The organism is Haloarcula sp. S1AR25-4 (assembly GCF_031624555.1).
Taxonomy (GTDB): domain Archaea; phylum Halobacteriota; class Halobacteria; order Halobacteriales; family Haloarculaceae; genus Haloarcula; species Haloarcula pellucida.
Genome location: NZ_JAMQOR010000001.1, coordinates 554,624 through 667,002, shown reverse-complemented (window position 1 = coordinate 667,002; position 112,379 = coordinate 554,624). Strand labels below are relative to the sequence as shown.

Annotated in this window: 111 protein-coding genes and 2 pseudogenes (2 of these 113 running past the window's edge); 56 read left to right on the top strand and 57 right to left on the bottom strand. The window is 64.9% G+C overall.

The features are described 5' to 3' along the window. The 4 genes from cdd to NDI85_RS03440 form a co-directional block, all read right to left on the bottom strand. Window positions 1-271, bottom strand: the 5' portion of a protein-coding gene (gene cdd, locus NDI85_RS03455) for a cytidine deaminase (protein ID WP_188994595.1). 116 nt of this gene lie to the left of the window's left edge; 271 of the gene's 387 nt are visible here — the first part of the coding sequence; it begins with the start codon at window positions 269-271; the stop codon falls past the left edge of the window. Window positions 272-316: 45 nt separating this feature from the next. Continuing rightward, a complete protein-coding gene (locus NDI85_RS03450) occupies window positions 317-1,678 on the bottom strand; it encodes a phosphomannomutase (protein ID WP_310914923.1) in 1,362 nt (453 codons plus the stop codon). Window positions 1,679-1,757: 79 nt separating this feature from the next. Then, entirely contained in the window at window positions 1,758-2,474 is a 717-nt protein-coding gene (gene psmB, locus NDI85_RS03445) for an archaeal proteasome endopeptidase complex subunit beta (RefSeq protein ID WP_188994599.1), read from the bottom strand. 86 nt (window positions 2,475-2,560) lie between these two features. Then, window positions 2,561-2,731, bottom strand: coding sequence for a hypothetical protein (locus tag NDI85_RS03440; RefSeq protein ID WP_166969690.1), 171 nt, complete (start codon window positions 2,729-2,731; stop codon window positions 2,561-2,563). Window positions 2,732-3,006: 275 nt separating this feature from the next. On the opposite strand from NDI85_RS03440, the gene NDI85_RS03435 reads away from it, so the two are divergent. From NDI85_RS03435 to NDI85_RS03425, 3 genes are all read left to right on the top strand, one after another. Further along, on the top strand, window positions 3,007-3,375 hold the full coding sequence (locus NDI85_RS03435; protein ID WP_166969692.1) for a DUF555 domain-containing protein: 369 nt from the start codon (window positions 3,007-3,009) through the stop codon (window positions 3,373-3,375). Window positions 3,376-3,426: 51 nt separating this feature from the next. Next, on the top strand, window positions 3,427-3,969 hold the full coding sequence (locus NDI85_RS03430) for a CBS domain-containing protein (protein WP_166969694.1): 543 nt from the start codon (window positions 3,427-3,429) through the stop codon (window positions 3,967-3,969). A 148-nt stretch (window positions 3,970-4,117) separates the two neighbouring features. After that, a complete protein-coding gene (locus NDI85_RS03425) occupies window positions 4,118-4,264 on the top strand; it encodes a hypothetical protein (RefSeq protein WP_166969696.1) in 147 nt (48 codons plus the stop codon). Between the two features lie 248 nt (window positions 4,265-4,512). Here the strand turns inward: NDI85_RS03425 and purM are convergent, their stop codons facing one another. From purM to NDI85_RS03405, 3 genes are read right to left on the bottom strand one after another with little or no spacing between them, the layout of a single operon-like run. After that, entirely contained in the window at window positions 4,513-5,520 is a 1,008-nt protein-coding gene (gene purM, locus NDI85_RS03415; RefSeq protein WP_188994601.1) for a phosphoribosylformylglycinamidine cyclo-ligase, read from the bottom strand. Between the two features lie 47 nt (window positions 5,521-5,567). Continuing rightward, a complete protein-coding gene (locus NDI85_RS03410; RefSeq protein WP_188994603.1) occupies window positions 5,568-6,200 on the bottom strand; it encodes a metalloprotease in 633 nt (210 codons plus the stop codon). Continuing rightward, window positions 6,197-7,723, bottom strand: coding sequence for a TraB/GumN family protein (locus tag NDI85_RS03405; RefSeq protein ID WP_188994605.1), 1,527 nt, complete (start codon window positions 7,721-7,723; stop codon window positions 6,197-6,199). The genes NDI85_RS03410 and NDI85_RS03405 overlap by 4 nt, the downstream gene beginning before the upstream one ends. Window positions 7,724-7,975: 252 nt before the next feature. Here NDI85_RS03405 and NDI85_RS03400 point away from each other — a divergent pair, with 252 nt between their 5' ends. From NDI85_RS03400 to NDI85_RS03390, 3 genes are read left to right on the top strand one after another with little or no spacing between them, the layout of a single operon-like run. Further along, window positions 7,976-8,251, top strand: a complete 276-nt coding sequence (locus tag NDI85_RS03400) for a PadR family transcriptional regulator (RefSeq protein ID WP_166969704.1) — start codon at window positions 7,976-7,978, stop codon at window positions 8,249-8,251. A gap of 50 nt (window positions 8,252-8,301) precedes the next feature. Further along, entirely contained in the window at window positions 8,302-8,739 is a 438-nt protein-coding gene (locus tag NDI85_RS03395; protein ID WP_188994607.1) for an acyl-CoA thioesterase, read from the top strand. A gap of 31 nt (window positions 8,740-8,770) precedes the next feature. Then, window positions 8,771-9,226, top strand: a complete 456-nt coding sequence (locus tag NDI85_RS03390; RefSeq protein WP_310914922.1) for a hypothetical protein — start codon at window positions 8,771-8,773, stop codon at window positions 9,224-9,226. Here NDI85_RS03390 and NDI85_RS03385 read toward each other — a convergent pair. Next, the gene (locus tag NDI85_RS03385; RefSeq protein WP_310914920.1) at window positions 9,223-9,774 is read right to left on the bottom strand and encodes a class I SAM-dependent methyltransferase; all 552 of its coding nucleotides are present in this window, start codon (window positions 9,772-9,774) and stop codon (window positions 9,223-9,225) included. The two genes, NDI85_RS03390 and NDI85_RS03385, sit on opposite strands and share 4 nt — an antisense overlap. Window positions 9,775-9,861: 87 nt before the next feature. On the opposite strand from NDI85_RS03385, the gene NDI85_RS03380 reads away from it, so the two are divergent. Together NDI85_RS03380 and cutA are read left to right on the top strand one after the other, a co-directional pair. After that, complete coding sequence (locus NDI85_RS03380; RefSeq protein ID WP_166969713.1) at window positions 9,862-10,041, top strand: HEWD family protein; 180 nt, start codon at window positions 9,862-9,864, stop codon at window positions 10,039-10,041. A gap of 41 nt (window positions 10,042-10,082) precedes the next feature. Continuing rightward, window positions 10,083-10,400 carry a divalent-cation tolerance protein CutA gene (cutA, locus tag NDI85_RS03375; protein WP_310914919.1) on the top strand — a complete coding sequence of 106 codons (318 nt, stop codon included), beginning with the start codon at window positions 10,083-10,085 and terminating at the stop codon, window positions 10,398-10,400. Window positions 10,401-10,413: 13 nt separating this feature from the next. On the opposite strand, the gene NDI85_RS03370 is transcribed toward cutA, so the two are convergent. Continuing rightward, entirely contained in the window at window positions 10,414-13,470 is a 3,057-nt protein-coding gene (locus NDI85_RS03370) for an oligosaccharyl transferase, archaeosortase A system-associated (RefSeq protein WP_310914918.1), read from the bottom strand. A gap of 96 nt (window positions 13,471-13,566) precedes the next feature. Here NDI85_RS03370 and aglG point away from each other — a divergent pair, with 96 nt between their 5' ends. Together aglG and NDI85_RS03360 are read left to right on the top strand one after the other, a co-directional pair. Next, window positions 13,567-14,505, top strand: coding sequence for a glucosyl-dolichyl phosphate glucuronosyltransferase (gene aglG, locus NDI85_RS03365; protein ID WP_310914917.1), 939 nt, complete (start codon window positions 13,567-13,569; stop codon window positions 14,503-14,505). Window positions 14,506-14,509: 4 nt separating this feature from the next. Continuing rightward, a complete protein-coding gene (locus NDI85_RS03360) occupies window positions 14,510-15,655 on the top strand; it encodes a glycosyltransferase family 4 protein (protein ID WP_188994619.1) in 1,146 nt (381 codons plus the stop codon). Here the strand turns inward: NDI85_RS03360 and NDI85_RS03355 are convergent, their stop codons facing one another. The 6 genes from NDI85_RS03355 to asnB (NDI85_RS03330) are packed head-to-tail and all read right to left on the bottom strand — an operon-like array spanning window position 15,656 to window position 24,712. Next, window positions 15,656-17,014, bottom strand: a complete 1,359-nt coding sequence (locus NDI85_RS03355) for a sulfatase (protein WP_188994621.1) — start codon at window positions 17,012-17,014, stop codon at window positions 15,656-15,658. Between the two features lie 54 nt (window positions 17,015-17,068). Continuing rightward, window positions 17,069-18,508 carry an oligosaccharide flippase family protein gene (locus NDI85_RS03350; RefSeq protein ID WP_188994623.1) on the bottom strand — a complete coding sequence of 480 codons (1,440 nt, stop codon included), beginning with the start codon at window positions 18,506-18,508 and terminating at the stop codon, window positions 17,069-17,071. Continuing rightward, window positions 18,508-19,929: a sulfatase gene (locus NDI85_RS03345; protein WP_310914913.1), complete on the bottom strand. Its 1,422-nt coding sequence runs from the start codon at window positions 19,927-19,929 to the stop codon at window positions 18,508-18,510. The genes NDI85_RS03350 and NDI85_RS03345 overlap by 1 nt, the downstream gene beginning before the upstream one ends. A 45-nt stretch (window positions 19,930-19,974) precedes the next feature. Continuing rightward, on the bottom strand, window positions 19,975-21,807 hold the full coding sequence (gene asnB / locus NDI85_RS03340; protein WP_310914911.1) for an asparagine synthase (glutamine-hydrolyzing): 1,833 nt from the start codon (window positions 21,805-21,807) through the stop codon (window positions 19,975-19,977). Then, entirely contained in the window at window positions 21,807-22,883 is a 1,077-nt protein-coding gene (locus NDI85_RS03335) for a glycosyltransferase family 4 protein (protein WP_310914910.1), read from the bottom strand. The genes asnB (NDI85_RS03340) and NDI85_RS03335 overlap by 1 nt, the downstream gene beginning before the upstream one ends. Next, complete coding sequence (gene asnB, locus NDI85_RS03330; protein ID WP_310914909.1) at window positions 22,880-24,712, bottom strand: asparagine synthase (glutamine-hydrolyzing); 1,833 nt, start codon at window positions 24,710-24,712, stop codon at window positions 22,880-22,882. The genes NDI85_RS03335 and asnB (NDI85_RS03330) overlap by 4 nt, the downstream gene beginning before the upstream one ends. A gap of 132 nt (window positions 24,713-24,844) precedes the next feature. On the opposite strand from asnB (NDI85_RS03330), the gene NDI85_RS03325 reads away from it, so the two are divergent. Then, window positions 24,845-25,726, top strand: a complete 882-nt coding sequence (locus NDI85_RS03325; RefSeq protein ID WP_188994634.1) for a hypothetical protein — start codon at window positions 24,845-24,847, stop codon at window positions 25,724-25,726. Here the strand turns inward: NDI85_RS03325 and NDI85_RS03320 are convergent. Beyond that, complete coding sequence (locus NDI85_RS03320) at window positions 25,717-26,562, bottom strand: TrmB family transcriptional regulator (protein WP_188994636.1); 846 nt, start codon at window positions 26,560-26,562, stop codon at window positions 25,717-25,719. The genes NDI85_RS03325 and NDI85_RS03320 overlap by 10 nt on opposite strands. A gap of 328 nt (window positions 26,563-26,890) precedes the next feature. Here NDI85_RS03320 and aglJ point away from each other — a divergent pair, with 328 nt between their 5' ends. Beyond that, window positions 26,891-27,922: an S-layer glycoprotein N-glycosyltransferase AglJ gene (gene aglJ, locus NDI85_RS03315; protein WP_188994638.1), complete on the top strand. Its 1,032-nt coding sequence runs from the start codon at window positions 26,891-26,893 to the stop codon at window positions 27,920-27,922. Here the strand turns inward: aglJ and NDI85_RS03310 are convergent. Then, window positions 27,919-28,245, bottom strand: a complete 327-nt coding sequence (locus NDI85_RS03310) for a hypothetical protein (protein ID WP_188994641.1) — start codon at window positions 28,243-28,245, stop codon at window positions 27,919-27,921. The genes aglJ and NDI85_RS03310 overlap by 4 nt on opposite strands. Window positions 28,246-28,294: 49 nt before the next feature. Beyond that, entirely contained in the window at window positions 28,295-28,645 is a 351-nt protein-coding gene (locus NDI85_RS03305) for a helix-turn-helix domain-containing protein (RefSeq protein ID WP_188994644.1), read from the bottom strand. Window positions 28,646-28,781: 136 nt separating this feature from the next. On the opposite strand from NDI85_RS03305, the gene NDI85_RS03300 reads away from it, so the two are divergent. Together NDI85_RS03300 and NDI85_RS03295 are read left to right on the top strand one after the other, a co-directional pair. After that, complete coding sequence (locus NDI85_RS03300) at window positions 28,782-29,201, top strand: DoxX family protein (protein ID WP_188994646.1); 420 nt, start codon at window positions 28,782-28,784, stop codon at window positions 29,199-29,201. 149 nt (window positions 29,202-29,350) lie between these two features. Then, complete coding sequence (locus tag NDI85_RS03295) at window positions 29,351-31,003, top strand: rhomboid family intramembrane serine protease (protein ID WP_310914904.1); 1,653 nt, start codon at window positions 29,351-29,353, stop codon at window positions 31,001-31,003. Between the two features lie 15 nt (window positions 31,004-31,018). Here the strand turns inward: NDI85_RS03295 and NDI85_RS03290 are convergent, their stop codons facing one another. The 3 genes from NDI85_RS03290 to NDI85_RS03280 form a co-directional block, all read right to left on the bottom strand. Continuing rightward, a complete protein-coding gene (locus NDI85_RS03290; protein ID WP_310914903.1) occupies window positions 31,019-31,642 on the bottom strand; it encodes an METTL5 family protein in 624 nt (207 codons plus the stop codon). A gap of 87 nt (window positions 31,643-31,729) precedes the next feature. Beyond that, on the bottom strand, window positions 31,730-32,776 hold the full coding sequence (dph2, locus tag NDI85_RS03285) for a diphthamide biosynthesis enzyme Dph2 (protein WP_188994652.1): 1,047 nt from the start codon (window positions 32,774-32,776) through the stop codon (window positions 31,730-31,732). A 145-nt stretch (window positions 32,777-32,921) separates the two neighbouring features. Then, window positions 32,922-34,238 carry a methyl-accepting chemotaxis protein gene (locus tag NDI85_RS03280; protein WP_310914902.1) on the bottom strand — a complete coding sequence of 439 codons (1,317 nt, stop codon included), beginning with the start codon at window positions 34,236-34,238 and terminating at the stop codon, window positions 32,922-32,924. Between the two features lie 127 nt (window positions 34,239-34,365). Between NDI85_RS03280 and NDI85_RS03275 the strand changes: the two genes are divergently transcribed. From NDI85_RS03275 to NDI85_RS03255, 5 genes are all read left to right on the top strand, one after another. Continuing rightward, the gene (locus NDI85_RS03275) at window positions 34,366-34,773 is read left to right on the top strand and encodes a YlbF family regulator (RefSeq protein ID WP_188994654.1); all 408 of its coding nucleotides are present in this window, start codon (window positions 34,366-34,368) and stop codon (window positions 34,771-34,773) included. Between the two features lie 165 nt (window positions 34,774-34,938). Beyond that, complete coding sequence (locus tag NDI85_RS03270; protein WP_188994656.1) at window positions 34,939-36,249, top strand: MFS transporter; 1,311 nt, start codon at window positions 34,939-34,941, stop codon at window positions 36,247-36,249. Between the two features lie 32 nt (window positions 36,250-36,281). After that, window positions 36,282-37,112: an MBL fold metallo-hydrolase gene (locus NDI85_RS03265; protein ID WP_188994658.1), complete on the top strand. Its 831-nt coding sequence runs from the start codon at window positions 36,282-36,284 to the stop codon at window positions 37,110-37,112. A gap of 82 nt (window positions 37,113-37,194) precedes the next feature. Continuing rightward, window positions 37,195-38,304, top strand: coding sequence for a hypothetical protein (locus NDI85_RS03260; protein ID WP_188994660.1), 1,110 nt, complete (start codon window positions 37,195-37,197; stop codon window positions 38,302-38,304). 39 nt (window positions 38,305-38,343) lie between these two features. After that, the gene (locus NDI85_RS03255) at window positions 38,344-39,240 is read left to right on the top strand and encodes a hypothetical protein (RefSeq protein ID WP_188994662.1); all 897 of its coding nucleotides are present in this window, start codon (window positions 38,344-38,346) and stop codon (window positions 39,238-39,240) included. Window positions 39,241-39,257: 17 nt separating this feature from the next. Here NDI85_RS03255 and NDI85_RS03250 read toward each other — a convergent pair whose 3' ends face one another. Further along, the gene (locus NDI85_RS03250) at window positions 39,258-39,854 is read right to left on the bottom strand and encodes a hypothetical protein (RefSeq protein WP_310914898.1); all 597 of its coding nucleotides are present in this window, start codon (window positions 39,852-39,854) and stop codon (window positions 39,258-39,260) included. A gap of 309 nt (window positions 39,855-40,163) precedes the next feature. Between NDI85_RS03250 and NDI85_RS03245 the strand changes: the two genes are divergently transcribed. The 3 genes from NDI85_RS03245 to NDI85_RS03235 all read left to right on the top strand — a co-directional run bounded on the left by NDI85_RS03245 (window position 40,164) and on the right by NDI85_RS03235 (window position 42,053). Next, a complete protein-coding gene (locus NDI85_RS03245) occupies window positions 40,164-40,688 on the top strand; it encodes a hypothetical protein (RefSeq protein ID WP_188994666.1) in 525 nt (174 codons plus the stop codon). Between the two features lie 350 nt (window positions 40,689-41,038). Continuing rightward, window positions 41,039-41,605 carry a metal-dependent hydrolase gene (locus NDI85_RS03240; protein ID WP_188994668.1) on the top strand — a complete coding sequence of 189 codons (567 nt, stop codon included), beginning with the start codon at window positions 41,039-41,041 and terminating at the stop codon, window positions 41,603-41,605. Between the two features lie 97 nt (window positions 41,606-41,702). Continuing rightward, on the top strand, window positions 41,703-42,053 hold the full coding sequence (locus tag NDI85_RS03235; RefSeq protein WP_188994670.1) for a HalOD1 output domain-containing protein: 351 nt from the start codon (window positions 41,703-41,705) through the stop codon (window positions 42,051-42,053). Window positions 42,054-42,109: 56 nt separating this feature from the next. Here NDI85_RS03235 and NDI85_RS03230 read toward each other — a convergent pair whose 3' ends face one another. Next, entirely contained in the window at window positions 42,110-44,245 is a 2,136-nt protein-coding gene (locus NDI85_RS03230; protein WP_310914896.1) for a pre-peptidase C-terminal domain-containing protein, read from the bottom strand. A 171-nt stretch (window positions 44,246-44,416) separates the two neighbouring features. Here NDI85_RS03230 and NDI85_RS03225 point away from each other — a divergent pair, with 171 nt between their 5' ends. Next, a complete protein-coding gene (locus tag NDI85_RS03225; protein ID WP_220639373.1) occupies window positions 44,417-44,800 on the top strand; it encodes a DUF5658 family protein in 384 nt (127 codons plus the stop codon). Between the two features lies 1 nt (window position 44,801). Here the strand turns inward: NDI85_RS03225 and NDI85_RS03220 are convergent, their stop codons facing one another. Beyond that, window positions 44,802-45,332: an HTH domain-containing protein gene (locus NDI85_RS03220; RefSeq protein WP_310914895.1), complete on the bottom strand. Its 531-nt coding sequence runs from the start codon at window positions 45,330-45,332 to the stop codon at window positions 44,802-44,804. A gap of 558 nt (window positions 45,333-45,890) precedes the next feature. On the opposite strand from NDI85_RS03220, the gene NDI85_RS03215 reads away from it, so the two are divergent. Next, window positions 45,891-46,253 (top strand): hypothetical protein, encoded by a 363-nt coding sequence (locus NDI85_RS03215; protein ID WP_310914893.1) that lies wholly within the window; start codon window positions 45,891-45,893, stop codon window positions 46,251-46,253. A 10-nt stretch (window positions 46,254-46,263) separates the two neighbouring features. Here NDI85_RS03215 and NDI85_RS03210 read toward each other — a convergent pair whose 3' ends face one another. Beyond that, on the bottom strand, window positions 46,264-47,265 hold the full coding sequence (locus NDI85_RS03210; protein ID WP_310914891.1) for a GNAT family N-acetyltransferase: 1,002 nt from the start codon (window positions 47,263-47,265) through the stop codon (window positions 46,264-46,266). A 264-nt stretch (window positions 47,266-47,529) separates the two neighbouring features. Here NDI85_RS03210 and NDI85_RS03205 point away from each other — a divergent pair, with 264 nt between their 5' ends. Together NDI85_RS03205 and NDI85_RS03200 are read left to right on the top strand one after the other, a co-directional pair. Beyond that, window positions 47,530-48,534, top strand: coding sequence for a DUF1616 domain-containing protein (locus tag NDI85_RS03205; RefSeq protein ID WP_310914890.1), 1,005 nt, complete (start codon window positions 47,530-47,532; stop codon window positions 48,532-48,534). 220 nt (window positions 48,535-48,754) lie between these two features. Further along, entirely contained in the window at window positions 48,755-49,531 is a 777-nt protein-coding gene (locus tag NDI85_RS03200; protein WP_310914888.1) for a class I SAM-dependent methyltransferase, read from the top strand. A 404-nt stretch (window positions 49,532-49,935) separates the two neighbouring features. Here NDI85_RS03200 and NDI85_RS03195 read toward each other — a convergent pair whose 3' ends face one another. Both NDI85_RS03195 and NDI85_RS03190 read right to left on the bottom strand, forming a co-directional pair. Further along, window positions 49,936-52,953: a PKD domain-containing protein gene (locus tag NDI85_RS03195; RefSeq protein WP_310914887.1), complete on the bottom strand. Its 3,018-nt coding sequence runs from the start codon at window positions 52,951-52,953 to the stop codon at window positions 49,936-49,938. A 92-nt stretch (window positions 52,954-53,045) separates the two neighbouring features. Continuing rightward, window positions 53,046-54,155 (bottom strand): Gfo/Idh/MocA family oxidoreductase, encoded by a 1,110-nt coding sequence (locus tag NDI85_RS03190; protein ID WP_310914886.1) that lies wholly within the window; start codon window positions 54,153-54,155, stop codon window positions 53,046-53,048. A 233-nt stretch (window positions 54,156-54,388) separates the two neighbouring features. On the opposite strand from NDI85_RS03190, the gene NDI85_RS03185 reads away from it, so the two are divergent. Beyond that, window positions 54,389-55,432 (top strand): glycosyltransferase family 2 protein, encoded by a 1,044-nt coding sequence (locus NDI85_RS03185; protein ID WP_188994693.1) that lies wholly within the window; start codon window positions 54,389-54,391, stop codon window positions 55,430-55,432. Between the two features lie 65 nt (window positions 55,433-55,497). Next, window positions 55,498-56,925, top strand: coding sequence for a hypothetical protein (locus tag NDI85_RS03180; RefSeq protein ID WP_188994695.1), 1,428 nt, complete (start codon window positions 55,498-55,500; stop codon window positions 56,923-56,925). Window positions 56,926-56,937: 12 nt separating this feature from the next. Here the strand turns inward: NDI85_RS03180 and NDI85_RS03175 are convergent, their stop codons facing one another. Then, window positions 56,938-58,548, bottom strand: a complete 1,611-nt coding sequence (locus NDI85_RS03175) for an alkaline phosphatase family protein (protein ID WP_310914885.1) — start codon at window positions 58,546-58,548, stop codon at window positions 56,938-56,940. Between the two features lie 281 nt (window positions 58,549-58,829). Between NDI85_RS03175 and NDI85_RS03170 the strand changes: the two genes are divergently transcribed. The 4 genes from NDI85_RS03170 to aglF all read left to right on the top strand — a co-directional run bounded on the left by NDI85_RS03170 (window position 58,830) and on the right by aglF (window position 62,739). After that, a complete protein-coding gene (locus tag NDI85_RS03170; RefSeq protein ID WP_310914884.1) occupies window positions 58,830-60,743 on the top strand; it encodes a right-handed parallel beta-helix repeat-containing protein in 1,914 nt (637 codons plus the stop codon). 2 nt (window positions 60,744-60,745) lie between these two features. After that, the gene (locus NDI85_RS03165) at window positions 60,746-60,946 is read left to right on the top strand and encodes a hypothetical protein (RefSeq protein WP_188994701.1); all 201 of its coding nucleotides are present in this window, start codon (window positions 60,746-60,748) and stop codon (window positions 60,944-60,946) included. A gap of 76 nt (window positions 60,947-61,022) precedes the next feature. Next, window positions 61,023-61,895: a 3-keto-5-aminohexanoate cleavage protein gene (locus NDI85_RS03160; protein WP_188994703.1), complete on the top strand. Its 873-nt coding sequence runs from the start codon at window positions 61,023-61,025 to the stop codon at window positions 61,893-61,895. 64 nt (window positions 61,896-61,959) lie between these two features. After that, window positions 61,960-62,739 carry a UTP--glucose-1-phosphate uridylyltransferase AglF gene (aglF, locus tag NDI85_RS03155; RefSeq protein ID WP_188994705.1) on the top strand — a complete coding sequence of 260 codons (780 nt, stop codon included), beginning with the start codon at window positions 61,960-61,962 and terminating at the stop codon, window positions 62,737-62,739. Between the two features lie 28 nt (window positions 62,740-62,767). Here aglF and NDI85_RS03150 read toward each other — a convergent pair whose 3' ends face one another. Next, window positions 62,768-63,727 carry a polysaccharide deacetylase family protein gene (locus NDI85_RS03150; protein WP_310914883.1) on the bottom strand — a complete coding sequence of 320 codons (960 nt, stop codon included), beginning with the start codon at window positions 63,725-63,727 and terminating at the stop codon, window positions 62,768-62,770. A gap of 233 nt (window positions 63,728-63,960) precedes the next feature. On the opposite strand from NDI85_RS03150, the gene NDI85_RS03145 reads away from it, so the two are divergent. The 10 genes from NDI85_RS03145 (at window position 63,961) to NDI85_RS03100 (ending at window position 74,624) form a co-directional block, all read left to right on the top strand. Beyond that, a complete protein-coding gene (locus tag NDI85_RS03145; protein ID WP_188994709.1) occupies window positions 63,961-64,542 on the top strand; it encodes an acyltransferase in 582 nt (193 codons plus the stop codon). Continuing rightward, entirely contained in the window at window positions 64,539-65,312 is a 774-nt protein-coding gene (locus tag NDI85_RS03140) for a hypothetical protein (RefSeq protein ID WP_310914882.1), read from the top strand. Before NDI85_RS03145 ends, NDI85_RS03140 begins: the two co-directional genes overlap by 4 nt. Further along, entirely contained in the window at window positions 65,309-66,346 is a 1,038-nt protein-coding gene (locus tag NDI85_RS03135) for a DUF354 domain-containing protein (RefSeq protein ID WP_310914881.1), read from the top strand. The genes NDI85_RS03140 and NDI85_RS03135 overlap by 4 nt, the downstream gene beginning before the upstream one ends. Then, on the top strand, window positions 66,343-67,236 hold the full coding sequence (locus tag NDI85_RS03130; RefSeq protein ID WP_310914880.1) for a polysaccharide deacetylase family protein: 894 nt from the start codon (window positions 66,343-66,345) through the stop codon (window positions 67,234-67,236). The genes NDI85_RS03135 and NDI85_RS03130 overlap by 4 nt, the downstream gene beginning before the upstream one ends. Before the next feature lie 34 nt (window positions 67,237-67,270). Further along, window positions 67,271-68,275, top strand: coding sequence for a GNAT family N-acetyltransferase (locus NDI85_RS03125; RefSeq protein ID WP_188994717.1), 1,005 nt, complete (start codon window positions 67,271-67,273; stop codon window positions 68,273-68,275). Window positions 68,276-68,280: 5 nt separating this feature from the next. After that, a complete protein-coding gene (locus NDI85_RS03120; RefSeq protein ID WP_396275516.1) occupies window positions 68,281-69,222 on the top strand; it encodes a glycosyltransferase in 942 nt (313 codons plus the stop codon). An 81-nt stretch (window positions 69,223-69,303) separates the two neighbouring features. Beyond that, the gene (locus NDI85_RS03115) at window positions 69,304-71,133 is read left to right on the top strand and encodes a hypothetical protein (RefSeq protein WP_188994719.1); all 1,830 of its coding nucleotides are present in this window, start codon (window positions 69,304-69,306) and stop codon (window positions 71,131-71,133) included. Continuing rightward, window positions 71,130-72,599, top strand: a complete 1,470-nt coding sequence (locus NDI85_RS03110) for a flippase (RefSeq protein ID WP_310914877.1) — start codon at window positions 71,130-71,132, stop codon at window positions 72,597-72,599. Before NDI85_RS03115 ends, NDI85_RS03110 begins: the two co-directional genes overlap by 4 nt. A 43-nt stretch (window positions 72,600-72,642) precedes the next feature. Continuing rightward, the gene (locus tag NDI85_RS03105) at window positions 72,643-73,497 is read left to right on the top strand and encodes a formyltransferase family protein (protein WP_310914876.1); all 855 of its coding nucleotides are present in this window, start codon (window positions 72,643-72,645) and stop codon (window positions 73,495-73,497) included. A 356-nt stretch (window positions 73,498-73,853) separates the two neighbouring features. Next, entirely contained in the window at window positions 73,854-74,624 is a 771-nt protein-coding gene (locus tag NDI85_RS03100; protein ID WP_310914875.1) for a malectin domain-containing carbohydrate-binding protein, read from the top strand. 136 nt (window positions 74,625-74,760) lie between these two features. Here NDI85_RS03100 and NDI85_RS03095 read toward each other — a convergent pair whose 3' ends face one another. Further along, complete coding sequence (locus NDI85_RS03095; protein WP_310914874.1) at window positions 74,761-75,765, bottom strand: Gfo/Idh/MocA family oxidoreductase; 1,005 nt, start codon at window positions 75,763-75,765, stop codon at window positions 74,761-74,763. After that, window positions 75,762-76,862: a DegT/DnrJ/EryC1/StrS family aminotransferase gene (locus NDI85_RS03090; protein ID WP_310914873.1), complete on the bottom strand. Its 1,101-nt coding sequence runs from the start codon at window positions 76,860-76,862 to the stop codon at window positions 75,762-75,764. The genes NDI85_RS03095 and NDI85_RS03090 overlap by 4 nt, the downstream gene beginning before the upstream one ends. 171 nt (window positions 76,863-77,033) lie before the next feature. Here NDI85_RS03090 and NDI85_RS03085 point away from each other — a divergent pair, with 171 nt between their 5' ends. The 4 genes from NDI85_RS03085 (at window position 77,034) to NDI85_RS03070 (ending at window position 79,799) form a co-directional block, all read left to right on the top strand. Beyond that, complete coding sequence (locus NDI85_RS03085) at window positions 77,034-77,960, top strand: NAD-dependent epimerase/dehydratase family protein (protein WP_188994730.1); 927 nt, start codon at window positions 77,034-77,036, stop codon at window positions 77,958-77,960. A gap of 75 nt (window positions 77,961-78,035) precedes the next feature. Next, window positions 78,036-79,250, top strand: coding sequence for an ATP-grasp domain-containing protein (locus tag NDI85_RS03080; protein ID WP_188994732.1), 1,215 nt, complete (start codon window positions 78,036-78,038; stop codon window positions 79,248-79,250). Between the two features lie 62 nt (window positions 79,251-79,312). Continuing rightward, the gene (locus NDI85_RS03075; RefSeq protein ID WP_188994734.1) at window positions 79,313-79,573 is read left to right on the top strand and encodes a HalOD1 output domain-containing protein; all 261 of its coding nucleotides are present in this window, start codon (window positions 79,313-79,315) and stop codon (window positions 79,571-79,573) included. Window positions 79,574-79,655: 82 nt separating this feature from the next. Continuing rightward, window positions 79,656-79,799 (top strand): hypothetical protein, encoded by a 144-nt coding sequence (locus NDI85_RS03070; RefSeq protein WP_188994736.1) that lies wholly within the window; start codon window positions 79,656-79,658, stop codon window positions 79,797-79,799. Window positions 79,800-79,806: 7 nt separating this feature from the next. Here NDI85_RS03070 and NDI85_RS03065 read toward each other — a convergent pair whose 3' ends face one another. Further along, complete coding sequence (locus NDI85_RS03065) at window positions 79,807-80,088, bottom strand: MarR family transcriptional regulator (RefSeq protein ID WP_188994738.1); 282 nt, start codon at window positions 80,086-80,088, stop codon at window positions 79,807-79,809. A gap of 165 nt (window positions 80,089-80,253) precedes the next feature. Next, on the bottom strand, window positions 80,254-80,796 hold the full coding sequence (locus NDI85_RS03060) for a hypothetical protein (RefSeq protein WP_188994739.1): 543 nt from the start codon (window positions 80,794-80,796) through the stop codon (window positions 80,254-80,256). Between the two features lie 363 nt (window positions 80,797-81,159). On the opposite strand from NDI85_RS03060, the gene NDI85_RS03055 reads away from it, so the two are divergent. From NDI85_RS03055 to NDI85_RS03040, 4 genes are all read left to right on the top strand, one after another. Continuing rightward, window positions 81,160-82,233, top strand: coding sequence for a DegT/DnrJ/EryC1/StrS aminotransferase family protein (locus NDI85_RS03055; RefSeq protein ID WP_188995695.1), 1,074 nt, complete (start codon window positions 81,160-81,162; stop codon window positions 82,231-82,233). A 25-nt stretch (window positions 82,234-82,258) separates the two neighbouring features. Beyond that, window positions 82,259-83,260, top strand: a complete 1,002-nt coding sequence (locus NDI85_RS03050) for a Gfo/Idh/MocA family protein (RefSeq protein WP_188994741.1) — start codon at window positions 82,259-82,261, stop codon at window positions 83,258-83,260. Continuing rightward, window positions 83,241-84,611 (top strand): nucleotide sugar dehydrogenase, encoded by a 1,371-nt coding sequence (locus NDI85_RS03045; protein WP_188994744.1) that lies wholly within the window; start codon window positions 83,241-83,243, stop codon window positions 84,609-84,611. Before NDI85_RS03050 ends, NDI85_RS03045 begins: the two co-directional genes overlap by 20 nt. Before the next feature lie 254 nt (window positions 84,612-84,865). Further along, window positions 84,866-85,486: a hypothetical protein gene (locus NDI85_RS03040; RefSeq protein WP_188994746.1), complete on the top strand. Its 621-nt coding sequence runs from the start codon at window positions 84,866-84,868 to the stop codon at window positions 85,484-85,486. 507 nt (window positions 85,487-85,993) lie between these two features. Here NDI85_RS03040 and NDI85_RS03035 read toward each other — a convergent pair. Beyond that, complete coding sequence (locus NDI85_RS03035; RefSeq protein WP_310914872.1) at window positions 85,994-87,328, bottom strand: DUF4147 domain-containing protein; 1,335 nt, start codon at window positions 87,326-87,328, stop codon at window positions 85,994-85,996. Between the two features lie 247 nt (window positions 87,329-87,575). Between NDI85_RS03035 and NDI85_RS03030 the strand changes: the two genes are divergently transcribed. Continuing rightward, window positions 87,576-89,015 (top strand): dihydrolipoyl dehydrogenase, encoded by a 1,440-nt coding sequence (locus tag NDI85_RS03030; protein ID WP_310914871.1) that lies wholly within the window; start codon window positions 87,576-87,578, stop codon window positions 89,013-89,015. An 8-nt stretch (window positions 89,016-89,023) separates the two neighbouring features. Here the strand turns inward: NDI85_RS03030 and NDI85_RS03025 are convergent, their stop codons facing one another. Together NDI85_RS03025 and NDI85_RS03020 are read right to left on the bottom strand one after the other, a co-directional pair. Beyond that, window positions 89,024-89,197, bottom strand: a complete 174-nt coding sequence (locus tag NDI85_RS03025; protein ID WP_310914870.1) for a DUF1059 domain-containing protein — start codon at window positions 89,195-89,197, stop codon at window positions 89,024-89,026. Window positions 89,198-89,417: 220 nt separating this feature from the next. Next, complete coding sequence (locus NDI85_RS03020; RefSeq protein WP_310914868.1) at window positions 89,418-89,627, bottom strand: hypothetical protein; 210 nt, start codon at window positions 89,625-89,627, stop codon at window positions 89,418-89,420. Between the two features lie 588 nt (window positions 89,628-90,215). Here NDI85_RS03020 and NDI85_RS03015 point away from each other — a divergent pair. Continuing rightward, entirely contained in the window at window positions 90,216-90,593 is a 378-nt protein-coding gene (locus NDI85_RS03015; protein WP_310914867.1) for an Hsp20/alpha crystallin family protein, read from the top strand. Here the strand turns inward: NDI85_RS03015 and NDI85_RS03010 are convergent, their stop codons facing one another. From NDI85_RS03010 to NDI85_RS02990, 5 genes are all read right to left on the bottom strand, one after another. After that, entirely contained in the window at window positions 90,594-90,785 is a 192-nt protein-coding gene (locus tag NDI85_RS03010; RefSeq protein ID WP_310914866.1) for a cold shock domain-containing protein, read from the bottom strand. It lies immediately after the preceding gene. Window positions 90,786-90,930: 145 nt separating this feature from the next. Beyond that, the gene (locus NDI85_RS03005) at window positions 90,931-91,323 is read right to left on the bottom strand and encodes a secondary thiamine-phosphate synthase enzyme YjbQ (protein ID WP_188994760.1); all 393 of its coding nucleotides are present in this window, start codon (window positions 91,321-91,323) and stop codon (window positions 90,931-90,933) included. 31 nt (window positions 91,324-91,354) lie between these two features. Further along, the gene (locus NDI85_RS03000; protein ID WP_310914865.1) at window positions 91,355-92,350 is read right to left on the bottom strand and encodes a CapA family protein; all 996 of its coding nucleotides are present in this window, start codon (window positions 92,348-92,350) and stop codon (window positions 91,355-91,357) included. Between the two features lie 17 nt (window positions 92,351-92,367). Beyond that, entirely contained in the window at window positions 92,368-92,820 is a 453-nt protein-coding gene (locus tag NDI85_RS02995; protein WP_188994764.1) for a DUF2267 domain-containing protein, read from the bottom strand. Window positions 92,821-92,870: 50 nt separating this feature from the next. Continuing rightward, window positions 92,871-93,296: a universal stress protein gene (locus tag NDI85_RS02990; RefSeq protein WP_188994766.1), complete on the bottom strand. Its 426-nt coding sequence runs from the start codon at window positions 93,294-93,296 to the stop codon at window positions 92,871-92,873. Between the two features lie 122 nt (window positions 93,297-93,418). On the opposite strand from NDI85_RS02990, the gene NDI85_RS02985 reads away from it, so the two are divergent. Further along, entirely contained in the window at window positions 93,419-93,943 is a 525-nt protein-coding gene (locus tag NDI85_RS02985) for a phosphopantetheine adenylyltransferase (RefSeq protein ID WP_188994769.1), read from the top strand. Between the two features lie 25 nt (window positions 93,944-93,968). Here NDI85_RS02985 and NDI85_RS02980 read toward each other — a convergent pair whose 3' ends face one another. Together NDI85_RS02980 and NDI85_RS02975 are read right to left on the bottom strand one after the other, a co-directional pair. Then, a complete protein-coding gene (locus tag NDI85_RS02980) occupies window positions 93,969-94,391 on the bottom strand; it encodes a CBS domain-containing protein (RefSeq protein WP_188994771.1) in 423 nt (140 codons plus the stop codon). A gap of 63 nt (window positions 94,392-94,454) precedes the next feature. Then, window positions 94,455-94,715, bottom strand: coding sequence for a hypothetical protein (locus tag NDI85_RS02975; protein WP_188994773.1), 261 nt, complete (start codon window positions 94,713-94,715; stop codon window positions 94,455-94,457). A gap of 247 nt (window positions 94,716-94,962) precedes the next feature. Between NDI85_RS02975 and NDI85_RS02970 the strand changes: the two genes are divergently transcribed. Further along, window positions 94,963-95,652, top strand: coding sequence for a plastocyanin/azurin family copper-binding protein (locus NDI85_RS02970; RefSeq protein WP_310914864.1), 690 nt, complete (start codon window positions 94,963-94,965; stop codon window positions 95,650-95,652). Between the two features lie 102 nt (window positions 95,653-95,754). On the opposite strand, the gene rdfA is transcribed toward NDI85_RS02970, so the two are convergent. The 3 genes from rdfA to NDI85_RS02955 form a co-directional block, all read right to left on the bottom strand. Beyond that, a complete protein-coding gene (rdfA, locus tag NDI85_RS02965) occupies window positions 95,755-96,378 on the bottom strand; it encodes a rod-determining factor RdfA (RefSeq protein WP_188994777.1) in 624 nt (207 codons plus the stop codon). A 45-nt stretch (window positions 96,379-96,423) separates the two neighbouring features. Further along, a complete protein-coding gene (locus NDI85_RS02960; RefSeq protein WP_310914863.1) occupies window positions 96,424-98,385 on the bottom strand; it encodes an archaea-specific SMC-related protein in 1,962 nt (653 codons plus the stop codon). A 273-nt stretch (window positions 98,386-98,658) separates the two neighbouring features. Further along, window positions 98,659-99,441, bottom strand: coding sequence for a TIM barrel protein (locus NDI85_RS02955; RefSeq protein WP_310914862.1), 783 nt, complete (start codon window positions 99,439-99,441; stop codon window positions 98,659-98,661). Between the two features lie 226 nt (window positions 99,442-99,667). On the opposite strand from NDI85_RS02955, the gene NDI85_RS02950 reads away from it, so the two are divergent. Both NDI85_RS02950 and NDI85_RS02945 read left to right on the top strand, forming a co-directional pair. Continuing rightward, window positions 99,668-100,738, top strand: coding sequence for a 2,3-butanediol dehydrogenase (locus tag NDI85_RS02950; protein ID WP_188994783.1), 1,071 nt, complete (start codon window positions 99,668-99,670; stop codon window positions 100,736-100,738). Between the two features lie 42 nt (window positions 100,739-100,780). Then, entirely contained in the window at window positions 100,781-101,218 is a 438-nt protein-coding gene (locus NDI85_RS02945; protein WP_310914861.1) for a universal stress protein, read from the top strand. Between the two features lie 141 nt (window positions 101,219-101,359). Here NDI85_RS02945 and NDI85_RS02940 read toward each other — a convergent pair whose 3' ends face one another. From NDI85_RS02940 to NDI85_RS02890, 11 genes and pseudogenes are all read right to left on the bottom strand, one after another. Beyond that, window positions 101,360-102,160 (bottom strand): ATP-binding cassette domain-containing protein, encoded by an 801-nt coding sequence (locus tag NDI85_RS02940; RefSeq protein WP_310914860.1) that lies wholly within the window; start codon window positions 102,158-102,160, stop codon window positions 101,360-101,362. 54 nt (window positions 102,161-102,214) lie between these two features. Beyond that, window positions 102,215-104,023 carry a thiamine pyrophosphate-binding protein gene (locus NDI85_RS02935; protein ID WP_310914859.1) on the bottom strand — a complete coding sequence of 603 codons (1,809 nt, stop codon included), beginning with the start codon at window positions 104,021-104,023 and terminating at the stop codon, window positions 102,215-102,217. Window positions 104,024-104,157: 134 nt separating this feature from the next. Further along, on the bottom strand, window positions 104,158-105,219 hold the full coding sequence (locus NDI85_RS02930; protein ID WP_188994791.1) for an ABC transporter permease: 1,062 nt from the start codon (window positions 105,217-105,219) through the stop codon (window positions 104,158-104,160). A gap of 28 nt (window positions 105,220-105,247) precedes the next feature. Continuing rightward, entirely contained in the window at window positions 105,248-106,459 is a 1,212-nt protein-coding gene (locus NDI85_RS02925; protein WP_188994793.1) for a sugar ABC transporter substrate-binding protein, read from the bottom strand. Window positions 106,460-107,608: 1,149 nt separating this feature from the next. Beyond that, a complete protein-coding gene (locus NDI85_RS02920; RefSeq protein ID WP_310914858.1) occupies window positions 107,609-108,145 on the bottom strand; it encodes a hypothetical protein in 537 nt (178 codons plus the stop codon). 109 nt (window positions 108,146-108,254) lie between these two features. Next, window positions 108,255-108,695: pseudogene (locus NDI85_RS02915) on the bottom strand (IS6 family transposase); the annotation flags it as partial. A 501-nt stretch (window positions 108,696-109,196) separates the two neighbouring features. Beyond that, the gene (locus tag NDI85_RS22285; protein ID WP_152418527.1) at window positions 109,197-109,283 is read right to left on the bottom strand and encodes a hypothetical protein; all 87 of its coding nucleotides are present in this window, start codon (window positions 109,281-109,283) and stop codon (window positions 109,197-109,199) included. Further along, window positions 109,267-110,003 (bottom strand): annotated as a pseudogene (locus NDI85_RS22280) (IS6 family transposase). Before NDI85_RS22280 ends, NDI85_RS22285 begins: the two are co-directional and overlap by 17 nt. A 389-nt stretch (window positions 110,004-110,392) precedes the next feature. After that, window positions 110,393-111,430 carry a tyrosine-type recombinase/integrase gene (locus NDI85_RS02900; protein WP_310914857.1) on the bottom strand — a complete coding sequence of 346 codons (1,038 nt, stop codon included), beginning with the start codon at window positions 111,428-111,430 and terminating at the stop codon, window positions 110,393-110,395. After that, on the bottom strand, window positions 111,427-111,849 hold the full coding sequence (locus tag NDI85_RS02895) for a DUF5805 domain-containing protein (RefSeq protein WP_188994799.1): 423 nt from the start codon (window positions 111,847-111,849) through the stop codon (window positions 111,427-111,429). The genes NDI85_RS02900 and NDI85_RS02895 overlap by 4 nt, the downstream gene beginning before the upstream one ends. Before the next feature lie 470 nt (window positions 111,850-112,319). Next, window positions 112,320-112,379, bottom strand: the end of a protein-coding gene (locus NDI85_RS02890) for a hypothetical protein (protein WP_310914856.1). It continues 642 nt past the right edge of the window; the window shows 60 of its 702 coding nt (coding positions 643-702); its start codon lies off the right edge, out of view; its stop codon occupies window positions 112,320-112,322.

The following is a 112,379-nucleotide window of genomic DNA, read 5'->3' as shown; positions in this document are numbered from 1 at the left end:
GCGTCTGTCGGCACATCCCGCAGGGAGTCACGCCGTCGCGCTTGTCCGAGGAGACGGCGAGACGGGTGAACTCGCGGTGGCCGTCCCTGACCGCCGACCCGATAGCCACCTCCTCGGCGTGGAGGCTGTTGCTGTAGTTCGCGTTCTCGATGTTACACCCGGTGTAGACGGTGCCGTCTACCGTCTCGATGGCGGCGCCGACGCGGTACTCCGAGTACGGGGCGTAGGAGGCCTCGACCGCCTCTCGCGCTGCGTCCATCAGGTCGTCCATACCGACGGGTCGGGTGGCCCGGGCAAATAGCCACCGGCGGCGCGCTCACTCCGCCGACACGGCATCGACGGCCGACGCGACGACGTCCCGAACCTCGTCGACGAGCGTGTCGACGTCGTCGCTCTCGGCGTAGATGCGGACGTACGGTTCGGTACCGCTCGGGCGAACGAGCGTCCAGGAGTCGTCGGGGAAAGTGAGGCGGACGCCGTACTCCGTCGACACCTCGGCGTCCGGCAAGGCGTCGGGCAGCGTCTGGCCCAGCGTCGCCATCGCTTCGGCCTTGCGTTCGTCGGGGCACTCCACGCTCACCTTTCGGTACGGGCGCTCGGTGACTGTTGCTCTGCGCTCCGTGAGGTCCTCGGCGGCGAACAGTCGAGTGAGTACGGCCGCGCTGGCGACGCCGTCTATCCACCCGCTGAACGCGGTGTGGATGTGCTTCCAGGGCTCCGCCGCGAAGACGACGGCCGTCTCCGCATCGCCGGCCGCCCGCTCTCGTGCGACGCCTTCGTGGAGTGCACCGAGGTGGACTCGCTCGACGCGGCCGCCGGCGTCCGCGACGCGTTCGTCGATGCGGCCCGACGCGTTCGGCGTGGTGACCACGACGGGGTCGGCAGCCGCCGAGTCCCGCGTGTAGTGTTCGGCCAGTATCGCCAGGATCGTGTCCTCGTGGACCACGTCGCCGTCGCCGTCGACGACGACGATGCGGTCGGCGTCCCCGTCGTGACCGATGCCGAACGCGGCGTCCGTCGCGCCGACGAACGACCGGAAGTTCGCGAGTGACTCCGGCGTCGGTTTGCTCTCGCGGCCGGGGAAGTAGCCGTCGACGTTGGCCTCCGTCGCGACCACGTTCGCACCGAGTTCCCGGAGCACCTGTGGCGTCGCGACGCCCGCCATCCCGTTGCCACAGTCCACGGCGACGGTCAGTCCGTCGGGCGCCGCTCCGTGGCCGCGGGCGAACTCGGCTACGGCGGTTCGGTACGCCGGCAGGACGTCGGCCGCTGTCGACCGCCCCCACTCGCCCCACTGAGCAGCGCTCTCCGCCGCGTCGACCCGGCGTTCGATAGCGCCCTCCGTGTCGCCGTCGTACTCCTCGCCGTCGTCGAACAGTTTGATACCGTTGTCACTCGGCGGGTTGTGGCTCGCGGTCACCATCACTCCCCGGCGGCCTCGCGACGCGTAGGCCAGCGCCGGCGTCGGGACCGCTCCGAGACGGACCACGTCTGCACCAGCACTCGCCAGTCCCGACGCGAGTGCGTCGGCGAGCGCCGGTGAACTCACCCGTCCATCGTGTCCGAGGGCGAACTCGTCGGCGTCTCGCCCCGCGGCCCGGCCCACCGCGAGGGCGAGTTCGGGCGTCACTCGCTCGACGACGTCACCTCGGATTCCGGCGGTCCCGAACAGCTCCATATCGGTCACTGCGTCCGGTCCGTGTATAGTTCTCCCGCTCTCTGACGGCCGCCGGGCCTCGAGAAAGGAACGGGTGCGTCTAGAGGAGTTCGTCGAAGTCGTAGCCCTGAATGTCGACGCCCTCGCTGGTCACGTCGGCGAGGAAGATGCCGTTGCCGGAGCCAGTGTCGCGCTCTGCGGCGGCCTTGATGGACGCGGCGGCCACTTCGCGGGCTTCCTCGTTGGTCATGTCGTCCTCGTAACGGTCTTCGAGCGTCCCGTAGGCGACGGTGAGGCCCGATCCGGTGACGGTGTAGTCGTCTTTCATGACGCCACCGGCCGGGTCGATAGAGTAGACGTGGTGGCCGTCGTCGTCGACGCCGCCGAGGATGGGGTTGATAGCGAAGAACGGACCGCCGCGGGCGAAGTTACCCGCGAGCGTCGAGAGCGCCTGCATGCTCATGTCCTCGCCACGGCGGGCCTCATAGAGGTTGACTTCGGCACGGAGCGACCGGATGAACGACTGCGCGCCGCCGACGCTGCCGACGAGGGTGAGCGCGGCGTTGGGGTGAATCTGCTCTACCTTCTGGACGTTCTTGTTGGAGACGAAGCGGCCGCCGAGGGACGCGCGCATGTCCGTCGCGATGACGACGCCTTCGCTCGTCGAGATGCCGATGGTAGTCGTCCCCGTCTTGTTGACCTTCTCCTCGTCCTGCCCGGACTGCTGGGGCAAGGAGCCGACCTCCGGTTCGTAGGGGTCGGTCTGGAACTCGTCTGCCGTCGGGGGGCGTGAGAAGTCGGGAGTCGTGTCTCTCATTACCGCCCGATACCACTCCGCCGCTGATAAAACCTCTTTTTGTGGTGAGGCTGACCGCCTCCGAGGGCCACCGTCACCGAGTACGCTTACGCGCTCGCCCGTTCGTACGCGTCGTTGAGCCCCTCCACGGCCCGGTCGATCGGGAGGCTGAGTCCGACCCGTTCGGTGACCATCGCGACCGGCAGCAGCAGGATGCCGGCTATCAGCGCGAGTTGATACAGTGCGAGCAGCGTTGCGGTGTACAGTCGGGATTCCATCGTCCCTCGCCAAATGGCAGGTAGCAGCCGATATATAACTCTTCGGACCAACTCACGAGGCCGTCGTATCGTTCGTGACAGACCGATGGGCCGCAGTATGGCGATTAAAGCCAACTTGTACGAGAGGCAACTATATGTGGTCGAATCGACCGGTCGACCGTAACAGGTGCGTTGGAACGACTCGACGTTCGCATAACTTATCGCGATAGTAACGGTGAGGTGCGCGCCGAGCGCGAACCAAAACTACCGAATAGTCGGGTCGCCTGAGTACGTGTATGAACTACCTCGTTGCGATGGAAGCAGCCTGGCTGGTCCGTGACGTAGACGACATCGACGACGCCATCGGCGTCGCGGTGAGCGAAGCAGGAAAGCGCCTCAACGAGGCAGAGATGGACTACGTCGAGGTGGAGGTGGGTGCGACTGGCTGTCCCGCCTGCGGCGAACCGTTCGACTCCGCGTTCATCGCCGCCGACACCGCGCTCGTCGGGTTGGTGCTCGAGATGGACGTGTTCAACGCCGAGTCCATGGAGCACGCCCAGCGCATCGCGAAGAGCGAAATCGGTGGCGCGCTCCGTGACGTCCCGCTGAAGGTCATCGAAGTGTTCGAGACCGAGGAAGGCGACGAGAGCGAAGCCGAGGCCTGATCGGGTCGGAGAGGCGGTGGCTTTTTGTATAACCTCTAGTTATAGCAGTGCATGGAGTTACCGACGCCCGAGGACTTGCGGGAACGGCGCAACGAACTGGAGTTGACCCAGAGCGAACTCGCCGAGCGAGCGGACGTCTCGCAACCGCTCATCGCACGCATCGAAGGCGAAGACGTCGACCCGCGACTGTCGACCCTGCGGCGCATCGTCAACGCACTCGACGAGGCCGAAGGCGGCATCGTCAGAGCGCGTGACGTGATGAACTCGCCGGTGGTCAGCGTCGAACCCGACGACTCCGTCCACGAGAGCAAGCAATTGATGGACGAGAAGGGGTACTCGCAGGTCCCGGTCATCCGCGACGGGTCTCCGCAAGGCCTCATCGGCAACTCCGACATCCGCCAGCGACCCGAGGAGAACGTCGGCGACCTCCCCGTCGCCGAGGTGATGCACGAGTCTATCGCCACGGTGGAACCAGACGCGACTATCGACGAGGTGGACGCCTATCTCAACCACAACGCCGCCGTGATGGTCGTCGAGGACGGCGAGACGGTCGGTGTCATCACGGAAGCCGATATCGCCCGTACGGTTAGCTGATGACTGCCGAGTCGGCCGCGTTTTGCGCTCCATCGCGACCCTGAAACCCCGTCTGGTGAGATTATACGGCGCCTAAGAACGGTGTACGTCGGTAAAACGGTCGTACCATTATATGTCTATGCTGGCTGCACTCACGAGCAACACACCCATGGAACCAACGCAGGACGCCCTCGATTCGCATCTCGAAGCGGCGCTCGAAGCGGCCGACGACGACACTACTCGGTACCACCTCCGACAAGCGCTCCAGTTACGCATCGCAGAGAAAGAGACGGATTCCGACCGTATCTCGGTCTAAGTAGTCACTCGCTCAGTTCCAGTCCGCGCACGGCGACGACGCCGTCGCCGTCCTCGACATGGCCGATGACCCGCGCGTCCTCGGAGGCGTCGACGACCGCTTCGGCGTCGCTCTCCGGCAGTGCCGCGACGAACCCGATGCCGCATCCACCTTTTTCGTCGTCGGGGCGCGCTCACTCCGTTCGCGACCCGCTCCTCGAAAAACGTGGGCGAAAAAAACGGCCCCTCGATACCTCGGGGCCGAACGAATTATTCCCGCAGTTCCAGTCCTCGCACGGCGACGACGCCGTCTCCTTCCTCGACGTGGCCGATTACCTGTGCATCCTCAGATGCCTCGACGACTTCCTCAGCGTCCGCTTCGGGGAGCGCAGCGACGAACCCCGTTCCCATGTTGAACGTCCGGTGCATCTCCTCGTCGCCGACGTTCCCCGCCTCCTGTACGAACTCGAAGACCGCTTGCGGGTCGAACGGGTCCGTAATCTCGAAGTGCAGGTCGCCCATCCGCGCGAGGTTGGTCCAGCCACCGCCGGTGACGTGGGCCGCCGCGTGCGTCTCTGCGTCCCGAAGCGGACCCAGTACCTCGCTGTAGATGCGCGTCGGCGTCAGCAGTTCCTCGGCGATGGTCACCTCCGGGTTCGGCGGGAACGCGTCGGTGTACTCGTGATTTCGCGTCACGGCCTCTCGGGCGAGTGTCAGCCCGTTCGAGTGGATGCCAGAGGAGGGCCACCCGACGAGTACGTCGCCGACCTCGGCTTCGCCGGGGAAGACGGCGTCTTTCGGTGCGAGACCGGCACAGGTGCCGGCGATGTCCAGCCCTTTGATGACGTCTGGCATCACCGCCGTCTCGCCGCCGACGAGGGCGACGCCTGCCCGTTTCGCTCCCTCTCGGAGGCCCGCGCCGATCTCCTCGCTGGTCTCCTCGTCGGGGTTCTCGACGGCGAGGTAGTCGACGAACGCCACCGGTTCGACGCCGGCCGCAAGCAGGTCGTTCGCGTTCATCGCCATGCAGTCGATGCCGATGGTGGAGTAGTCGCCGATGGCCTCGGCGACGAGTAGTTTCGTCCCGACGCCGTCGGTGGCCAGCGCGAGGTACTGGTCGCCGATGTCGACGAGGCCGGCGTAGTCGCCTTCGAACTCGCCGGCGGCACCGATGAGCGCCTTCGTCGCGGCCTCGCTCGCGTCGATGTCGACGCCCGTCTCGGCGTAGGTCAGTCCCTCGCTCTCCGAATCGTCGCCCTCGCTCGCGTCGTCGGTCATATCCGAGAGGGTGCGTGGGTCGGGCAAAAGACCATCGTTCCCCGCTTTCAGAGGAGGACGAGCGCACCGACGCCGAGTAGCACCGACGGGATGGCAACCGCAAAGAAGACGACGTTGCTCCACGCGCGGACTTTCCGTCCGTCGAGCGGTCCGAACGGGAGCATGTTGAACCCTGCGAGCAGGAGATTGATCTGGAGGCCGCGGCGGGCGATTTCCCAGACGATACCTCCGGTGTACCCGAAGAAGGCGACGGCAAACGGCACCACGAACACGACGGCGAGAAGGATGTTCGTCACCGGTCCGGCCAAGGCGATGAGGCCGTTCTCTCGCTTCGAGATGCGGCCACGGTGGACGACGGCACCGGGTGCCGCAAAGAGGAATCCGACGAGGGCACCGACGATAGCGAACCCGAGCATCCGGTAGTCGGCTTTGAACGCCGCGACCTGTCCGAACCTGACTGCGACGACCTTGTGGGCGAGTTCGTGCAGGAGGAAGCCGACGCCGACGGTCAACAGGGAGACGACGAGCGTCTGGGAGACGCCCGAAAGCGTCAGTCCGCCGACTTGCCCGAGCAGTGCGGACCGTAACTCGCGTTCTAAGAGGAGCGTGAAGGCCACTCCGAGCGCGAGCCACGCTATCAGGAGGTCCTGCACCTCGTCCCGACTGAACGTGAGGTTCATACCACGAGCCCCCAGACGAGGTCGGCGCTGTTCTGTGCGCCCTCGACCATCTTCGAGACGACCCAGGCCATGTCGCGGTCCTGCGTGGCCAGATACGGCAACGCCACGACGGGGAACGCGAAACTCGCTATCATACTCCCGACGTTGGTCATGGCGACGATGAGGATGAGTCGGAACAGCGGGACGGCCCGCAGGCGCTTGACGAGGTCCAGAATCGGAGCCTCCTCGTCGGCGAGGATCTCGTTGAGTTTGCCGATGTCGCCGACGTTGACCGAGATGTAGCGCAACTCGACGTACCCGGCGAACCATCCGGGCGCTAAGAGCGGGTTGACGCTGGTCATCCACGCGATGCCGCCGCCGACGAGCGAACTGCTCCAGTGAGCGCCCGCGAGTCGAGCGAGGCCCGCGGCGGCGATGCCGTTCATGAGGAACCACGCGGCGAAGACCTGCAGGAGGAAGGTATCGCGCACGCCCGCCATCGCCAGCAACACGAAGAAGGCCAGAAAGCCCAGCGTGATGAGGTAGCCGACGAGTTTGTACAGCGAGAACCGACTGCCGGTCTCTTTCCCGGTGAGGGAGTCGAGCGGCGGGAGTTCCTCGGGGTGTTCGAGGTAGCGCTCGATGCCGGCCCGATGGCCCGCGCCGACGACGGCCACCACGTCGTAGCCCGCCTCACGGAGGCCGACCAGACGGTGGGCGATGTAGGCGTCTCGCTCGTCGATGAGCGCCTCCGCGCCGCCGGGGGAGAACCGACGGAACTCCTCCATCATCGCGCCGACGACGTCGGTGTCGGTCAGTTCTTCCAGATCGAACGCCTCGACGTCCTCGCCGCCGGCCCTGATTCGGGTCAGCAGCGCCGCAATCGGCAACCCGACGAGTGACGTGACGACGACGCCGACGAGGACTGCGTCCAGGACGCCCACGACGGTGCCACCGATGGCCCCGGCGAGGATGCCGGCGGGGACGATGAACGGGCCGCCGAGCGTCGTCGCGAGGACGGCACCGAGCAAGCCGAAGACGGACCCGACGGTGAAGCCGACGGTGAGCGGCGGTCCGAGTTCGGCCAACAGGCTCCCGACGAGCGTGAGTTTCTCGCGGAGCGTCAGCCGGGCCCAGAACCGCTGGACGGTGGTCTGGATGTCTCGGTCGACCAGTGCGACCCCCAAACCCAGTTCCTCGGCGGTGTCGATAGCCGCCTTCATGTCCGCGCCGGGTTCGATGTCGAATCGCTCGCCGAGCCGCGTCTGCACGTACGACAGCATCCAGTAGGCGAGAAACTGGAAGACGGTGTTCCCACGGAGGAGGTCGCTCGCGTCGAGATCGTCGGGCGTCTCGCCCTTCATCTGCTGGTAGCGGCCTTCGTCCAGTTCGACGGCCACCATGTCCGGCCGTCGTTCCGCTATCGTCGACTGGACCTCTTCGACGCTGTGTTCAGAGACGTGCGCCGTCCCGACGACGGTGACGGATCCGTCACCGGACTGGTCCGGCGGGTCGTCCCCCGCCGACGCCGCGTGTTCGGTCATCACCCGCGTTACACAGTCGCTTCCTTTACCCTTGTCGGGTCACCGAGGGGACCGCACGACCGGGGCCATCGAATGTAGCTGTAGAAACAGATATGCAAACGACACATCTCAACTATCTATGAGTTCTTTGGTAACTTCCGACGACATCTTGCGTGTAAATACCCGACACGAGCGACTTACTTGATAGTAATCTACTCACTCTTTAATCAGCAATAATGATACGTCTCGGGTTCGACTAAACTATCGGGAAACATGCACGACTTGACTGGGTTTCAGCGCGACTTGCTGTACGTGATTGCAGGACTGGACGAACCGCACGGCCTCGCGATCAAAGACGAACTCGAAGACTACTACGAGAGCGAGGTCAACCACGGCCGACTCTACCCCAACCTCGATACGCTCGTAGAGAAGGGGCTCGTAGAGAAGGGCGAACGCGACCGACGGACGAACTTCTATACACTGACACGCCGTGGCCAGCGCGAACTCGACGCCCGACAGGACTGGGAGTCGCAGTACGTCACGGCCTGAGAACTGGTGGACGCCGGTACACTGAACTGACTGGGCAGGGGACAGTTCGTATGGTCGACCTTCTAGAGACGCGTCTGGAGAACCGCTGGATGGTCCAGCCGAACCACGCCAACCACCTCGGCACCACGCACGGCGGGAACGTGCTAAAGTGGATGGACGAACTGGGGGCGATGGCCGCGATGCGCTTCGCCGGCGAGAGCTGTGTCACCGCCCGTATGGACCAAGTCAACTTCAAGCGGCCGATTCCAGTCGGTGACACGGCCGTCGTCGAAGCGTACGTCTACGACGCCGGAACGACGAGTATCAAGACTCGTCTGAAAGCGGCCCGTGAGAACCCTCGGACCGGCGAGCGCGAACCGACGACCGAGTCCTACTCTGTCTACGTCGCGGTCGACGACGACGGCGACCCACGTCCCGTTCCCGACTTGACGGTGGACTCGGAGCGCGGTCGGGAGCTACGGTCGGCCGCCCTCGACGGCGAGCGTTGACGTTTATCCCCCTCCGTGTCGAAGACGGCCTATGGCACTGGACGTACCAGTCCCCGACCGCCCGGCGCTCTCCGGTTCGGTGGACACGGCGGACTACGAGGACGTGGAGGTACAGGGAGACGAGTACCGGCGTGACGAACTGGCAGAGGTACTGGACGAGGGCGCGTGGGCCGACGCGTTCGAACGCTGGACGGCCGACACCTCGCTGGACGAATCGGCCTGGGACATCGTCACGGACCTCGACCTGATAGCGGAGTTCGACTTCTTCTGGGACTCCTTTGCGGGCCGTGTCGGCTATCACGCCCCGGGCCTGCCCGAGAACTGGCGCGAGCGAGAGGTTCATCCGGACATCGAATCGTGGGAGACGGTGTCCTCTATCAATGCGGGACTCACGGAACTCGGACAGGTCGTCTGTGACGTCATCAAAGACGAGTACGTCGACTGGGAACCCGACGAGGTCGACGCCGGCGACCTCCCCGACTTCTAGATCGACCCTTCGAGGACGAACGTCTCGCGACGGTCCTCGGAACGGTGGACCTCGATACCGACGGCCTCGCACATCTCGGCGGCGTCGGCCGCGGCGTACCGTTCGTCGACCGGCGGGCCGTCCGCACCGGCCCCGGCCCGCGTCCAGTCTGCGAACCCGACCCGGCCGCCGGGTGCAAGCACGTCTGCCACGGCCTCCATCGCGGCCGGCGTCGCGAACTCGTGGAACGTCATCGTCGAGACGACGGCGTCGACCGGTCCTTCGACCGGCATCGACTCGACGTCACCGGTGACCGGGACCACGTTGTCGGGCATCCCCTTCTCGCGGTACAGGTCGTGCATCTCCTCTTGAACGTCCAGCGCGTACACTGTCCCCGCGGCGGCGGCCACGTCGTCCGTGTAGAACCCGGTCCCGCTCCCGAGGTCCACGACCACGTCGTCGGGACCGGGGTCGAACAGCGCGAGTAACTCGTCGACGGAGACGTACTCGTAGCGACTCGGGTCTTCGAGTTCCTCGGCACGGTCGACGTCGAAGGTGTGGAATCCCATCTGGTCGTCGTAGTAGACCGAGCGTCAAAACACTCACCCCTGTACGGGACCGGCACGCTGATAACCGCTCACGTACATCCCTCGGGTATGGTAGCTATCGTCTCGCCCAGCGAACGGGAGTGTGAACGCTGTGGCCGACGTGACGTATGGGACGAGGACATGAACACCTGGCGCATCAGCGTCGAAGACGGCGAAAAGCGCTCGGGCAATCCCCACTGCCTCCACGAGTGGGACATCAACGGCACGTTCAATCCGCTCGCGGAGTAACCGACCGAACGTTCTTCCCGGCGGCGACAATCCGTGAGTGTATGCCGACTGCGTTCATCACTGCACCGCCAGACACCGCGAGTGACCTCGCCAGAACACTGGTCGACGACGGCCTCGCGGCCTGTGTCAACCGAGTCGACTGTACGTCTGTCTACCGATGGGACGGTGACGTACACGAAGACGACGAGGTGATACTGCTTGCGAAGACGACCGACGCGCGATATGCCGCGCTCGCCGACCGCGTCGACGAACTCCACCCGTACGAGGTGCCGTGTATCGAACGATTCGACGAGACGGCGGTGACCGAAAACTTCGGTGACTGGCGCGCTGACGCCGTCGGTTCGGACGGGGCGGAGTGAGAACGCGGAGCGGTCAGGGACGTGCCTGAACCTGTGTCGGCTCTGTGAGTGCGCCGGGCGTACTCGTGGCCGTCTCCGTACTGGTCGCCGTCGCCGTCTCGTTGGTCGACTCCCCGTTCGACGTTTCGTTCGTCGCCGTCTCGTTGGTCAGGGCGTCGTCTGTCGAGGACTCGTTGGTGGTCGTCTGGTTGTTCGGCTGGCGCTCGAAGAGCGGCGTTAGGTCCACAGTCGACGCCGTCTCGTTCTCGCCGATGACCTGTCCTTCGGAGACGGCCGTCGTCCCCGTAAACACCATCGGACTACCGTTCTGTGTTCCCCTCGCAGTCAGTTGATACTGCGAGTCAGCGCGAACACTGACGTTCGTGTACCCTTCCTCGGTCCCCCACTTATCGTAGCCGGTAGTGGAGTACGGGACCGTCATCTCGAAGTCCCCGTTCGCGTCCGTCTGGGCCTGCTGGCGGTAGACGAACGTCTCGTTGGTCTGGTGGTTGCGCATCCGGACGGACGCGGTGACCGTCGTGTTCGCGGGTCCGGTGCCTTCGATAGTCGCGCCGGGGACCCGTTCGAATATCTTCGTCCACGCGGGGTTGTTCTGACTCATCAGGTCGGCCGATGCCTCGGGCATACAGAACGTCTGCCCGTTGAGCGGCAGGGTGGTCGCGTTGGCCGAACAGGTTCCGTTCGTCGCCGGTCGGAACCGAGCACCGATGCTCTGTGACTCTACGAGCATCCCTCGGTTGTGGGAATTCGATTCGTAGGCGGAGCGCTCGCTAGAGCCGACATAGCGGTACTGCTCCATCGCGGGCACCCGTTGGCTCGGAACGGTGCCGAAGCCACCGACCTGCGCGGTGCTGTCGTTCTCGACGTAGGCGCGTGCCTGCTCCATCGTGTTGAACGACTTGATCGTTTGTCCGTCGGACGGCGGGGCACGGTACTGCTGGCCGTTCTGCTGGGCGATTCGCCAGTCGAGTACGACCGGTTTCGGTTCGACGGCGCTCCCGTGGAACTCGTAGAGTCTGACGACCGTGGTGTTGTAGTACTCCTGCGTGCGGTACTTGAATCGCTGACCCGTCTGTGGGTTGGTGTAGATAGTGCGGTAGTAGTCGGTAGCCGAGACGTTCGAGACGTCGTAGAACCGGGGCGGGGCGAAGAACTTCCCGTTGTATCCGCCGTAGACGTTCGTCATCTTCCAGTCGACGGCTACGTACCGGGTGTGTGCGTCGTCCTCGTCGATGCTCTGGAGTACGTCGTTCGCCTGACTCTCGTTGGGCGCCAACAGGAAGTTCGCGGCGCTCGTTGCCCCCTGCTGGAACGGGTTGGCGTTCGGGATGCGTTCCCCTTCGACAGTGATGAGGTGCCCGTAGTCCCACCACGACATCACGCCGTACTCACCGGGCTGGTAGTCGTAGTTGTCGCGGTTCTCGTAGGTTCCGTAGTACTCTAGACTGCCGTCGCCGCCGGTTCCGTACGCTCCTTCGGCGGGCGTGTTCTCCTGCATCCAGTCCAGGCCGTCGTTCCACCCTTGTGCTTCGCCGCCGGGTGCTGCGCTCGCGCCGACGGCGGCCGCGGACGGTGAGACGAAGACGAGCGGGCCGACGATGGTGAATATCAACACGATGACGGTGAGAACCTGATAGACTTCCACGCCGTCGTCTGCAGAGAAGTCGACCCACTTGACGACGCGGCCGACGACGAAGGCGGTCAGTGCGGCCACCGGGAACACCAGATAGACGCCGAACCGAATCTGGGTGAACGACGCCGCGAGGATGAACGCGCCCCAGACGAGCATGAGGAACTGCTCTGCGGGGGCGTCTCGGTCGAACAGTTGCTTACCGACGATGTACAGCGCCCCGGCGATAGCGACGAACAGCGCGAGCCCGTAGTATCGGTAGAGTATGCCGGGATTTCGGAGCGGCGTCGCCTCACCGACGGAAGTCTGGGTCGCCGAGGGGCTGGACGTGAATCCGACGACGCGGAGCACCTGATCGACGAAGTAGTTCAGAAGGTCCGGCGTGAGAATCGCCATCAGGACCGCGACGACGGCGATGATACCGCCGACGGTGACCGGATAGAGGTTGCGGTCGTACCCTTCCGACTCCATGTAGCGGGCGAGCCACGCCATGAAAACGGTGCCCGCACCGATAGAGAGCGCGAGCAACGGCTGGAGCAGCGAGTGGTCGGTCGCCGTAATCGAGAGCGTGTTGATGACGGCGAGTTCGAAGACGGTGACCGACCCCATCATCACGGCGCCAGCGATGGCGACGTGTTCGGGGCTCTTCCCCCGGACGAACTCGATAGTGAGCCAGAGGAGGAAGAAGACGCCGAGGATGCCGAGTAGGAGTACGGCGGGCGGCCACGTCCAGAGGTACAGCGCAATGGCCACGCCGGCGAGCACGGAGTATCCGACCGTGTCTCGGAGCGCGGCGACGTCTCGTTCGCCGAACTGCTCGTAGACTGGTTTGTCGCGCTCGGCGACGCTGATGGCCACCATCACGGCGAAGACGGCCGTCACCTGCAGGAGCCCCTCTGCGACCTGGTGGTCGTACGTGCCGACGAGGCTTCGCTGGAGGAACGTCCCGGCCGAGAGCGCGAGGACGACGACGGCCGTGACGCCCCCGAGTCGGCCGCTGAGGCGACGCCCCACGAAGTACGTCGGAATCGCCGCGATCGTCCCGAGGACGGCGGGGGCGACGAGTGCGACCATCCCGACGGTCTGTTCGGAGGGTGACCCCAGACCGACGATGAGCGCGACCGTCGCAAACACTTGGTCGAACAGCGTCCCGAACTGCCCCGAGGCGGTCCCGTTCGGGAAGTACGTCCACGGGTCGAACGGCATCGTCGCCGGCCAGTTCTCGACCACGTACATCGTCGAACGGAAGTGGTACCACGGGTCCTGCCCGCTGAACAGCACCTCGCCGTCGACGACGAAGTTCGAGACGTTTCTGACTCTGTTCCACAGCATGAACCCGAGTAGTACCAGGAGTGTGGGGATATGGTACCACTCCTGTACCCAGTCCAGGGCGGACTCGAGTTCGGGGTTGTCGTCGAGATAGCCCCGCGATTGACTCATTGGTCCGAACCACTGCCAACGCGCGCATAAGCCTTTTGACCTCTCCTCGACCGCAGGATGGAAACGCCTAACAGCACCCGTGCTGGACCTGCGTGCATGCGCGTCTCGGTCGTCCTGTGTACGCATACGATGGAACGCTACGACGACTGTCGGGCGGCGGCCGAGAGCGTCCTCGACCAGTCGTACGATAGCGTCGAACTCGTCCTCGTCTCCGACGGTGACGAGGACGTATACGAACAGTACGAGGCGGCGTTCGGTGATCGTGACGACGTTCTGACCTACTGTAACGACGAGAACGTCGGGCTGCTCGAAAGCCGGAACAACGGCGCCGAGATCGCGACCGGCGACGTGGTCGCGTTCCTCGACGACGACGCCGTCGCCGACGCGGAGTGGATCGAGAAACTCGTCGCGGCCTACGAGGCCGACGACGACCGCCTCGCGGTCGGTGGTCGGATGGTCCCCGCGTGGGTGGCCGGCAAGCCCTCGTTCCTCCCCGAGGAGTTCTACTGGCTCGTCGGCGTCACCAACCGCGGGTTCGGCCCCGACGGCGACCCCGACGAGGCCGGCGAGGTCCGCAACACGTTCGGGTCGAACATCTCGTTCCGGCGCGACGTGTTCCTCGAACTGGGCGGGTTCGAGGACGACATCGGCGGCCGGCAGGGAGAAAAGAACCTACAGGGCGGCGAAACGGAACTCTGTGCCCGGCTCCAGAGCGAGTACGACACCGGCGTCTACTACGTCCCCGACGCGCTCGTCGCACACAAGATATTCGACTACCGGACGGACCCGGGATGGCTCGTCGACCGAGCGTTCTGGCAGGGCTACTCGAAACGCGGGATGGAGGTGTTCGTCCCCGAGTCGACCGGCGCGGAGTCCGACTTCCTCCGCGACCTCCTGTTCTCGTTCGCGCCCGACCGACTCGGCGGCCTCGTCCGGTCGCCCTCGGTCGCTGGCGTCCTCCAACTGGTCTTCCTGTTCGTCCTGACCGGGGCCGTCGGTGTCGGGTACCTCTACGGGATGTACGTCTGGGGGTGAACAGATGACGGAGACAGAACTTCCCGACGTCTGTGTCGTCACGCACCCCCTCGCCGCGGCGGGGGAGAACGCCACACGGAGTCTGCTCGACATCCTCGCGGCGGTCACCAACGTGGCGCTGGTGACGGCCGACCTCCCGACGGACTCGGAGATACGCGAGCGCCGGGAACTCGTCGAACTCACGCGGAAAGGGGCCGGCGACTCGGTGGCCGTCGCCGCCGCCAGATTCCTGCTGAACCAACTGCGGATGTGTCGCGTGCTGGCAGAGCGTGACGAGGACGTCGTCCTGTTCTACGGGGCGACGTCGTACGTCCTGCCGATTGTCGCCGCTCGACTGCTCGGCAAGACGGTCCTCGTCGAACCGCGCGGCGACGTGCCGCTGACGCTCCGTCTCAACTGGGAACAGCAGATGCCAGCCCCGCTCGCCAGCGGCCTCGCGGGTCTCGTCCGCGCGCTCGAACGCGCGGGCTTTTCCGTCGCCGACGGCGTCGTCACCTACACCCCCGAGATGGCTCGGCAACTGGACCTGCACCCGGAGGCCCCGACCGTCTACCCGACCGGTGCCCGATACGTCCGTACCGACGAGTTCGCCGTCTCCCGACCCTACGAGGACCGGGAGAGAGTCGTCGGCTTTCTCGGCCGCCTCGACGAGGAGAAGGGTATCCGCGAACTGGCCGAGGTGGCGAAGCGACTCCCCGAGGACGTGACGTTCCGGTTCATCGGCGACGGCGACCTGCGGGGGTGGCTCGAAGCCGAACTCGCGGACGACATCGACGCCGGCCGCGTCGAACTCACCGGGTGGGTCGACCACGACGACGTGCCCGCGCAGTTGAACGACCTGTCCCTGCTGGTCCTCCCCTCGCAACCGACTGAGGGTCTGCCGACGACGATTCTGGAGGCGCTTGCCTGCGGGACGCCCGTGTACGCCTCGCCGGTGTCGGGCGTCCCCGACGTGGTTCGCGAGGGTGAGACGGGATTCCTCATCGACTCTCGTGACCCGGCGGCGCTCGCCGACGGCATCGAGGCCATCCTCGGCCGGGACGACTTAGCCACTGTCAGCGAGACCGGTCGGGACCTGATTGAGTCGGAGTACAGTTTCGAAGCGGCCTGCGAGCGCTACCGACAGATCCTGTTCGCGGCGTCGGCCTGACTACTCGGAGTAGCCGAGGCGGCGCAGTCGCTCTTTTACGTCTTCGTCCATGTCCGGCCGTTCGACGTCGTCGTCGGCCGTCGCACGGACGAGTTCGATGTGCTCGTCGACGCGCTTCTGGAGGCGGCGCGCCTCCGCGGGTTCGTCGTCGATGACGTTCGTCTGCTCCTCGGGGTCGGTCACGAGGTCGTACAACTCGTCGCCGCCCTCGTGTCGCCGGATGAGTTTCCATTCGTCCTCGCGGACGACGTAGTCTTCCTCGTTCTCGCCGTCGTCCCAGCCTCCGACGACGTCTGTCCGGGGGTACTCGCCGCCTTCGAGCACGCCGCGGAGGCTGTGGCCCTGCCAACTGTCGGGTCGGTCGAGACCGGCGACGTCGACGAGCGTCGGCGGGAGGTCCGTGAGGCCGACGATGTCGTCGTACTCGCCGGTCTCGCCGACGCCGGTAAAGAACAGCGGGACGTGCGTCTTCACGTCGTAGGGCTTTGCGCCGCTGAAGTAGTCGTGTTCGAGGAAGTGTTCCCCGTGGTCCGCGGTGAGGGCTGCGACGTACTCGTCGCCCCACTCCTCCTCGACGACGTCGAACAGTCGGCCGATCTCTTCGTCGTTGAACAGTATCTCCGCGTCGTAGAGGTCGATGAACGTCTGGTACTCTTCCTCGGTGACGTTCTCGGGTTCCTCGATGAACTTCCGGCGCAGTTTGATGGACTCGCGGTCGCCGATGGGTTCGTCACGGAACTCCAGTTGGTACTCCTCCGGCGGCAGGAACGGGTGGTGGACGTCCATGTAGTGGACCCACAGGAACTCGGGGTCGTCGGCGTCGCCGCCGGACCTGAGGAACTCGATGGCCTTGTCGGTTATCTCGTCTGCTGGCACGTGGTAGTTCCCGACGTTGATGCCCCCGCTGGATTCGAGGAGGTCGTACCCGCGCTGGAGGAGCGGGAAGATGGGGGTCCCTTCCAGATTGGACTTCGCGAACTTCCGGGCTTTCGTCATCGCCGACTCGTCCGGTGCCGAGTCGAAGAACTCGTCCCAGCCCCGATCGTAGCCGAACTGGGCGGAGAGATAGAGGTTCGAGTGGAAGCCGCCGGTCCGGTAGCCGGCGTCGTCGAAGACCTCCGAGACGATGGTCTGACGGTTCGAGACGCGGTCGTGGCCGCCGTACATGAGCGGCGTGACGCCGGTCAGAATCGAGGGAAACGAGAAGACGGTGCCGCCGACGTGTGCGAAGGCGTTCGTAAAGCGGGCGCCGTCCCCGGCGATGCGGTCGATGTTCGGCGTCACGTCGCGGTCGTAGCCGTGGTACCCGACGTGGTCTGCCCTGAGAGAGTCGATAGTGATGAGGAGGACGTTCTGCATGTGCCCATGTGCCCCCCTTTCGTTCGTAAGGTTTGCTATTCGACCCGTCTGCGGTCACAGAACCGGGACGAGGCCGGTCGCTTTGGTCCGCACGCGTGTGGACACCGCGAGCAACGCCGTGACGTAGACGCCGGCACCGGCCAACACGAGGAAGAGCGTCCAGAGTCGCCCGGACGGTGCCCGCCCGTGAAGCGGGACCAGTACGGCAACCATGAGCAGTGCGGCAAGCACCTCGAACGCGATCTCGCGCGTCGGGACCGACAGATCGCCGATAATCCGCCGGAGCGACCAGTAGCCGCCGACGGCGCGGAACCACGACGCGACGGCCGTCGCGACCGCCGCCCCGTACCACCCGAACTGCCAGACCAACACGACGTTCAGCACGACGTTAATCGTCACGAACGCGAGGTTGATTCGGTAGGCGACCTTCGGCTCGTCGACGGCGTTGATGACGCTGACGAACTGGCTCGCGTACACGTCAGCGCCGTAGGCCGCGATGAGTATCATGAGGATTTCGGCCCCCTTCGCGAACTCCGGCCGATAAAAGGCCAACACACGGCCGCCGATGACCGCCACGCCGAGCAACCCGGGGATGACGAACACCCCGGCAAACACCAGCCCTTCGTCGAGATAGTGCTTGATACGTTCGTAGTTCCGGTCGGTACTCAGGTCGCTCACCTCCGGGAACAGCGTCCTGCTGATGGACCCGGACACCATGCCCAGCAGCGACGCCAGCCCCCACGCCGCCTCGTAGATGCCGATGAGCGACGCAGTGACGAAAAACGAGAGGACGATGGTGTCCATCCACCCGAAGACGCGGGACCTGAGCGCCCCCATCCACGCGTAGCGAGCGAACCCGAGCAGGTCGCGAACCAGACTGAGCGGGGGTATCGTCGGCCGGACGCGGACGAGTGCGAGGCCGGCGAGGCCGACGACGAGGAGCGAGACGGCGTGGCCGAACGCCAGTCCGGCCACACCGAGTCCGAGCAGTAGCACAGCCACCTGTAGCACCGTCCTGCCCGTCCGTTCGATGGCCTGCAACCCACCCGAAGCGGCGACTCGCTTCTGTCCGTCCAGTCCCGCCATCGAACTCCGGAGGACGACGCCGCCGACGACGAGGCCCGCGATCGCCAGCGGGTGCGTCGAGAGGATGGCGACGAACTCCCGTTCGGACTGGGGCAGCGTCGCCTGTAGCACGCGACTCGCGAGCAACACGAGCGCTCCGAGGAGCACCCCGCCCGCGACGTTGATGGCGAACCCCGCAGAGAAGTACTCCCGAACTCGCTCGCCCTCGCTCATCCGCTTGCGGACCGCCGTCGAGACGGCGTTGGCCGGAATCCCCAGCCAGAAGAACCCGATGGCGACGATGATCGAATAGCTCCCGAGCCCTTCGGCCCCGAGCAGATACGCGATGACGAACGTCGCGGCGAACCCGGAGACAGAGGTGAGGACCTGCGTCCCGAAGTGCAGTATCGTCGTCTTACCGAGTCGCATCAGTCCAGGTAGCCCAGATCGGATAGCTGGCGTTGCATGGCGTCGTCGAAGGCGGCAGAGCCACCTTCCCCTACCGGGAGTCCCTCGGTCTCACGGAACTCCTCGACGACGGCCGAGAGTTCGGCGTACTCGTCCTCGAAAGCAGCACTCACGTCGGTCTCCTCGTCCGGGTAGACGACCGGCCCGTCGTGGGCGTCGGGCGCCATCGCGTAGAGCGCGTCGCTGCCGCCCTCCTCGGAGAGGTACTTGTAGTCGTGGGTCCTGACCGCGGTCAGGCGGCCGCCGAAGTACCGATCCGTCTCGAAGTCGGGGTTTCGCTCGATGTACTGCTCGAAGTCGGCCGGACCCCTGCCGGCGAACGCGTACTCCCGCGACGCCTCGCGGAGGTCGACGCCGTGTGTCCCCTGTCGGTCAGCCCCAGCGAGTCCCAAGAGCGTCTCCATGACGTCCATGTGCTGGACGATGTCGTCGGCGTCGGCCGCGAAGTCGTCGATGCCGTCGACAATCAGCGGGACGTGCAACAGCGGGTCGTCGAGGCCGATCTTGTGCGCGAACAGCCCTCGCTCGCCGAACAGTTCGCCGTGGTCGGCGGTGACGACGACGATAGTGTCCGAGAGCGGGAGCGAGCGGATGTGGTCGTACAACTGCCCGACCATGTAGTCGGTGTAGGACACCTCCGCGTCGTACATCGCGACGAGAATGTCCAGTACGTCCGGGTCGACCGACTTCGACCCGGCGACGTAGTCGGTGATGTCGGTGTGCGAGTCCATCGCTATCTCGGCGGCCGTCTCGCCGTCGACGGCTAACTCGTCTGCGAACTGGTCGCGGGTCATCCCCGGCGGGTAGTAGGGCCGGTGCGGTTCGTTGTAGTGGAGATAGAAGAAAAAGGGGTCCTCGCCCTGCAGGTCGCCGAGCCACCGCTTCGCGACGTCGTTCATCACGAACGGCGTCGCGTGCTTCCCGGTGTCTGTGGTCAGTCCCGCGGAGTGGGTCCACAGGTTGGGCGCGAACTTGAGCAGGGTTCGGAGGCCGGCCGCTCGGTGGATGTTGTGCCCGGCGATCCAGCTAAAGCGGTCGAACCCTCGGTCCAACCCCGTCGCCTCGGAGAGGTAGCTGTTACGCGAGAGACAGGCCGTCCGATACCCGGCGTCGGCGAAGCGTTCGGCCACCGTCGGGAGTTCGTCGGGCAGCCGCTCGCCGGTTATACCGACGGTGTTGTGCTGCGGGTAGGTTCCGGTCAGTATCGCGCCACTCGACGAGAGGGTGTAGTTGCCGTGGGCGAAACAGGTAGAGAAGGCTGTTCCGGACCGGGCGATGCGTTCCAGTTCCGGCGTCGTATCGCGGTCGTATCCCGCGAGTGTCGTGTGGTCCGCTCGGACCGAGTCGAGCGTTATCCAGATGACGTTCGGGCGGCGAGACATCCAATCAGCGTACCGTTCACTACCGGACAGTTAAACACTTGCCGTTCAATCCGCTCGGACGAACTCGTCGTACCAGGCGACGTAGGTCAGCACCTTCCAGAGGGTCATCCCGTGGTCGGCGTTCCCGCGGCGGTGGGCCCGTCGGAGGGCGAAGACGGCGTCGGTGTCGAGGTACGGGGTCGCGCCGACGTACGCTTCGGTCAACCATCCCGCGATGGCGTCGTGGTCCCGGCGGAACCACTCGCTGACGGGGACGTTGAAGCCGTGTTTGTCCCGCTCTAAGATACGTGCCGGGACCACGTCGTCGACGGCGTCGGTGAGCGCGCGCTTGTAGCCGGCCAGTTTGTAGTCGCTGGGGACGTTGTAGGCGTACTCGACGAGTTCGTGGTCCAAAAACGGGACCCGCGCCTCCAGCGACGCGGCCATGCTCGCCCGGTCGACCTTGTACAGCAGGTCGTCGGGGAGCCAGTAACTGATGTCGTAGGCCGTCAGTCGCTGGAGCGTGTCGTCGTTCGCCCGCGCCGTCGCCGTCTCGACTTTCTCGGTCAGACCGCTCGACTCGGTGTCGTGACCGGTTTCGAGGTAGGTCTCGGGGCGTTCGTCGTCGTACCGCCGGGCCGATTCGAGGATGGCCCGGCGGTCGCTCTCCAGACTCGCGGCGTAGCGGACCGGCCGGCGGAGCGGGCCGGTGTACTCGCTCACGGCGCCGGCGGCGTCGAACGCGAACCGAGGGAGATAGCGCGCGTACTGCCGGTGTTTCGGGAGGAGGCGATGGCGGTGGTAGCCTGCGAACAGTTCGTCGGCACCTTCGCCGGTGAGGACGCACTTGACCTCGTCGGCGGCGTACGCCGAGACGAGCATCGTCGGCAGGGCCGCGGCGTCTGCCAGCGGTTCGCCGTAGTGGGCGACGAGGTCCGAGAACACGTCCATGTCGTCGATGTCGACGGTCAGTTCGTGGTGGTCCGTGCCGAAGTGGTCGGCGACGAAGCGGGCCTCCTCGCTCTCGTCGGCCTCGGCCTGCTGGAACCCCACGGAGAACGTCTGTAAGTCGCCGTCGTAGTGTTCGTTGGCGAGGCCGACGATGGCCGAGGAGTCCAGCCCACCGGAGAGGAACGCGCCGACCGGCACGTCGGCCATCAGGCGTCGCTGGACGGACGTATCGAGCAGATCGCGGATACGGTCGGCGATAGCGTCTCGGGTCCCCGTCACCGGCGACGGCGAGAGTTCCCAGTACCGACGACGCTCTACCCCGTCGTCGGTGACGAGCAGCGAGGTGCCGGGTTCGACCTTCTCGACGGCCGAGAGCAGCGTCTCGGACCCCGGCGTGTACCGGACAGAGAAGAAATTGTGGACCGCCCGCGGGTCCACGTCCCGACTGACTCCGGCACGGAGCAACTGCCGGAGTTCGCTGGCGAAGGCGAGGCCGTCGTCGACGGTGGCGACGTACAGGGGTTTGATTCCCACGCGGTCGCGTGCGAGGAACACCGACTCGTCGGCCTCGTCGTAGACGGCGAAGGCGAACATGCCGTTGAGGCGTTCGGGGAGGGACTGGCCCCACTCCTCCCACCCGTGGACCAGTACCTCGGTGTCGCTGTCGGTGGTGAACGTGTGGCCCGCCGACTCCAGTTCCGCCCGCAGCGAGTCGCGGTTGTATATCTCGCCGTTGAAGACGACGGCGACGGTGTCGTCCTCGTTGTAAATCGGCTGGCTGCCGCCTGCGAGGTCCACGATGGAGAGTCGGCGCATTCCGAGCATCACGCCCGCGCGCTCGTCCACGTGCCGGCCGCCCTCGTCCGGGCCGCGGTGGCGGATGCAGGCGAGCATCTCGTCTAAGCGGTTCTCGTCGACCCACCCGTAGACCCCGGCGATGCCACACATCAGCGGGCACCTCCTGCGCGGACGTCGTCGTACACCGACTCCAGCGAGTCGACGATGGCGTCCCAGCTATGGTGCTCCTCGACGTACGCACGGGCGCTCTCCCCCAGTCGCTCGTGGGTCTCGTCCTCGTCGAACACCGTCTCGATGCGGTCACGAAGCGCCGCTGGGTCGTCCATCGGGACGACGTAGCCAGTCTCACCGTCGGTGACGAGGTCGGGCAGGCCACCCGAGTCGGTGACGACTGGCGGCAGGCCAACCGCCATCGCTTCTAGCACGGTGTTCGGAAGCCCCTCGCCCTCGCGGGACGGCTGGACGAACACCCGTCCGTCGACGAGGAACTCGACGACCGCTTCGGGGTCGACGAGGCCGACGAACTCGGCGTCGACGCCCAGCGAGTCGGCCTGTGCCTCCAGTGCCTCGCGTTCCGGCCCGTCGCCGACGACGGTCAGCGAGTGGTCAGTGCCAGCGAGTGCTTCGAGCAGGACGTCGAGTCCCTTCCAGCGTTCGAGTCGGGCGACGAACACCACGTCGTCGCCGTCGGCCCGCATGGACGGCAGTTCGACGCCGTTGCCGAGAACCCGAACGTCGGTCGGGTCGAACTCCGACTCGACGTCCGCGGCGATGTCCGTACCCTGTACGAGGACCGTCGTATCGCGGAGGACGGCGTCGATGCTCCACCGTTTCCCGGGCGTGTCCTTCATGAAGTAGTAGTCGCCGCCGCGGATCCACGCGAAGTAGGGGAGGCCACGCAGTCGGGAGACCAGATAGCCGACGAAGCCGTTGGGGTACACCATCATACACTGGAGGACGTCGTACTGCTTTGCGTCCCGCAGGAGCAACAGCGTCGCGCCGAGGACGAACGTGAGGGTGCTGACGAACGGCGACGACCGGACGTTCGGGACTCGAACCACGTCGTACGGGTGGTCGTCGGTCGGCGTCTCCTCGCCGTAGTCTTTCGTGTAGACGGTCACCTCGTGGCCCCGCGATTGCAGAGCGTCGGCCATCCGCATCGTCTGTGTCTCCGTGCCGCCGACGACGTTCGGCGGGAACTCCTTGACGAGTAGTGCGACGTTCATCGGTCGATAAAGGTCTCGTACCACTGTTCCAGCAGGACGAGGTCCCAGATGTGGTAACCCAGATCTGCCTCGCCGCGCGTGTGCCTGTCCAACTTCGCGTCGAGTCCCCGCCGGTCGAACGGGTCCCGCGACCCGAGGGCGTCGAACTTCTCGCGGGCGTACTCCCGCAACGCCCCGCGGAACCACGCGTTGACGGGCACCGCAAAGCCCTGCTTGCTCCGCCCCTGTACGGCCTCGGGGATGTAGTCCTCGAAGGCCCGCTTGAGGAGCCACTTCTTCTCGCCCCGCCGCCACTTGTACTTCGCCGGAATCCGCGCGGCGAACTCGACGAGTTCGTGATCCAGAAACGGCGAGCGAAGTTCCAGCGAGTGGGCCATGCTCGCCCGGTCGGTTTTCACCAACAGGTCGTCGGGGAGGTACGTCTGTACGTCCGTGTGGAGGATCCTGTCCAGGTGGGTCGGCCCGTCGGCGTTCTCGTAGGCTCGCCGGAGCGCCGCCAGTTCGTCGGCCGGTTCGGGACCGGTCCACACCTCGTCGGCGTCCTCGCCTTGCATGTGACAGATGTACGGCGCGTATCGCTCGACTGCGTCGCCGTCGGCGTTCGTGAGCAACCCGATAGCGCGGTCCGCGCTCTCGTGGGGGACGGCGTCGAGGACGGTGCGACCGGCCTCGCGGACCGGTTCCGGAACGGCCCCCGCACGCTGGGTCAGCCAGTCGTACGTGTAGCGGTCGTAGCCGGCGAAGTTCTCGTCGCCCGCGTCGCCGGTGACGGCGACGGTGATGTCGTCGCTCGCCACCTGCGAGACGTAGTAGGTCGGAATCGCCGAGGGGTCGCCGAAGGGCATCTCGTACTGTCTGACCAGTTCCGGCAGCACCGCCATCGCGTCCGGCGTGACGGTGTACTCCGTGTGGTCGGTGTCGTACTCTCGGGCCACCGCACGTGCGTAGTCGAGTTCGTCGTACTCGCCGAACCCGATAGAGTACGTCTCGATGTCCGTCTCGGCCACCTCGTCCATCAGGCCGGTGACGATCGTCGAGTCGATGCCGCCGGAGAGGAACACGCCGAGTGGCACGTCGCTTCGCATTCGCAGGCGCGTCGCCTCCGTCAGTTTCTTCCGGAGTTTGTCGGCCAGTTCGCCCGGTCCGGCGGTGAACTGGTCGCGGTAGGACAGCGACCAGTAGGTGTCTATCCGCATCCCGTCGTCGTCGACGACGGCGTACTCGCCCGGTTCGAGTTGCCGAATCTCGTCGAACCCGGTCGCCGGACTGGGGACGTACTGGTAGGTGAGGTACGCCCGGATGGCAGGCAGGTCGGGTCGGCGGGGGACGCCGTCGTCGGTAAGCAGCGCCGAGATGGTCGAGGAGAACGTGACGCCGTCGTCGCCGTCGTGATAGAACAGGGGCTTCTGTCCGAGTCTGTCGCGTGCGAGGACGAGGCGCTCTTCGCGTTCGTCCCAGATGCCGAACGCGAACATCCCGCGGAGCATCGAGAGGCAGTCGAGGCCGTGTTCCTCGTAGAGGTGGAGCAGCACTTCCGTGTCCGTCTCCGACCGGAACGAGTAGCCGTCGAGGCCGTCACGGAGTTCGCGGTAGTTGTATATCTCACCGTTGAAGACGATGTGGACCGTCCCGTCGGCGTTGGCCATCGGTTGCCTGCCGGCCGCCGAGAGATCGAGAATCGAGAGTCGCCGGTGTGCCAGCATCGCGGGGCCGTTCGCGTACACGCCGTCGGCGTCGGGACCGCGGTGGGTCATCTGCTCGGCCATCCGGTCGCCGAGGTCCGCCGACGGTCGGTCGCCGAACGACACCTTCCCGCCGATTCCACACATTGGGTGTCCCTTCCCCACCGCGATAATAAAGCGTTGGTATACACGCCAATGCCGCCGGTCGAATCGCCGCGCGGCACCGCTGGCGGGGTTCGACGGACTTAACACGGTTTGCCGAGGACCACACCACGTCGAATGTACGGCCTCGAAGAACTCCGTGAGGCGCTCTCTAACCCCCATCTGGTACTGCGAGAACTGAACCGGGCCTACCACCGACGGCTCTACACCAGACCGTACAACACCGCCGGTATCGACGTCTTCGAGGCCGATTGGGACAACCTCGTTATCCTCGACGCGTGTCGCTACGACGTCTTCTGTGAACACACCGACTTCGAGGGCGTCGAGACGCGCACCTCCCGTGGCGGGGCGACCCCCGAGTTCGTCAGAGGGAACTTCACCGGCAAACAGCGCCACGACGTGGTGTACGCCACGGCGAACACGTGGTACTTCGAACTCGAAGACGAGATAGACGCCGAGGTCCACGCGGCGCTGTACGCCCCCGACCGCGACCCCGAGGTGCTGACCGAGAAGGCGCTCGACGCCGCCGAAGAGTATCCGAACAAGCGCCTCGCTGTCCACTACATCCCGCCACACCACCCGTTCAAGGGACCGACCGCCGACGAGCACTTCCCCTCCTACGAAGACCAATCGGACGCCCTCTTCGAGCGTATCCAGCGGGGGGACCTCGACATCGACGACGAGACGCTCCGACAGGCCTACGTCGAGAACCTCGAGTGGGTCCTCCCGGAAGTCGAGCGCCTCCTCTCGGAACTCGACGGGAAGACGGTCGTCACCGCAGACCACGGCGAACTGCTCGGCGACCGCACTGCTCCGGTCCCCGTGAGAGACTACGGCCATCACGTCGGTCTCTACGTCGACCAACTGGTCGAGGTCCCGTGGTACGAGTCGACCAACGGGTCGCGTCGACGTATCGTCCCGGAGGAACCGGATACGGACGTGACCGACGTCGAGAAGGAGTCCGTCGAACAGCGGTTAGAGGAACTGGGCTACCGCTGAGGGTCGGCGACGCTCTCGTACTCCCACACCAGATCGAAGTACCGCTTCATGCCGGCGACGAACGACCCGTTCTCGGTGAGCGCCGCCTGTCGCATGTGATCGGGCACGTCGGGTTCCTCGACGAGGAGGATGGCCTCGCCGCCCTCGTAGTCCATGCTCGGGTCGACCAGCGTGCCGCGCCACGGCAGTTTCTCCGTGCTGAACCGGACGCCGACCGAGGGATACTCCGCGGCGAGGCGCTCCACCACGTCCGCCTGCACCGCGGCCTTCTCGGCCGGCAACAGCTCGGGATGGAGAAAGAGGACGGCGACGTCGATACCCCTGTCGACGGCGTCTTCGAGCGCTCGCTCGACGCTGTCGAGGTACGCGAAACTGTTGGTGATGACCCGGAGCGTCTCCGCGGCGTCGTCGTAGAGACGACGCGTCTCGCGTTCGCTCGGCGCGCCCACGTCGACCACGTAGAACAGTTCGGCCGTCGGCGAGATGTCCTCGCTCGCACGCTCGTATCGAGGTCGATACTCCGCGAGGAACGCGTCGCGGTGGGCCTCGATGTCGCTGGCAAAGCCCTCGAACTCCTGCCGGCGGTTCTCGACCGTTCGGTCCAGAATCTCCTCGGGTGCTTTCGGCTGGTACTCTTTCGGCCGGCCGGGTATCACTTTGATGAACCCGCGGTCGGCGAGGGCATCGAGGACGCCGTAGATGCGCGCCTTCGGGATGCCGGTCGCTTCGGCGAGGTTCGGGGCCGTGGTCCGGCCGAGCGACAGCAACTCCTCTAGGGCCGTCGTCTCGTACTCGGTCAGCCCAACGCTTTCGAACACGTCGGACGCATCGGTCATAGGCCCTCGTTCGCTTCCGGGCACCTAAAACACGCGGGAGCAGCGCCGGAAAGTATTTACCGAACGTGCCACATAGTTACTCGTAACGTGAGTAACCAAGAGCCAACAGAGGTCGACCGTGACGACGCGCATCTGGCGGACGTAGCGGACGGGTGCGGCTGTGTCGAGGTGTGGGAACACGTGAGCGAGCAGCGAGACGAGTAACCGCCTCGCTCGCGACGACCCGACTGCACTCGTCTCCGTTCGTCCTTCCGGTCGGAGACCGCTGTGCTCTCTCCGCCGACCGCGGACCCGTATTTATTTGGGCGAGCGGGGTAGACTTCGGGTAATGGCCGACCGCGACGACGTCTGCGTGTTGCTTCCCGCTTACAACGAGGCCGAGACTATCGAGAGCGTCGTCAGGGGGTTTCGCGACCAGGGGTTCGACAACGTACTCGTGATAGACGGCGGGTCGACCGACGGGACTCGGGACCTCGCCACCGAGGCCGGCGCTCGCATCGCCGAACAGCGAGGCAGCGGCAAGGGACAGGCCGTCCGCGAGGCCGTCTCTCGCCACGTCGACGCCGAGTTCGTGCTGATGGCCGACGCCGACGAGACGTATCGCCCTGACGAGGCCGACCGGATGCTCGAACCGCTGTTCGAGGGCCGGGCCGAACACGTCATCGGCAACCGCTTTGCCGACATGCAACCCGGCGCGATGACTCGGCTGAATCAGGTCGGGAACAAGGTAATCAACTGGGCGTTCTCGGTCATCCACGGTCACTACCTCACCGACATCCTCTCGGGCTACCGGGCGTTCACCCGCGAGTCCTTCGAGCGCCTCTCGCTCTCCTCGGAAGGGTTCGGCATCGAGACGGAGATGGCCGTCGAATGCGTCAAACACGGCGTCCGGACGGAAGTCGTCCCCATCACCTACGAGCCACGGCCCGACGAGTCGGAGACGAACCTCCGGCCGTTCCGGGACGGCGGGACGATCATCGTCACGCTCTACCGCATGGCGAAGACCAACAACCCGCTGTTTTACTTCGGGAGCGTCGGGTTCGGCACCATCGGCGTCGGCGTCGCGCTCGGCGCCTTCGTCGTCTACGATTGGGTCGTCAACAGCATCTCACACGAAGTCATCGCGATGGTCGGCGGCGTCGCCATCATACTGGGTATCCAGTTGCTGATGTTCGGCGTCCTCTCGGACATGATCGTGACCGTCAACCGGGAGCAGACGCGGCGGCTGGAGGACATCGCCCACCGACTCGGCGGCCAGCAACCGCCGGCGGCGGGCGTCGAGACTGACGACAGCGTCGGAAACGCGCCTGCGGAGGACGACGCCGAGACGACCGTCTCGGCGCGGGACCGACAGAGCTAGAAGGGGACCAGCGAGCGGAGTTGTGAGAGGAGGCTCGCGCCCGTCGCCTCCCGCTTGCGCTCGAACACGGGGTGGAGCGCGTTGAGCAGTTCCTGTTCGTTCTCGAACTCGCGGACGTCCGCCGCTTCGAGCGCGTCGGCGACCGTCACGCTATGTCCCGTTGCGTCGTACGGCACCTCGACGTGGCCGGCGCGCTCACGGACCGTACGAGCGTCCGCGGGGTACTCGATGGCTATCTCGCTCAGTCTGGCGTCGAGTGCCGCGATGCCGAACTCGATGACGTCCGGCTCGTCGCTGTCGTCGGCTGGTGGCCGTACTCCCATTGGTTGGTGTCACGGCCTAGGGGATGGAAAATCCTGTGTTCTGCTCGGCTCAGTCGTTGCAGGAAGCGAGCCACTCCTCGGCCCAGCACGCTATCTCGTCGAACACCGGACAGAGCGATTCACCCTTGTCGGTGAGACGATAGTACGTGGCGACGGGTGCGTCTTCCTCCAGTCGCCGCTCGACGAAGTCCATCTCCTGGAGGTCATCGAGGACGCGCGAAAGCGTCCGAGAACTGGCGTCCGTGGCCCGCTTGAGTTCGTTGAATCGGTGCTCGCCTTTCTGCAGTTCGTGGAGGACGACCAGTCGCCACTTCGATCCGATCTGTTCGAGCGACTCGATGACCGCACAGGGGCCCTCGTCCTCGGTTTCGCCTGCCTCTGAGAAGACTTCTGATGACATCGGTGATACCTGGTATCTCCTATGTCCGGGAATCGATATATAGGTTCGCATTCGAACCAAGTAACGTAATGAAACTACAACTCGCTGTCCGGCCCGCCCGCAAGACGACCGCCGTCGTGACGGAGGTGGTCGCCTGATGGTGTTCGACACTGCCGGTGCGGCCGAACTGTTCCTGCTCGGGCGGATTCTCTTCGGTGGGGTCCTCGCTTTCACGGGCCTGAATCACTTCACGAACGCCGACCAGATGGTCCCCTACGCCGAGATGAAGGGGCTGCCGGCCCCCGCGGCGTCCGTCTACGCCAGTGGTGGCCTCCTCGTGTTCAGCGGCCTCTTGCTCGTCGTCGGCGCGTACCCCGTCGTCGCGGCGGGCGCACTCGCCACGTTCCTGCTGGCGTCGGCCGTCACCATGCACGACTTCTGGACCGTCCCGGCGGACCAGCGACAGGACGAGCTGACGCAGTTCCTGAAGAACGTCGCGCTGGCCGGCGGCGCGTTCACTCTGCTGACCGTCGCGGGTACCACGTGGCCCTACAGCGTCGGCATCGGTCTCGTCTGAAGACGGACCGTTCTTTTCCCGGTCGTTCGAAGCCCGTTTTTCCGAACCGGACTGGCGAGCAGTGCCACCGCCTCCAGACGCGGCGATGTCGGCAGAAGCACACGTTTCGGCGCCACTCATAAGCCACCACCGTCCAGAGGTAGGAGTGCATGATGCAGTCGTCGTTGCCGGGCGTGTTGGACGCGGTGCCGGTCCGATCGCTCGCCGTCGTCGTCACAGTCGCCGTGGTACTCGTCGGCGTGCGCCGCCTCGCCGGCGAGCGACTCACGACCGCCCTCCGCCGTCGACTCCTCCTCGGTGTGCCGTGGGGGACGCTCCTGACGACGGTCGGCGTCCTCGCTATCTATCTGTTCGTACAGGGGGCGTGGTGGCATTCACGCCCCCTCGTCACGCCGTTCCGGACGTGGTCGTACTTTTATCCCCTCGGGATGCTGACCGGGGCGTTCACCCACGGCGGCGACGCACACATCACCGGGAACCTCCTCGGCACCGTCGCGTACGGTACCGTGGTCGAATACGCCTGGGGCCACTATCCCCGGAGCCGTGGTTCCCAGACGTTCTCGTCCCCGTCGACGAACCCGTTCGCCCGTATCCTCGCCGTCCCAGCGGCGATGGCCGTCGTCGGCGTGTTCTCCGGCCTGTTCGCTGTCGGCCCCGTCGTCGGGTTCTCCGGCGTCGTGTTCGCGCTGGCGGGGTTCGCGCTGGTCACCCGCCCGTTCCTGTTTCTCGGCGCATTGCTGGGCAGTCGCGTCGTCGAACAGGTGTACACGGCGCTGCTGTTCCCCGAACCGACCGTCGGCGGAAGCGCCCGATTCGTCACGCCGTGGTGGGCGAACATCGCGATTCAGGGCCACGCGGTCGGCCTCCTCGCGGGCGTCGTCTCCGGTGCCGTCTTCCTGTGGGCACGGCGCGAACGCCCCGCGACGACGCGGGTGTTCTTCGCGACGCTGGTCTTCGGGGTCTCGAACGGCTTGTGGGCGGTCTACGTCCCGGTCGGTGGCGGTCGGTTCACGCTGTTCCGATGGCTCGGGACGGCGCTGGTGTTCGTCCTCGCCCTCCTCGTGGCGGCCGCCACCGCGCGGATGGACCGTGGACTCCTTCCGACGTTCGAACGCGATTGGCAGTCTATCGCAGGCCTCGCCCTCGTCGTCGCCTTCGGGGCCCTCTGTCTCGCCTCCGTCCCCGCGAACACCGCGGCCATCGGCCCGGACGACGTGCCCGCGGACGGCGTCGAAGTCCGCGACTACGTCGTCACCTACGACGAGAACGTCCGCAACGAGTACGTCGCCGGCATCTCGCTGCCGTTTGACCTCGCGGGCGACCGGACGAACGTCACCGAGAGCGGCGTCATCGTCGCCAGCGACGACCGGGAGATATGGATCGTACAGGTCCAGAAGGGCCAACTCGCGCTGAACCAGCGTGCCTCGGTCGTCGTCGGCGGCCCCGGGTGGCGCGAGACGGTGTACGCCAACCGAACGGGGTGGAACATCCTCGGCAACAAGACCATCTATCGCGTCCAACTCCGTCGCGGGGGCGGTGAGCGCCGGACCGTCTTCACCTCGCCGCCGTCGACGGCCGACACCACCATCGGCGGGCGGAACGTCACCTTCAGGCCCGACGACGACGGGTTCATGATCGCGGTTCGTCGCGGCAACGCGACGGTAGACGTCGACCGGATGCCGCCGAACGCGACCGCACGGACCATCGGCGGACTGCGGTTCGAGAGAAACAGGACGCGACTGTACGCCGGTGTCAACGACACCCGCGTGAAAATCGCAGAGCAGCGACAGCCACCGAAGTGAGTCGGCGCTGTGGGTTCAGTCCCAGCGGATACGGTACACTTCCGCCGTGATGGTTCGGTAGTCCTCGTCGTGGAAGTCAAACTGCTTGGGGAGGTCGAACGCCGTCTCGAAGGCGTGGGTCACCTCGCCGCCGTTGTCGGCGGCGAAGGACTCGACGAACGCCTGACTCCCCTCGTTGTGGACGGAGTAAGAGACGGCGGCGACCTCGGCGGCGGTCGCGAGGAACTCCCGGTCGGCGTGTTCGTTGCCCGACTGCGCCCCGAACGGCGGGTTCATCACGACAGTGGTGTCCTCGGGCGGGCAGAGGGGTGCCTGCGTCGCGTCCGCGCGCACCCACGAGACGGACGTCGTCGACCCGACTTTCCGCTCGTTGTCCCGTGCCGTCGACAGCGGCGCGGGGTCGATGTCGAGACCGACGACGGTGTCCGGACCCCTGAGTGCCGCGCCCAGCGCGAGCATCCCGGTCCCACACCCGAGGTCCACCACGGTCCGGTCCTGAATGTCGCCTTGCAGGTCGGCCGTGTGGACGAGATGGGCCGCCAAGTCCGGCGGCGTCCGGTACTGTTCGAGACTGGCCAGTGGGTTGTCGAACCCCGCCACGACACCGAGTTGCTGGGCGAGCGCACTCTTTGTCGGCATCAGTGGCAATACGCCAGAATCATTCAAAAAGGTTTGCACATGTCTGATGGTAATTCGTCGCCGTCGGACACGGACCGGGCCGACTGGTCACCAGGTGCCGTGGAAGGTATCGAACTCCAGCGACTCCAGCGGTTTCTCGCCGATAGCGATCTCGTACTCGCCGGGGGTGAGCATCGGCTTCTTGAACTGCGGGCCGTCGTCGGTGGTGATACGCGGACATCCGGTGTTGACGTAGGCGTCCATCCCGAAGTTCGTCAGGCGGTCCGGTGTCACCTCGTCCATCGTGATGAGATAGGCGTCGTCGTTGTTCTCGACGATCTCCTGGGCCTGATCCCAGCGGCCCTGTCCGATTTTGGTACAGAAGATGACGCCCCACGTCTCGGCGTCCATCGCCTTGTGGACCGAGGCGTAGCGCTGTTTCATGAACTGTTCCGTATCCGCAACGGTCAGTGCGTTGTTGACCGGGTCGGCGATGATGACCTTCTTCTCCGGGTGTTCCATCGCCAGTCCGAGCGGGTGGAACTTGCCGCCGCCGACGTAGAGAATCGTGTCGGCGTCGACGTCCGCAGATGCGTAGTTACACCCGAGGACCTGCCCCTCGTGGGTCAGTCGGTCGTCGCCCTTCCGGACGTGCACCTCGTAGCCGCGTTCTTCCAGCCACGAGCGCATCTCGTCGAACTTGTTCATGTGCTGGGCCGTCGTCACGAGGCCGACGTCGGGGTCCTCGTCGGGGTCTGCCAGTTCCTCCTCGGCGGCCTGTTCCATCATCGGGAAGACGTCGACGTTAGAGAAGAGGGGGACGTAGATGATCTTGTCCGATTCCTTCATCGGGGAGTGGCCGAAGTGGACGAACACGTCGGTGCGGCGCATCAGATAGGTGTCGAGGTCGCAGGCACCGTAACACGGCTGCCCGGAGATCATCACGGAGACGTCGTCGGGGAGTTCCTCGCGCAGGTCGTCGGCGACGGCGGGGCCGCGTCGTTTCAGCCCCTCGGGGAACTGTAGTCCGACCGTCTCTGCGTCCCGTTCGTCGACGGCGTCGACGATGCGGTCGAGTTCGTAATCCCACTCGCGGTCGTGTTTCAGCGAGAGGCCCGTGTTTCGGAGGTCACCCTCGGTACGCTCTTGACTCATTGGACCTGCGTACTTGCTCGCGGGGTAAAACCTCCGCGCTTTGGGGGCCGCCGGTATCGACGGCTTATACTGGTGGCTGTAAGTTCGTACCGATATTCGCCACCCCGGGGTGGCGAAGTACTTCAGTTTGTTACAGCCACCAGTATTAGTCCATGATGGTCGCGAGGCGCCGGTCCAGCTGCTCGACCTCGGCTTCGAGTTCTTGGACCGACTCGCTTACGGTCTCGTTCTCGCCGGCTATCTCGTCGACCGCCGTCGATATCTCTGCCGCGCGTCGGGCCACCTCGTCGATCATGCTCGCTATCTCCTCGGCGCTTGCCGCCTGGTCGTCCGTGGCGGACGCGACCTCGCTGATGCCGTCGTCGGTCTCGGCGGCTACCTGGAGAATCTCCTCTTGGTTGGTCTGGACACCGCGGAGGTCGGCGTCGACGGCCTGTATGGCCTCGGTCGTCTGTTCGACCTTCTCGGCGGTCTCGACGACGGTCTCTCGGACCGCTCGGACCGTCTGTTCGACCTCGTCGGCGTGAGTTTTCGACTCGTCGGCGAGTTCCTTGATTTCGTCGGCGACCACCGCGAAGCCGTCGCTGTTCGCGTCGCTGCGGGCGGCTTCGATGTTCGCGTTCAGGGCCAGCATGTTCGTCTGGTCGGCGATGTCGTTGATGACCTCGACGAACGCCTCGATCTCGTCGATCTGGTCGCGAAGCGCACGCGTCTCCGCCGCGACCGTCTCGGCCGAATCGGCGACCTCGTCGACCCGGTCGATAGTTTCACCGGCGGTTTCGACGGACTGTTCGGCGAGGTCTCTGGCCTCGCCGCTCCGCTGGCTGACCTCCTCGGCGGTGGACGCTATCTCCTCGACCGTGGCACTGAATCCGGACACCTCTGACTGTACCTGTTCGAGGTCGTCGGCCTGTTCGTCGGCCATCGTCCGTATCTCGGTCGACCGGTCGGCCACCTCGACCGTGGCACCCCTGAGTTCGTGGACCGTCGCTTCCACGTCTTCGGACATCTGTGAGTGGAGTGCCCGGAGCGACTCCCGTTGGTCGACGATATCGGTCACGTCGAGCAGGAGTTCGACCGCACCCACCACGGTACCGTTCTGGTCCGGAATCGGGACCGCGACGGCCCGTGCGTGGGCTTGCTCACCGTCCGGCCGCTCGGCGGAGCGAAACTGTTCTTCCCGGACCGCATTGCCTGTTCGGACCACCCGTTCGGCGAGCGTCTCGGACTCGCCTTCGGTGCCGAACACGTCGTAGGCGTCCATCCCGATAGCCTCGCTCGCGGGCAACCCGAGGAGACCCTCCAGCGACTCGTTCCACTGCGTGATAACTCCGTTCTCGTCGACGACGAACGCGGCCTCCGGGATGTTGGTGATCAGCGACTCGAAGGCACTTCGCCAGAGGGAGTCTGACTCGCCGTCGTCGATCATATCGAGCGGTTCCGTGGAATTTGACACGGTCATCCCCACAGACTCTATCGATAAGGGACTAGTACATTTCGCACAGTATCACCTCTGATAGCAGTCAGTGGTAACGGCACACACGTTCGAACCCGGCACATTGAAGCGTCTCACGACCATAGTACGCCCAATGAGTCTCGAACCGGAGTCCGAGACGTCCGATCCAGCCACGACCGGCGACCGAGTCGACGAACTCGCGACGGCGTTCGGCGAGGCCATCGCCGAACTCCCGGTCTATCAGCGCTTCGTCGAGGCAAAGGAGGCCGTCGAGAACGACGAGGAGGCACAGGAGGCCATCCAGGAGTTCGAACAGATCCGCGAGGAGTTCCAGCTCGCCCGTCAGACCGGTCGCGCGAGTCAGGAGGACCTGCGCCAACTCCAGAACGCACAGGAGGAGCTCCACGAGATCCCAGTCATGAGCGACTATCTGGCGGTCCAGAACGAACTCGAACTCCGTCTGCAGGAACTCAACGAGATCGTCTCCGAGGACCTCGCCGTCGACTTCGGCCAGAAGGCCGGCGGTTGCTGCGAGGACTGACCGGCCGAGCCGGATTCGCGTCTCGAACGACCGTTTTCACTTTCGAAGCGAGCGTATCGACAGCGAAATCTCCGCACTCTGTGTTCGTCTCCTCCAGTAGACTCTGCGTAAACGTTTGATTCCCTTGCACAACACATATTTAACCGGCCCGGGGAGAGTCGGCCTGTGCGCGAACTGCTCTCCAACCGGACGTTCCTGCGGTTGCTCCTCGGCCGTCTCGTCACCAACGCCGGGGACAGCATCTACTACGTCGCCGCCCTGTGGTTGGTCCACGATCTCGGCGGGTCGACGTTCTACACCGGCGTGGCATCCTTCCTGATGATGGTCCCGGGACTCCTCCAGTTCCTCGTGGGGCCGCTCGTCGACGACGTTGAGGTGCGGTGGGCCCTCGTGGTGACACAGGCCGTGCAGGGACTGCTCGTGCTGACGATACCTCTCGCGGCGTGGCTCGACGCCCTCTCCGTCGAACTCGTGCTCGTGGTCGTCCCGCTCGCGTCGCTGGTCAACCTCGTGACCTACCCGGCACAGTCGTCGGCACTCCCGCGGGCCGTCGACCGGGACGAACTACCCGCCGCAAACGCGGTGTTCAACACGGCCCACGAGGGGGTGAACATGACGTTCAACGCCGTCGGCGGCCTCCTCGTCGGCCTCGCCGCCGTCGGAGCGGTCGGCGCGTTCCTCGTCGACGCGGCCACGTTCGGCGTCGCCGTCCTCCTGTTCGCCGGGCTCACCTTGCCGGAACGAGACACGTCGGGCGACGCGACGGCGACGGACGGCGGCGCGGACGCACCGTCGGCCGACGACACGGAGACGGTCCGCGAACGGGCGGGGCGGTACGTCTCGGACTTCCGCGAGGGGCTCGCGTATCTCCGAGGGACGGCCTTCGTCTCGGTCCTCCTCCCGCGAGTGTTCGTCAGTTTCGCGACGGGGATGATGCTGGCCGTCCTCCCCGCGTTCGCGGCGTTGCGGGGCGGATCCGGGCTGTACGGGGTCCTGCTGTCCGCGCTGGCGGCGGGCGCGCTCTTCGGGTCGGTCCTCTCGGCCCGACTCGACTGGGTGCCGTACGGCCACCTCATGCTCGTCGGGACGGCGGTGACGGGGGTGGCGTGGATAGGCGCGGGCCTCGTGACGTGGACGCCGGCCATCGTCGCGTGCTTCGCGCTGGCAATCGTCTACTCCGGGGGCAACAGCGTCCTCTTCGACACGCTCGTCCAGACGGTCGTTCCCGAGGACAAGGTGGGTCGGGTCACCAGTTCGATGTCGACGCTGGAAGGCGCGGCGACGCCGTTCGGGTCGCTCGTCGGCGGGGCCGTCGCCGCCGTCGTCGGACCCGTCCCCCTCGTTCTGGCCGTCGGCGTCGCCAACTTCCTCGCCACCGTGTACGTCGGCCTCTCGAGGTCGCTCCGCTCACTGCCGGCCGTCGCCGACGTCGAGTACGGCGATGACCGCATCGAACGGATCCGTGACGGTCCGTAACGACTTAGCCACGTCCACTCACAGTCCGAACTATGACGGTCGATTCAGACTGGGACGATTGGCTCTTGCGCGCTGTCGAAGACGCCGACCCGGACGGACTGGCGATCTGGTATCTGGGCTGTAACGGTTTCGTGCTCAAGACGAGCGGCGACACGACGGTGTTCGTCGACCCGTACCTCGGTATCGGCGACCCGCCGCGGACCGTGCGGATGGTGCCGGTCCCGTTCGAACCGAGCGAAGTGCAGGAAGCCGACGCCGTCCTCGGCACGCACGAACACACCGACCACGTCCACGGGCCGTCACAGGCCCCTATCCTCGCCAGCACCGGCGCGGACTACTACACTACAGACAGCGGCCACGACGTCGTCAGCGACGAGGCGTGGCTGGAGAACTGGTCGGTCACCGACGACCAACTCAACGAAGTCACGGAGGGCGACACCGTCGAGATAGGCGACCTCACGATCCACGTCGAACCGGCCAACGACCCCGACGCCGAGCACCCCGTCTCGTACGTCTTCGAACACGAGTCGGGAACGTTCTTCCACGGTGGCGACGCGCGACCCGGCGACTTCGAGGCGGTCGGTGAGGCCTACGACATCGACCTCGGCGTCCTCGCGTTCGGGACCGTCGGGATGATTCCCGACAGCGACACCGGCGAGCCAAAGCGAACCAAGTGGTACAACGACGAGAACATGATAATCGAGGCCGCCAACGAACTCCAGTTAGACACACTACTGCCGAGTCACTGGGACATGTGGAAAGGGATGACGACCGAACCGACCGTCCTCCACAACCACGCCGCCAGCTTCGAGTACCCGCGTTCGATGGAGATCGTCGAAATCGGCGACCGCGTGGACCTCTGAGCAGAACCGCAGTAGTGTTAGGTTTCAGTCAAGTAGGGCAGACGAAGTACCTTTAATACTGGCGGGGTATGGAGTAACATACATGAGCGATTCGCAAGCTTACAAGGAGGTTACCGTCGCCTCGGATGGAGTGACCGTTACCAAACGGTTCGAGGCTGACGAGTTCCCGGTACCCGCGATAGCGTTCAACGTCCGGTCACGGCGCTCGGAACCGGTCACGCTCCGTCTGGTCGACACCGTCCCGGAGGACGTCGCCGTCGAAGATCTCGGGTTCCACCCCGAGTACGGGTCCGAATACTGGGACATCAACGACGACCGCATCGCCTTCGAGAAGGAGATAGAACCCGACGCCGATTACACGACTGTCTACGGCATCCGGGCCACCGGGACCGACGACGTCGAGAAGTTCCTCACGGAACCGGAAATCGAGACGGTCGACCCACCCCTCGACGACGACGCCGACATCGTCGGCAGCGGTGACGACGCCGTAAAGGACGTCATCGCCGGCGACAGCGACAGCGTGCCGGGTCTGGAGGACGACGCCGACGACGACATCGAGACGCTAGACCTCAAAGATCCCAACAGCCCCGGCGGCGAGGGCGGAGACACGGCGGACGACGCCGAACAGGTGGACGTAGAGACCGGCAACGTCATCGCGGCGATGGCGAACGAGATTCGCCAGAACAACGTCTCGGCAGAGGACGTGAAACTGCTGAAGCGGGCGCTCGACGCCGTCTCCGAGGACGATGACGACGACGCCGGTGGGGTCAACGAAGCCCGCATCAAGCGCATCCAGTCCGACATCTCCGATCTGCGAGCCTACACCGACGCGCTGGAGGAGTTCCTCGAAGAAAACGGCACCGGCGACGAGATGATCGAGGACTTCAGCGAGCGTCTGGACGCCTTCGAGACCGAACTGGCGACCTTCGAGGACGACATCCGGAGCGCGAAGTCCGCGGCGGAGACGGCAACGGAGGAGGTGCAGGTGGTCGAAGAGACCGTCGACTCGATGGACGAAGAGCTAGACGAGATGGAGTCACACCTCGGCGACCTCGAAGCCGAAATCGACGACGTTCGCGAGGAACTCGGCGACGGCGAAATCGACGAGCGTCTCTCCGATCTGGAGGGCGAAATCGAGGATCTCAAGGAGTGGCGCGAACAGCTTTCGTCGGTCATCGGCGGCGGCAACTAATCGAACTGGTTTTATCCGTCCCGCCAGTGGACATCCCTAATGACGACGACCAGAGTGGCCGTTCCCCGGAAAGGGCGGCCCCTCGAGGCGGTGCTGGAACGGCTCGCCGCCCGAACCGGGACGACCGAACTGGCCGACGATATCATCTCGACCCTCCGCTACGAGAAGGCGATCACCAAGGGCAACCAGACCGCCGAGGACGACGTCTACCATCGTCTCGCCGAGTACTCCGGTCTCGACGACCCCACCCAACCGGAGTACACCCTGCTCCGCGACGACAGAGACGGGATGCCGCGACGCGTCGTCTTCGACAGCGTCACTGTTCCGACAGCCCACGGCGACGTCCAGTTGGTCGGCCGCGAGGAACCGTTCCGCGCGCTCCGTACCCACGAGTTCGCGCTCGGGTTCGACAGCGCCGACCTCGTCCTGGAGGAAGTCGTGCAACTCCGTGACGACGCGCTGACGAGTATCGAGGAGATCAACGACCGTATCGATCCGCTGGACACCGACGTTCGCGTGGTCACGGGCCTCGGAGACACGGTGTACCACACCCTGCTCGCGACGCCGGACGTCGTCGACGCACAGGACCGCCCGCTCGGACGGGAGTTCGTCCGCAACTACGACGGCGAGTTCTGTATCTCGCCCCGGTACGAGCGACTCGTCGAGGCCGTCCTCGGGACGGCGGCGTTAGACGGCATCACGTTCACGTACCCCGAAAACGGCAACGAGGAGGAAGCCGACATCGCGGCCACCGGCATCGGTGTCTACCTGACCGTCACGGGGTCGACGGCGCGAGACCACGACCTCGAACTGGGCGAGCGGTTGTTCCCCAGCGAGACCGTGCTTCTAGAGAACGCGCGCGAACGCGACGCGATGACCGAGGACGTCGGCGACTTGTTCGCCGAACCCGAAGAGACGGCGCTCCAGTCGGTCTGAGTCTCCCATCGTCTCTTCTAGCTGCTGTCACAGGCCCAGTAGAGGGCCGTACAGGCGCCGACGGCGACGAGTACGGCCACGGTAATCGGTGCCGACGACGCCGACGGGAGGAGCGTCACCTGTGCGGCGAGCAGGGTAGCCCCCGTGAGTGCGATAGCGGCGTAGTACCGATACCACGCTCTCGTCCCGTCCGATTTCCCGTCCACGTATCGGAGGACGTCGTCACCGGCCGAGCCTAGCGAGACAGTCGCCGCCTCGCGGTCGAACTCGACGATATCGAGGTCGTCCATCTTCGGGAGGTGACTCTGGTGCAGTGAGACGTACACCCGCTTGCGCTGTTGCTCTCTGAGTGCATCTGGCGTCGTGTCGTTCTCCCAGGCAGCGACCTGTTCGGCTAGCAACCTAACGGTCACCGCCGTGTCAGGCTGGAGAACTCGCAGCGCTGCGCGGCGCCGGTCGTTACGGAGGACGTCGAATATCACCCCGTCTCCCAACGAGGACGGCGGGTCTGTAGCTGTTCTATCGTCGTCACAGAACGTTTGGAGAAACCCACTGTCGTCTGTCCGTGGCTCGTCCGGGTCGGCGTCTCGGCGGGCGTTTTGCTGGTCTCTCACGAATTCTCTCGGTACCGAGGGAGTGGTCGAGGTGGTCGGTATAGATGCTGTCGCATTCGTAACCTGACAGCCGACGTATATAGTTCTTTCCCGTTTGCTTACCGTTTGAGTCGCTGAAATCGCACCGATCTGTGACGGCTGGCACCAACGCGGTGAACTATCGTTCAATGCCCCGCCGAAGGCAGTAATCTCCCCTGTCTCGGGGGTAACGACGCTGTAACAAATGTGTATCCGACTTTCGGTACGTCCGTGTCGTCTTCGACGGCAGCTCGATGAACCGTCTACTCACCAACTGCGGCGACGGATGCGATGGAACAAAACAATACCGAACTCTCACGCGACCGTGTCTTCGACATCCTCAGTAGCCCTCGCCGTCGATACGTCCTGTACTTTCTCAGGACCGAACCGAATCCGATCCAGTTGACCGATCTCGCCGAACACGTCGCCGCCTGGGAGAACGACACGACGGTCGAGGAACTCTCGACACAGCAGCGCAAGCGCGTGTACGTGTCCTTGTACCAGACGCATCTTCCCAAACTGGCCGACGCCGGCCTCGTCAACTACGACGACGAGTCCGGCGAGGTGTCGATCGCTCGCAAGGCGAGCGAGATAGACCCGTACCTCGGCGACCACCACGAGGAACCGACGTGGTATCTGTACTATCTCGGACTCGCCGTACTGAGTACGCTCCTCATCGTCGCCTCCGCGCTCGGTTTGGGAATCGGACAAGGGGTAGTCGCGGTGGTCGTCGTCGGTGCCTTCGTCGCACTGACTGCGATACACGCGGTCTACCGATGGCGTCAGCGACCCCCACCGTCGGAGTTCAGCGAGTGACCCTCCCCGGCGACTACTCTTCCTCTTCGGGGAGCAGTTGCTCCGGTTTTCGCAGGTACGTCGGTGTGTTCGCGAACTCGACCATCCGTTCCAACTCCTGGTCCGTGATATGTCGGGACATCACATACACGACCTTCCCCTATTCGGGGTTAGTAATTGAGCCCATAGCTCCGAGAATGGCGTTTATACTACCGGCAACGCTGGGGTCGATAGCGACGCGAGCCTCGACTCAGAACCGCCAGACGACGAGCGACCACGAACGGATACGAACAGCATAACAATACGGGGCAGGGCCCGAGCCACGGCCGTGAGACAGACCAGCGCAGTCGTCGTGGGGAGTGTCTAGCCCGATGTGGCCCTGGGAACATCTCGCCGTCGGTTACCTCCTCTACTCGCTGTTAGTGCGGGCTACCGGTCGGTCGCGGCCACGGGGGCGTGACGTCCTCGCCGTCGGCCTCGGTTCTCAGTTTCCCGATCTCGTCGATAAGCCACTCGGCTGGGGAACGACGCTGTTGCCATCGGGAACGTCGCTCGCACACTCGCTGCTGTTCGCGATCCCCATCGTGACGCTCGTCGTCCTCGTCGCTCGGTACCGCCGGTCGTCGACGGGCACCGCCTTCGCGGTCGCCTATCTCGCACACATCCCTAGCGACGTGCTTTACCCGGTCGTGCTGGGAGAGGAACTGCGAGTCGGGTTCCTGCTCTGGCCGCTCGTCCCGGTCGACCCGATGCCACCGACGGATATCGTCGCCCGCGTGAGCGAACTGTTCACCGACTTCCTCGGCGTCGTCTCGACGCAGGCGGGGCTCAGATTCCTCTTTCTCGAAGCGTTCCTGCTCGGTGCGACGCTCTTGCTCTGGCACGCGGACGGCCTCCCGGGACTGGAACTGCTCCGCCCGTCACCCACTGACCGGTGACTCCCTCGGAGACGGCTGAGAGCGTCCGTTCGCGCTGCTGCTGGGCCGTTGTCTGACGAAGGCTTTAATACTGCCATCTCGTTAACATCCTTAGCAGATGGCTCGTAAGGGTGGCCCCCACTCGACCGAAGCACAGGTAGACGACCAGCCAGCCGACGGCTCGAACGCGACCGAGCAGCGCCTTTCGTACGACCCGAAGACCGACTCGTACAGAACGACGTTTTCGCCGGCGGAGACGTCGACGAGTATCGCGATCGTGGACGCTCTGACCGACATCCGGCACTGTTCGACGGCTGACCTCGAACCGCTCTATGACACGTTGGACACCGACGCGCTCGACGCGCTCGTCGAGTCCGCGGAGTCGTCCGTGCAGGTCCGCTTCTCGCTGGACGGGTTCGGTGTCCTCGTCTCCAGTACGGGTCGCATCGAAGTGACGCCACCCGAGTGAGCGCGAGACCGCTCGAAACAGCTCTCAAAAGAGGGGGGCGACCCTGCTCTGCCCGCTTAGACTCGTCGTCTGACGGCCGTCAGGAGCGCGGCGGTCACGGCCAGTAGCGCGGCGAGGACGCCGAACCCTGCGCCGCTCCCACCGGTCGTCGTCGCTTCGGTCGCCGCTTCGCTGGTCGTTACCTCGGCTTCCGTCGTCACGGCCTCGACCGTGAGCGTGCCCACGGACGTGCCGCCCACGCCGACGTCGTGCGTCCCGGCCGCCGGGGACAGCGACGCGGAGACGGTTCGTTCACCACCTGCCGGCACCGAAACCGTCCGCTCGGTCACCGTGTTCCCGTCGACGGTTATCGGGACGGTTCGTTCGACCGCGGCAGAGCCGTCGTTCCGTAGCGTCGCGCTGACGGTCACCGTCTCGTCGGCGCTGATGGCCGTCTTCGAGAGGGACCCAGTCGTACTGACCGGGTCGACCGTTCCAACGGCTATCGTCGAGAACGTCGTCGTCTGGGCGCGGTAGGTGACGGTATCGGCCGCCGAGGCCACGCGCGTCGTCTGCAGCGGTATCCAGGAACTCGACGCCTCGTCGTATCGGTAGAGGACGACGCTCGCCTCGGGCGTGTCACCGAGGGCGGTCCGGTCGACGGCGAGGGTCACGGTCCCGTTCTGGACGGGCGACTGGGTGGTGTTCCCGGCGGTCTGGAGCGAGGGACTGAGGACGAAGCCATGTGCTACCGTCACGCCGTCGGCCGGCGGGCCGCCGGCAGAGAGGTTCTGCGTCCGAACGGCTTCGAGCCACAGCGTCCCGGACCCGGCCGAATCGATTGAGACCGACCGGAGCGTCGCGTCAGTGCTCGTCGTCTCGAAGGTGAACTGCACCGCCTCGCCGGTGGTCGCGTTCGGCTCGAATCCGATCTGCGTGTCGTCGCTGATGGCGACGGTGTTGCCCTCGGGGGCGGTCGGCGGAACCGCCGTCAGCGTCTCTGCGGACTCGTTGTCCAGCGACACCTGGAACTGTCCGGTTCGGTCGAGTGTCACCTCGGTCGTTATCGTTCGCATCTGATAGGGTTCGACCGTTCCGTTGAGTCGCGCCACGGGCTGTCCGTCGACGACCACCGGTCGGTCGAAGGTCCCCGTCTTGTCGCCGTAGTTCGCGACGGAGACGGTGTACTCGACCGACGACCCCAGCGTCGCCGACGTTCGGTTGAGACCCGAATCGAGGATTTCGATGGTGGACTCGGCCGGCCCGGTCTGTCCGTGGCTGGTCCCGGCGTGCTGGTCGTCCCCGTCGTCGGTGCTCGACGCCGTCGAGTTGTTGCTGGCGTTCTCCCCGCTCTCGGTGTCGGTCTCGTTTTCGGTGACGTTCGTGACGTCTTCGGCGGTCAGTATGTACGAGAACTGGTCGTTGAAATCGCCGGTGGCGACGACGACGGTGTGCGGTAAGTCGTTACCGAACGTGTACTGGATGGTGGCGTCACGCCCGGAGTATGGTGCGACCTCCTCGGCGACGATCTTCCCGTTTGGCGCGATGATATACAGGGCAGAGTCCTCGGAGGAGGACAGCGACAATTCGACTTCCTGTCCGACGGCTCCGTCGATTTGGACCGTTTCGTACCGGCCGTTGTACTGGTAGCTCTCGTCGTTCGTCTCGTCGACGGTCCCGGCGACGGTGTCACCGACGGCCATCTCTAGGTCCTCGCTCTCTTCGAGTTGGTCCAGCGAGAGGAGGTACTCGAAGTGGTCCTCGGAGAAGTGACTGGTCACCTGTATCGTGTAGGTGCCGTCCGACGGGAGACGGTGCGTTATCTGTGAGTTGTTGCCCTCTCCGCCGTCCTCGTTGTGGGCCAGTTCTTGGCCGTCCGGACCAACGAGGACGAGCGAGGTGTCCGTGGGGGCAAATACCTGTACGTCGACGAGGTCGCCGGCCTCGCCCTCGAAGGAGACTGGCTCGTAGTAGAAGTCTCCGGTGTGGCTGTTCTCCGTGGGGTTCGACCGTATCGGGTCGACGCTGTCGACTGCACCGGACACCGTCTCGCCGTACGCGATTTCTCGGGTGTCGTCCGTCGCCGGTGCCGAGGCGACGACACCCACCCCTCCGATCGGACCGGCGACGGCGACGAGGACGGCCACCACTACGGCGACCAGACGGACACCCCGCCGTCGACGGACCGTGTTCTGCTGTGTCTGTTCGGGCATCACTGCGAGAGGTGACTAGACTATGGTATAGTTACCCGCTCTGTACGAGGGGGCTACGGCCCGAAGACCGGTTAGCACTGCTCGTACCGATGATTCGTGACATAGGCGTGGATTTCTGGCGGTAATTCCGTCCTTACCTCGGGTGTCCTGTCGGTTATCCGGTTCGTTACCATGGTCTGTGGACCGCTGGTCTCACGAGTGGCGTCCGATTTCACTGCAGAGGTGGCGTTCGTCGGGGAGAGCGGCCCCAACTACGATCACTTACTCTGGGGCGTGGTCGTCGTCGCCGCCGCGGCCGACGTCCTCCTGACGCTCGTCGGCGTCTCGATGTGTTTCCGCGAAGCCAATCCGGTGGCGCGCGCGGCGATGGACGCAGCGGGCGGCGTCGGGTTGCTGGGGTTGAAACTCGCCGCGCTCGGGGCCCTGTTCGTCGTCTACCGACTGGTCCGACCGACCTATCGACGGGCGGCGCTGACGGCGTTCTCGCTCCCACAACTGTTCGCAGTCGGGCACAACAGCCTGTTGCTCGTCCAGTACGGCCCGGCCTGTCTCTGAGTCAGATCGACTCGTCTGCGAGCGCGCGCGAGGACATCGACGACTCGCGGGTCCGTTCGAGGGCCGCCACGGCGTCTTCGGGCGTGTACGCGACGCCGTCGATCAGACACGGGAAGACGGCGACGAGTTCTCGTTCCGCATAGAGCGCCAGGCACCGGCACGGTGGCACGATACGCCGGAACGACTCGTCGGCGAAACTGGACGTGACTTTGCTGATTCGAAAGAACGGCGAGATGGAGATGCCGCGCTTGGCCGCGAGCGCGTAGAACTCACCGATAGTCGAGACGATACGTTTCCCGCTGCCGATGCTCGCGAGTAAACTCCCCGTACAGATGCTGTCACCCCAGACCAGTAGATCCAGCTCCTCTAACAGCCCCTCCTCTACGAGTCCCGAAAGCCGCTCGACGAGCGCGTCTTGCTGTTGCTTGCTGCCAACAGGCGCCAGCGAATGGACGAACACTTCGGCGCTTAGTGTCACCTCTCTGGAAGGCAATAGTTCTTCGAGGGGGAGCGCGGACTCACCTGAACTCATGTATATCACGTAGCGATGCCCGGAGTGACGTATTAAATACATAGGACGCTTTTCCCCATAAGACTGCCTTACAGCACCTGTATCGTCTAATAACGTCGAATAAGGGTCGCGTTGGGGGAGAGCGAACAGCGCAGCCGGGACGACGCCGGCCGCCGTCTCGTGTGGCCTGAGTGGGGGTGGGGTGGGTGAGTTGGCAAGGGATGGACCGGTGTGGGCCAGTACGCGCAGGTGTTCGCTCTCCCCGCGTCAAGCGGGACGGCGTGACCGTGTATTGTTATTCCGTGGTTAGCGGCGGTAGGCAGTGCGCTCGACGGTTCGCGTCCGGGCGTTCCGTTCGCCGGATTCCCCGTGTATCGACCGAGCGGTACAGCGAAGGAGGTTCATAACTACCTGCGTGACAGCTAGTTGACTGGTGTGATGTTCGCACTGAAACGGTTCCTGGTTATCAGCATCGTCATCCTCACGGTTGGTCTGGCCTACCGGACCCTGCGGTCTGGCCACGACAAGCAATGAGCGGCGGCGTGCGGCGGCCCTCGACCACGCGTCCGTCACGCATCCATGACGAGTGAGGACGATACGTCCCCCATGGCCGACGCCGACAGCGATACCGGCTTGCTACCGGACGCCGAGTGTATCGACCTGCTCTCGTCGAACCGACGGCGGATACTGCTCCGGGCGCTCTGTGACGCCGAGGAGCGAGAGCACTCGCTGGAGACGTTGGCGGCGACCGTCGCACAGACGGAGCAAGGGACGGACCTCGGAGACGTCGCGACCCACCGCATCGGCGTCTCACTCCACCACGTCCACCTCCCGAGACTGGACGACGCCGACGTCCTCGACTACGACCGAGAGACAAACACCGTCCGGTTCTACGGCAGCGACCGTATCGAGACGTGGTTAGCGACCATGCGCGACGACTAGGTCGGCTGTTTCACTTGAGCCGTCGGTAGAGCCGAGCCACCGTCCCGAACCCGGGGGCGCTCCGCTCCAGGGAGTGATACCGGGTCAGCGTCGGGGCGAATTTCGACTTGTACCGGGAGAGCCGCGGGTTGTTCGCCCCGACGAGGTCGTACGCCACGACGTCCCGCGCGGCCGCATCGCGGATGATGTACCAGTGCAGCAGATCGTTGACGTCGTACTCGAGATCTGTCTTGACGGTCCCCTGCCAGCCGTAGGCTCGCTGACCGTCGTCGAGGACGAGGCTCCCGCCGACGAACACGCCATCGATGGTACAGACGTACGGCCGGAGGTAGCCCTCCGGAAGCGCCTCGTAGAGGTCCTCGACGAGTTCGACGGTCACAGGGAATCGGAGGTCCTGCTCCGCGTGGCGGTTGCGGACCTGCGCGATGATACTCCGGGCGGCCGCCTGTCCGGACTCCGAGACCGAACAGGCGTCTTCGGCCTCCCTGACGTTCGAGCGGGCGTCGCGACTGAACCGGTCGAACAGCACCTCCGGACCGGTTTCGAGGTCGACCACGTAGGTAAAGCGCGGCGTCTCCTCGAACATCTCCCAGTCGAACGGTCGCGTATCGGGCGTCGTGATCGACGTCCGGACGTGGACGTATCGCGGTGCGTGTGTTCGGTATAGCCAGTCGAGACACCGCTCGACGAACCGGCGGCGGCGGCGCTCGACCGTGTTGGACTTCATCCCGGGACTGGTCAGGATGACCGGGCCGAGGTAGCTCACCTTGAGGTCGGGCGGTGGCGAGAACGCCGTCGTTATCGGGCCTTTCTGGATGGTGAACAAGGGGAATAGCCCGACGGGTTCCTCGCCTTTGTACCCTATCAGGGGGTGTAACTCCGCGTCGGCGTGGTCGGCGAACACTTCGAGCGCCTCGAAGCGGTGAAACGGCGTGCGCTCGTCCGCCTGTTCGAGTGTGTCGTTCCAGACGTCGCTGTCGCTCGCAGCGAGCGTGGTTATGTCCATGCTCATACGTCCGTCCCTCTTCGTGAACCCCCGTTCTGGAGACCGGTAGACGCCAACATCGCTCGCTTCGTACTGACGACCCCGGGGGGTAAGTTATACCCGCCCTACCTGTTCACGGAGTCACGTCGCCTGCGGGTGTCCGAGACCGCCACGGCGGCGGTACGAACGCCATAACAAAGCGATGTAACCGGATAGCCCGTACCGAACAATGTCTGGGGCGAGCGTTCTGGCAATCCGTGAGTGGACGACAGACCGGCGGAGGTCCGCGGCGTGAGCGTCACCGAGACCGCTCGCCGTCTGGCGGCGTCCACACTCGACGTGGTCCCGGTCGACCTCGTAGCCGTACTTACGTACGTCGTCTTCGCCAGCGCGACGGTGACTATCGGCGTCGGCGGGACGGTGGTCGGCTTTCTGATCGGGTCCGTCCTCGTGTTCTTCGCGCCGGGGTACGCCGTGGTCGCCGCCCTGTTTCCCCGCAGGCCACAGAACCGGGACGCTGGCGAGGGCGCTATCGGCCTCTCGCTGACCGCGGCACACGACGGCGTCCTCGCGCGTGAGCGACTGGCGCTTGCGTTCGGTGTCAGCGTGGCGCTGATTCCGCTGATGGCCGTCACGCTCGGGGCGCTAGGTGTCAGACTGACGACGGAGTCGGTGCTCGCGACGGTGTGGGTCGTCGTCGGAGTCGGTGTGGTCGTCGGGACTGCTCGCCGCCTCGCCGTCCCGGCCCACGAGCGGTTCGATCCGCTCGCGATCGCCCGACAGACCGGGACCGAACGGTTTCTCGGCGGCGACGCTGTGACCCGGGCGCTGACCGTCTGTCTCTGTGTCGCCGTCGTGGCCGCACTCGGGTCGCTCACCGTCGCGCTGGCCGGCCCGACGCAGTCGATGTCCTACACCAGCGCGTCGCTGCTGACCGAGTCACAGTCCGGCGAGTACGTCGCCGGCGGCTACCCGACGAACGGCACCGTCGGCGAGTCACAACCGCTCGTCGTCGAGGTGACCAACCACCACGACAGCGCGGCCACCTACACTATCGTCGCGAAGCTACAGCGCGTCGACGGCGGGACGGTACTGGCGAGCGAGACGTTACGACAGCAATCACAGCGCGTCGCCGTGAACGAGACGTGGACGTACGACCACACCGTCACGCCGACGATGGCCGGTCAGGACCTCCGATTGGTGTACTACGTCGTCCGCGGACCGATGCCGGAGACCGTCGACGACGGGTCTGCCGACAAGGTCCTCTATCTGCGACTCGACGTCGCGCCGCAGTGACCGGCACTGGAGGAAGCGATCCCGTGAACTCGCTGCTATCTGTCTCACAACATCGACAAGACACTCTGAACGTTAGATATCCTGTCTGTTTGGGGTCCGTTCCCAGACCAGATCTTTCGCTTCTCCGAGAGGAGAACCGACAGATCGGAATATAGGTGTTTGAACTAAGCGCATATTGCACCTTAATCGCTAAATGGTCAATAGATGTATTAGATGAGTAATGAGCACAGACAGCGCCCGTGGGTACTTCCGATTGCAGTCTATTCTCGGAACGACTGAACATTTTGGCGGTATGGAAGCAACGGAGGAACTCGCTCGTGCCTGCCAGATAGAGCCGGGTGACCGCGTCCTTGACGTAGGCGTCGGAACCGGCATCACGCCGCCCTTCCTTTCACGTACCTTTGGTTGTCGCGTGGTCGGCATCGACATCTCGCCTTCAATGCTCACATGGGCGAGAGAACGTGTTGCCTCGGAACAGGTATCCATACGTCCTCAGTTTGCTGTTGGTGATGCCTGTCGCCTCCCCTTTGCATCTGGGACATTCGACGCGGTTATTAGCGAGTCCGTACTCGGGTTCGTGGATGACCCGACAACAGCACTTCGTGAGTACGCGCGAGTAACGCAACCTGGTGGCGTCGTCGGCGTAAACGAGGCAACGTGGCTTGACGAGCCACCACGATCCCTGGAGTCGTATCTCGAAGCGGCAACTGGGGCATCACCTAAGCCACCAGAAGAGTGGGTCACTCGGTTCGAGCAGGCCGGCCTCCGAGACACCAGATCAACTGTCCGACAAGTCGATCCACGCACTCAGTTTGTGAGTGAGCTTCGTCGTCGTGGCATCACGGAGACGCTACAGACCGTGGTACGTCTTATCGGTAATCTCACCGACCCTACGATTCGTCGGTACATCCGGATGAACCTCACGCACTGGCGGGAGGCCTCACAGGTCCTCGCCTACCTCGGATACGGAATCTACGTCGCAGATGTGGATTCGTGACCCGTTGTGCCAGTTAGCGTAGTCTACGACGATGTGGTATCTAGTGAGACTTGGATACAGAAACTGGTGTCCCGTGTGTGGACACGAGGTTTTCAGCCACATTCCCTTCGAGGGAGTGTTCTGCAAGAACTGCAACACCTACCTAACGGCTGTTTTCGTGGGAAAAGTGTCGAGACGATAGGATTTCAACAGGGCCGCATCGCCCTTTCTACAGGTGTTGGGATGGGCGAGTGCGCTCGTCGCGTGCTGTCTCCGGTCTAGTCGGTAGCTTTCACGGGATGTGTGCCACCCGAGTCGAACGCGACACGTGAGCCATCCACCGACGGAACAGCGGTGGACGTGACGGTCACCGACACCACCTCGACGGACCAGTCGGTCAGCGCCACCGTGTCGGCTGACTCGTCTCAGAGCTGTCGACTGAGGACGGCGATACTGCCCGCGACGAGCCCGATACTGCCGAGTGCGAGGAGACCCAACAGGAGCGGGGAGGTCGACCCGCCGCCGCCCGCGCCGGTGTCGACCCACGACTCGGTCTGGGCGGTCTTCGCTTCGCCGTCGACGGCCACCGACGCGTTCTGTCCGTTGACACCGACGGTGTACTGACCGGGGTGTTCGATTCGCTGCTCGAAGGTGACCGTCTTCGTCTCGCCGGGCGCGACGGTCACGGACTGCCGCTCGACTACCTCACCGAAGACGACGAAGGAAGCGTTCTCGGTGCCGGTGACAGTCCCGTCGTTACGGAACGTCGCACGCACTTGCACGGACTCCCCGGTGCCGACCGTCTCGCGTTCGACGTCGACCGACGGGGGGCCGATGTCGGCTCTCGCCGGCGCGACGTCGACCGTCGTCTGGAGGCCGGCGACGGTGAGTCGCTGCTGTCCGGCCCGCCTCGGGACGACGGTGAACGTGAGGCGTTCGGTCTCGCCCGCTCGAATCGTCACGCGCTCGGAGGCGACGACGCGGCCGCCGAGGACGGTGGTCACCGTCTCGGACCCGTCCCGGTGCCCGTCGTTAGACAGCGTCACCGAGACGTTCACCGACTGGTTCACGACCGGAGACTCGGCGATGGCGAGGTCGGTGCCGACGACCTGCGCTGTCGGGAGACCGACGGCCAGCGGTTCCTCCGGGCCGGCCGTCGCGTTGATGACGACGGTCGAGTCGTTTCGGACCAGCGTCGTCTCGGCCGTCTCCCACCCGGACCCGTTCCACGTCGCGACGGCGAGCGAGTCGACCGACCCACCGCGGTTTCTGATCGCCGCCCGGTCGATAGCTAACTGGTAGGTGACCGAGGACGGGGCGGGCCCCGACGCGACGCTCGGTCCGAGCGCCAGCATCGTCTCGTCGCTCCCGAGTGGCGGCCCGTCGCTGCCGTTCCACTCGTCGGTCACCGCCACCGCACTCCCCGATTCCACGTCGGCCAGCGCGATGCGCTGGACCCTCACCGAACCGCTTCCGAGCGTCCCGTCGTCGAGGCCAACACCGACGACGTCGGCGTCGACGTTGCTCTCGACGGTGACGGTGTTCCCGTCGCTGCTCGCCGTCGCGGCCGGTTCGTCCTCGTCGGGTTCAGGCGGCGGAGCAGGGGCCGCTCCGCCTCCGCCGCTGTCGCTGCCGCCGTCGCCACCACTGCCCCCGCCACCGCTCTGTGAAGCGCGCTCGACGGTCACTTGCGCGCTGTCCGTCGCCGTCACGTTCGCGCTGTCGGTGACCGTCAGGCGGATGGTCCGGTCGCCGGCGGTATCGAACGTCGCCGTCAGCGAGGGGGTCGTGGTCACGTTCTCGGCGGTGCCGTCGCCGTTTAGGTCCCACTCGTAGGTCGCCCCGCCGCGAGGCACCGTCGAGTTCGAGGCATCGAGAGTGATCTCGGTCCCGACACGCGTGGTCGCGGGTGCGTCGAGTCTGGCGACCGGGTCGTTGCTCGCGTTGCGCTGGACCGTGAGAGTCGCGTTCGCGCTATCGTTCCGGCCGATGGCGTCGACCACCGTCACGCGGACGGTCCGGTTGCCGATAGTGGCAAACGAGGTGGTCAGCGAGGCGTTCGTGGTCACGTTCTCGGCGGTGCCGTCGCCGTTTAGGTCCCACTCGTAGGTTGCCCCGCCGCGGGGTACCGTCGAGTTCGAGGCGTCGAAGGTGACTTCCTGGTTCACCGTCGCCGTCGCCGGCCCGTCGATGGCCGCCGTCGGGTCGTTGCTCTCGTTGGCCTCGACTGCGATCGTCGCGTTCGCGCTGTCAGTCTGGCCCAGCGTATCGACGGCCGTGACAGCGACCGTCTGGTTCCCGACCGTGTCGAACGCCGTCTCCGTTCTGGCCGCCGTCGTCGTCCGGTCGACCGTGCCGTCGCCGTCCACGTCCCACCGATACTCGCTGATGCCCGTGTCGTCGGTGGAGTTGCTGGCGTCGAGGACGACCGTCTCGTTCGGCGTGGCTGTCGCCGGTGCGTCGAGTCTGGCGTCCGGTGGGCTGTCGTCGACGACTTCGATAGTCACGTTCGCCGTGTCGGAGCGACCGAACCGGTTGCTGACAGTCAGCGTGACGGTGAACGTCCCGGTCTGGTTGTACGTGTGCGTCGTCGTGACGCCCGTCGCACTCGTGTTGTCGCCGAACGACCAGTCGTACTCCGCGGACGGGCCGACCGTGGAGTTCCCGCCGTCGAACTGTACCGCCTCGCCGCTACTCACCGTCGTCGCGTTCACCTCAACGGCCGCGTCGAGACAGGTCCCCGCCTGCACCTCGACTGGACTGTCTTTGTCGAGCGCCACGAGTTCCTCGTCTGGCCCGCTCCTCGCACGCCACTCGAGTGGGTCGTACGGCCAGTCGAGTTCCGGGTCCTGTGCGGCGAAGCTCTCCTCGTCGAACGCGGGGTCGATACGGATCGCCGTCTCGTTCAGGTGTCCGAGGCCGACCATCGCCGCCCCGTCGGTCCGTCCCTCCGTCCACATCCAGTCTATCTGACTGCTCGTCTCGCCGTGTTCGAAGTTGTCGTCACGGTTCTGGTAGGTGTCGTCCTCGACGGGCCACGACGCCTCCTCGGGGACGTTCGTAATCGACATCGACACCGAGCCGTTGCCGACACCGTCGTTGCGAGCGTCGTGAAGGAAGAGCAGACTGTCACCGTTGGACCCGCGATAGACGTAGAGTTGGCTTACGTTCGACACCTGTCTGTCGTCGGTCCCGTGAGAGCTGTAGTCGGTCCCGTCGCCGCCGTGGTAGTCGTAGTACGACGAGACGTTCTGTGAGGCGTCGCCGACGATGGTAAGCGGGATACACCGCTCACCCTGCACGACGCTGTAGGCGGTCGGCCTGTCGTCGACGTTCTCGACGTTTCCCGCGGCCGATCCGACCGGTCCTAAGGGGCCGATACTGGCGCCGACGACGAGCAGTACCAGGGCGATGCTCCTGATTGCGAGTGTCTCCCGTTCCATGATGGTCCGACGGGCTGGTGCCCGACTGAGTATGGCCGGGTTTCAGAAGAGTACGGCTTTGTTATGGAGCACCGTCTTTCAGTAACGGTCACTTACAGCGAGTCAGTGTTCAGTTGAATCTGCTCGCCGGCGTCCGGTCGCGCCGCGGCCCGTCGTATCTCCTCCATGATGCGGAGCGTCCACGTCCCTTCGGCCACGGGGACCGGCATCGGGTCGCCATTGTGAATCGCCCTGGCCTCGACGTCGAACTGATAGTAGTGCGAGTCGAGGTCGCGCTCTGCCGCCCAGTCGTCGGTGAGGGTCCGACGGGCGACGGCGACGACGTTCTCCAGCGTCCCCTCGATGCGCCCGAGGACGTGGTCGACGTTGGTGAGCGCCCGGGCCGTCACCGAGGCGTCGTAGTCTCTGTCGAGGACCGTCACCGTCTGGGAGACGATGTCGACGAGGAGACTGCCGCGTTCGCCGTGGATTCGGATGGACTTGTGTGGGATGTCGCTCGCCAGTATGGTGGCGTTACAGAGGACGTCGGTCTCGCTGGTGTACTGGAACTGGACGCTGTCGTAGTCGAACCCCTGCTCGTACTCCCGTGTGAGTGCGGTCTGGGCCTGAATCGCGTCTTCGGCGACCGGGTAGCCGCCGAGTTTCAGTACGATGTAGATCGGGTGTGGCAGCCCCTCCTCGAACTCGCCGCCGGGGAGGTCGAACGCCCACGCACCCCGGCGCACGTCGTCGGGATACGTCTCGCCCGTATAGAGGATGTTCACCGACCGAACGTCGCCGATAGCCCCGTCGTCGATGAGGCGAGACGCCTTCCGGACCGCGGGAGCGAAGTTGTGGTTGTGGACGACCGATACCGGGACGTCTTGCTCGTCTGCGAGCGCCTCCAGTTCTTCCGCCTCGACGGCAGACGTCGTCACGGGTTTCTCTATCTGGACTGCGATGCCGTCTTCGATGGCCATTCGTGCCAGATCGAGATGGGTCTGGACCGGCGTACAGAGGTGAATCCAGTCGAGGTCCTCGCGGGCGAGCATCCCCTCGAAGTCGGCGAAGGCGCCGATGTCGTACTCGGTCGCTTTCGCTCGGGCGCGGGACTCGTCTACATCACAGATCGCGACCAGATCCGTCAGTGGACACTTCTGGAGGCCAGAGAGGTGTACGTCGGACACCATGCCGCCGCCGACGACCGCACTGTTCAGCGTCATCGTCACATCCCCTCGCTGCTGTCGGTATTGTTATAGGCGCTGTGTGCCGCGGTACGCGCCTGCTACTGCCGTCGACACGGCCACGCTACCGGACACCGACGGCGGTCTCCTCTCGACGCCCGTCGCGCCGGCCGAACGCGTGACACAAGCCGAGCATAACAATGGACGAGACAGCACCAGTTTCCGGCGAGAATGGGTCCCGAAAGTCCGCGGCGAGTCGGAGCGTGGTGACGATGTACCGTGACGCAACCGTCGCCGTCGTAGTGCCGGCGTACAACGAAGAAGGCCTCGTCGGCGAGACGATAGCGACCATCCCCGGCTACGTCGACCGGGTATACGCCGTCGAGGACGGGTCGACCGACGGTACCTGGGCGGAGATCTGCCGGACAGCAGACCGGATCAACGCTGCGAGCGCCTCCAGAAACGGCTTCTCTCGTCGGGTCGTTCCCATCAGACACGACGAGAACCGCGGCGTCGGTGGCGCGATAAAGACCGGGTACCTCGCCGCCCGCGAGGACGGCATCGACGTGACTGCGGTCATGGGCGGGGACGCACAGATGCAACCGGAACTGCTCGAAGGCGTCATCCGTCCGGTCGTCGAGGGCGAGGCCGACTACGTCAAAGGGAATCGCCTCATGAACGAGGCCCACCAGAGGGGGATGCCCCGCTTTCGCTACGTCGGCAACCGCATCCTCACGTGGCTGACTCGCATCGCGAGCGGCTACTGGACTATCGGCGACCCGCAGAACGGCTACACCGCCATCTCGCTGCACGCCCTCGAGGAGGCGGGTATCGAGGACATGTACGAGTACTACGGCTACTGCAACGACCTCCTCGTCAGGTTGAACGTCGCGGGCCTCCGGGTCGTCGACGTTCCGCGGCCGGCGAACTACGGGGACGAAGAGAGCCACATCGCCTATCGCTCGTACATCCCGAAGGTGTCGGGGATGCTCCTGCGGAACTACTTCTGGCGCCTGCGGACCAAACACCTCTACGAGGGGCCGTACTCGATGCTCGCGTTGTTTGCCGCCGCGGCGACGACCGTCCTCGGCGGCGTCGTCGATACGATACGGAGCGACCGGTCTCTCCGCGAAGCGCTGCCGCGGCTGCTCGGGTCGCTACTCGTCGGCACCGCCTTCCTCGTCGGGGCGCTGTTAGTGGACCGCGACTACGAACGGCATCTCGATGACCGCCTCGACCCGTCCGTCACCGAGAGCCCGCCGGCCGACGGCGAGGCGTCTTCGGCCCCTGTCTCGACCGCTGTCGGCGACGACTGAGAGAAACGAGGGCTTACCGGGGATACAGTCACCATAACAATTCGATACTCGCCGTCAGGGACGGTATGTCAAGGGAGTGGACGCGCCGTCGGCTACTCGCTCGGCTGGGAACCGCGGGGCTGCTCGGCGCTCTCGCTGGCTGTCCGCGCGAGGACGGCGAGCCGAGGACCGAGACACCGACAGCAGAGACGCCGCGGCCGACCACCGCCGATACGGCAGTTTCGTACGAGACGCCGACGTCGGCCGACCCGGTAACGTCGACGCCCGCACCAGCGGACTACGAGCAGGTCGTCGACGTCGTCGAGGAAGGTGCCGACCCGACGGGGTCCGTCTCTATCCACTCGACGCTCCAGTCGATAGACGCCGACCACACGCTGGTCCGGTTCCCGCCCGGCGAGTACCTGCTGGACGAACACTGGTACGTCGACGAGTTCCACCAGTTGGGCATCGTCGGCCCGGAGGCGACCATCACCACCGTCCCGAACTTCGGCGGGCCGCTGTTCGGACTGGGTCGCAGCGGAGACGCCACCGATCTCGCCGTCGAGGGGCTGACGTTCGACTTCCGACAGGGGAACACCGGGCCACGACCGCTCCACCTGACCGTCGCCGACGGCCTGTACGTCTCGGACGTCTCCGTGCGTGGCGAGTTCGATACGAACCAGGACGGGATGCGGTTCGGCGTCACGGACCCCGACGGGACAGGCGTCATCCGACGGCTCAGTATGCCGGACGGCGGTGCCCCGCAGTACCGGAACACCGGCTGTTACGTCGGCGAGGACCATCGCGGCCACCTCCGGTTCGAAGACTGCGTCGTTAGCGGGTTCCCGGACAACGGCCTCTACGCCTCCCCCGCGAGGGGGCGCGTCGACGTCGTCGGCGGTCGCTACGAGAACAGTGGTATCTCGAACGTCCGGGTGAGCGGCCCGGCGACCGTCAGGGGCGTGACCGTCCGCTGTACCGAGGCCCGTCGCGGCGTCCCGAACATGCGCGGCATCCGCCTCCGCGGGGGAACGGATGTCCTCGTCGATGGCTGTCGCGTCGTGATGGACCGAGTGACGGGCAGCGACGGTGCCATCACCTGCGCAAACTGGCTCGAATCGGCCACGATTCGGAACACCCACGTCACCGTCCGGGCCGACGGCGTCCGGGCGCTCTGGGCGAAAGACCCGAAGAACGGCTCCAGCGCGGCACGCCGCTACCCGTTGCAGATTCGGGACCTCACCGTCGACGGGTCCGCCGCCGGGAACACGGCGATACTGATAAGCGGGCGGAACGGGACGCTCCTCGACGGCCTCTGTGTCTGCCAGACCGGTCCGGGGCGGAACGGCGTCACCGTCGTCCAGTCGGCCGGCTCGGCCCTCCGTCGGTCGTCCATCACCGTCACGGGGACGCCACTGGTGACCGAACGGGCACAACTCGACCGGCGTGACCTGCAGCTCCAGTCGCTCGGGAGTCCCGGGCGCGTGAGTAACGACGTGTGTGACTGCTCGTGACCGCGGCGGTGGTCACTCCCCGTCCGAGAGATAGCCGAGGTTGGCGAGTCGGTCGGCCACGTCGTGGTCGTCCCGAACCCGTCGCTCCGTCGTCTCGTAGTCGGGGTACTGCTCGACCGGCGTCGGGTCGACTATCGGGAGGGGGGTCCCGTCCATCCGCTCGTCCCGCGGGACCCCGAACGTACTCAGAACTGTCGGTGCCACGTCGAACAGGTGTGCGTCAGCGAGCGACGCCGACGTATCGACGGCCGGGCCCGTCGCGGCGAGGACGCCGTCGCGTTTGTGGTTCCACGGCTCTCGCGGCGTCCCGAACCACTCGCCGAGCATGGAGCCGTTGAGGAAGTTCTCGAACGCCCGGGGGACGACCAGCACGTCCGGCGCGTCCTCGACGTAGGGCCCGTCGAAGACGGCCTCTCTGGGGAACACCTCCTCGAAGACCGGGTTCCCGTCGGGGTCTTCGAGGGTCGCGAGTCGGTCGATAACCTCCCGGCGCGTCGCCTCGTACGCGTCTGGCTGGACGACGCCGTCGGGTTCGCGGCCGGCGAGATTGAGACGCACGCCCAGTTCGATGCGGTCGCGCATGTACGCCTGCGAGGCCCGGAAGTCGACTTGCTCCGTCCCCGCTCTGACGGCGTCGGTCGGTGCGATTCGAGCGACGACCTCGGCGAGGCCCAGCGGTTCGAGGACGGCCTCGACGCGCTGACTCGTCACGCCGGCGCGGGCGAGGAGGCCCACGCCTCGTTCCAACAGGCCGGGGTCGGGCGTCCCCCCGCTCTCGCCCTGCTGGAGGCGGCGGCGGGCGATGGCGTCCCACGATGGCATCCCTTCTCCGCCGGTCGTCGTCTCCAGCAGGTCCCAGTCCCGTAAGCACTCGTTAACGCGGATCTCGTGCCCGTCGTAGGGGCCGATGCCGTGGTCGCTGACCACGAGTACGTTGTCGGGGTCCGCCGCGTCGAGGGCCGTCGCCACGGCGTCGTCGACGGCCCCGAACACGCACTCGACGGCCTCGATGTCCTCCGGTCGGCGGTGAAACACCGTGTCGGTCTGCTGGAACTCCAGAAAGCCGAAGTCGGGGTCGAATCGGTCGACGAGGTAGGCGAAGGCGTCGCCTCTGGTCTTCGCGTGGGCGGCCACGTCTGCCAGTTCGGCCTCGCCCGGCGTGTCCATCGGTCCGTAGACGGTGTACGATCCGATGGCGTCACGCACGTCGTCGAGGACTCCCTCGGGGTGGCCCGGCGGGTCCTCCGGGGAGACGTAACCCGGGATTACCGCGCCGTCGACTGCGCTCGCGGGGGCTGTCACCGGGACGTTCACGACGACGCTGCTGTGTCCGTGGTGGTCGAGCAGCTCCCAGAGCGCGCGGGCGCGAACGTCCGTCGCGTCCACGACGTCGTGGTCGTAGCCGTCGAAGCGGAGGAAGCCGTAGACACCGTGTTTCCCGGGGTTGACGCCGGTGTACAGCGACGGCCACGCGCTCGGCGTCCACGGCGGGAGTTGCGAGGTCAGAGGACCGCTGGCGCTCTCCTCGAAGAGTCCCGAAAGCGTCGGCGTCACGTCCGCCTCGAACAGCGGGTCGAGTACGGAGCGACAAGTCCCGTCCAACCCCAACAGCAGTGTCCGCATCGTGGCCGACTCTCGCGGCTGCGGGCTTTGTTATCTGAGTCTTACCGCCGCCGAGCCACGGTATGTGATTCCTAGACACACGTTACCCAAGAGTAGATTCAACTTATCGAACTATTTCTTCGCGTGTTCCGAAACGACCTGAATTAACGGCTTTCTACGAGGAACCAACTACGGGTGGTAAGGAGACCGAACGTAATTGGTGAGTATTCTCGGGTAAGTAGGAGTACCCTACGCAGCAGGTGGTCAGAACACCTTTTCAGGTAGGTTGTGCCTGCCGGGATATGGCAGGAAGCCACGACGACGACACAGCCGAGAAAGGACATCGTACGAATCGCCGCACATTCATGAAGACCGTCGGCGTCGCCGCGACGGCCGCCGTCGGGAGTACGGCCGTCACTGGTGCGTTCGCGGCCGATACGACCGTCGACCTCGCCGACGAAGGCCTGCAGAACGGGGAGCTTATCGACCCCTATCTGGAGGAGTTCTTCGTCGACGGGAACGAAGTGCTGATTCCGGCCGGCGAGTACGAATACACGGGTGACGGCCTCGGCGGCGACGTCGCCAACGCGGCACTCGTCGGGTCCACCGACGGCGTCACCTTCAACCGCCCGGACGACCCCGAGACGACAGTTAGGCCCACCATACGGGCGACGAGCGGGACCGTCCGCATCGAGAACATCACCGTCCGCGGCAAGCGCGGCGAGGAGCAGTCCCGCTGGCGCGTCGGCGCCGACGAGGGGGCGACGATGGAAGTCGTCAACGTCAACGTCCCCGACGGCACCGTCAAGAACTCGGACTCGACCGGCGTCTACGCCGGGTCCGACCACGCCGGAACGCTCCTGGTAAAGGCCTGCTACTTCGCGCAACTCGGCAATGTCGCCTGCTACGTCTCTGACCCCTACACGGGTGGTAACGGGACGGTAATCGTCGAAGACTGCGTCTTCCGGAACACCAACTCGGCCGGCGTGCGCTTCGCGCCGGGCGACAGCGTCGTCCGCGGCTGTTACTTCGAGGCGACCGAGGAGTCGCCCACCGAGACCGGCGGCGGCCGCGCCCAGCGCGGCATCAAGATCGACGACGCGGGTCAGGACGTCGTCATCGAGGACTGTGACTTCAACTGGACCGACGTCGGCGGTCCCTGCATCGACTTCCACGAGCGCGGGGAGGGTGGCTCCGGGGTCGTCCGGAACTGCCGCATCACGAACGACGGCGACAGCGAACCGTTCGACACGGAGTGGGGCGTCTCGGGCGACTGGACCGGCGAGAACATCCAACTCACGGGCAGCGGTCCGACGGACGTGCCCGACGGGTTCGAGGCCGTCACCGGGAGTGAGGCCACGCCCGCGAATACGGACTACGCCATCTGGACGCCCGTCGGCGGCGAATCCGCGAGCACGACGGACGATAGCGAGTCGACGACGAGTACGGAGACCGAGACGGCGACCACTACGGAGACGAGTACCGAGAACTCGACCGAGGAGAGCACGGAGACCGAGACGGCCACTCCAGAACCCACAGAGACGGCCACTCCAGAACCCACAGAGACGGCCACTCCAGAACCCACAGAGACGGCCACTCCCGAACCCACCGAGACCGCCACGCCCGAACCCACGGCGACCGAAACGGCCACTCCAGAACCCACCGAGACAGCCACACCAGAGCCGACGGAGACGGCGACGCCCGAACCCACCGAGACCGCCACGCCGGAACCGACGGCGACCGCCACACCAGAGCCGACGGAGACGGCCACGCCTGAACCCACGGCGACCGCCACCCCCGAACCCACCGAGACCGCTACGTCTGAATCCACCGAGACGAGTACCACGGACAGCACCGAGGGAGCCAGTCAGCAGCGAAGCCAGTCGTCGTCCAACGCGAGCGACTCGCGAAGCGACACCGGCACCGAGAAGTCCTCGGCCCCGGAGGGATACCCCAACCGCATCGAGATAGACGGGACCGGCGACGCCGAGGAAGCGGCCACCTACACGTTCTCCGTCACCGGCGACGTCGTCGTCGACGAGGAGCGGACGAAAGTCGTCAACAGCGGGACGGCGGCCGACGAGAGAGAAGACACCATCGGTTGCAGAGTCGTCACCGGACACGTCGGGAACGGCGTCGATGCCTACTACTACAGCGGACGCCTCCGCGACGTCGACGTGCAGGGCGACGGTGAACTGTACATCTACCACGGCTGATCATGTTCTCGAACAACGAGTGGGACGACGTCCCCGACGACCCCGACCCCCACGAGAACTTAGACTACGAGATGGAGGAACTCACCGTCATCCAGTCGGAGACCGACGAGAAGTACGTCTTCCTGCCCGCAGAGGAGTCCCATCTGCTGGAGGACGCGTTCATCGTCGCAAGCGCCGACGCCCTCGTGGAGTTGCGCGAATGAGGCCGAATTAAAGAACTCCATAACTATCCACCGGAAGGTGGTGTGCTCACACACACCACTATAGGTGTGGGTGACGATGACATACGACGACTACATTCGCGGCCACGAGACGATACTCGGTGTCGCGCCGACGGGCTACCGGTATTCGACAGACGTGAACGACTCGCTTCCAGTGACCCCCGAGGACGTCGCAGAACAGGTGTACGAATCCGCCTCGTTCGGCGCGACGCTGGCCCACCTCCACGGGCGTGGCGCAGACGGCGACCCGGCCCCGTCACGGCTGCCGGCGTTTGGCTCGGCGGTCAGAGACCTCTGTCAGGACGACGTGCTCGTCGAGTACGCCGTCGAACCGGCGTGTTCGGCGGGCGACTTCCTCACAATCATAGACGAGGGACCGGCGCCGGATTTGGCGTCCGTCCGAGTCGGTCCGGCGCAGTACGGCTACCGCGACGGCTCCGAGACGTCCCGTCGTGACGTCGACAGACTCGTCGAGGAACTGGTGAAACGCGACATCCGACCGAACCTGCTGGTGACCAACGGCCGCGACCTGCAGGAGGTCTTCCGACTGCTTGAGCAGTCCGCCCTCGACGACCCACCGGTCCTGACGCTGTTGTTCGGAGCGGGGGACGGGACCGTCGCGACGCCGATGACCGTCGTCTCGCTGCTGGATGCGGCCCCCGAGCGGGCGACGTGCCTCGTGCGGGCGACCGGCCCGAACCAGTATCCGCTGACGGCCATGGCGTTCTTCCTCGGGGCCCACCCCGTCGTCGGGATGGAGGACAACCTCTTTGTCGCCCCGGAGACGCCGGTCGAGCGCAACGCCCAACTCGTCAGACAGGCCGCCGAACGGGCACGGTACTCGCTCCGCGACGTCGCCACCCCGTCGGCGGCCCGCCGACTGCTCGGACTCTCTAGCCTCGAGACGGAAGACAACGACATCGAGGTCTGAAAACGCCGCTTACCGAGCGAAGGCGCACCATACCTTTCTCTCGGGACCCCGCCTCACCGGTACGATGGACGCTGTGATACTGGCCGCCGGTCAGGGAACGCGGCTCCGCCCGCTCACCGAGGACAAACCGAAGGGGATGGTCGAAGTCGCGGGCAAGCCCATCCTCACACACTGCTTCGAACAGGTACTGGCCCTCGGTGCCGAGGAACTGTACGTCGTGGTCGGCTACAAGAAACAGGCCATCATCGATTACTACGAAGACGAGTTCGAGGGCGTGCCAATCACGTACACCCACCAGCGCGAACAGAACGGCCTCGCGAGGGCCCTCCTCACGGTCGAGGAACACGTCGACGACGACTTCATGCTGCTGCTGGGGGACAACATCTTCGAGGCCAACCTCTGTGACGTGATAACACGCCAGCGCGAGGAGCGGGCCGACGCGGCCTTCCTCGTCGAGGAAGTGCCGTGGGAAGAGGCCAGCAGGTACGGCGTCTGTGACACCAACAAGTACGGCGAGATAACCGAGGTCGTCGAGAAACCCGAGGACCCACCCTCTAACCTCGTCATGACCGGCTTCTACACCTTTACCCCGGCTATCTTCCACGCCTGTCACCTCGTCCAGCCCTCGAACCGCGGCGAGTACGAGATCAGCGACGCCATCGACCTCCTGCTTCACTCCGGCCGGACCATCGACGCCATCCGCATGGACGGCTGGCGCGTCGACGTGGGGTATCCCGAGGACCGCGACGCGGCCGAACAGCGGTTACAGGAGGACGCGGTCCCCGCAGAAGGGGGGTCGGCAGACGATGACTCGGCGTCGGTCGCACAGTCCGGGAGCGAGTGAGCCGTCGCAACGTCGCGTATGCGGTGTACTACGACGTGTGACCGTCGGCGATAGGCGGCGATTCGGCCCGTAACGTCCGCCGCGCGACGTTGGACATCGTCTCGACAGTGAGGTCGGCGGACGCACGCGTCCGGTCGAGGTAATCGAGTATCGCACGGAGACGGACGACGTCGCTCTCCCCGGTGACGTTGTTCGGGTGCAACCAGAGGTGACAGACGCCATCTTTTCTCGCCGCGGCGTCGATACCGAGGCGAGCCTGCTTGACGACCGGGTCGCCGACCGTCGCGGAGAACACCTGTCGGGCGACCCCCTCGAACTCGAAGAGGTACATCGACGCCGGGACGTTCACGAGGCCGTACTCGTCGACGGTCGGGGTCACGAGCGGCGGCGGGTCCTCGACCACCGTCGCCCGCGCCAGCTTTCGAGCGGCGCCGACGACGGGTCCGTCGACGCCGGGCGAGGGTGCCGTCCCACGATAGGCGGTGAATCCGGCGTTCGCGAGGGCGTCCCGATGGCCGACTCGGTTGCGCGGGAACACGAAGGAGTGGAGCGAGACGCCGGCGGCCTCGGCGGCCTCGACGGCCCGCCGACACTCCGCGTCGGCGAGTTCCGGCGTCGCGTAGTCGGCGCCGAACAGCACGTGCGAGTAGGTGTGACAGCCCACCTCGTGGGCGACCGGTCCCTCGACGAGCAGGCGAATCAGGTCCGGCGCGAAACGGAATTCTTCGGGCATCGGGTCCGGGTCCCGCTCGTGTGCGAACCACCCCGGCGGCGAGGGGTGACCGACGTGGGCCCCGTTACACGACTCCTCGAACAGGTGGCCGACGACGGCCCACGTCGCCGGGACGTCGAACTCCTCGAACAGGTCGACGAGGCGCTGCCAGCCCCAGCGTGCCCGCTCGATACGTGCTATCGGACGGTCCTCGGCCGGATAGTCGTGGAAGCCCCAACCGAGTTCCGCATCGACGGAGACGACGACAGTTCCCATTTGTTCCCGAGTGGCGGTCACCCACCTTGGTTATGCGACGGTGACGGGCCGGTAAGCCGTCTGTAGCGTCAGGTTACGACACGTCGACGGCGGCCAATAGCGGCTATCGGATTCACAGGACGCCCATAACAAAGCCCGGAACTGGCGGAAATCTCCGACAGAGCGTAGATGACCGGGTCCCACAGCGTCGACCGATTCGAGACGTACCGACAGCCCTCACGGAGGCCGATTCCATGAGTAAGTGTCAACTCGGGAACGGGTGCCGCATCGCCGAGTCGGCACACATCCTGCCGCCGGAGGGTGAGCAGACCCCTGTCAGCATCGGCGACGACGGCGTCGTCCGCTCCGGGTCGGTGATATACCCCGACGTCGTCATCGGTGACGGGTTACAGACGGGACACAACGCCGTCATCCGCGAGGAGACGACGCTCGGCCACGACGTGGTCGTCGGGACGCAGACGGTCATCGACGGGCAGACAGACGTCGGTGACGAAGTGAGCATGCAGACCGGCGTCTACGTCCCGCCGAAGACGGTCGTCGGCGACCGGGTGTTCCTCGGCCCGCGAGCGACGCTGACGAACGACCCGTATCCCCTCCGAATGGGCGTCGACCTCGTCGGCCCGACCCTCGAAGACGACGTCTCTATCGGCGCGAACGCGACGCTCCTGCCCGGCGTCACCGTCGGCGAGCGCTCGTTCGTCGCGGCTGGTGCCGTCGTCACCGACGACGTGCCGCCCCGGACGCTGGCGGTCGGTTCGCCGGCGAAACATCGCCCGCTACCCGAGCACCTCGACGCCGCGAACGCCTACCGATGACGCGTGACTTCACCGACGATGCCTACACGGAGTTGCTAGACACCGGTATCGAGGCCGGATACGACTTCCTGACGGTCAGGGAGTACATTCTGCGCGAGGACTTGCCAGAGCGGTTCCTGCTTCTCCGTCACGACGTGGACCGCAAGCCCGAGAACTCGGTCCGGTTCGCACGCATCGAGGCCGAACGGGACGTTTCGAGTACGTACTACGTCCGCACCATCGAGAAGGTGTTCGACCCCGAGATACTCGACCGTCTGGAAGCGCTCGGCCACGAAGTGGGCTACCACTACGAGGACTTAGACCGCGCCGACGGCGACGTCGAGGCCGCCAGAGCGTCCTTCGCCGACCACCTCGCTCGCCTGCGCGAACACGTCACCGTCGACACCGTCTGTATGCACGGCAACCCGCTGACGGCCCACGACAACCGAGACATGTGGGACGACCCGGCGGACCTCGAACCGTACGGCATCGTCGGAGAGGCGTACCTCTCGATGGACTTCACCGACGTGACCTACTTCTCGGACACTGGGCGGACGTGGCGCGACGGCGCGCTCAAGATAAAGGACCACACGATGGGCGAAGGTAAGAAACACGTCAGCGCCGACTCGACGGCGGACCTCCAGACGCTCCTTCGGAATCGTCGGGTCGACCGGGCGTGTCTGTTGACACACCCCAACCGATGGGCCGACTCGACGCCGGAACTGGTCGCAGAGGCAGCAAAAGACGCCGTCACCAACGTCGGAAAACGGGGGTTGACGCTGCTGCGATGAACGTCCACTTCGAGGTTGGTCACCCGGCCCACGTCCACCTGTTCAAGCACGCCATCTGGGAACTGGAAGAGAGAGGCCACGAGACGTACGTCACCGCCCGCGAGAAGGAGGTGACGACGGACCTGCTGGACGCATACGACATCGACTATCGGGTGCTCTCGACGCAGGCGGACTCGACGCCGCGACTCATTCTGGAGTGGGCGCTCCGGGAACTGAAACTGATTCGGGCCATCCGCGCGTTCGGCTCTGACGTCGTCGTCAGCCATCTCAGCCCCGTCGCCGCGCAGGCGGCCCGACTGACCGGAACCCCGAGTGTCACGTTCACCGACGACGAGGTGGAGACGCGTTCGCTCCGACGGTTCACGGTCCCGTTCACGTCGCGTATCTGCACGCCAGCGTGTTTCGAGATGGACCTCGGGGAGAAACACCGCCGCTACGACGGCTACCACGAACTCGCTTACCTCCATCCGGACCGCTTCGATCCGGACCCGTCGAGCCTGCGTGACCACGGCGTCGCCGTCGACGAACCGTACTATGTCCTCCGGTTCGTTTCGTGGGCGGCCCATCACGACGTGGGTCGTTCGGGCTTCAGCCGCGAGGCCAAACGCGACCTCGTGGACTACCTCTCTGAGCGCGGGAGGGTGTACATCACCAGCGAGTCCGAACTCCCGCCCTCCTTCGAGGCGTACCGACTCCCGGTCCCGCCGGAGGACATCCACGACCTGCTGTACTACGCCGACGGCTACGTCGGGGACTCCCAGACGATGGCGCTCGAAGCCGGGTTGCTGGGAACGCCCGCGGTCCGGTCGAACTCGTTTGTCGGCGACGACGACATCTCGATGTTCAAGGAACTGGACGAGCGCGGCCTCATCGTCAACGTGGCCGACGAACGAGCGGCGGTGGCTCGCGTGAAAGACATCGCCGAGAACCCGGAGTCCGCGGCACAGTGGGACCTGCGCCGGGAACGACTGCTCGCAGACCGCGTCGACGTCACCGACGTCGTCGTCGAGGAGACGCTGGAAGCGGGCCGATGAGCGTCCAACGTGAACGAACCGAGTGGGTGCCCGACGGTCACGAGTTCGCGCTCTGTCTCACGCACGACATCGACCGGCCGTACAAGACCTACCAGTCCCTATTCTACGCACTCACGCGGCGTGATCCGAGTCACCTGCTCGATATCGCTCCCAGCAGGACCCCGTACTGGACGTTCGACGACCTCCTCGACTTCGAGCGAGAACAGGGAGTCAGGTCGGCGTTCTACGTCTTGGACGAGCAGTCGCTCTTTACCGACCGGTCGCCGCGCGAGTGGCTGACGATGACGGGCTGGCAACTGTACGCCGGCCGGTACGACATCGAGGACGAGCGAATACGGGACCTCCTCGAAACCCTGCAGTCGGGCGGGTGGGAGGTCGGCCTCCACGGCTCCTACGAATCCGTCGACGACCGAGAGCGCCTCCGCTCGGAGAAGGCACACCTCGAATCGGTGCTGGGCGAACCGGTCCTCGGCGGCCGGCAGCACTACCTCCGTCTGGAGCGCCCCGAGACGTGGGAGCACTACCGGGCCATCGGTCTGCAGTACGATGCGACGCTCGGGAGCCCCACCGAGTACGGATTCACCGACGGCTACCGGCCGTTCCGGCCGTTCGACGACGATTTCGTGGTGTTCCCGCTGACGGTGATGGAGGCCGCACTCCCCGACCCGGCGGCGTCGTTCGACCGGGCCTGGGCCGCTTGTGCGTCCTTACTCGACGAGGCTGAAGCGAACGGCGCGGTGATGACGGTGCTGTGGCACCCGCGATACTTCAGCCACGATCACCCGGGGTATGGACGCCTCTACCGTCGGTTAGTGCGGGCCGCACTCGACCGCGGTGCGTGGGTCGGCGCACCCGGCGAACTGTACACTGCGTGCGTAGGAACTAGATAACCAATACCGTCGACAGGTGACTCAGGAGCGCAAGATGCGAGTCGAACGACTGACACTCCCAGAGTGGGGGGACGCACTTCCGTCGAGCGGGTACGAGGTCTTCCATCTCCCAGCGGCGCTGTCGGCTATCGAGACACACGCCGACGGAACCCTCATCCTCTTCGGCGGGTTCAAAGGGCAGGAGCCCGTCGGCCTGCTTCCTATCGTCGAGACGCGTCGGACCGTCGGCCGGACGCTCATGTCCCCGCCGCCCGGCATGAACATCCCGCGACTGGGCCCCATCGTGATGCCGACCAGCCCGAAACAGCGCAAGCGCGAGCGGGTCAACAAACAGTTCGTCGAGGCGGTTCTCGACGACCTCGGCGCGACGAGCGCACTGTCGCTCGTTCGCCTGCTGACACCCCGGCAGTACGGCGACCCTCGCCCCTTCCAGTGGGCCGACTTCGACCTGTCGACGCAGTTCACGTACGTCGTCGACCTCGCCGATACGGACCCCGACAGCGTCCTCGAATCGTTCAGCAAGAGTCTCCGTCGGGACATCCGGCGAGGGCGAGAGAGCGACGTCACCGTCTCGGTCGAGGGCCTCGGCGCCACGAGAGAGGTGTTCGAGACGACCCGGAAGCGGTACGTCGACCAGAACCGCGGCTTCCCCCTCACGTGGGCCTACGTCCGTGACCTCGTCACCGGCCTCGACGACCGGGCGCGGGCCTACGTCGCCCGGGACGACGAGGGTTCCTTCATCTCCGGCGTGACGGTCCTGTACGGGCCCGACGCGGCGTACTTCTGGCAGGGGGGTGCGCGGGCCGACCACGACGGCATCAGCGTCAACAGCCTCGTCCACTGGCGGGTCATCGAGGACGTCCTCACCGACCCGGCCTTCGAGGACGTCACGGCGTATGACCTGATGGGGGCGAACACGAGACGGCTCTGTGACTACAAGGGCAAGTTCGCCGGCGAACTGGTCCCGTACTACGCTATCGAGACGGACAGTGCGGCAATGAACATCGCGAAGTCGGCCTTCACGGCGGTGACACGGTGACCGAGATTCGGGTGCTCAACCTTGTCACGAACGAGGACGCCCAGTTCTTCCGGGCACAGGTCCAGGAGCTAGAGCGACGGGGGATCGACCTGACGACGCTCTCGGTCCCCGGCCGGAATCGCTCGGAGTCTATCGACGCCAACGAGGACGGGAAACGCTCCGTCCTCGACTACGCGAAGTTCTATCCCTCGGTACTCGCACACTCGCTGGACGACTACGACCTCATCCACGCCAACTACGGCCTCACCGCGCCGATGGCCGTCGCCCAACCGAAGCTCCCGGTCGTCCTCTCGCTGTGGGGGTCTGACCTCATGGGCAAGTACGGCCCGGTCACCCAGCGGTTCGCTCGCTTCTGTGACGAGGTCATCGTCATGTCCGAGGGGATGGCAGAGATATACGAGGGGGAGTGTCTGGTCATCCCACACGGCGTCGACCTCTCCGTCTTCCGACCCATGGACCAGTCGACTGCACGGGAGGAACTCGGCTGGCCGCAGGACGAACGCATCGTCCTCTTTCCGTACCCACCAAAGCGGGACGTGAAGAACTACCCGCGCGCCGAACGCATCGTCGACGGCGCCCGGGACCGCATCGGCGTCGACGTGTCGCTCCGGACGGCGACCGGTGTCCCGCACCACCGGATGCCCTACTACCTCAACGCTGCCGACGCGATGATTATGACCTCGCGCCGCGAGGGGTCGCCGAACACGGTCAAGGAAGCGATGGCCTGCAACCTTCCCGTCGTCTCGACGGACGTCGGCGACGTCCGCACCCGCCTCGACCCGGTCGAGCCGAGTGCGGTCAGCGACGACGACGCGGCGTTGACCGCCGCGCTCGCGAAGATCCTCGACCGGCGCGAGCGCTCGAACGGCCGCGAGTACGCCGACGCTATCGCGTTGGAGCGGATGGGCGAGCGCATCGTCGCCGTCTACGAAGACGTGACAGAATAATGAACAGAAATGCGACCATACCGCCCACAGAGAGACCATAACAATGGCAAAACACTCCGGAGCAGGTTCCAGATAGCCGTCATGTCCTCGAAACGACGCCGTCACGTCGCCGCTCTCCTCGTCGGGTATATCGCCTTCACCGTCGGCGTCTCCGTGGCCGCGGGCGCCGTACCGACCGGCTACGAGATATCCATCTACAGCGCGACGCCCACGACGTTCTGGGTCGGTGTCGTCGTCGCCTTCGTCACCGCCGTCCTCGTCAGTCTGAACGCACCAGTCGCGACGGCGCGCCACCGGCTCGCGCTCCTCCTCGGGACGCTCGTCGGCCTCTCCGCGGCGATGCTACCGATGATTCGCGACTACTACTACTACGGCGTCGGGGACGCCCTCAGCTACCTCGGCTGGACCCGGATGATCGCCGAGGGGTCGCTGAACCCCGTGAACTTCCTCTATCCGGGCATCCACAGCACGGCCGTCACGCTGACGAGCGTCTCCGGACTGCCGCCGCGCCGGTCGCTCCAGTTGGTGGTCCTCTTTTTCGTCGGCCTGTACGTCCTCTTCACCGCGCTGTGCGTCGCCCGCATCGCGGCCCGCTCGAACGCCGTCGCCGTCGGGACGTTCTTCGCACTGCTCTTTCTCCCCATCAACAACATCCACACCTACATCTTCCCGTACCCGACGAGCGAGGCCATCTTCTTCACGCCCTTCGCCCTGTACGTCCTCCTCCGCTACCTCGGTGATAGGGAGTCGCTGCTGACCGTCCGCGGGGTGCGCGTCGTGACCCCGTTGGGAGTGATTCTGACGCTCGTCGGCATCGCGGCCATCCTCGTCCACCCACAAGCCGGGTCGAACGTCCTGTTCGCCATCGTCGCCGGGTTAGGCCTCCAGGTACTCGCACAGCTATACGGCCACTTCCGGTTCGAGGAGCGCATCACCGGCCATCGCTCGCTGGCGCCGCAAGCCGTCGTCGTCGGTCTGTTCTTCGCGCTGTGGACGCCTCGGTTCGAGCGTGCGACGGGGACGATGGGAACCGTCGTCAACGGCCTGCTGTACGGGGCGAACCCGGCCGACGAGATATCCCAGTCCAGTAGTTCCCTCTCGGCCATCGGAAGCAGCATCGGCGTCCTGTTCGCCAAAGTGTTCCTCGTCAGCACTGTCCTCTCGATAGTCGCCGGCCTCGTGATGCTCGCGGCGATGTCGGACCGACTGGACGACCAATACCCCGACCGCAACGTGCTGTTGCGCTACCTCACCTTCGGGTTCGTACCGGTGTTCACCCTCTTTGGCATCTTCTTCATCACGAGCGTCACCCGTCAACCGTTCCGCTATCTCGGATTCATGATGGTGTTCGTCACCATCCTCGCCGCGGTAGCCGTCGCCGACGGTATCCCGTTCGGACTGGACTTCTCGACGGAGAACTGGCGGGCCGCCGTCGCCGTCGTCGTCGTCCTCATGGTGGTGCCACAGGCGATGACTCTCCACCAGTCCCCGCACATGTACAAGGACTCGGACCACGTCCCGGAGACGTACTACGAGGGGCACGTCACTACCTTCGAGAACCGCGACCCGTCGGTGTGGTTCGCGGGGCCGCGCGGCGGCCCGCGCCGGTTCGTCGACGCCTACTACGGGACGACCTACTCCGACTACACGCCGACCGGCGAGCACTTCCCCGGGAAAGAGGAGAAGATACCCTTCGCGGTGTTCGGCAACAACGAGTCGACGCACTACTCCCACTGCCGGTACGTGCCGCTGACCACCAGGGACTACAAGAAGGAGATCGGGCTGTACGAGGGCTTCCGATACTCCGCCGAGGCGTTCCGGTCGTTCCGGCAGAACCCCGACGTCTACCGAGTCCAGTCGAACGGCGACTACCGACTCTACTTCGTCCGGGGTGAGGACTGTCTCCGATGACGCTCCGGGAGCGCATCGCCAAGGGGTTCAAAGCGACGCTGCTCTCTCGGGTCGTCCACGCCGTCGCCAACGGGGCGCTCCTCCTCGTCTTCACGCGGTACCTGCTCGACCCCGAGCAGTACGGACTGCTCTACTTCGCCGTCTCGGTGGTCGGCGTGGCCGAACTGTTCGGCACGCTGGGCCTCACGAAGGCGACGGCCCGCTACGTCAACGAGTACCTAGAGAAAGACGACACGCAGGTCCGCCACATCATGCGGTGGTCGTTCTACGGCGTCCTCGCGATGGCCTTCGGCGTCTCCGCGGCCATCTCCCTCGCCAGTGGCCCCCTCGCGTCCCTGCTCGGTCGACCCGAGGTAGCGCCCGTCCTGACCGTCGGCGGCCTCTACGTCGCCGGCCGCTCGTTCATCAGCTACGAGCGGTCCGTGTTTCAGGCCTTTAACGCCGTCACGTACAGCGCCGTCCTCACCGCGACCAACAGCGTCGTCAGACTCTGTGCGGCGGTGGCGCTAGTCGTCCTCGGCTACGGCGTCGTCGGCGCGATGGCGGGCTACGTCCTCGGGTTCGGCCTGACGGCCGCGTTGGGCCTCGTTCTCTTGTACGTGCGCTTTTACCGTCATCTGCCGAGGACCGGCGCCGCCGAGACCGGCCTCCGGCGTCGACTGCTCCGGTACAGCGTCCCGACGGCGGCCACCCGAGCGAGCGTCGTCCTCGACAGCAAGATAGACACCGTCCTCGTGGGGATGTTGGCGACGCCGGTGGCCGTGGCGTTCTACACGCTCGCCCGACAGGTCGCCGACCTCTGTATCGTCCCCGCACAGTCGCTGGGGTACGCCGTCACGCCGACGCTGGGCGAGCAGTCCGCCGCGGAGAACCGCGACCGGGCGGCGAACATCTACGAGCAGTCGCTGCGGAACATCCTCCTGCTGTACGTCCCGGGCGCCGCCGGTCTCTTCGTCGTCGCCGAACCGATGGTCCGCTTCGTCGTCGGGCCGGACTACCTCGGTGCGGTCCCGCTGATTCAACTGTACGGCGTCTTCGTCATCATGCGCGCGATAGAGAAGATTACCGCGAACACGCTCGACTACCTCGGCCTCGCCCGCGTGCGGGCCGTGGCTCGCGGGACCAGCGCCGTCGGTAACGTCGCCCTGAACCTCGCGCTCATCCCGTCGCTGGGGGCGCTGGGGGCAGGTATCGCGACGGTTATCACGTACTCGGGCTACGGGATGGTCAACATCTACTACCTCCATCAGGAACTCCCGTTCGACGCGGTGGCCGTCGTGAACCACCTCGCCCGCGTCACCGCCATCGCCGTCGTGATGGGCGGCGTCGTCTACACCGTGATGCCGTATGTCACGGGACTGTTCACGCTCGCCGGCGCTATCGTCCTCGGCGGGACCATCTGGACCGCGCTCTCGGTCGCCAGCGGTCTGCTCGAACCGCGCGCCGTCCTGTCGTTCATGAGCTAACAGGCACTCTATAACTACGACTGCTGTTGGGCTAGGACGGGCCATGCCTTCGGTCGCGTTCATGGGGAGCCACCCACTCGGCGAACGATGTCTCGAACGACTCACCGGCGACGACGACTTCGACGTGAAACTCGTCGTCACCTACGGCCCCGACGAGGACACGTGGTGGGACGGGTGCCTGTACGACCGGGCCGAGCGCCTCGGACACACAGTGGTCACGCGCGCGGACGAGCGTGACGTCCTCGACTACGACGTCGACTACCTCGTGAGCGTCTACTACCCGAACATCCTCGGCGAGGACCTGCTCGACCACCCGAACGTCGCGCCGCTGAACCTCCATCAGGCGGAACTACCCCGCTATCGCGGGAGCAACGTCTTCAGCCACGCCATCATGAACGCCCGCGAGGACGACCACTGGAAGTACGGGACGACGTTCCACGTCATGGCGCCGGCGGTCGACGCCGGCGACGTCCTCGCTCGGGACTTCGTCCCAATCCGCGAGACGGACACCGCCCGCACGCTGTACGACCGCGTCACCGAGGCCTCCGTCGCGATGTTCCGTGAACACCTGCCGACGCTCAAAGACGGCGACGTTCGCCGGCTAGCGACGCCGCAGGCGGCCTACGACGGCGAGCGGTACTTCTACACCAAGGAGAGTCTGGACGGCGAGAAACTGATCCCGCCCGAACGGCTGGCCGACGACGACGAGGCGACTCAGTTAGCGGTGTACGACAAGATTCGCGCCCTCGACTTCCCGCCGTTCCAGCCGGCGTATACCGAACTGGGCGGGCACCGCGTCCAGTTGACGGCCGCCTCGTACACGGACATCTTCGACGACGCAGCCGTCCCGGAGTTCGACGTCGAGCGAACCGCGGACCAACCGTTGCCGCAAGACTGACAGAAGGGGGCTGCCGAATCCCTCGCCTCCGGGTCTACGGCCGATCCGGGCCGTTAGATAGCGTGTGTGGTTTCGAGTTCCAATTCAGCGACATAGCCGTTAGCATCGAGATAATCGTCGAAACAGCACTATAACAAACGGGTGATGGACTGGACTGGTTGTCGTTACACAGGACGTGTAGCGTGCAACCCATGACAGAAAACCGAAAGACGTCTCGCCGTGCAGTCCTCAAGGGAACTATCGCCGGAGCAATCGGTGTTACTGGTCTTACTGGGACTGCTGCGGCAACGAGAGGTGATAGGCCAGGGACTTGTTCATGTCCCGACGGGACCCGTCTCGTGGCGAAATACGAAGCAATGGATACCGACGACGACGGGAAGAACGAACTCGTCTTCGAGAAGACTGATACGGATCTGGACCCGGCGTCGAATTTCTCGTTCCCCACGATTACGCTCGACGAGGACGACGAGATAGAGTCACTCGAGTGGGACTCCTATCCGTACACGATAACGGATATCGTGGTGAAAGCCGGTCCAGACTGCGAGAATGTATTGGACGGCCAAGAGATGAGCGGTTCGGTTACGCCGTCGAACGGAAAGGCTATCGGTAATATCCGGTTCTGTGCGACCGCGCCAGTAATTCGCCCGCTGTATCAGGCGAACGCGGGCGGCGGCTTCACTGCCTCGAACGGAGACCAGTGGGACCCGCTGACGGACTATCTGGTCGCAGGGGGTAATAACACGTCTTCGCACGGCCAGCCGAGTTCGATAGATAGCTCGGTCCCCAGCGGGACGCCCAGTCAGATATGGGAGACAGAACGCTGGGACCCGGGCTCTGGGGACGAGATGCAATACGAGTTCCCGGTGCCAGAGGGAGAGCAGGCCGAAGTTCGCCTGTACTTTTACGACGGCTATGGCGGAACGAGTTTCGTCGGCGACCGGGTGTTCGACATCAGCGTCGAGGACCAGACCGTCGAAAACTTCGACATTATCGAAGCGTACGGTGACCAAACCGGCGCGATGAAGTCCTTCACGGTCACCAGTGACGGGACCATCGACGTCGACTTCACACACGTCGTCGAGAATCCGCAGATCAACGCCATCGAAATCCTTCCGCTAGAATCGTAGGAGTGGCTTCGCGGCCATCTCGTTTCCGTCGGGTGTTCCCTACGACCCATCCGACTTCTGCGACGCCTACACCAGTGAATGCCCGAGAATCCGGGCCGACTGTCGACGACCCACTCACGAGATTCCACAGCGCCACTCAGAACTGCTTCGCGAGTCTGGGCCGGTCGACCGTGACGACTTCGTTCTTCGCGGCCGAGCGCTCGGCGTGTTCCAGCGTCTCGACGGCGCGGGCCCCGACCTCGCCGCTGGCGGGTGGGTGCTGCCCGCTCTCGCTGGCGTCGACGAACGCCTCTACCTCGGTCTTTAACGGTTCCTCGTCGTCCGTCGTGTGGACGATAGCGCCGTCGTTTCTCGACTTCAGGCCGTCCTCGGGGTCCGAGAACACCTCGGCGTCGAACAGTTCCAGTTTCGTGTTCTCCAGGTAGTCGATGTACGCCGAGCGGTTCGACCCGACGACGACGAGGTCACGCGTCTTATCGAAGACGGGAATCTGCCACGACGAGTTGATGACGCCGGTGACGTTACCGTACCCCAGCGTCAGCGTCGACGTCTCGGCGATGCCCTCCCGGACGAACGAGTCGAACCGGCCGTGGACCGTGTCCGGGCGCGCGTCCAGCAGGTAGTCGTAGACGTCCACGTCGTGGACGGCGAGCGAGTACAGCACGCCGGTCGTCCGTCGCGGCACCCGGAAGGAAAAGCGTCGCGTCTGGAGGTACTTGATGCGGCCGAGTTCCCCCCGGTCGACGCGTCGTTTCAGGGCGCGGAGCGCGGGATGGTAGCGGAAGATGTGGCCCACACCGAGCGAACAGTCGTTGTCCTCGGCCGTCTCGACGATGTCCCACGCGTCCTCGGCGTTGAGTGCGAGCGGTTTCTCGACGAGGAGGTCGATGCCACGCTCCAGCATGTCCGTCCCGATGGCCCGGTGGGTCGTCGAGGGCGTCGCCACCGTCGCGGCGTCGACGTCCATCTCCGCGATATCGGTGACGTAGGGCAGGTCGTAGGAGTCCGCGAGCGACTCGACGCGGCGCTCGTCCTGATCGCAGATGACCACGTCGTCAAGTCGCCCCTCGTCCAGCAGTTCGCGGGCGACCCGGACGTGGTTTTTCCCCCAGTAGCCCGTGCCGACGACGCCGTACCTCATGCGTAGTACCCCCGAATAGCCTCGCAGACGCGGTCGATCTCCTCGTCCGTGATGCGGGGGTGCATCGGAAGCGAGACGATGCGCGTACAGAGCCGTTCCGTCTCGGGGAGGGAGGGAACCTCGGAGAGGTGGTCCCGCATCGCCGGCGTCAGGTGGACCGGCGGGTCGTAGTGGATGCCGGTCTGGACCCCCTCGTCGTCCAGATAGGCCCGAAGACCGTCTCTGTCGGGCACCTGCACGACGAACAGGTGATAGACGTGGGTGGCCTCGTCGCGTTCGACCGGAAGCTGGACGGCGTCGACGTCGGCCAGTCGGTCGCGGTAGCGGCCCGCGGCGGCCGCCCGGTCGGCGTTCCAGTCGGCCAGATGTGATAGCTGTTCGAGGCCGGCGGCGGCACTGACCTCGTCCAGTCGATGGTTCAGTCCGAGTCGGACGTGGTTGCCGTCTGTGTCGCGGCCGTGGTTGCGTAGCTCCCGGGCGGTCCGGGCCAGCTCCTCGTCGTCCGTCACGAGGATACCGCCGTCGCCCGCGACGGTCATGTTCTTCGACGGGTAGAAACTGAAGCAGGCGGCGTCGCCGAGGCTCCCGACGGGGTCGCCGCAGTAGGTCGCCCCGTGGGCCTGACAGGCGTCCTCGATGACCGTCAGGTCGTGGGCGTCGGCGACGCTCCGGACGGTCTGCATCTCGGCGGGGTGCCCGTAGAGGTGGACGGGGACCACGGCCGCCGAGTCCTCGGCGGCGGCGGCCGTACGCGCGAGGTCTGTCCCGCTCATCGTGTACGTCTCGGGGTCTACGTCGACGAACACCGGGTCGGCGCCGAGTTCGACGACCGGACTGACCGTCGCGAAGAAGGTGTGGCCGGGGACCAGTACCTCGTCGCCCTCGCCGATGCCGGCGCTCTTCATCGCCAGATACAGTGCGGCCGTCCCGCTACTGACGCCGACGGCGTGGTCGACGCCACACGTCTCTGCGAACTGTGCTTCGAGTTCCTCGACTCGCGGGCCTTTGACGTAGCGTCGCGATTCGAGCGTCTCGACGACGCTGTCGACGATGTCGCCGTCGACGTAGACGTCCGTGAACGGGACCTGTTCCGTCATCAGCGACGACTTTCAGAGTGACAGTCATTGTTATACTCACCGTTCGGCGAGCGGCGGTCGGACGCCGACGTGACCGACGCCCGCGTCCCGCCGCGCTGGACCCGTAGGCACACCCAATGCGGGGTTCGCCACCGCATAACTTACGCCGAGTCCACGCACCCATCGGTCGAGATGGCACTGGACTCGCTCAGCGACCGAGCGGTGCTCGTCACGGGCGGTGCGGGGTTCGTCGGGAGCCACCTCGTCGCCGCCCTCGCGCCGACGAACGACGTGACCGTCTTAGACGACTTTTCGACGGGGTCACGCGACTCCCTCCCCGAGGGCGTCACCGTCGTCGAGGGAGACGTCCGGGACGAATCGACCGTCGACGAGGCGATGGCCGGGGCCGACGTGGTGTTCCACGAAGCCGCGATGGTCAGCGTCCCCGAGTCCGTCGAGCGGCCGGTCGCCTGTCACGACCTGAACGGATCGGCGACCGTCGGCGTCCTCGAGTGCGCGCGCCGCCACGACGCCCGTGTCGTACTGGCCTCCAGTGCCGCCGTCTACGGGGACCCCGCCGCTGTCCCCGTCTCGGAGGACGACTCGGTCGACCCCGCCTCGCCGTACGGCTTCGAGAAACGACTCAACGAACAGTACGCCGCCTTCTACGCGGAGACGTACGGCCTGCCGACGGTGCCGCTCCGGTACTTCAACGTCTACGGGCCGCGGGGCCTCGACGGGGAGTACGCCGGCGTCATCGGTACCTTCGTCCGACAGGCACAGGCCGGCGACCCCCTCACGGTCGAAGGCGACGGCGAGCAGACCCGGGACTTCGTCTACGTCGGGGACGTGGTACGTGCGAACCTGCGGGCGGCGACCACCGACACCGTCGGCCGCCCGTTCAACGTCGGGACGGGCGAGAGCGTCACCATCACTCACCTCGCCGAGACGGTGCGGGACGTGGTGGGTGCTACCGTACCGATAGAGCACGTCCCGCCCCGGGAGGGAGACATCGACCGGAGCGAGGCCGCCGTGGCAGACGCTCGCGACCACCTCGGCTTCGAGGCGTCGGTGACCCTCCGCGAGGGACTCTCGCTGACACTCGCCGCCGACGAATGAGACCACCGCTGTGAAAGCCGAGCTTATTCCGGATATTGTGTTGCTTACATTTGTTGGTCGTTCCGTCGAATCGCTATGGAAGAGACAGAGAGACAAAGCGGTTCGGCCGTCGTCGTATCGAACACGTCCGCCGCGTCACTGAGTCTCGTCAGAGCACTCGGTCAGCGAGGAATCAGAACCATAGCTGCATCGGAGCGTCCGTCCCCGCCGACGTTCGCCTCGAAGTACGTCGACGAACGCGTCTCGCTTCCTGACCCCCACACGTCCCTGCACGACTACCGTGACGTGTTGCTGGATGTAGCCGCTCGCCCGTCGGTCAAGACCATCGCACCCGTGCGGGAAGAAGACGTGTTCGTCCTCTCGAAGCACCGGGAGGCGTTCGCAGAACACGTTCGTCCGGTGTGGCCGGACCTCGAGACGCTGACAGTCGCCCACGACAGGGTGGCACTCGTCGAAGCGGCCCGGCGCGCCGGCGTCGACGTCCCAGAGACGTGGCTCCTCGACGAGGTGCGCGACTGGGACCGCCGGCTCATCTCGAAAGCCCGGTACGGACTGGTCACAGACCACTACGTCGATGGGATGCAACCGGACGCGGTTCATCCGACACCGAACACGCAATACATCGAACCGGGCGAGCCCCCCGACGTCGAGGACCTCATCGAGCGGATGGGTCACGTCCCCATCGTACAGGAGTTCGTCCCGGGCACAGAGTACACCGTCCGGGCGCTCTACGACGAGGGCGACTGCGTTCTCACGACACAGAAGGCGCTCCGTCGCGGCTACAAGTACCCGCGCGGGCCGAGCATCTACCACGAGGCCGTCGACATCCCGGACCTCCGGGAGGCGGCGCTGGCGCTGCTCGACGAACTGGAGTGGCACGGACCGGCCTCCGTCGGATTCATCCGCCACGAGGAGACTGGTGCGTTCAAGATGCTCGAAATAAACCCTCGGTTCTGGTCGTCGATGCCCTGTGACCATCACGCGGGCGTCGACTACCCGCTGTACTACTGGCACCTCGCAAACGGCGTGAGCGGGCCGTTCCACCCGCAGTACACCCCGGGAACGGCGTCACACCTCCTGCGTGGCGAAGCGGTCCACCTCCTCAGCGTCGTCACCGAGACGTACCCGTTCGTCCCCAGACCGTCGCTGGGCCGGACGGCGGCGGCGACGCTCTCGTCGCTGGTCACCCAGCCTCACTTCGACGTCCTCGACAGGGACGATCCGGGCCCGTTCGTCCGCGACCTGTGGAACACGGGCCGGTCGTTTCTCCCGAGCCGTGAGCGCGAATAAACAGTTACATAATTTACAAACACGACAAAAATTATAAATAGCGATACTGTGTGCCGTTTCGTATGGAGATATGTGACACAGGGGGTGTCGACGACACCATCGAAATTCGGCCTGAAGAGGACGTCAGTACTGCAGTCGCGCGACAGCTCGCATCGACCATCGGAAAAAACCCGATAGAGATGACACCCATCTCGGAATCTATCGACCCGGATGCACTCGATACGTTGTTCCAGAACGATGACACGGATATAGAGTTCCGTTTCGAACACGAGGGGGCCACCGTCCGCGTCTCCAAGGTGGGCATCACCGTCCAACAGAACTGACCCGGATCCTCCGGGGAAAGTTCCCCTTTCTAGGGCTAACCGATAAATTACGAAGTGTGTGTGCGAGTCAGTAGCATACTGCATGAGTGGTCATCTGACGTCGGACGAGTGGCAACGCATCACGGAGTTCGCACACACCCCGAAACACCGGCGGCGTCCGGAACAGCTACTCCCAAAAGAGGCGATAGCCGACGCTGAGGAGGAGTCGGATTCGACGACCACCTGAGACCCGCTCACAGCATGTTCTCTGTCTCGATGGTGGTCCAGACGTCGAGCCCCGGGTCCGTGATACCGTAGACCCGCCCCTTCCGTCGGTCTTCGGAGACGAGCAGCGTGACGAGACCGGCGTCCCGTAGCTCTTGAAGCGCCCGGGAGACGTGTGCGATGCTGAGTTCAGTCTCGTCTGCGATGAGCGACGGCGTCGCCGGCCCCTCTGCCAATCGACGGAGCGTCTCGACGCGGTACCGGGAGCTTATCACGTAGCTGACCTCGTCCCACGGGTCCGACTCAGTCATCGGGACGCACCCCGTTGGTCGCCACCGGATCCCCGGTCGGCGACGGCAGAACCGGCGGGACGTGCTCTCGGGACGCTGTTCGTCTGGTTCGGTCGGGTCCGTACGGTCGTCCAATCGCGTCGATTGCCGCGTGTGACCCGGTCTGGTGTGTGGTGTATCGTGCCATTACTGTTCTCTGAGTTCGGGGGGACGGGCGGTACTGCGCCGTCTGTGGTCGGCGTACTGTGCGACTGTGACCGAGAGGAAAACGAGGACGACGACGCTGCCGAGCGTGTGCGGCGACAGCCCCGTCAGCACGCCGACGTCGGCGGCCGAGGCGAGGAAGGCGGTCCCGGCGACGAGCGAGACGATGCCGTTGAGTCGCGGCCAGTGTACCGCGGGCGGGACCGAACCGAGATAGCGGTCGATCTCGCCTGTCGCGTCCGTCTCGGCGACCGACCGCGCCTCCTCGTCGTACTCGACGAACCCGGTAGCTTCCAGTTTCGGGATGTGTGACTGGTACAGGGAGACGTAGACGCGTTTCTCCTCGGTCGCGCTTATCTCCGACGGCGGGACGTCGTCCTCGTACGCACCGATAAGCCGGGCGAGGCGCGTTACCTTCATGGGAGACTCGGACTGCCTGAGCGTCGCGAGGATGAAGCGGCGACGGCTGTTGCTCAGCACCTCGAAGACGGTATCGCGTGATATCCGCTGGTGCTGTCCTGTCATCACTCCCTCCGGGCTTGACGACGTCGAGGGCTCGGGCGTCTGGGTCGTGAGGCCACTGTTGAGAGACCATCACAGGCACCGACCTTTGTTACGTATCACATATCATACGGAGTTCGCTCGGTATCCCGGGCGAAACGAGTGGGTAGCCACGTAGTATCCAGCCCTTCTCGGCGGCGGATACGGTCACCCCCGGGCCCGAGTGAAGTCTGCACCTTCGTGACACAGGGCGCGCATAACAATGACTTCACTTTGCCTGCCGCAAACCGTGATAGCTGTACAATCGAAGCTGACCGAGCGGCGTCGGCACTGGTCGCCTGTTGGCGGTGAGCGGACGTGACCGACGCCCGCTCGATCGACACCGGGATGTCGATAGCTGCACCGGACGTCGGTGAGGCCGAGTTGCGCCGTATTCGGTCCGTGTTGCAGTCCGGCCAGTTGAGCGGCGGCGACGAGGTAGACGCCTTCGGCGAGGAGTTCGCGACGTACTGTACAGTTGCACACGGCGTGCCGACGAGTAACGGTACGACGGCGCTCCACGCGGCCCTCGAAGCCCTCGGTGTCGGTGACGGCGACACCGTCGTGACCACGCCGTTTTCGTTCGTCGCGACGGCGAACGCGGTCAGACACGTCGGAGCGACGCCGGTGTTCGCCGACGTCGACCCGCAGACGTACAACTTGGACCCCGCGAGCGTCGCGACGACGGCCGAAGCGGTCGACGGCGTCGACGCCATCCTCGCCGTCCACCTCTATGGCTGTCCCGCTCCGATGGCGGAGTTGCGGGCCATCGCCGACCGACACGACGCCGTCCTCATCGAAGACGCCTGTCAGGCCCACGGGGCGACCTACCGCGGCGACCCCGTCGGGAGCCTCGGCGACGCCGCCTGCTTCAGTTTCTACCCGACGAAGAACATGACCACCGGGGAGGGCGGTATCGTGGTCACCGACGACGACGCCGTCGCGGACCGCCTCCGGCAGTTCATCGACCACGGCCGCGACGACGACGGGAACCACGCCACCGTCGGCCACAACTTCCGGATGACGGACGTGTGTGCGGCTATCGGGCGAGTGCAACTGGAGAAACTCGACGCGTACGTCGCGGCGAGACGCGACCACGCCGCGGCGTTCGACGACGCTGTCGAGGACACCGACCTCGTCGCGCCCGTCGAACCGGACGACTGTCGACACTCCTATCACCAGTACACGGTCCGCTGTGCCGACCGGGACGCTTTGCGGGCCCACCTCGACGACTACGGCGTGCCCTCTACCGTGTACTACCCGACGCCGATTCACGAGGAACCGGCCTACGACGACGTGGACGCGTCGCTCCCGGAGGCGGAACGGGCCGCCGAGGAGGTGCTGTCGCTCCCTGTACACCCCGGCCTGTCGTCACGGGACGTTCGCGCTATCACCCTCGCTCTCACCGAACTCAGACAATGATTATCGCCCTCAGAGAGGTCCCACGATGAACAGCACAGAACCACTCGCCGCTGGCGTCGTCGGCGTCGGAAGCATGGGGACACATCACGCCCGCGTGTACAACGAGATACCGGGCGTCGACCTCGTCGGCGTCGCGGACGCCGACCCCGTCTCCGCCGCCGAGACGGCCGCGGAGTACGGTACGTCCGTCGCCGACCCCTCCGATCTGCTGCAGGTCGTCGACCTCGTCTCCGTCGCCGTCCCGACGCGGTTCCACTACGACGTCGCGATGGAGGCAATCGAGGCGGGCGTCTCGGTCCTCATCGAGAAACCGTTCGTCCGTGACCTACAGAACGGACAGGAACTCATCGACCGCGCCGCGGAGGTGGGCGTCACGTTACAGGTCGGCCACATCGAGCGCTTCAATCCCGTCGTCGACGTGTTGCAGGACGTCCTCGCGGACGTCGAACCGATCGCCGCCTCCGCGCGCAGACTCGGACCCCCCGTCTCCCGGGACGTGAACGACGACGTGGTGATGGACCTGATGATACACGACATCGACGTGGTCTGTTCGCTGTTCGACGACGAGGTAGTGGGCGTGACGGCCGTCGGGGCTTGCGACGGGGACTACGCCGACGCGCAGATGGAGTTCGCGGGCGGGACCGTCTGCTCGCTGACCGCGAGTCGAATCACCCAAGAGCGCATCCGCGACCTCTCCGTGACGACCCGCGAGTGTCACGTCGCCGTCGACTTCATGGACCAGTCGATGCGCATCTACCGCCACTCCGATCCCTCCTACCACACCGAGAACGGCGACGTTCGGTACACGCAGGAGAGCATCATCGAACGGCCGGCCGTCGAGAGCGACGAACCGCTCAAGCGGGAACTCCGGTCGTTCGTCGAGTGCGTCAGCGACGGCACCACGCCGCGCATCACCGGCGAAGACGGGCTCCGGGCACTGTCGATAGCCCGCGACATCAGCGACGTCGCGTCCTCTCGGAGTCTGGGTCTGGAGGAGGTGAGTATCAGTGACTGCAGTACGACCTGAGCGCCCGCTGTACGCCGCCGACAGCGCTGACCGGGCGCTCCAGGAGGCGTTCGTCGAGGGCGCGTTTCCGGTCGCGGTCTACGGCCTCGGGAAGATGGGGCTCCCGCTTGCGGCCGTCTTCGCCGACCTCACCGGGAACGTCACCGGCGTCGACATCGACCCCGACGTCGTTTCCGCCGTCCAGCGTGGCGAGTCGCCGGTCGAGGGCGAACCGGGGCTCGCGGAGTTGGTCGCCGAGACGACCGCGGACGGGTCGCTCCGGGCGACGAGCGACCCTGCCGGCGCGGCCGCCGACGCACGGTTACACGTCGTCATCGTTCCGACGCTGTTGGACGAGACGAAGGATCCGGACCTCTCGGCGCTGCTTGCGGCCGTCGACGCCATCGCTGAAGGGCTCTCACACGGTGACCTCGTGGTCGTCGAATCGACGGTTCCCCCGGGGACCACTCGCGACGTGGTCGCGCCGCGACTCGCCGAGCGGAGCGGACTGGACCCCGGCGAGTTCGGCGTCGCGTTCTGTCCGGAACGGACGGCCAGCGGTCGCGCGCTCGAAGACATCCGCGGCGCGTATCCGAAAGTCGTCGGCGGCGTCGACGCCGAGAGCGAACGCGTCGCGAGTCTGCTCTACGACGAGGTGACGAGCAACGAGGTCGTCCGGGCGGGCGACGCGACGACCGCCGAGTGCGTGAAAGTGTTCGAGGGCATCTACCGCGACGTCAACATCGCGCTGGCGAACGAACTCGCACGCGTGGTCGACCCACTCGACGTCGACGTGAGCCGGGCCATCGAGGTGGCCAACACGCAACCGTTCTGTGACATCCACGATCCGGGGCCCGGCGTCGGCGGGCACTGCATCCCGCTGTACCCGCACTTTCTCACGTCGCAGGTCGAGACGGACCTCCCGCTGATAGAGACCAGTCGTTCCGTCAACGACGCGATGCCGGCCTTCGTCACGAGTTCGGTCGTGCAGCTGCTCGGTGACCGCGGCCTCGACGTCGCGGACGCCGACGTGTTGTTGCTCGGGGTCGCCTACCGCGCGGGCGTCGACGAGACGCGAAAGGCACCGGCCAGTCAAATCGCGCGCTACCTCTCGAAACTCGGTGCGTCCGTCTACGCGACAGACCCCGTGGTCGACGTCGGCGACGTCCAGGACCTAACCGCGACTCCGCTCGCACACGACGACATCGAATCGACCGCACCGCGGTTCGACGCGGTCGTCCTCGTCACGGCCCACGAGGCCTACGACACGATAGCGTACGACGCGTTCGAGAACGGTATCGTGGTCGACACGCGCGACGTCGTCGAAAACGCGTCGATACCCGTTTACACCATCGGACGCGGGCGTTCGTAGCGCGATTCGCCAGCGAACTGGCAATCGGCCACTACCACAGTATAGTGGGTGTGTTCTCGACGCGTAACGTACCCCACAATCTATCAGATATAATAAGTAACAAAGTATTAAGTGCCAAAAGCGTGTGTCATTTGACACGCTCTTGGGTTCGGACGGGCGCAACTGTCGCGGCTACATCTGGGGGTGTGGCCAGCGCACTGCCGTCGGCGTGGCTGACACCGCCGCCCGTTTGCCGGACCGAGGAGGGCTTCAACATGAGCACGCAGGACCAACCCACCACCGGCGCTGGCATAGAGGATCCGACTCCCGACGACACCGCATCAGTGGAGACAGCGGCGAGCGACACCGAGACCGAACAGAGCGAACCAGACGACTTATCGCTGGATTTGATATTCGAGATTCTGAAGAACAGTCGGCGACGCGAAGTACTTCACTACCTCCGCGATCTCGACTCCGACGAGCGCGTCGCGCTCGGGAAACTGGCCGAACACGTCGCTGCGATAGAGAACGACACGACGATGGACGCGCTGACGTCGAGCCAGCGCAAACGTGTCTACGTCGGTCTCTACCAGTGCCATCTCCCGAAGATGGACGACATGGGCGTCGTCGACTTCAATCAGGACCGCGGCCACGTGGCGCTGGCACCGGCCGCAGAACACCTGATGGAGTATCTGGATCGGCCGAGCGACGAGGCCGTCGTCGACTGGCACCACTACTACGCCGTCGTCTCCGGTATCGGCATCGCCATCCTCGGACTATCGGCCATCGTGGGATTCACCGACGGCGTGTTGCTGACGCTGCTGGGCCTGGTAGTGGCGACGTTCGCGTTCTGTTCCGGCGTTCACTGGTTAGTCGACACCCGAACCGACGACTGACGACGCCGCTCGTTACTGCATCGGGACACTCACTTCTCGTCGGTCTCCGATCGGAGCGGCCGTACACGTCGACGCGAGAGGGTGGTCGACGACCGGTTCGTCGGTCACTTGACAGCGTAACCGGCGACACGGGAAGACGCGTCTCGCCGGGCAGTCGAGTCGGAGTGAAGACGGGGTCGGCCAGCCGGGTTGTACGAGTCGGATGGGGTACACGGGTAGGCTAGCCGACCCCTCGGTGGTCTGCGTCGGACACAAGTGGGTTGGTGTACCTTCGGATGGTGTTTGCAGGTACGCCGACTGATAGCGCACCGTCACAACGGCGCGACATCGTGCCGGCACCAGAGGCGATGGGAGCCATCGGTATTGTTAAAATCTCCTTACAACCGATCGATTCGATGGCTGTGGCTCGGTATCGAAGCCCGAGCGGGGAGTGGTCGATCGCCGACCCGTCTCGTGGTAGGTGGTGCTTACGAACGGTTATGAACGATGCGCCGCCGGCGTGACCACTCATGGCTCAGGAATTACCACAACCACAACGTCGTTGACGTTTGTTCCAGTCGGCCCAGTGTAGAGCGTCGCCGCGACGCCGTCGAGATAGCCCCCAGCGTCGTGCCCACGTAACGCCTCGTTCGCGCGGCGGCGCTCGCCGTCGGGCACCGTCTCGCTGTCTACCATCGCGCCCGCGGCGTCGGAACTCCCGTCTTCGCCGTCCGTGTCGACGGCGGCGAACACCGCCGGTCCGTCCAGTTCGAGCGCTACGGCGAGTGCGAGTTCCTGGTTCGGGCCGCCACGGCCGCCCCCGCCGTCGATGGTGACCGTCGTCTCGCCGCCGGCGACGACCACGGCCGGCGGTGACACCGGGTTCCCCGTCGCGGCTATCTCCTCGGCGACCGAGAGCACCGTCGGGCCGACGTGGCGCGCGGGCCCGCGCAGCCGCGAGGTCAACAAGAGCGGATCGTAACCGGCGTCCGCGGCCGCCGCTGCCGCCGATTCAAGCGCTTCCGAGTTCGTCCCGACGAGGTGTGTCTCGGCCCTGTCGAACGCCGCGTCGCCGACGCCGGGCGTCTCCCGAACGTCGCCCGCCGCGCCGGCCTCCAGGTGCGTCCTGACGGCAGCGGGTACGGCTACGTCGTAGCGGTCGAGTACGTCGAGCGTGTCCGCGTACGTCGTCTCGTCGGGGACGGTCGGCCCGCTCCCGACGACGGACAGGTCGTTTCCCACCACGTCGCTGAGCGCGAACGTGACGACGGTCGCGGGCGCGGCGAGGCGAGCGAGTTGGCCGCCCTTGATGGCCGAGAGGTGCTTGCGGACGGCGTTGACGGCCTCGATTGGCGCACCGCTTTCGAGCAGTCCGGTCGTCGTCGCCCGGAGGTCCGCAAGCGAGAGGTCGCCCGCCGGCGCTGTCAACAGCGCGCTCGCCCCGCCGGTCACGACGAACAGGACGAGCGTCGACGCGTCGGCGGCCCGAACCGTCTCTAAGACCGCCGCTGTCGCCGTGACGGTCCGCTCTGACGGGACGGGATGGTCGCCGACGCGGACCGAGACGGTATCGAGCGTGTCGGGGTGTTCGGCCACGACCACACCGTCCGTGAGTCGGTCGTCGAGGACCTCCGTTATCACCCGCGCGACGCCGACGCTCGCCTTTCCGCCGCCGACGACGACCACCTCGCGATACGCAGTCAGGTCGTACTCGCTGTCGCCGACACGAAGCGTCTCGCCGTCTCGCGCGACCGCTTCCCGGGCCGCTCGGTCCGGCGCGGCCGCCTCGATGGCCGCTTCGAGACAGTCCAGCGCGACGGCGTGGTGGGGCGTCCGTGACAACGACGACCGGTCGTCGAACATACACGAGCGTGGGACGCCACCGTCAAAAATCTGTATCAGGTCCGGGGTTCGACGTGCTGGTTCGGATGGCAGGGTCACCGGGTCGTCGGTCGGTTTCGCGTCGACGAGTCCCCTCGCGCGACCACGTGACGGTCGCGTCCGCTGGCACGTCGGCGACGGCGCCCCCGAGGTACGGGCTCGATAGTCGACAGCGCCGACCGGTGCCGACGGGACGGACATTGATAGTGTGTGGCAAACAATCAACGGTATGGAAACGTTCGACTTCGTGGTCGTCGGGTCCGGGTCCGGTCTCAGCGTGGCGAGCGTGGCGGCCGACCGGGGCCAGTCCGTCGCCGTCGTCGAGAAGGGACCGCTGGGCGGGACCTGTCTCAACCGTGGCTGTATCCCCTCGAAGATGCTGCTGTACCACGCCGACGTCGTGGAGACGGTCCGCCGCGCCGACGAGTTCCACGTCGACGCGACGGTCGACGGCGTCGACTTCGAGACCATCGTCAGGGAGGTGAACGAGACGGTCGGCGAGGACGCTGCGGCCATCCGCCGGGGCCTGCGCCACTCGGACCAGCACACGCTGTTCGAAGGCGAGGGCCGGTTCGTCGACGAGCGAACGATAGCGATAGTCGACGGGACCGACACTGGGACCCGACTCCGGGGCGAGACGGTCCTGCTAGCCGCGGGCACCAGACCGTCGATACCGCCCATCGACGGTATCGAGGACGTGGACTACCTGACGAGTACCGACGCGCTCCGGCTAGAGACGCCGCCGGACCATCTGCTCGTCGCCGGCGGCGGCTACATCGCCGCCGAACTCGGCCACTTCTTCGGAACGTTCGGCAGCGACGTGACTATCGTCGGCCGCCGCCCGCATCTGCTTCCGGAGGCCGACGAACAGGTGGCGGCGTGGTTCACCGACCGCTACGCCGACCGCTTCACCGTCCACACGGGTCACGCGGCGACGGCCGTCTCACAGTCCGACGGCGAGGTGACGCTGACGGCCCGGCCCTTCGAGTACGGCCCCGACGGCGAATCGGGGAGCGTCGAGGAGAGCGCCGACCCGGTGACGGCGACCGGCGACGCGTTGCTTCTCGCGGCCGGTCGGCGGCCCAACACGGACATCTTGAACGTCGACGCCGCCGGCGTCGAGGTGGACGACGACGGCTTCGTCGAGACGGACGAGTACCTCCGGACCACCGCCGACGGCGTCTGGGCGCTGGGCGACGTCGTCGGCGAGTACCTCCTGAAGCACAGCGCCAACCACGAGGCGCGAGCGGTCATCCGCAACCTGTTCGGCGAGGATCGCTCGCCCGTCGACTACACCGCGATGCCGTTCGCCGTGTTCGCCTCACCGGAGGTGGCCGGCGTCGGCGACCGTGAGTCGGACCTCCGGGCCGCGAATAGGGAGTACGCCACCTCGACGTACCGATACGAGGACACCGCCCGCGGTAACGCGATGAAAGCCGAGGGGCTCGTGAAGGCACTCGTCGCGCCGGACGGTGAGATACTGGGGACACACGTCGTCGGCCCGGACGCCTCGGCGCTGATTCAGGAAGTCGTCGTCGCGATGAAGGCCGGGTCCGGGACGGTGAGTGACATCCGCGAGTCAGTCCACGTCCACCCGGCCTTGCCCGAGGTGGTCCAGCGTGCGTTCGCCGGGCCGTTTACGCACGGCGGTCACGACCACCACGGGTAGCGTCGGTGTCACCCGGCGTCAGCAGTGACGTCGACGCTCTCTATCCCGTCCCGAACGTCGTTTTCGCCGACGGTCATGTCGTGTTTCTCGCCGGCGTGGTTCTGTACTAGCTCCACGACTTCGTCCTCGCTCTCCGACCGGACCATGAAGTCACAGGCGCTACAGCTATATTGGTGTGCCATCGGGAATCACCAGAGGTACCTCTGGTGCTGTGTTCGTCGGCGTGACGTGGTAATAGTATAGCGGTGCTACCGCGTCCCACAGTGTCGTCGCCGGCGACAAGTTGGACTTTCAGGCGGCGAACGGGGTCGTCGCGACGGTTCCCGGTGGGTACCCACGACAACACGACGGTCGCCGGCCACAGCCGTGACAGCGCACCACCATCGTGGTGCTGGGGCGTCTCTATCCGCGTATTCGGGCGATACCAAAGAGCGGCGTGACGAGGACGAGCGAGAGCGGGAACCGGACGAGGAACTGGAAGAACGAGCGGCACCGGAACGACGCGAGGAAAAAGCGGCGGCAGAACGCGCGGCCGACGAGTGAACCGACAGCCGACCGGTACCAGCCCCGGCGCGTCCGCTCGGACGAGTGTGGGTCGGCGGTGCAGTACACACGCTGACTGCGCCGCCCGGAAGGCGGTGGCACACACGGACCGGTGACTCCCAGACACACGGCCCGGTCTTGGGTTCGGACGTGCACCACTGCGCTCCGCTTTGGCCGTCGAGACTCGCTTCCGACCTGGGTCGCGAGTGTCGGTATCGTCGCGTCGTGGCCGAGGTCAGGACCAGTGGAGGCCTCGACCAGGACTGCGACGGATTCACTTTGTACAGTCACTCATATGAGCATACGCGAATTACTTCCTTCGAAGGTCCGGTAAGGGAATGTAATCGGCGGCGTTCGAGGCCGCTTGACGAGGTAAGTCGGCGTTTGCCGGGCGTGGAGTGCCACGGGACCAGTGTGGTCCGACTCCGGCGTGCCGGCGGCCGAAAACGTCGGTAAACGGCGTCTTCGACACGTGGCCGCACGGTGTCACTTCGGACCGTGTGCGGACTCGTCGGGAGTGTCGGCGTCGGGGGTGAGGCGTGGACGCTACGGAACGGGCGCACCATCCCGTCGACGGCGGGTGGACGGCCACTGAGCGTCCGCTTCGTCGCCACGCTTATCGTTAAGACGCTCCGATCCCTCTACCTACGTGCCAGCATGACGCCACGACGAGAGACCAGTCCGTCCCGGCGACGGGCGACCACGAGACCACCGACGGCCGGCGTCCCCTTCCCGGTAGACGTCGTCGACCACGGCGACGAGTACTTCGTCGCCGCCGAACTGCCCGGTATCAGGAAACAGGACATCGACGTCACCGTCTGGCGGAACCGGGTCCGCATCGTCGCCGACGCCGACGGCGACGTGACAGAGGGGACGTATCTCCGGCGCGAGCGGGGACTGCCCGGCCGAAGCAGAGTCGTTCACCTCCCCGAAGAGGTGGAACACGACGCCGTCGAGGCCTCCTACGACGAGGACGGCGTCCTTCGACTGACGCTACGGAAGCGAACGCGACGACGGCGCGTCGACGTGTCGTGACTAGACGCGCCGGAGGTTGGCGGCACGCGGGCCCCGGTCGCCCTGTTCGACGTCGAACTTGACCGCCTCGCCTTCAGTGAGGTCCGGATCGATGGCCGACTGATGGAAGAAAACGTCCTCCTCGCGTGCCTCGGTTTCGATGAATCCGTACCCCTCCTCGTCGTGGACGAACCTGACGGTACCTGTCGGCATGGCTCGTAGTTGGGCCGGGCCGTCCCTAAGTCTATGCCTCGGGCGCCTCCGGGTCGCTCTCGTTCAGTCGTTCGACGACGCCGCGTGTGCCGTCGACGCGTACGCGGTCACCCGTATGGCGATAGGTACGGCCAACCGGCGCTCGCTACGACGGCGTCGTCGTCACGTCCACTGTGCGCGTACGCGGACCGTCACACTCCACGAACAGGACGGACTGCCACGTGCCGAGTGCGAGGTCACCGTCACGCACCGGGACGGAGACGCTGGACCCGAGGAGCATCGCTCGCAGGTGGGCGTCGGCGTTGCCGTCGAGTCTGTCGTGGCTGTACTGCTCGTCTGCCGGCACGAGGCGTTCGAGCGCGTCTTCGAGGTCGGTAAGCAGTCGTTGCTCGCGTTCGTTGACGCAGACGCCGGCGGTCGTGTGGCGGACGAACACCGTACAGACGCCTTCTGCAACGTCGTCCGGGACGGCCGCGGCCACGTCGTCGGTGACGTCGACCACCGTGACGCGTTCGTCAGTGTCTAGCTGGAGACGCATGGTCACCGATAGACGACCCCCGATGATGAAGCTAACCGCCGAGCGCACAGACGAGCGCCTCGCCGGCCCGGTCGAAGGCGGTGCCGAACGGTTCGGACAGGGAACGCATTCGCTCGCGACTCCACGACGCCGCCTCGTCGCTGGCCTCGTGGACCGCGAAGTCGGCTATCTCGGTCGGGTACAGACGGAGTTCGGCGGGACTCCCCGACGGCGTCAGCGATAGCTCGAACAGGAAACTTCGGTCGTTTCGCCGTGACGGGTCGACGGCGTAATCGTCGACGAAGTCGCCCGTGTCGTAGAGAATCGGACGGCCGTCGTACACCTCGACCCCCTGGAAGACGTGGGCGCTGTGGCCGTGGATTACGTCGACGCCGTCGTCGACGAGCCAGTGGGCGAACTGCTGGAACGCTTCGGGGGGCTCCGTCTCCATGTTCGGCCCCCAGTGCAGGGAGACAATCAGCAGGTCCGGGTCCCGGGAGCGCGCCTGTCCGAGCGCCGTCTCGACGGTCCGGCGCGTCTCGGCGTCGTCGACGTCTATCTCGACGTAGGCCGTCCCGGGCGTGGTCGCCGTCGCTGCGTACTCGGGCGTGTTGTCGGTCAGGGAGACGACGGCGACGGTGCGGTCACCGACGGGGAAGAACGCGGGTTCGAGTGCAGCCGATTCGGTCCGACCGGCGCCGGCGCGGGCGATACCTGCGTCGTCCAGCTCGTCGAGCGTGTCGAGGAGCGCCGGTTCCTCGTAGTCGAGGACGTGATTGTTCGCCAGCGCACAGCAGTCCACGCCCGCGGCCTCCAGCGCGGGAACCGCCCAGTCCGGCGTCGCTCGGAAGTGGAACGTCCGCCGAGTGCGACGCCACTGTTGCCCGCGCGCCGAGAGACAACACTCGAGATTGATACAGAGGCCGTCGAGGGTCTGTAGCCGGTCCAGCATATCGCCCCACACCGCCCCCGGCACCCGGGCCAGTTGCTGTTCGTCGACGAGACGGCCGAGCATTACGTCGCCGGTCAGACCGAGTCGGAGCGTCATGGACCCGAGTATCCACGTTACTCCTGTGGCCCGCCGCCGGTCTGGGCCTCCTGTGCGTCACCCCACCCGCCGGCGTCGACGACTTCGAACAGGTTGCCCCAGCCTTCGTCGTCGTCGCTCTCGGGGAGTTGGTCGCGGAGTTGCCGGAAGTCCGACGGCGGCACGACCGACTCGACGAGGTCGACGACGACCCGCGCGTGGTACGCGGCGTCCGCCCGGTCTACGTTCTCGATGTCGCTGACCCGCGTGACGAACTCGGCCCAGTCGAACCGCTGGCCGTGTTCGTGGACGGCGCCGGTCATGTACCAGCGTATCTCCATCGGGAGCGATGCGGCCAAATCCTCGGCGGCGCCCGCCGGGATGCGCTCGCCGAGCGTCAGCAGCGTCGCCCGAATCGCTCGAAGGGTCCGGCCCGTATCGGGTAGTTCCAGTCGGTGCTGTATCGTTCCGGTGAACTCGTCGAACTCCATACTGTTGAATCAACGACACGACAGGTAATCAATGGAGTGGGTCCCCAGACTCAGGGTTGCGGTGCCACTTCGACGATTATCACCTCGCGGTCGGCTTGCTCGGTGACTCTCCGGCCGACGCCGGAGAAGTGTTCTTCGTGTGAACCGTGTTCGCCGATAACGATAATGTCGGCGTCCACCTCGTCGGCGTAGTCGAGGATAACGTCCTGCGGCAGGCCGTGGCGAGTCGTCCCCTCCACCTCCACGCCGGTGTCTTCGGCCATCTCGCGCACGTCGGCGACGCACATGTGGGCGTGGTCCTCGGCGAAGATGGTCGCCAGCTCGGCCGAACTGAGCGCCGGTTCGTTGAACCGCCGTTCGTCGACGACGCAGATGACGTGCAATCGCGCTCCCTCTTCGGCCGCGATGTCGATGGCGCGTTCGGCGGCCACACGAGCGTACTCGCTCCCATCCGTAGCTAACAGGATACTCTCCATAGTCGAACTTCGCGCCGACGATAGTTATAATTATGTCACTTCTGTGCGGTGCTCCAGTCCGGCCCTGCTGGCGCCGCTGGGAGCCCCGTACTTATACCACGGTGGCGGTCGAACGCCTGTCCATGTCCGACACAGACCGCATCGCCATCCTCGGTGGGACGTTCACCCCGCTACACAACGGCCACCGTGCGCTCCTCCACAGCGCTTTTCAAACAGCGAGTCACGACGGCGAGGGCGACGGCCACGTCATCGTCGGCCTCACCTCCACCGACCTCGCCAGTGAGACGCGGAGCGACCCCGCACACGCCGAACTCCTCGGGTCGTTCGACGACCGGCAAGACGCCCTCACGGCGACGCTGGACCGGGTCGGGGACGCGTACACGGCGGGCCACGAGATCGTGAAGATTACCGACACCTTCGGCCCGGCCGCGACGCGAGAAGACGCCGACGCACTCGTCGTCGCACCGGAGGGCAAGGCCCAGCGACGGGCCCACGAACTCAACGACGTGCGAATCGAACGCGGGTATCGACCGCTCGAGATCCACACCTCCCCGTTCGTCGTCGCCGAGGACGGCAAGCGAATTAGTAGCACCCGGATTCGAAACGGTGAGATAGACGTCCACGGCCAGTTGCTGGACGGCGACTGAGGAATCGCAGTGCCGACGGCTCGACTCAGTAGGGCGGCGACTCCGCCTCGATGACGCCGGCGAGGTTGTCCAGTTCGTCGGTGAGCAACACGACGAGGTCGTCGAGCGTCACGATCCCCGTGAGGTTTCCCTCCCCGTCGACTATCGGCATCCTGCGGACGGCGTGTTCGAACATCGCCGCCGTCGCCTCGAAGACGCCCGCGTCGGTGTGAATCGTCGCCGGCGTTTCGGTCATGACCGCTTCGGCGGTGACGTCGGCCGGGTCGGCGCGCGGTTCGACGACGTGGAGTGTCAGGTCTCGATCGGTGACGATACCGACTGGGTGCCGGTCCTCGACGACGACGACGCTCCCGACGTCCTCTTCTTTCATCACCGTGGCGAGGTTTCCGGTGGTCTGGTCGCGCTGTGCGGTCATTACCGCCGTTCGTGCGATGTCTTGGACAGTCATGACGTTCCGATAACACGTTACCCCGCATACGTAATAAGCGTACGTCTCCCCCCGGGAGAGCGGTCAGTCCGAGGACATATCGGTCTCCGGGTCAGCGAACGTCTCGCCGAGGCCGTCGTCTCTGATCATGGCCGAGACGGACTCCGAGAGCGTCTGTGACCGACCGTCGGCCTCAAACGTGATCTCTCGGGACACCGAAGCGCTCCGTGCCTGCTCTTCGACCAGTTCGTCGGTGCCGGTCACCTTCACGAAGATGGCTTCTAGATGGTCGTGCTGGGTCGTTTCGCCACTATCTCGTTTCGAGGGCGACTGCCTGTTACTCATCGGTCACCACCCGACGCTCTCCACCACTGCCGTTCCATGTTATCATACAACATATTTCGCGGCACACGGGACCGCGTATTTAGTATGTACCGCCCACATCCTGCTAGGAACGACCTATCCCTCGCGCTCTCGGCAGCTATCACCGTAGCGAGCACGTACTCGGCCGATATAGGCCTTCTAAACCCGTTTTCTGCCCGTCTCGGTAACGGTCACAGGTGGTTTTGTCGCTGGAACCGAAAGCTGTCGTATGGGACGTGTCCACGATTCACCACAGGTGACTCGACGAGGCCTCCTGCGCGGTATCACTGTAGCCGGCGGCGTCGGGTCCGCATCTACGGCCGGGTCGGCACAGACGGACGAGACTGGCACTCGGGGTGGTACCGAGACGCCGACGGGGAACGCTACAGCGACCGCGGGTCCACAGACGGGTGACGAAACGACGGATAGCGGGGGCGGCACGGTCACCATCGCGATGACGGACGACCTCGTGTTCGACCCCGACGAAACGACCGTCGAACCCGGTACCACCGTCGTCTGGGAGAACGTCGGTGACATCGGCCACACCGTTACCGCCTACGGGGACGAAATTCCCGACGAAGCCGACTTCTTCGCGTCGGGTGGCGCATCGGGCGAGGAGGCGGCCCGGTCAGCCTACCCCGATCAGGGGAACGTCCCCGGTGGTGAGGCGTTCGAGCACACGTTCGACGTCCCCGGCGAGTACGGATACTTTTGTATCCCCCACGAAGGCGCTGGCATGGTCGCTACCCTCACCGTCGGTACGGCGGGCGACGGCGGTGGTGGCAGTGGACCTGACGGCGTCCCACAGGTTCCCGAATCAGTGCGGACTCTCGCCATCGGTGCGACGGCACTCGCACTACTGGTCGTCGGGTTTGCGTTCTTCTTTCTCAAGTACGGTGGCGACTACGGCGACGGCTGAGTTCCCACGGCAGTCACTCGTCTCAGACGGCACTATCGCCGTCCGACGAGTAATCTATCAGTCGCGTTCTTTAAGCACAACATACCGGCCGACGACAGCCTGCTATGCAGTGTCCATGAGACAGTCACAGCCACCGTTGTCGATGAACTCCGTGACGGCGTACTGCGTACCACACCGCTGACAGAGAATCTGCGCGTCGACGAACACCTCGAACTCCTCGACGGCGATGCGGTCGGTGTCCCGTAGCTTCTCGATGCGGTCTTCGGTCACCGAGAGCGTTCGGGTCAGTAACCGCTGGATGCTCTCGCGGTCGTTCGCCCGCTTTTCCTCGTCGGAGGGTTTTTGATACTCGGCACCCCGCCACTCCTTGAGATACGAGCGAATCGCCTGATAGGTGACGAAGTCCCGTTCGAGCGACTCGACGTCGAGTCCCTCTCGCTCGAGTCTGGTCCGGGTGTCCGTCCGGACCCCCGTGCTGACGTCGTCGGCCGTGAGGTTCCGGTAGGTCGTCTCCACGTCACTGTCGAGGGCGGCCTGTCCCGCGTCTCTGAGCGCCTGTTCGAGGAGTTGCTTGTTGAAGTAGTCGGCGAGGTCCCTGAGACTCATCCGCTCGTAGCCGTCGCCGGTCCACCGTAGCTCTAATTCCGCCCCCATCTCGTCGAGGCCGTACTCGTCGAGGAGCCGCGCCACCTTACTCGACGGGCGGTCGTCAGTGCTTGAACTCATTCTCTATCTCCCCTTTCGCAACTGGGCGTAAAAAGGCTACTGGGCTCAGATGGTGGTGACGCGAGCGTAGTCGTCGTCGAGGGCCTGCGCGTCCTCTTCGAGCAGCGCGATGACGAGGAAGTCCGCGGCGTCGGCGAAGTAGTCGACGAGCGCGGCGATTCGATCGGCGTCGATGGCCTCGAGCGAGTCCAGCAGCATGAACGGCACCGTCTCGTGGAGGTCGTGGACGAGGTAGCCGGCCAGCGCGAAGATGAGGCCCACGACTTCTCGTTCGCTCTCGCTTAGGTGGTCGATGGTGTCCTCGTAGGCCGCCCCGTTCTCCGTGGTCCGGACGATGTGGAGTTCGAAGGCGCTCTTATCGACCTTTCGCCGCCCCTCTCGGACCGTGCGTTCGATGCGTTCTATCCAGACGCGGTCTAAGTTCTCGTACCCGAGGATGTCGAGCACGGCGTCCATGTGCTCGTTGAACGCCTCGACGGCTTCGGTCTCTATCTGGCCGACCTTCGTGCGCTTGTCGGTGAGTTCGTCGACGAGTTCGTCGCGCTCCTCGCGGAGGTCCTCGGCGCGTTCGACCATCGCCTCTATCTCCGCTATCTCCTCGCTGACGTCGTCGAGGTCGGATTCGAGACGGTCGATGTCGAACTCTAGCTGGTTGGCCTCGCGGTGGAGGTCGAGGATGTCCTCGAAGTCCTCCGACTCGAGTTCTTCGACGGCCGACTCCAGCGTTTCGACCTCGTCGGTGAGTTCTTCGCGCTGGTCCTTGAGCGAGTCGATCTGCTCGGTCCGCTGTTCGAGTTCGTCTTCGACGTCGTTTAGTTTCCGTTCGACCTCCTCACGTCGGCGCTGTTTCTGCTCGGCCTCGCGCTTGTCGCTTTTGAGATCTTCGAGGTCGCTCTTTATCTCCGAGAGATCGCTCAGTTTCTCCTCCCGGAGGCTCTGGAGGCGGTCGACGGTGTCCTCGATCTGTTCGCGTTCGACCGAGGAGCCACAGGTCCAGCAGACGACCGTCTCGTCGTCGCCTTCGAGGAGCTGTTCCGTGACGGACCCGTTTGCGGTCTCGTCGCCGCCGTCTTCGAGCGTCCCGAGGACCTCGTAGTCCTCGGATTCGAGGCGTTCCTCGTTGTACTGGATCAGGCTCTGGAGGTCCGAGATGTCGTTGTTGAGGGTCTGTCGCTTTCCTCGGAGCCGTTCGATTTCGCTCTCTAAGTGTTCCATGTCCCCCATCGGGGTCTCGGGCAGGTCCGCCAGTTCGTCGGAGAGCTCACTCCGTTCCTGCTTGAGCGAACGGATGCTCGTTTCACGGGACTCTATCTTCTGGCGGAGGGATTCGAGGTCCGACCGGGTACTGCGCAGGTCGTCGAGTCGCTCTTCGAGTTTCTCCTGTTCCCGACGGCTCTCTTGGATGTCGTGACTGCTCTCGTCTATCTCCTCTTCTTTCTCGGCGAGTTCCTCGCGCTTGTCCGCTATCTGTTCGCGCAGGGAGTTCCGCCGCTGTTCGAGGTCCGGAAGGTCCCGTTTTCTGGACTCGATCGTCGCGAGTTCGTCGTTGATGTCGTCTTTTTCCGTTTCGAGGCGCTGTATCTCCTCTTTGATGGCCTCGGTGTCGACCGGGCGCATGATGACGTCGCGGAGGTCGTCGCCGCGGGCGACGGACTGTCTGGCCTCGTTGGTCTCGAGGAGGAACGCAAAGAGGTCCGCGACCTCGGAGTCGTCGAGGTAACTCTCGCCCGAGAACTGCACGCTGTCGCCGGCACGCTTCAGCGTGCGCTCGTACACTTCGTCCTCGTACTCGAACGTGACGCGCCCCTCGTCGGCGTCGCCCTTGAGCGTCGCCTGACGGCTTCCCATCGCAGCCATGATCGACTGGAGGAACGACGTTCTGTTCGTCGCGTTCTTGCCCGAGAGGATGGTTACTCCGGGCGAGATGTCGAGTTCGGCTTCGTCTATTCCGCCGACGTTCTCGACGGAAAACCGTGCCGAGTTAGTAACTTCTTCTGGGGTCGACATACACCGACTCTAACGTTGTAGTGTAATAAATCTTCTCTGTTAGCCCACTTCCGAGCGCTCAGACGGCTCCGCCGATAGCCGACGGACGATTTGGATAACACACGTACTATTGTGATTCTTCATCCCCGGTGACCGCGCTTATCTCACCGCTGAACGCGGGCGGACAATCGGAAACCCGAGGCGTCGACGCACAACCGGGAACGGGACGGCCGGGGGCCGTCCGACCGGCTCTTCCAGCGTTGCGGGGCGCTCGTCGTCTTAGTAATACACTGCTTACGAGACGTCTCGGCCCGGTCGTCGCTCTCCCAGCGAGAGGCCGGCGCGAATCGCGCTTTCGGGGTCCGCTCGGGCCCGGTACTCGAATCCGACGTAGCCGTCGAATCCCGCCTCGTCGACAGCGTCGAGGATGTTCGGGTAGTTGAGTTCTCCCGTCCCCGGTTCGTACCGACCGGGCACGTCTGCGATGTGGACGTGGCCGATGTCCTCGACGTTCTCCGTCATCGTTTCGATGATGTTGCCTTCGGTCACCTGCTGGTGGTAGACGTCGTACAGGAGGGCGACTGCGGGGCTGTCGACGGACCGCACGACGTCGAACCCGACGTCGGCCGCTTCGAGGAAGTAGCCGGGATGGTCGACGGCGGTGTTCAGCGGTTCGAGGACCAGCGTGACGCCCGCGTCCTCGGCGGTCGGTGCGGCGGCACGCAACCCCTCGGCGACCAGTTCGCGCTGTCGGTCCTCGGTCACGCCCGGTTGGTCGTCGCCGGTGAGGACGAAGAGGGTCGGACAGTCGAGACGCTCGGCGACCGCGACCGACCGCTCTATCTCCGCGACCGTCTCGTCGAGTCGGTCTGGGTCGGTTAGCGGGCCCTCGGTGCCGACCATCCCGACGAGGTCGAGGTCGGTCGACGCCAGCGTCCGCTCGACCGCGTCGAGGTTCTTGTCCGCCCACGTCCAGAACTCCACGGCTTCGGCACCGAGGGACGCGACCGGCTGAAACCGGTCGATAAATGGGCGGTCGGTGTACAGCATCTCGAGGCAGACCGAAAACGGGAGCATCAACGCGCCCTCCTCGGGGTCCGCGTCGGCCGCGGCTGCCCGCTCGAATCGTCGCTCTCACCGGTCGGAAGTCGTGGAACCATCGTGACACCTACACGTTCGGCGGCGGTCGACAATAGTGTTCGGACACGTTCGCTCGTAGGCAGCGGGGCGGGAGAACGCTTTTGTCGACCGCTGGCGAACGTTCTGGTAGTGCCTTGCGAGGGCATACAACACGAATCCAGCCATGAAAGCAGCAGTGTACTACGGTCCGGGAGACGTCCGCGTCGAAGACGTACCGACCGACGACGTCGGCCCGGACGACGTCCGCATCGACGTCGCGTGGTGTGGCATCTGTGGTACCGACTTACACGAGTACCTCGGGGGGCCGATTTTCACGCCCGCAGCGCCCCATCCACGGACCGGCGAGTCACTGCCGGTGACCATCGGTCACGAGTTCTCCGGCGTCGTCTCCGAGGTCGGTGAGGACGTGACGAGACTCTCCGAGGGCGCCCGTGTCGTCGTCGAGCCGAACATCCCGTGTCACGACTGCTACTACTGCGAGGAAGGGCACCACAACCGCTGTGAGAACGCCGCCGCTATCGGCCTCCAGACAGACACGGGCGGGTTCGCGGAGAACGTCGTCGTCCCCGAACCGCAGGTCCACGAACTCCCCGGCGACGTATCGCTGAAAGACGGCGCACTGGTCGAACCGCTGGCGGTCGGCCTCCACGCCGTCCGCCGGGCGAACCTGCGCCCCGGCGACACCGCCGCCGTGTTCGGGGCCGGCCCCATCGGCCTCACGGCGGTCCACGCCGCCCTCGACGCCGGCGTGAAACGGCTGTTCGTCTCCGAACCGCAGGACGGTCGACGGGCTATCGCGGACCGACTGGGGGCCGACGTGACGATAGACCCGACCACCGCGGACCCCGTCGAGCGCATTCGGGCCGAGACGGCGGGCGGCGTCGACCACGCCTTCGAGTACGCGGGCGTCGACCCCTCCTTCAACGCGGCGCTCCGGAGCACCCGCCGCGGCGGCGTCGTCACCGTCGGGGCCGTCTTCGAGGAGACGACGGAGACGGACCTAAAGGAGGTCGTCACCACCGAGCGAACGGTACAGGGGAGTCAGACCTACGCCTATCCTCCGCTGTCACACCGCGGCGAGTTCGACGCCGTCATCCGGTCGCTGGCCGCCGGCGACGTCGATACGGACGCGTTCGTCTCGGCGACTATCGACCTCGACGACATCGTTCCGGCGGGGTTCGACGCCATCACGGACGAGTCGACGGACCTCGTGAAGGTCCTCGTCGAGCCCTGACCGGCACGTGGGTTTTTGCGTTGCTGGCCCGTCTAGTCGGATATGACGCGTGCGCTCGTCGTCGTCGAACCGGAGCAACAAGTACTCGAACTGCTCGACGTCGCCACCGACTTCGCCCGCGGGTCGGGCAGCGAACTGCTACTGTTTCACGTCACGGACACCTTCGACAGCGGCGCCGTCCGTGACAAGATGCGCGAGTTGACCGGCGTCGACCACAACTATCGGGCCGGCATCGAGGGCGCGGAGTCGTTCGCGACGGACCTCGGTGAGGCGCTTCTCCCCGAGGACGTTCGCTTCAGCGTCGAGGGGGCGTTCGGGGACTCGGCGGACCGAATCGTCGCCGCCACCGAGGAGTTCGACTGTGACCACGTGTTCCTCACCGGCCGGCAACGGACGCCGACCGGCAAGGCCGTCTTCGGCGACACGACACAGGACGTGATTCTAAGCGTCGACGTACCGGTGACGCTCGTGATGGGCTGATACTGGTGGCTGTAACAAACTGCAGTACTTCGCCACCCCGGGGTGGCGAATATCTGTACGAACTTACAGCCACCAGTATGAGTAGGGGCCTGCCGTCGAGAGCGGTGGCCGGACGATTCGGCGACGGACCTATCGGCCCGCTCAGGCGTGGGCTTCGGTGTCGCCCGTCGTGTCCTGAATGCTGGCGGGCATCTCGCCGGAGACCATCATCTGGACGATGTCCTCTTTGGTCACGCGGTCGGTGGCGACGGTGCCGACGAGGTCGCCGCTGTCGAGGATAGTCACGCGGTCGGTGAGCGCGAACACCTCGTCCATGTTGTGCGTGATGAGCAGCACCGTGATGCCCTCGTCGTTGAGCGTCTGGATGAGGTCACGGACCCGTCGGGCGGAGTCAGCAGAGAGGGCGGAGGTCGGTTCGTCCATGATGACGAGGTCCGGGTCGGTGACGAGCGACCGTGCGATGGCGACGGCCTGCCGCTCACCGCCGGAGAGAAACTCGACGCGCGCCGTCGGGTCGATTTCGAGGTTCAGACGGCTCCGGATTATCTCTTCAGCCTGTTCGTTCATCGTCTCCCAGTCGACCACCGAGATGCCGGCGTAGCGCTTCATCGGGTTGCGCGCGAGGAACATGTTGGCCGATACCGAGAGGGTGTCGACGAGCGCGAGGTCCTGATACACCGTCGAGATACCGTACTTCCGGGCCTCTTTGGGATTCGAGATGTGGACCTGCTCGCCGCGGATGAACACCTCGCCGGCGTCGGGTTGGTGGACGCCAACGAGCGTCTTGATGAGCGTGGACTTGCCCGACCCGTTGTCACCGAGCAGCCCCATTATCTCGCCCTCCCGCACTTCGAGGTCGACGCCGTTCAGCGCCACGACGCGGCCGAAGTGTTTCTCGATGCCGCGCATTTCGATGAGGTTCGTCGTGCCACTCTCTGACATAGACAATAATAATCAGCTAGGTTACAAAAGTATTTCCCCGACGTCGGGGTACGCTCAGTCGTCGCCGGCCGCGTCCTCTGTTACCTCGGCCGACTCGTCGCCGGGCCGCTCGTCGGATTCGTAGCCTTCGCCGAGGCCGGGCAGGTGCCACGCGCCGGTCATGATGCCGCCCGTCTCTGTCGTCTCTCGCTGGACGACGGCCTCGACGAGCGCCGGCCCGTCGTGTTCGACCATCCCGGACAGCGACGGTTCGAGGTCGTCGGGTTCGAACACCCGGTCTGCGTACTCGACGCCCATCGACTCGGCCATGCCGACGGCGTCGTAGTCGTGTGCCTCGTCGAACTCCGTCGCGAGGACGCGGTCCCATCCCGATTGGGTGACCTGCAGGTTCCGTATCGAGAGCCACGCGTGGTTGTTGAGGACGAGGACGTTCACGTCGATGTCTTCCTGAACCGCCGCGATTAGCTCCTGATTGCAGTGGAGGAAACTGCCGTCGCCCTGTATGGAGACCACCTGTCTGTCGGGTGCGGCGAGTTTCGCGCCCATCGAGGCCGGGAGCGAGAACCCCATGGTGGAGAACCCGCCCGCGGAGATGTTCGACCGCGGTTCGTACACCGGGAACTCGGGGTTCGTGATGTCCTGTGGGTGGCCGGCACCCGACGTGACGATGGCGTCCCTCTCGAGGACGTTCCGTAGCGCACCGAGAACGCGGGCCATCGACAGGGGCACCGAGTCCTCGGTGTGGCGGTCCTCGATGCGGTCCGCCCACTCGGCCCAGCGACGCTGTACCTCATCGTAGTACTCGTTTTCCGCCGTGCCGACGGGGTCGATTCGCTCCTCGATTTCGTCGCGAATCTGTCGAGCGACCACCTTCGCGTCACCCTGTACGCCGACCTCGACGGGGTAGTTCTTCCCGATTTCGTGGGTGTCGACGTCGACGTGAATCAGCTTCGTGGGCGGAATCTCGAAGCTCACGCCGGGGTCGAACGACGACGTGTGCAGGTCCGAGAACCTGACCCCGAGCGCGAGAATCACGTCGGCGCTGCTACAGAGTTCGTTGCCGGCCGTCGTCCCCCACGCGCCCGCGTATCCGACGAACAGGTCGTGGTCCTCCGGGACGATGCCTTTACCCTGAAACGTCGGACTGACCGGAACTTGCAGGTACTCGGCGAGTTCCTGCACCTCGTCCCACGCTTCGGCGAGCATCGCGCCGCCACCGGGGACGATGACCGGGCGCTCGGCGTTTACGAGCAGTTCGGCGGCCTCGGAGACGGCCCGCGGGTCGCCGGCGGGGCGATACTGCGCTCTCGACTGTGCCGGGTCCGGGATTTCGACGTCCGCCTCGGCGGCCTGCACGTCCATCGGAATCTCGATGTGTACCGGGGCCGGACGGCCGGTCACGGCCTCCTGAAACGCCCGTCGGAGCGTGCGTGGGAGGTGTTCGACGTCGTGGACCTGAAACGTCTCCTTCGTTATCGGTTCCATCACGCTCGGGAAATCACCGGGGTGCTTTCGTTCTATTTCCTGTAAGATACCCTGTCCGTACTCGTGGGTCTGTGGCCCGCCGGTCAACACGACCATCGGGATGGAGTCGACGAACGCCGTCGCCACCCCAGTGACGGTGTTAGTCGCACCGGGGCCGATGGAGGTGAACACGACGAGCGGGTCGCCGCTCGCGCGGGCGTAGCCGTCCGCTAAGTGTGTCGCCCCCTGTTCGTGGCGAGGTTGGACGACGTCGACCGAGGCGTCGTTGAACGCGTCTATCAGCAGCGTGCTCCCGTGACCCGGGATGCCGACGATGTACTCGACACCCTCCCGTTCGAGGTACTCGGCGATGATCTCACTGCCGTTCAGCCGTGGCATACCGTTCACTTCACAGACAGGTAGCTTATAGGTTGGTGTCGGTTCACACACGAGGGGCATAGGGCGTTCTGCTGGTCGCTCACTGTCCGATAGCGGTTCGCGTGACAGCAACGACCGGCGAGAAAGCCGACCGCTCAGGTCGACAGGAGGCGATGCCGAATCTTCGCTTCGGTGGTGTAGAGGTAGATCGCCAGCAACAACACCAGTCCGTTGATGAACTGGATGGCGTCGCCGCCGACGCCGACCTGCACGAGGCCGACCTGAATCATCGTCAGCAGGAACATCCCGCCGAAGGCGTTCTCGATGTCGCCGCGACCCCCGGTGAGGCTGATGCCGCCGATGACGGCCCCCGCGAACGCCGGGAAGAGGTCACCCTCCGCGAGACCCGGCGGCGCGGCGCTGAGATAGCCGGTGTACAGCAGGCCCGCGAGGCCACTCAGGACGCCCGAGGTGGTGAAGACGATGAGTAGGACTCGCTCGCGCGGAATCCCGGCTTCCTCGGCGGCGTTCTCGTCGCCGCCGACGGCCATGATGGCCAGTCCGATGCGCCGGTAGTTCATGACGAACCACGTCGCGGCGTACAGCCCCACTATCAACAGCACCGCGATAGGTATCGAGTCGATCAACCAGATAGACCCCGCTTCACCGATGAGTGGCAGGTCACCGACGAGCGCGCCGCCGATGAACAGGTACGACTCGGGTAGCGGCGCAACGGTAATGGTCGACAGCAGGAACACCGCGCCCCGGAAGATGATGAAGAAGGCCAGCGTCTGCAGGAAGGGGTTGATGCCGAAGTAGCCGATGGAGACGCCGTTGACGAATCCGATAGCGCCGCCGATTGCGAGCACCAGCACGACGCCGACGAGGCCGGGGGTCGACGGGAACCACGTGTTCAGGAAGAGCGCGGTGACCATCGCCGAGAAGCCGGCAATAGAACCGATCGACAGGTCGAAGTTCCCGCTCAGGAGACAGAGCGACTCGGCCAGTACCAGCGCACCCAGTCCCGCACTGGAGTACAGCATGAACTGGATGTTGCTGGCCGAGGTGAACACCTCTGGCATCAACACCGCGAAGACGGCGAAGGTCACGATGACGATGGGCCAGATCATGTTGTCGAGGCCCCAGAGCAACCACTTGGTACTCTCGCCGCTCGTCCGGTCCAGTACGTCCGCCCAATCTCTGTCTCGGATACTCATAAATGCGGTCTCTCGATGGGTGCCTGCATCACTCCAGTATCTCGCTCGCGTAGTTCCCCCAGAGGTAGCCAGCGTCGGCGTTCTCCTGCGTGATGGCGACCGTCTTGGGCTTCAGCCACGGGTAGTAAGCGGTGTCGTTCGACGTCCACTCCGTCACCGTCCCGGGCGACCAGTACGGTTCCGAGAGGGGTCGAACACCGTTGTACTCGATGTTCTCGACGGCGACCGTTCCGGGAAGGCTCGCGGAGCTCCCCGCCTTGACTTCGTCTCCGGGTTGTGGCACCGCAGGGCTCCCAGTGTCGAGGTGGTGGAGCATGTACTCCAGCGAGATCGGGGCGTAGAACGGCATCGGTTGCTGGAGGGTGGTGTGGACGTACCCCTGCCTGATGGCGTCGATGACGCCCGGGAACCCGTCTATGTTCATGATGGGAATGTAGTTCTCCGTGTCGTCCCGCGTCGCGAGCATCCCCATCTGGTCTAAGACGTTGACCGCCGCCAACGCGCCCCCGCCCCAGACGGCGTAGATACCGTGGATGTCCTTGTCGCTCTGGAGGAACGCACTGAGGTTCTGGGTGGCCCGTTGCTGACTCCACCCCTTGTTGTAGATGACCCGTGCGACTTCGATGCCGTCGGCCTCGCTGATGGCCTGTCGGAACCCCTCGCTCCGGCGGACCGCCGACTGGTCGGCCTGATCGCCGACGAGGTCGACGACGCGGCTCCCGCCGTAGGTGTCGTTCAGTGCCTCGACCATCAGCTGGCCCGCCCGATAGCCGGCGTTGAAGCTCCCGAACCCGGTGAACATCGGGATGGCGTCCGTCGGGGCCGAAGAGTTGGCCGTGTACACTGGGACGCCCTGTTCGGTCGCCCGTTCGATGACGCCGACGGCGGCGTCCGAGGAGTAGGGGCTGATGAGCAGGCCGTCGATGCCGCTGTTTAGCATACTCCGAACGTTCTGAATCTGCGTCTGTGCGTCCCCGCCGGCCTGCGTGACCTGTATCTCGTGACCCAGCTCCTCCGCGTAGATCTCCCCGATTTTGCGGAACACCTGTAGCCACGGGTTGTTCATGTTCTTGATGGAGAACCCGAACTGGTAGGTCTGTTGCTGGTCGCCGCCCGTCGTCGTCCCATCACCGGCCGTCGTCTCGCCGCCACCACCGCCGTCGCCGGCCGTCGTCTCACCGTCTCCGCTTCCGTCCCCACCGCCGTCACCGCCGTCGCCGCCACATCCGGCGAGTCCCACACTCACGCCGAGGCCGACTGCCGTGATATACTTCCGTCGTGAGAGACGCCCGTCTGAATGGCTATCGCTTACCATGGGTCTAATACACATGTTACTTCATTCACACTACACATATATCTTTCCCCAGCGGCCACAGACGAGGCACCTAGCCACCGGCTTCCGGTCGACCAGCCCCGTTGTCCTCGGGTTCGCTCTCCGGTGATCGCGGGCGAGACGCTCACTTCTGCCGGCCGATCGATATCGCGGACCGGTCCGAGTACACTGGACTCGGCTATCCGGAAAGCTGCTCCGACCGTTCCCGTCCTCGCCAGCGAGGACGCGAGCTACACGATTGAGAACGGTATGCGTAGACGGTCGTTGGATCGCGTGCTGACGCCACCGTTTGACTGCTTCCGGGGTCGTTTGCGGACGCCGAACGGATGGGTCGCTGTCTCACAGCCGCCGAGACGGCTGTCGCGGGACGACGGGGTGCTGGTGCTCCACCTCGCGTTCGTCACCTACAAACAATCTCACACCCATTGCGGTAGAGCGGTACGCCTTCGCGTGTCCATCCCGCCAGAAACTGCGGGATGGCGCGGACCCGTCTGTCCGAACTACCATCGCGGAGCGTTCGGCAGATGCGAACTGACGTGTGGGCGAACGCCGACGTAGGCGGTCGTTTCTAACAGAGGTACCGATGTTATGACGTTCTATCAAATCGGTTGATCAGGGACCGGTGGGTTCAGCCAGATCACCCGAGTTCGTTGGGCCATTCGTGGCGAACCACAACCTCGGAGGTTTCTCTGGGACGAGCATTCAGTCTGCTACATCTGTACCCAGTGAGTACTGACGAGCCTATTTTTCCGGGGCACAATCGGTGAGCCCCACCGTAGGCTCGTGATTTGATGCCCGAGAAACCAGACGACGATCAATTCCACGGTTGCGAGTTAGGTCCCGACGAAGTCCTCGGGACGCGTACCTTCCACGATGTGAATTGCTTGCAGGATAACTCGGCGGGCGCCGTGGTCCATGCGTTCGCTCGTGAAGTCGGTGTCGGTACTGACCTCCGGCTGGAAGGAATGTCGAATTCGTCAGATTGGGAACGGGCGCGCGACTCAATATCGGTCAGTGTAATGAGTTTATTCGGCTTTTGGTGGTAATAGTTTAGGTCTAAGCACAAGCAACAGTCTTCCATCCCGAATTAGGTGGAGAGCCAGATGTGTCTCTATCAGAGCGAGAAGCAAACTTTGAATTAATATAGTACCATGAATTGAAAGTTTCACTGCCCAGATCTGTTCCCGTTTCATCTCCTCGAGCCATCGAATAATCGACAGACACGGTAACTTCAATGAAATATCCACTCTTCGTTTTTTCATGGACATTTCCTGTCGATCCGTCGAATCCACCAAATTTTTTATTTGGCTGGTTTTTGATTGTTGCTTCGGCGAATCGTTTTTCAAAATCGACAGCGAATGTCTCGACATTCTCTTCAGTTATTTCTGAAGGAAAAACAGGGTAATCCGCTTCTGGTGTCGATGAAACACTGCAGGGTTCAGTTAAATCGGGTGTATCATGTGCATCGGTATCGGTTGTATAATCCTCTTCTGATGATGTATCTGTGTCGTCGCCTATAAGAGATCTGCTGCAGCCAGCTAAAGTGGTTAATATTGCAGTGGAGACACTTCCTAATACCGTACGTCTATCCATCATAATTACACTATTTCGCCCTAGAATGAAATCTTTGTGTCTCTAGTTTAGTAACTGTACTTATTGTAATGTTGCAGGAATGTATGTCATTTTATGCTATAGTCTAGTTGCCAGCATCAACGAGAAACACTGTCTCGGCGACATCGTGTTTCTGAGTGAGCCGATGCAGGAACGCCGCCGCGGGGTCAGTCCCGCGGCGGCTGAACACGTCAACTTCGAGCAGCAGCTTTGATTCAGTATCGACAGCAGCGTACAACCACTTTTTCTCGCCATCGACCTCGATTTGTTTCTCGTCGACCGCGACCCGCGACGGCTGCGCCGTCGGCGGGTCGTTCTGTGCTTCAGACAACGTATGAACCCAGTTCCAGACCGCACCGTGAGAACGGTCGACACCCAGCAACTCTAAGATAGCGACCGTCTCCCTGATCGACAGCCCCGCCGTATGGAGACGCACCCCAAACCGCCGGACGGGTGTCGGGGTGCGCTCGTTCTCCCAAACGTCTTGGCTGTCCTCATCTAACGTCTCTCTGAGGAGGTTTGTGAGTTGCATGAGCACTTCTCGCTACGGCCTCCTCGCTTCTCAAACTCGCTCAACTAGACAGTGCCGTGCCCATTTATTCTCCGAAATTTATATTACCACAAAGACACATAGGTATATTTGGTATGGTATATACCCCTCGAATTCGCGGCATTCCTCAGGTATGGCGGATTGCAGTTCTCGGTGCGCTGGGTGGGCTAGCTATCAACGTTGTCGGAAATTCGCTGTCCATCTCTGGACAGGGCCCTTCTGGTTCAATATTGTTATTCGGGACCGTACTTGCTGGGGGTATCGCAGTCGCTCGTTCGGCAGATCCGGGTGCCGCGGGACTCCGCACTGCATTTATTGGTGCCATCATTAGCTTTATTTTATCTATCCCGCCTAATATGGCATATATTACAAGCTGGAAGGGCGGACCGTTTATGTTCACTATTTCCTCCGTGGTTATATTGAGTGTATTATGTGTACTCGGGGTTATCTTTGGTCGAATTGGCGGTTGGATAACGAACACTGTTACCGCACACTGGTTACACACCACAAATGGCAGTGTTTAGTTTGGAGCATTGTGCCAGCGAGCGAAACTCTAGAGCCAGTTTTCAGCTGTACTCGGTTCGACGTTGCTGAAGCAGTTTGAAAACGAAGAGGTTCGACCCTTTACTTCTCGGAAAATACGTTCGATGGCGTTTCGATTTCCGTGGCGTTCTGTCTGAAATCGGAGCCCGGCTCGTTGCAGTGCAGGTTGGAGATGTTTCGCACCATCGAAGAGAAATACGGTGGTTTCGACATCGTGTTTGTGCCGCAGTTCTTTGAGAAAGATTTTGGTGAGAGCGGTTGTAGTGGTCGAAAACAGCCGAAAATAGAGAATTTCGTTCGTTTCAGTACCTCACAAAGCGTCCTTGGCTAACTGGTTCTGACGAGCGAGTTCACTGATGAAACAGTCGCCGGACCAGCAGTTGACGTCCACTTCAGGCCAGCGATCTCACGAAGGTGTCGGCGGCGAACTACCGCCGCCGACACGACAGCGTTGCCACTGCTTGGAGAGGTGTCCCGGTCGGTATTACCGCTCGAACCGGTCGTCAGGTGGGCGGTTCGCTGGGATCGAGCGGCGAACTGAGAGTGCCTTCCACGCTGCGCGTGTGACCATGCGGATGTATTCTTCGAACGGCCATTATCAAGAACAGAGATGGTATTCGAGAGTGACAATACCGCCACGTGCATCTGAATACCGAGCTCCATCGCTGGCTCGGGTGTCCGCTCGCGCTCCACAAAATCCAAATCAATCCAGTCACTACTACCGCTGAGGCGGGCGATTTCTGCCATTGACCAGCAAGAAATTCTCCCGCCTCACTTTTCACACGCTTGCTCAACGAACCGGAGCAAGCGCGATTTCGGGAGGGCTTCCATCCGGTCAGACTACCGGACGTACCTGTAACTCCCTGAGGATTTCAACAGATCCAACTCGAAGAACTCCGCGCCCAGCTGGACGACGAAGACTGATTCTGTCTCATCATTCTGATAAAACGCCCGATTGTACCGGTTAGCCCGGCCGCCAGCTACCACTCACATCCCTGAGAAACGCCAGTTGACCCTGTGCATTATACCCCCATCTTCAGAACACCCCACAGGTGTTTCGATATAGCACTATGTGATTTATGAGTCTGGCAGCGGCCACAGTACTGTTGTTTCGAGGGCAACAAAATTCGAGTTGGCTACAGCAGTGAGTAGATATTCGCCGTGTAGACGTCCCTGACGCGGTCGCCCCACTCGTGGGTGTAGGTGTCGATGACGTCTTGGGCGACGTCGCCTCGAAGATACTTCACGACCCCCCGGTCTCCGGTGCGGTCCCGGAGGTGTGTGGTGAAAAAGTGCCGGAAGTAGTGGGGCGTGACGTTCTCTTCGGCGCCGCCGCCGTCGCGGTACCAACCGTGCCTTCGAGCGTGCGTCTCGACGACGTGATGGACCATGTCCGGCGTCAATCGCTGTCCCCAGTCGCCGCTCGTCGAGACGAAAAGCGGCTCGGCCGGCGATTGCGTATCCGGGCGTATCGCGAGCCAACGACGGAGGACAGCGGCTAATTCGTCGTCGACGGGGACGGTCGTATCCCGCTTTCGCTTGTTCGAGGCCGTGCGTTCCTCGCCGTTGACGACGCTGGTACGGGCCGGGGCCGCCGAGACGTACAGCGAATCCGCCCGGCCGTCGAGGCTCGCACGGACGGGGACGTCGGGCCGCGGACCTGCATCGGCGAGGTTCAGGTCACGCACGTCGAGGTTGCAGAGCTCGCCGACACGCATCCCGGTCTTGAGCAACGTGACGACGACGGCCCGTTCGAGCGGATGGGTCACGCCGGCGACGAACGCACGCATCGCCGGTATTCCGATTTCCCGGCGAGTCGGATCGGTATTGATGGATTCGTCCATCTCCTCCATCACCAGCGTCATCGGGTTCGATTCGAAGGTCCCGACCTGCGTCATGTACGCGTAGAATCGGTGGAGGTAGGAGGCGTAGGTAGCGACCGTGCTCTCGCTTTGCTCCCCCCGGAGGCCGTGGACGTACGCCATACAGTCGCGGTGGGACGCCTCGGCGACTGGGATCGGACGCCCGCCTTCAGAGAGAAACGATTCGAAGTCACGGAGGACGCGTTCGTAGAACGACCGCGTCCGGTCGCTCTTGCCGTGATAGGTGATGTCGTCGAGGAAGTACCCGACCGGGTCTTCGCTCGCGTCCGGCGTGGTGGCGTCTGAACTCATTCGTCCAGCACGTACCCTCCGTGCCGGCCGCTGTAACGGACCCGACCCGACGACTGGAGTTCCTGTAACGTCTCGTCGAGTCGCTGTTCGATGTCGTCAGTGAGTTCCGCGAGCAACTCGTCCCAGTCGTAGTGGCCCCCGTCGGCGAGAACGTCCTGCACCCGCGTCTTCAGGCCGTCGACCCCAGGGGTTGTGTCCGGAGAAGTGGGTTCCTCTCGGCCGCCGCTATCCGGGACGCCACCCGTCGATGCCGATTCCGGTGGCTCGAAACCGCTCCGACCCGCCTGCACCATCGTCCGGACGAACTCACTCTGACTCATGTCGAGTTCGTCGGCGTGTTCGCGCCACCGCTCTTTCTGATAGGCTGGGACGTACGTCCGAACGGACGTTCGCTCGGTCCCATCGTTGTCCGCTGCCATACCACCCCCTCTCACCCCGCGCACTTCAAAGTAGTCCTACCTTACCGGATAAAGACACTTATTTGTGCCAATGGGCTCGCAATTCGCCCCAATATGAGTACACTCATACGCATCTATCTACGAGCTGGCGAAGCGCCGTCGCCGTCGAAGGGCTACATTCACGGATATAAATTTGCGGCTCGCTCGGTGTGGAATTCCGTGCGGGCCGGGTCGGCAGTGGCCTGTCTCTGAATGACTTCCGGGACCTCGCGGTCGGTACCGTCGGGCCACCAATTGTGGGCTCGTTCGAACGTATCTCGATAGCCCGCCCGGCCAGGAGGGGTAGCGTTCGGTGCGGGGTCGTCGGTGATGATTCGCCAATCCTCACTAGCTGGTGTGTTAAACTCGGCCAACCCGCTCGGTCACTGTATCGACGTTCGCCAGAGCGCTTTGAGCAGGGCGTCGACGGGTCTGCCGTCTCGGCAGACAGCCTACAGCCGTGCGAGTATCGTGTATATCCCAGCCGCAGGGTTGTCTTCGCTGACTGCCAG

Bases quoted from the DNA above. Each gene is read 5' to 3' on its own strand.
- NDI85_RS03450 (WP_310914923.1), bottom strand. From the start codon at position 1,678: ATGGAGCTGTTCGGGACCGCCGGAATCCGAGGTGACGTCGTCGAGCGA.
- psmB (WP_188994599.1), bottom strand. From the start codon at position 2,474: ATGAGAGACACGACTCCCGACTTCTCACGCCCCCCGACGGCAGACGAG.
- NDI85_RS03440 (WP_166969690.1), bottom strand. From the start codon at position 2,731: ATGGAATCCCGACTGTACACCGCAACGCTGCTCGCACTGTATCAACTC.
- NDI85_RS03435 (WP_166969692.1), top strand. From the start codon at position 3,007: ATGAACTACCTCGTTGCGATGGAAGCAGCCTGGCTGGTCCGTGACGTA.
- NDI85_RS03430 (WP_166969694.1), top strand. From the start codon at position 3,427: ATGGAGTTACCGACGCCCGAGGACTTGCGGGAACGGCGCAACGAACTG.
- NDI85_RS03425 (WP_166969696.1), top strand. From the start codon at position 4,118: ATGGAACCAACGCAGGACGCCCTCGATTCGCATCTCGAAGCGGCGCTC.
- purM (WP_188994601.1), bottom strand. From the start codon at position 5,520: ATGACCGACGACGCGAGCGAGGGCGACGATTCGGAGAGCGAGGGACTG.
- NDI85_RS03410 (WP_188994603.1), bottom strand. From the start codon at position 6,200: ATGAACCTCACGTTCAGTCGGGACGAGGTGCAGGACCTCCTGATAGCG.
- NDI85_RS03405 (WP_188994605.1), bottom strand. From the start codon at position 7,723: ATGACCGAACACGCGGCGTCGGCGGGGGACGACCCGCCGGACCAGTCC.
- NDI85_RS03400 (WP_166969704.1), top strand. From the start codon at position 7,976: ATGCACGACTTGACTGGGTTTCAGCGCGACTTGCTGTACGTGATTGCA.
- NDI85_RS03395 (WP_188994607.1), top strand. From the start codon at position 8,302: ATGGTCGACCTTCTAGAGACGCGTCTGGAGAACCGCTGGATGGTCCAG.
- NDI85_RS03390 (WP_310914922.1), top strand. From the start codon at position 8,771: ATGGCACTGGACGTACCAGTCCCCGACCGCCCGGCGCTCTCCGGTTCG.
- NDI85_RS03385 (WP_310914920.1), bottom strand. From the start codon at position 9,774: ATGGGATTCCACACCTTCGACGTCGACCGTGCCGAGGAACTCGAAGAC.
- NDI85_RS03380 (WP_166969713.1), top strand. From the start codon at position 9,862: ATGGTAGCTATCGTCTCGCCCAGCGAACGGGAGTGTGAACGCTGTGGC.
- cutA (WP_310914919.1), top strand. From the start codon at position 10,083: ATGCCGACTGCGTTCATCACTGCACCGCCAGACACCGCGAGTGACCTC.
- NDI85_RS03370 (WP_310914918.1), bottom strand. From the start codon at position 13,470: ATGAGTCAATCGCGGGGCTATCTCGACGACAACCCCGAACTCGAGTCC.
- aglG (WP_310914917.1), top strand. From the start codon at position 13,567: ATGCGCGTCTCGGTCGTCCTGTGTACGCATACGATGGAACGCTACGAC.
- NDI85_RS03360 (WP_188994619.1), top strand. From the start codon at position 14,510: ATGACGGAGACAGAACTTCCCGACGTCTGTGTCGTCACGCACCCCCTC.
- NDI85_RS03355 (WP_188994621.1), bottom strand. From the start codon at position 17,014: ATGCAGAACGTCCTCCTCATCACTATCGACTCTCTCAGGGCAGACCAC.
- NDI85_RS03350 (WP_188994623.1), bottom strand. From the start codon at position 18,508: ATGCGACTCGGTAAGACGACGATACTGCACTTCGGGACGCAGGTCCTC.
- NDI85_RS03345 (WP_310914913.1), bottom strand. From the start codon at position 19,929: ATGTCTCGCCGCCCGAACGTCATCTGGATAACGCTCGACTCGGTCCGA.
- asnB (WP_310914911.1), bottom strand. From the start codon at position 21,807: ATGTGTGGCATCGCCGGGGTCTACGGGTGGGTCGACGAGAACCGCTTA.
- NDI85_RS03335 (WP_310914910.1), bottom strand. From the start codon at position 22,883: ATGAACGTCGCACTACTCGTCAAGGAGTTCCCGCCGAACGTCGTCGGC.
- asnB (WP_310914909.1), bottom strand. From the start codon at position 24,712: ATGTGTGGAATCGGCGGGAAGGTGTCGTTCGGCGACCGACCGTCGGCG.
- NDI85_RS03325 (WP_188994634.1), top strand. From the start codon at position 24,845: ATGTACGGCCTCGAAGAACTCCGTGAGGCGCTCTCTAACCCCCATCTG.
- NDI85_RS03320 (WP_188994636.1), bottom strand. From the start codon at position 26,562: ATGACCGATGCGTCCGACGTGTTCGAAAGCGTTGGGCTGACCGAGTAC.
- aglJ (WP_188994638.1), top strand. From the start codon at position 26,891: ATGGCCGACCGCGACGACGTCTGCGTGTTGCTTCCCGCTTACAACGAG.
- NDI85_RS03310 (WP_188994641.1), bottom strand. From the start codon at position 28,245: ATGGGAGTACGGCCACCAGCCGACGACAGCGACGAGCCGGACGTCATC.
- NDI85_RS03305 (WP_188994644.1), bottom strand. From the start codon at position 28,645: ATGTCATCAGAAGTCTTCTCAGAGGCAGGCGAAACCGAGGACGAGGGC.
- NDI85_RS03300 (WP_188994646.1), top strand. From the start codon at position 28,782: ATGGTGTTCGACACTGCCGGTGCGGCCGAACTGTTCCTGCTCGGGCGG.
- NDI85_RS03295 (WP_310914904.1), top strand. From the start codon at position 29,351: ATGATGCAGTCGTCGTTGCCGGGCGTGTTGGACGCGGTGCCGGTCCGA.
- NDI85_RS03290 (WP_310914903.1), bottom strand. From the start codon at position 31,642: ATGCCGACAAAGAGTGCGCTCGCCCAGCAACTCGGTGTCGTGGCGGGG.
- dph2 (WP_188994652.1), bottom strand. From the start codon at position 32,776: ATGAGTCAAGAGCGTACCGAGGGTGACCTCCGAAACACGGGCCTCTCG.
- NDI85_RS03280 (WP_310914902.1), bottom strand. From the start codon at position 34,238: ATGACCGTGTCAAATTCCACGGAACCGCTCGATATGATCGACGACGGC.
- NDI85_RS03275 (WP_188994654.1), top strand. From the start codon at position 34,366: ATGAGTCTCGAACCGGAGTCCGAGACGTCCGATCCAGCCACGACCGGC.
- NDI85_RS03265 (WP_188994658.1), top strand. From the start codon at position 36,282: ATGACGGTCGATTCAGACTGGGACGATTGGCTCTTGCGCGCTGTCGAA.
- NDI85_RS03260 (WP_188994660.1), top strand. From the start codon at position 37,195: ATGAGCGATTCGCAAGCTTACAAGGAGGTTACCGTCGCCTCGGATGGA.
- NDI85_RS03255 (WP_188994662.1), top strand. From the start codon at position 38,344: ATGACGACGACCAGAGTGGCCGTTCCCCGGAAAGGGCGGCCCCTCGAG.
- NDI85_RS03245 (WP_188994666.1), top strand. From the start codon at position 40,164: ATGGAACAAAACAATACCGAACTCTCACGCGACCGTGTCTTCGACATC.
- NDI85_RS03240 (WP_188994668.1), top strand. From the start codon at position 41,039: ATGTGGCCCTGGGAACATCTCGCCGTCGGTTACCTCCTCTACTCGCTG.
- NDI85_RS03235 (WP_188994670.1), top strand. From the start codon at position 41,703: ATGGCTCGTAAGGGTGGCCCCCACTCGACCGAAGCACAGGTAGACGAC.
- NDI85_RS03230 (WP_310914896.1), bottom strand. From the start codon at position 44,245: ATGCCCGAACAGACACAGCAGAACACGGTCCGTCGACGGCGGGGTGTC.
- NDI85_RS03225 (WP_220639373.1), top strand. From the start codon at position 44,417: ATGGTCTGTGGACCGCTGGTCTCACGAGTGGCGTCCGATTTCACTGCA.
- NDI85_RS03220 (WP_310914895.1), bottom strand. From the start codon at position 45,332: ATGAGTTCAGGTGAGTCCGCGCTCCCCCTCGAAGAACTATTGCCTTCC.
- NDI85_RS03215 (WP_310914893.1), top strand. From the start codon at position 45,891: ATGACGAGTGAGGACGATACGTCCCCCATGGCCGACGCCGACAGCGAT.
- NDI85_RS03210 (WP_310914891.1), bottom strand. From the start codon at position 47,265: ATGAGCATGGACATAACCACGCTCGCTGCGAGCGACAGCGACGTCTGG.
- NDI85_RS03200 (WP_310914888.1), top strand. From the start codon at position 48,755: ATGAGCACAGACAGCGCCCGTGGGTACTTCCGATTGCAGTCTATTCTC.
- NDI85_RS03195 (WP_310914887.1), bottom strand. From the start codon at position 52,953: ATGGAACGGGAGACACTCGCAATCAGGAGCATCGCCCTGGTACTGCTC.
- NDI85_RS03190 (WP_310914886.1), bottom strand. From the start codon at position 54,155: ATGACGCTGAACAGTGCGGTCGTCGGCGGCGGCATGGTGTCCGACGTA.
- NDI85_RS03185 (WP_188994693.1), top strand. From the start codon at position 54,389: ATGTACCGTGACGCAACCGTCGCCGTCGTAGTGCCGGCGTACAACGAA.
- NDI85_RS03180 (WP_188994695.1), top strand. From the start codon at position 55,498: ATGTCAAGGGAGTGGACGCGCCGTCGGCTACTCGCTCGGCTGGGAACC.
- NDI85_RS03175 (WP_310914885.1), bottom strand. From the start codon at position 58,548: ATGCGGACACTGCTGTTGGGGTTGGACGGGACTTGTCGCTCCGTACTC.
- NDI85_RS03170 (WP_310914884.1), top strand. From the start codon at position 58,830: ATGGCAGGAAGCCACGACGACGACACAGCCGAGAAAGGACATCGTACG.
- NDI85_RS03165 (WP_188994701.1), top strand. From the start codon at position 60,746: ATGTTCTCGAACAACGAGTGGGACGACGTCCCCGACGACCCCGACCCC.
- NDI85_RS03160 (WP_188994703.1), top strand. From the start codon at position 61,023: ATGACATACGACGACTACATTCGCGGCCACGAGACGATACTCGGTGTC.
- aglF (WP_188994705.1), top strand. From the start codon at position 61,960: ATGGACGCTGTGATACTGGCCGCCGGTCAGGGAACGCGGCTCCGCCCG.
- NDI85_RS03150 (WP_310914883.1), bottom strand. From the start codon at position 63,727: ATGGGAACTGTCGTCGTCTCCGTCGATGCGGAACTCGGTTGGGGCTTC.
- NDI85_RS03145 (WP_188994709.1), top strand. From the start codon at position 63,961: ATGAGTAAGTGTCAACTCGGGAACGGGTGCCGCATCGCCGAGTCGGCA.
- NDI85_RS03140 (WP_310914882.1), top strand. From the start codon at position 64,539: ATGACGCGTGACTTCACCGACGATGCCTACACGGAGTTGCTAGACACC.
- NDI85_RS03135 (WP_310914881.1), top strand. From the start codon at position 65,309: ATGAACGTCCACTTCGAGGTTGGTCACCCGGCCCACGTCCACCTGTTC.
- NDI85_RS03130 (WP_310914880.1), top strand. From the start codon at position 66,343: ATGAGCGTCCAACGTGAACGAACCGAGTGGGTGCCCGACGGTCACGAG.
- NDI85_RS03125 (WP_188994717.1), top strand. From the start codon at position 67,271: ATGCGAGTCGAACGACTGACACTCCCAGAGTGGGGGGACGCACTTCCG.
- NDI85_RS03115 (WP_188994719.1), top strand. From the start codon at position 69,304: ATGTCCTCGAAACGACGCCGTCACGTCGCCGCTCTCCTCGTCGGGTAT.
- NDI85_RS03110 (WP_310914877.1), top strand. From the start codon at position 71,130: ATGACGCTCCGGGAGCGCATCGCCAAGGGGTTCAAAGCGACGCTGCTC.
- NDI85_RS03105 (WP_310914876.1), top strand. From the start codon at position 72,643: ATGCCTTCGGTCGCGTTCATGGGGAGCCACCCACTCGGCGAACGATGT.
- NDI85_RS03100 (WP_310914875.1), top strand. From the start codon at position 73,854: ATGGATACCGACGACGACGGGAAGAACGAACTCGTCTTCGAGAAGACT.
- NDI85_RS03095 (WP_310914874.1), bottom strand. From the start codon at position 75,765: ATGAGGTACGGCGTCGTCGGCACGGGCTACTGGGGGAAAAACCACGTC.
- NDI85_RS03090 (WP_310914873.1), bottom strand. From the start codon at position 76,862: ATGACGGAACAGGTCCCGTTCACGGACGTCTACGTCGACGGCGACATC.
- NDI85_RS03085 (WP_188994730.1), top strand. From the start codon at position 77,034: ATGGCACTGGACTCGCTCAGCGACCGAGCGGTGCTCGTCACGGGCGGT.
- NDI85_RS03080 (WP_188994732.1), top strand. From the start codon at position 78,036: ATGGAAGAGACAGAGAGACAAAGCGGTTCGGCCGTCGTCGTATCGAAC.
- NDI85_RS03075 (WP_188994734.1), top strand. From the start codon at position 79,313: ATGGAGATATGTGACACAGGGGGTGTCGACGACACCATCGAAATTCGG.
- NDI85_RS03070 (WP_188994736.1), top strand. From the start codon at position 79,656: ATGAGTGGTCATCTGACGTCGGACGAGTGGCAACGCATCACGGAGTTC.
- NDI85_RS03065 (WP_188994738.1), bottom strand. From the start codon at position 80,088: ATGACTGAGTCGGACCCGTGGGACGAGGTCAGCTACGTGATAAGCTCC.
- NDI85_RS03060 (WP_188994739.1), bottom strand. From the start codon at position 80,796: ATGACAGGACAGCACCAGCGGATATCACGCGATACCGTCTTCGAGGTG.
- NDI85_RS03055 (WP_188995695.1), top strand. From the start codon at position 81,160: ATGTCGATAGCTGCACCGGACGTCGGTGAGGCCGAGTTGCGCCGTATT.
- NDI85_RS03050 (WP_188994741.1), top strand. From the start codon at position 82,259: ATGAACAGCACAGAACCACTCGCCGCTGGCGTCGTCGGCGTCGGAAGC.
- NDI85_RS03040 (WP_188994746.1), top strand. From the start codon at position 84,866: ATGAGCACGCAGGACCAACCCACCACCGGCGCTGGCATAGAGGATCCG.
- NDI85_RS03035 (WP_310914872.1), bottom strand. From the start codon at position 87,328: ATGTTCGACGACCGGTCGTCGTTGTCACGGACGCCCCACCACGCCGTC.
- NDI85_RS03030 (WP_310914871.1), top strand. From the start codon at position 87,576: ATGGAAACGTTCGACTTCGTGGTCGTCGGGTCCGGGTCCGGTCTCAGC.
- NDI85_RS03025 (WP_310914870.1), bottom strand. From the start codon at position 89,197: ATGGCACACCAATATAGCTGTAGCGCCTGTGACTTCATGGTCCGGTCG.
- NDI85_RS03015 (WP_310914867.1), top strand. From the start codon at position 90,216: ATGACGCCACGACGAGAGACCAGTCCGTCCCGGCGACGGGCGACCACG.
- NDI85_RS03010 (WP_310914866.1), bottom strand. From the start codon at position 90,785: ATGCCGACAGGTACCGTCAGGTTCGTCCACGACGAGGAGGGGTACGGA.
- NDI85_RS03005 (WP_188994760.1), bottom strand. From the start codon at position 91,323: ATGCGTCTCCAGCTAGACACTGACGAACGCGTCACGGTGGTCGACGTC.
- NDI85_RS03000 (WP_310914865.1), bottom strand. From the start codon at position 92,350: ATGACGCTCCGACTCGGTCTGACCGGCGACGTAATGCTCGGCCGTCTC.
- NDI85_RS02995 (WP_188994764.1), bottom strand. From the start codon at position 92,820: ATGGAGTTCGACGAGTTCACCGGAACGATACAGCACCGACTGGAACTA.
- NDI85_RS02990 (WP_188994766.1), bottom strand. From the start codon at position 93,296: ATGGAGAGTATCCTGTTAGCTACGGATGGGAGCGAGTACGCTCGTGTG.
- NDI85_RS02985 (WP_188994769.1), top strand. From the start codon at position 93,419: ATGTCCGACACAGACCGCATCGCCATCCTCGGTGGGACGTTCACCCCG.
- NDI85_RS02980 (WP_188994771.1), bottom strand. From the start codon at position 94,391: ATGACTGTCCAAGACATCGCACGAACGGCGGTAATGACCGCACAGCGC.
- NDI85_RS02975 (WP_188994773.1), bottom strand. From the start codon at position 94,715: ATGAGTAACAGGCAGTCGCCCTCGAAACGAGATAGTGGCGAAACGACC.
- NDI85_RS02970 (WP_310914864.1), top strand. From the start codon at position 94,963: ATGGGACGTGTCCACGATTCACCACAGGTGACTCGACGAGGCCTCCTG.
- rdfA (WP_188994777.1), bottom strand. From the start codon at position 96,378: ATGAGTTCAAGCACTGACGACCGCCCGTCGAGTAAGGTGGCGCGGCTC.
- NDI85_RS02960 (WP_310914863.1), bottom strand. From the start codon at position 98,385: ATGTCGACCCCAGAAGAAGTTACTAACTCGGCACGGTTTTCCGTCGAG.
- NDI85_RS02955 (WP_310914862.1), bottom strand. From the start codon at position 99,441: ATGCTCCCGTTTTCGGTCTGCCTCGAGATGCTGTACACCGACCGCCCA.
- NDI85_RS02950 (WP_188994783.1), top strand. From the start codon at position 99,668: ATGAAAGCAGCAGTGTACTACGGTCCGGGAGACGTCCGCGTCGAAGAC.
- NDI85_RS02945 (WP_310914861.1), top strand. From the start codon at position 100,781: ATGACGCGTGCGCTCGTCGTCGTCGAACCGGAGCAACAAGTACTCGAA.
- NDI85_RS02940 (WP_310914860.1), bottom strand. From the start codon at position 102,160: ATGTCAGAGAGTGGCACGACGAACCTCATCGAAATGCGCGGCATCGAG.
- NDI85_RS02935 (WP_310914859.1), bottom strand. From the start codon at position 104,023: ATGCCACGGCTGAACGGCAGTGAGATCATCGCCGAGTACCTCGAACGG.
- NDI85_RS02930 (WP_188994791.1), bottom strand. From the start codon at position 105,219: ATGAGTATCCGAGACAGAGATTGGGCGGACGTACTGGACCGGACGAGC.
- NDI85_RS02920 (WP_310914858.1), bottom strand. From the start codon at position 108,145: ATGGATAGACGTACGGTATTAGGAAGTGTCTCCACTGCAATATTAACC.
- NDI85_RS02900 (WP_310914857.1), bottom strand. From the start codon at position 111,430: ATGAGTTCAGACGCCACCACGCCGGACGCGAGCGAAGACCCGGTCGGG.
- NDI85_RS02895 (WP_188994799.1), bottom strand. From the start codon at position 111,849: ATGGCAGCGGACAACGATGGGACCGAGCGAACGTCCGTTCGGACGTAC.